Origin of the sequence: Nocardia sp. NPDC056611 (assembly GCF_042792755.1) — a bacterium.
Taxonomy (GTDB): Bacteria; Actinomycetota; Actinomycetes; order Mycobacteriales; family Mycobacteriaceae; genus Nocardia.
The window spans coordinates 282132-395477 of the sequence record NZ_JBHTVV010000005.1 but is presented as its reverse complement, the minus strand read 5'-3'; the positions used below and the strand labels follow the sequence as shown (position 1 = coordinate 395477).

The following is a 113346-nucleotide window of genomic DNA, read 5'->3' as shown; positions in this document are numbered from 1 at the left end:
ATCGGCGCGCCCCGGGCGGCAGTGCGCGCGGTGGGCTCGGCCATCGGCGCGAACCCGCTGCTCATCGTGCGTCCCTGCCACCGTGTGATCGGGGCCGACGGGTCGCTGACCGGCTACGCCGGGGGCATCGAACGCAAGCAGCTGCTGCTGGAGCTCGAGCGGGCCGCGTGATGACCGCCGTCATCGGTGGCGCCGCGGCCGGGGTCGCCGATCAGGGCTGGTCGTCCCTGGCCGGTGAGCTCGACGCGTACGGGCACGCGCTCACCGGGCCACTGCTCACCGCCGGCGAATGCCGCACGCTCGCGGCACTGTACGACGTGGACGACCACTTCCGGTCGACGGTCGACATGGCCCGGCACCGGTTCGGCTCCGGCGAGTACCGCTATTTCACCCACGACCTGCCCGAGCCCGTGGCGGCATTGCGGGCCGCCCTCTATCCGATGCTGCTACCCATCGCCCGGGACTGGGCCGCCCGGCTGGGACGGCCCGGCACCTGGCCGGATCGGCTCGAGGACTGGATCGACCAGTGCCACCGGGCCGGGCAGACGAAGGGTTCGCAGATCCTGCTGCGCTACGGACCCGGCGACTGGAATGCCCTGCACCGGGACCTGTTCGGGGACATGGTGTTTCCGCTCCAGGTCGTGATCGGGCTGGATGTCCCCGGCGTGGACTACACCGGCGGCGAGTTCCTCATGGTCGAGCAGCGGCCCCGCGCCCAATCGCGCGGCGCGGCGATGGCCTTGCCGCAGGGGCACGGTCTCGTCTTCACCACCCGCGACCGTCCGGTCCGCAGTACCCGAGGCTGGTCGGCCGCGCCCATGCGACACGGCGTGAGCCTGGTTCGATCGGGGCGGCGACGCACCCTCGGCCTCGTCTTTCACGACGCCTGACCATGCGCGAGACCGAGCGCGACAGGGAGACCGTGCGTGACAGGGAGACCGTGCGTGACAGGGAGTACGTCCTGCTCGGGGTGGACGGCCGCCCGTACCGCAGCCGCACGCCCGGCGTCCTCGGTGGCCATCGCCGCTTGAAGATCTACGGCCGTCTCGACTGTCCGGCCGCCCTGCGCGCCCTGGCCCGCGGCGGCTACGTATCCCATCGCGTGTTCTTCGCCGACGAGCCGACCGCCATCGCGGCCGGTTACCGACCGTGCGCGGTGTGCTCCCGGCCCGCCTACCGGGAGTGGCGCGCCGGCCGGGCCGGGTGAGCCCGTCCACCTCGACAAACAATCAAGACCAGTCGGTACCTATACCCTGGACCCCATGCGTGCCACCCTCGTCCGACAGCGAATCATGGACGAACCGCTGTGGTATCGGCCGGACCGTTAGTCGCTCGGTGACGTGGAAACCTATCCTGGGGACGTGAGTGTGGAAACCATCGGTGAACCGGGACCCTTGCCGCGTGGCCGGCACGGGCTGACCCGCGAGCAGGTGGAGGCCTCGCAATACCAGCGCTTGTGCACCGCCGTCCTGGAAGCGGTGGGAGAGCTCGGCTTCGCGGCCACCACCGTCGCCGATATCGTGACCCGCGCGCAGGTGGCGCGCCGCACCTTCTACTCCGTCTTCGGCGGCAAGGACGAATGTTTCGCCGCCGCCTACGATCTCGCGGTCGGGGCCGCGCTGGAACAACTGAAGGACACCGTCACCGGGCTCGAAGGCGTGACCTTCGCGGACCGGGTGCGGATCTCCTTCGAGATCTATCTCGGCTTCCTCGCCGTCCAGCCCGGCGCGGCCCGCGCGCTGTACGTCGAAACCCTCGCCGCCGGACCGGGTCTGGTGGCCCACCGGCTGCGCGTGCATGACCGATTCGCCGACTACATCATGGCGGTGGCACAGGTCGGGGTGCGCGACGGCGATCTGGTGGCCGAACCGGATCGGGAGATGGTGGACATGCTGCTCGGCGGGATCGACGATCGGGTGCGCGCCTGCCTGCACACCAAGGGCGCGCAGGCGCTGCCGGAACTGGTGCCGCTGTTCACCCGCACCGCCGTCACCATCGCGAGCACCCCCGCGTCCTGACCGCTGTTCCCCGCCACAATCCCCGGGCGGTCCGGACCGCACACGCTGTCACCTGGCACAACGCCGGTGACACGGGCGGTGGCCCGCTCCTACGGTCGCAAGGGAATTCGACGCGTTCGGTCGGGTTCGCAGAACCGTAGGGGAGAGTTCATGAGACCGACCATCCGTACCCGCGGCAGCGCCGTGTTCGCCACCGTCACCGCGTTCGCCGTGGCCTTCGCCACCGGCGTGGCCAGCTCCGAACCCGAGGCCGCGCCCGATGCGGGCAGCTCCTCGGGCTCGGCGGTGGTCAGCACCGCCACCGACACCGTGGGCGTGGGTCCGGAGATGTCGGCCTTTCTGGGCGCTTTCGCCTACGGGCTGACCCACCCGGACGCCGCGCCGCCGGGCGCCAACGACTGGAACTGCAAGCCGAGCGCCGAACATCCACGACCGGTGGTGCTGGTGCACGGCACCTGGCTCAATACCTACGACAGCTTCGCGTTCCTGTCGCCGCAGGTCGCGCGGGCCGGATTCTGTGTCTTCGCCTTCAATTTCGGACGGGAGACACCCCTGGGGGGCGGCGGCATCGGGCCGATCCTGCCGGGCCGCTTCGGCGTCGGGCCGATGGGGGATTCGGCGAAGCAGCTCGCGGGGTTCGTGGATCGGGTCCTGGCCGCCACCGGCGCGCCCGCGGTCGACGTGATCGCGCACTCCCAGGGCGGGCCGGTCACCAGCCAGTACCTGAAATTCGAAGGCGGGCAGGGCAAGGTACGCAAGGTCGTCAGCTTCGGCGCGACCAGCCACGGCACCTCGCTGCTCGGCATCGCCACGCTGGGCCGGGTGATCACCAACCTCGGGGTGAACATTCTCGGCTTCTATCAGCCGTTGATCGGCCAGTCCAATACCGAGCAGGTCGTCGGCTCGCCGTTCTACGCCAGGCTCACTGCCGACGGCGACACCGTGCCCGGGGTCGAATACACCGCCGTCGGCACCCGCCACGACGAGATCTCCAACCCCTACGAGTGGACCTTCCTCACCCCCGGCCCCGATGCGAGCGTGGAAAACATCACGCTGCAACAGGATTGCCCCGAGGACGTGTCCGACCACCTGACCGTCATGTACTCGCCGCGGGCGGCCTCGATCGCCCTGCGCGCCCTCGACCCGGTCGCGCACCCGGCCCTGGTCTGCACCTTCAACCCCTGGATGATCGGCGGCAGCGGCCACATCTAGCCGCTGCGGTACGGAAAGGACGACGATGACGATCGGCGATGCGATCGAAACGAGCAGTGTCACAACAGAACCGGAGGCGGTCGGCGGAAGACCGCTGCTACCGGGGGAGGATCCGTTCTATCGATCGCCGATCGACCCGGCGTCCGTCGCGCCGGGCACCATCCTGAGGTCGCGGCCCGTGCGGCTGGCCCTGTTCGGACGCATTCCGCAGCGCGTGCGAGCCTGGCAACTGCTCTACCGCAGCACCGATCTCGACGGTGCGCCCGAGGCGACGGTCACCACCGTCCTGCTGCCCTGGGACGCCGACCCGGCCGTGGACCGGCCGCTGGTGTCGTTCCAGTGCGCCATCGACGCGGTCGCCCCGAAATGCTTCCCCTCCTACGCTTTACGGCACGGCGCCCGCGCGCTCGGGGCGATCCCGCAGGTGGAGTTCCCGCTCATCGCCGCCGCCCTGGCCCGCGGGTGGGCGGTGTCGGTGCCCGACCACGAGGGCCTCAACGGCCACTTCGGCGCGGCCCGCGAACCGGGCCACCGCGCGCTCGACGGCCTGCGCGCGGCCCTGCGCTTCGAGCCGCTCGGGCTGTCTCCCCGGACCCGAATCGGGTTGTGGGGCTACTCCGGTGGCGGACTGGCCACCGTGTGGGCGGCGGAGCTGGCGGCGAGCTACGCGCCCGAAATCGACATCGTCGGCGCGGTCGCGGGGTCACCGGTGGGCGATCCCGCCGAGGCGTTCGTCCGGCTGAACGGCTCACCCTTCGCGGGGTTCGCCATGGTGTTCACCTCCGGTCTGCGCCGCGCCTACCCGGAACTCGACGGCTGCGTGCGCGGCCTGGTGTCGCAGGAGTACCTGCGGCTGCTGGACAACGCGGAATCCATCGCCACCTTCCCGCTGCTGGCCCGTTACGCCGGGCGAAACGCCAACCGGCACATCCGCGGTGGGCTCGGCGCGCTGCTGACCCGCCCCGAGATGCGGGCCGTCCTCGACGACATCCGCCCCGGCGCCGAGGCTCCCGCCATGCCGTTGCTGGTCGTGCAGGGTGTCAACGACGAGGTGATCGCGGTCGCCGACGTCGACGCCCACGTGCGGCGCTACCACGAGCGCGGCGCTCACGTGCGCTACCTGCGCGACCGGCTCAGCACGCATCTGCCGTTGCAGTTCATCTCCATTCCCGTGATGGTGGACTGGCTGGCCGATCGCCTCGCCGATCGCCCGCTACCGCCGTCCGAGGTGCGTACCGTGTGGTCGGTCGCCGCCTCCCGGCGCGCCGTGCGCGAACACGGTCACTTGGCGGCACTGGTCGCGACCATGGTGTCGGGCCGCCCGATCCGCACCCGATCGGACTTCCGGTAACTGCGCGCCACCAGCGCCGACCGCAGATACCACAGCCCCGACGGCTGCGCCGGATCGAATCCGGTCAGCTGCCCGATCCGCTTGAGCCGATTGTCGACGGTATTGGTGTGCACGCCCAGCAAGCGCGCCGTATGCCGTCGACTCAGGTCGTTGCCGATATGGCGGCGCAAGGTTTCCAGCAGTTCGGGATGGGCGTCCAGCGGATCGAGCAGGGTGCCGAGATATTCGCGGGCCGGGCCGGGGCGGGTGAGCTGGTATTCCATGGCCAGGTCGTCGAAGCGGTGCAGGCCGGGTACGCATTCCAGGCGGTGCACCATGTCGAGCAGTTCGTGCGCCTGCTCGGCGGCCTCGGGAATGCGCGGCGTCTCCGCGTGGATGACCGTGGCGGTCACCGGAACCTGTGCGGCCGTGGACAATCCGGAGATCAGGTCGGCCAGTTCGTCCCCGGTCGCGGCGGTGGCGGGCAGCAGCACGGTGCCGCCGTCGGCGCTCAGCAGCGACAGCGCCCGGCCGTCGCCGCGGCGGGCCAGCTCGGACTGGATGCGCCGCAGCTTGCGCCGCGCCACCACCTCGCCGTCCACGCGGGTGTCGGATTCCCCCGGATGCGGCGGAATGCTCAGGGCCAGCACGTGATACGACTCGTCGATCTCGATCCCGCCCGCGCGGGCCATGGTCGAGGCGGGATGCCCGGCCAGCAGTGCCGAGGCCACGGTGTGCACCGCCGTGTGGTGTTCGGCCACCACCGCGCGGTGCTCGCGCACATAGGCCACCGCGAAGGTCGAATCCACCATGGCCAGCACCTCGAACAGGCGGCGCGCGGTCACCGCGAGCCGGGCGTAGTCCTCGGGGCCGGTGGCGTCGACGATGAGATCGAAGCCCAGGGCGAAGCCGTCGTGCACTGCCCGGTGGATGGTGCCGATCGGAATGCCCTCGCGCGCCCAGTCCGCGCCCGCGCGTTGCAGCCGTTCGATCTTGGCGCTCACGTCCCGGCCCTCGAGGACGCCGGCGGCCAGTTCCAGGCAGGTGCGGGTGACGGTGGTGACCTCGCCGCGCAGCGCGTCCCCGGGCAGGGTGCCGCAGCGGGCCACGTGTTCGGCGAAATGTGCGACGAGGGCGGCCGAGAGACCGCGCGCGTCGCGCAGAGGTCCGGAAATCGGTGCCGCCGTGAGGGGTTGCGTTGCCTTGATCATGCGCGTTGCCTCCACAGCAGTCTGGGAACGCTGGCGTTCCTACTGGACCGTAACTGTAGCCGGGGTCACGTTTCGCGGCAATATGCGTGACCGGTCCTCACAACGGCGAATACCGCACTGCGCGTTGGGGCGACAGCGCGGTCATCGCGGCGGCGGTGCGGCCGAGGATGTCTGGCCGCCGCTGGATCAGCTGGTCAGGCCCGCGAAGAAGGCTCGGATGTCACCCGCGAGCAGGTCGGGCACCTCGAGCGCGGGAAAGTGGCCACCGGAGTAGAACTCCGACCAGTGCACGACATGGTGAGCCTGCTCCGCGAATCGGCGCATCGCGTAGTCGCCGTTGGCGAACACCGCGACACCGGTCGGCACCGTGCCCTTCGGCTTGGGCATGAACATGGTGTGGTCGTGAAAGCGCTCGAAGTAGTAGTCGGCGACGCTGCGCGCGGTGTCGGTGAGCCAGTAGACGGCCACCGTGGTCAGGATCCGGTCGCGGTCGATGGCCTGCTCGGGCAACTCGTGACGCTCGTCGGTCCACTCCTGGTACTTCTCCACGATCCAGCCCAGCTGTCCCGCGGGCGAATCCGCCAGCAGCTGCGCCAGCGTGTGCGGGCGGGAACCGGCCAGGTTCATGTACGCCGAGCCGTCGTCCTGGAAGCGCTTCATGCCCGCCAGCCGCTTCCGGTCGGCCTCGCTGAGCGCGGCCATATCGGCCGGATCACCGGTCGGGAAGGTGACCAGGGCGTTCACGTGCACACCGATCACCTGGTCGGCGTGCTCGCGGGCCAGGCGCGGGGCCACGAACGCGCCGTGGTCACCGCCCTGCACGCCGTAACGGTCGTAGCCGAGGCGCGCCATCAGCTCGGCCAGGGCGGCGGCGACTCTGCCGTCGTGCCAGCCGGTTTCGGTGAGCGGGCCGGAGAAGCCGTGACCGGGCAGGGTCGGGATGACCAGGTGGAAAGCCGGGGCGTCGGGGTCGCCGTGGGCGGCCGGATCGGTCAGCGGGCCGATCAGGTCCAGGAAGTCGGCGGGCGTGCCCGGCCAGCCGTGGATCAGCAGCAGCGGGGTCGCGTCCGGGCGGGCCGAGCGGATGTGCAGGAAGTGCAGGCGCTGGCCGTCGATCGCGGTGGTGAATTGCGGGTGCGCGTTGAGGGCGGTCTCGACCGCGCGCCAATCGAACTTCTCGGCCCAGTAGGCGGCGAGCTCGCGCAGGTAGGCGGTGGGCACGCCGCGCTCCCAGCCGGTGCCGGGGATCTCGTCGATCCAGCGGGTGCGGGTCAAGCGGTCGCGCAGGTCGTCGAGGTCGGCTTGCGGGATGTCGATGACGAAGGGGTGGATGGCGCGGTTCTCGGTGTCGCTCATGCCATCGAGTTTTCCGATAAAGACCGGGTGGCCACATCACGACAATTCGTTATTTTGTGTCCGGGCTGGGCGAAATGCGAAGGTGCGGCATGATCGTGGCGTGGTGAGTTTCCCCGGCAGCAGTGTCCTGGTCGGTCGGGCCGCGGAGGTGTCCGCGGTGGTCGAGGCGGTTGGTGATGCCGGCACGCAGACCGTGCTCATCGCGGGCGAGGCCGGGATCGGGAAATCCCGGCTGGTCGCGGAGTTCACCGAGCGACTCCGCGGCGACGCGCTGGTATTGCTCGGCCGATGTCCCGAACTCGGCGCCGCGGGTGTCGCCTACGCGCCGTTCCTGACCGTGCTGCGCGGACTCGTCAAACGACTCGGCGGTGAGGCGGTGGCGACGCTGCTGCCGCCGCATCCGGCGCTCGCCAACTGGCTGCCGCAGCTGGCCGTCCACACCGGCGGCGCGGCGCCCGAGGCCGATCGGATCCGGCTGTTCGGTGAAATCCTCACGCTGCTGGAGCAATTGGCGATGGCCCGGCCCGTCGTACTGGTGCTCGAGGACCTGCACTGGGCCGACGACGCCAGCCGGGAGCTGCTCACCTTCCTGGCCGCCAATCTCGCCGACGCCAATGCGCTGCTGGTGGGCACCTACCGGCCGGGTGAGGCGGGGCCGCTGCGCGGACTGGTCGCCGAACTGCGCCGCAACCCGGGCGTGCACGTCCTGGAACTGCATCCGCTGACCCGGCACGAGGTCGGCCGTCAGCTCGCCGCCCTGCTCGGGCGTGAACCCGGAACCGAGCTCATCGCCAAGGTTTTCGACCGCAGCGGCGGCAACCCGCTGTTCGTCGAGGCGCTGGGCCAGTGCCCCGACGAACTCCCCGCCGATCTCGCCGACCTGCTCCTCGGATTCCAGACCGGTCTGTCCGCGCAGGCGCTCGCCGTCGTCGCCCCCGCCGCAGTCCTCGGCTCCCCGATCCACCACGACCTCCTCGCCGCGACGGCCGACCTACCTCCGGACGAACTACCCGGCGCCCTGCGCGAACTCGTCGACCGCCACCTGCTGCTCACCACCGACACCGGCTACGAATTCCGCCACGGCCTCATCCGCCAGGCCATCTACGACCACCTGCTCCCCATCGAGCGCAGCCGCCTGCACACCCGCGCCGCCGCGGCCCTGCACGCCCGCGGCGACACCCTCGACTCCGAATCCCACGCCGAACTCGCCCGCCACGCCCGCGCCGCCGGAGACCTCGACCGGGCGCTGCGCGCCTACTGGTCCGCCATCGCCGGAGTCCCCGCCACCCACCCCGAACGCCTCCGCCTCCTCGAACAAATCCTCGCCCTCTGGGACCGCGTCCCCGCCCCCACCGAGATCCTCCCCACCACCAAACTGTCCGTCCTGGAACAGATCGTCGACGTCGCCGTCGCCTGCGGAGCCACCGAACGCGGCATCGCCGCCGCCGACGCGGCCCTGGCCCTCCTCGCCCCCGCGGCCGCCGCCGCACCCGCCACGCTGCCGGTATGGAGCCAGGACGACGACGCGGTCGGCGAGCGTCCGCCGCTGCCCCTGGATGGCGGGACCGTCGCGGGCGCGGTCGGCGAAATCGACTATGCCGGTGCCGATTCCGAGCGCTCGGCCCGGATGTACCGGCGGCGCGCCTACCTGCGTGCGACCACCGGCACCGGGCCGGGAGCGGACCTCGAGCGGGCGCTGGCGCTCATGGCCGAGACCCCGGACAGTCTCGAGAGAGCCGAGGCGTTGGTGCAATCGGCTGCCGCGCGGGTGTTCCAAGGCGACGCGGCCGGGTCGGCGGCCCACGCGCGCGAGGCCCTGGCCATCGCGCGGCGGCTCGGCGCGGACGCCTTGGTGGCGCGGGCGCACGCGCACCTGGGCCTGGCGGGGGCTGCGGCCGCCGGGGGCTCCCTGGCGGCCGACACGACCGATGACGGTAAGGCCGGCGTGGCCAGTGACACCGATTGGGCGCTGGAGCATTTCGCGCGGGCGCATCGGGCGGCGGCGCTCGCGGGGGATGCGCGGATCGTGGTGGATGTGGCCACCTGGGAGTCGGCGGTGCTGGTGGGGGCGGGGCGGTACGAGGCGGCCATCGCCGCGGTGCGGCAGGGGTTGCGGGCGGCGCACGAGTCGTTCCGGTTCGCGGAGTCGGCGCCGATTCTGTTCGTGAAGTGGGGGCAGGCGCTGGCGGCCCTGGGGCGGTGGGACGAGGCGCGGGCGGTGGTCGACGAGACGCAGCTCGCGCAGTTGCCGCCGTTGAGCAGGGCGGCGTTGTTAGTGTGCTTCGGGCGGATCTCCTTGGCCACAGGGGATTTCGTGGCAGCTGGGGAAGGGGCCGTCACCGCCGCGCGGCTGCTGGGGGACAGTCGGTGGGCGGCGCAGTATCGACTCGAACTGGCGGCTTTGAACTCCACACTGGCATTGGTGGGAGACGACGAGGGCGCGGCGGCGACGGAGTTGATCCGGGCACTCGAAGGCGGCGACGGGGTCGGGACGCTGTTCGCGCATCCGCACGAGGCATGGCCGCTGGTGGTGCTCGGCGCCCGAATCACCGGAGCGCCACCGGAACTGCTCGCGCTGGGAGACACGCTCCCGACAGCGTCGCCGGTGGACGCCGCCCAGCGTGCCGCGTTCACCGCGCACCTGGCGGGCACCGCGGCCCGGTGGTCGGAGGCCGTCGCGGCGTGGCGCGGTGTCGGACGGCCCTACGATGTGGCCATCGCCCTGCTGGGTCTCGCGGAAGCGGCAGCGGCCGAAGGCAATCGGATCGAGGCGGCGTCGGCGCTGCGAGAGTCGCTCGACATCGCCGCCGCGCTGGGCGCGGTCCCGCTGGCCACAGCGGCCACAGCGGTGGCCGAGCGGGCCCGCCTCCCGCTCGACGGATCCGCCGAGCGCGCCCCGAAAGCCAAGCGCGGCACCATGTCCGGGCGCCACGGCCTGACCGCACGTGAGCTCGACGTCCTGCGCCTGGTCGCCAAGGGCCTGAGCAATCGCGCGCTGGCGGCGGAATTGTTCATCAGCGCCAATACCGCCGGGGTGCACGTCTCGCGGATTCTCGCCAAGCTGGGCGTCGCCAGCCGGACCGAGGCCGCCGCCTTCGCGCACGAGCACGGCCTGCTGACCACGGGTGACAACGACTGAGCCTCAGGTCAGCCGGGGCGGCATGCCGAACAGGTCGAAGATCTCGTCGAGCTGGTAGACGATCAGATTGGTGATGAGACCGTCGCGCACGGTGAAGACCTGCAGGGTGTGCCGCTCGTACCCGTCGCCGTCGCGGGAATAGGCCGCCAGGCCGGGCTGGCCGTTGGCCCACACCGGCTCCAGCCGCCAATCGGAGCCCTTCCACTCGAACACCCGCGCCATGAACCCGACATACGCCGCGCGGCCCAGGTACCAATTGAGCATGGGCGGCATTTCCATGATCACGTCGTGGGACAGCAGCTTCTCCAGGGCGCTCAGGTCGGCATTGCGGAACGCGGTGACGTAGGTGTCCACCACGGCGCGCTGCTCGGCCCGCTCGGTCACCTCGTCCTCACGAATACCGTTCTGGCCGAGAGTTTTCCGCGCCCGCTGCAACGCGCTGTTCACGGCCGCCGGGGTCATGCCGAGAGCCTGCGCCACGTCGGCGGCGGGCCAGTCGAGCACCTCGCGCAGCACCAGCACCGCCCGCTGACGCGCGGGCAACTGCTGCATGGCGGCGACCAGGGCGAGCCGCAGACTGCCCTGCGCCACGGCGGCATCGGAGGGATCGCCGAGCAGGACATCCGGAATCGGTTGCAGCCACGGGATTTCCCCGCCGTGCACGAGTTCCTCGCGCGGATCGTCGCCCGGTGCGTGCCCGAGCCCCGACGGCATGGGCCGCCGCCCACGCTGTTCGAGCGCGGTCAGACAGGCATTGGTGGCGATCCGGTACAGCCAGGTCCGCATCCCGGCCCGGGTCTCGTCGTAGCTGTCGCGGGAGCGCCAGGCCCGCAGATAGGTTTCCTGCACCAGATCCTCGGCGTCCTGCACCGACCCGAGCATGCGGTAGCAATGGGCCAGCAATTCGCGCCGATATCGGTCGGTGCGCGCCGCGAAGTCGGCGTCCGCCATGCTCTCACTCCTCGAAACCCGGCCCCCACCGGTCGAAACAGGGCCCTGCCGAACTTTCTACACCGCGAGCGATGAATTGGGCGCGCCTCGCCGGTAGGTACTCGTGAGCCGCCACACCGGGCGGCCGCCGACCGAGGAGTAACCATGACCGACACCGCCGTCCGCGAGACCACCGACCGCGACGCCGTCCTGACCGTCCTGAAGGACCTCTACATCGCCTGGGCCGCCAATGACGCCGACGCGTTCGTCGCCGACTACGAGCCCGACGCCACCTCGATCCTGCCCGGCGTGTTCCGCAGCGGCCGCGCGGCGGTGCGGGACGGCATGGCCGCCGGATTCGCGGGCCCGCTGCGCGGTTCCAGCGTCCTGGACGAACCCCAGCAGGTGCGGTTCCCGGCCCCGGACACCGCCGTGGTGGTCAGCCGCGCCGCCATTCTCATGGCCGGTGAGACCGAGGCCCCGGCCGACCGCTGGGTGCTCGCGACCTGGACCCTGGTCCGCCGGGAGAACCGTTGGCTGATCACGGCGTACCACAACTGCGCCGCCTGATTCGTCGCCCGAAATGACCGGTGGCACATCGGCGCGGGAGGTCCCGCGCCGATGTGCCGCCGGAAGGTGTTGCTACGGAACCACTTCCACGATGTCGCCGGGGTTCAGGTAGTTGAAGAACTCCCGCGCGCCGTCCGGGGTCATCCGGATACAGCCGTGCGACTTCTTGTCGACCGGTCCGATGTGGAAGGCGATGTCGCCGTTGAAGAAGACCGCGTACTCCATGGGGGCGTTGTGCATGGTGCTCCAGTGGAAAGGCTTCTTGAAGGCGACGTGGAAGACGCCCGGCGGAGTCTCGTAGCCGGGCATGCCGTGGGAGATGGGGGTGGGGCCGAAGATGACCTTGCCGTTGTCCATCAGCCACGCCTCGTTGGTGCTGAGCTTGAGGCAGGCGCGCGCGCCGGCCGTCGCGCAGGGCGCGTTGACATCGCCGGGGGCGATGCCGGGGATGATCGCCGGAATACCGGGCACGTCCGGTCCACCGGGCCACAATGGTTCGGCCTGCGCGGGCGCCGCCGCGAGTCCTGCGGCCGCCACACCGGCGAAGACCGCCGATCGCGCCGCCAAACCGAGGGAACTTCTGCTGCTCATCGCGTTCGACCCTCTCCTAGCCTTGCCCACCGCCCTGTTCGAACTCGCCTGCCAGGGCGAAGGGACTCTTCCGTTGACACAAGCACGGGACCAAGGGGTACCGGTAGATCATTCTGACTGGTGCCGAGAGCGATTGGCGGGACAAACCGCGTCAGGCGCGCCGACACGCCCGTTCGAAATGCACGGCGCGCCGAATCCGCCCCGCTCCCGGGTGTGGCGGCGGGTTCATTTGACCGGGGGCAGCGTGCGTTCCTGCGGGTCGACGCCGGTCGGCCGGTGCGCGCCATTATTGGGAATGTTCGGGCGTGGCGCGTTGGCGGATCCGCGAATCTGCTGGTCGTCGGGCGGATTGTTGCAGTAGTTCCAGCGTCCGAAGGTGCGGTCGGTGGCGATGGTCGCCGCCAGCGCCGGCACCGGGTACTGGCACCACGGCCGGCTCCAGATGTCGACGATGGTGTAGAACTCGCCGTCGTGCGCGGGCACGCCCATGGCGGAGGTGCCGATGACGAGGGCCGGGAACAGCGCCCGCACCGCGGGCAGCCGCAGCAGCGCGGCCTGCACGATGGCCTGCATGGTGGTGGCCAGGCTCTGGATCGGATCCATGTTCCGGTCCAGGGTGCCGTCCAGGACGGCGATCTGCTCGGGCGCGCGATCGAGCAGTCCGCGCAGTTCGCCGTCGGCGGCGCGGGCCTGTTCGACCAGGATCGACGAATTGCGGGTCACCGTGGCCAGATCCGGCTGGGCGTGCGAGGTGGTTCCCGCGATGACCTGCAGGTTCCGCAGCAGGCTGACGGTCTGCGGGAGCCGGTTGTCCAATCCGGTGGTGGCCACGCTCAATCCCTCGATGAGCCCGCGCAGTTGATCGGGTCCGCCGCCGAGCGCGATGTCCATCTGATCGAGGATCACCCCGATCTTGTCCGGATCGATCGAGGCGATGAGCTCGTTGCTGTTGGTCAGCGTCTGCCACACCGGCGTCGGGGTGCTGATCTTGCTCGGGTCGAACCGCACCACCTGCCCGTCGTGCAGGAACGGCGGCGCGTCGGTGTGCGGCCGGAAATCGATGTACTGCTCGCCCGCGGCGGACAGCGCCGCCACCGCGATCTCGGTGTCGGCCGGAATCCGGTACTTCTTCTCGATGTCGGCCGTCGCCGCGATCCCGGCCCCGCCGTCGATGATGTCGACCGATCGGACCGAGCCGACCCGGAACCCGCGCCAGGTCACATCGTTACCGGCCTGCAAACCGCCGGAGCGATCCAGTTGCACGATGACCGAGTAGGTGTTGCCCGGTCTCTGCACCCGCGCCACAGTGATCAACAGATATCCGGCTCCGACCGCGAGTAGCAGGATCAGAGCCAGATTCGAGTAGAGCAGTTTATGTCCGCGCAGCACGCTCAAGAGGCCCGCCTCCACCGCTGAATAGCAGCCAATAGGGTTCGATGCACAGCAACTACCAGGCGAAACTGCGCGCTATCTAACCACAGTCGGGCCGCTGGACCCGGCGGGGGCGGGTGGACCGGGCGGGGCGAGTTACAACGTCACCCCTTCCGCAGCGCGCCCAGGTGCGCCTCGATGGCCTTCACGGCCTGGCCGACCCCGTCCTCGGCGGCGATCCGGGCGGCCAGCCGGGTCGCATTGTCGCGCAGCGCGGTATCGGTGGTGGCGCGGCGGAGGGCGTCGGTGAGCCGGTCCTCGGACATCTTCGAGTACGGGATGGTCGCCGGGCTCACGCCGAGATCGATGAGGCGCTGCGCCCAGAACGGCTGATCGGCGTAGACGGGCGCGCCGATGGCCGGGACGCCGGCGCGCAGGCCCGCGGCGGTGGTGCCCGCGCCGCAGTGGTGGACCACCGCCGCCATGCGCGGGAACAGCCAATCGTGCGGGGCCTCACCGATGGTCAGCACATCGTCGCCGCTGACGTCGAGATTGAGCCAGCCGCTCTGCACGACGCCGCGCACACCCGCCCGGCGCAGGGCCGCGGCGATGATCCGGCCGGTGCGGGCGGTGCCTTCCGTGCTGTCGGCCATGCTGCCGAAACCGATGAACACCGGCGGCGGACCGGCGGCCAGGAAGTCGGTCAGTTCGGCGGGCGGTTCCCAGCCGTCGGGGCGCGGCGGCCACCAGTAGCCGGTGACCTCCAGACCCGGCCGCCAATCGGCCGGGCGTGGAACGACACTGGGGGAGTAGCCGTTGAGCATCGGCCAGCCCGCCGCGGTCCGGGCCCGGCGCAGGTCGTACACCGAGATCGGGGGCAGTCCGAGTTCGCGGCGGAAGAAAGCGACAGTGCTCGCGTAGAAGCGGTCGTTGAACCAGGCGCCGAAATCGGCGGCCAGCCGGTTGCCGCGCGCGCCGAAATCGTGAGCGCCGTACGCGGACGGCGCGTGCTCGGCGGTGGCGGACAACGGCTGGAATCGCAGCCCGATCGACGGGATGCCCTTGGCCTCGGCCAATGCCAGGCCCGCGTACTCCGTCGGGGGCGGCAGCAGCAGGACATCGGCGGGCTCGTCGATCAGCGCACGGATCATGCCCAGACCCAGGCTGCGAACTCCCTTGGGGGAGGAGAACTTCCATCCCGCGGAGAGCCGATTGACATCGGGATCGGTCATGTCGATGTCGATATCGTGGGTCATCTCCCGGAATTCGAGCCCGCATCCGGTTATCTGCTCCGCGAACAGGGTGTGCGCGGCCACCACCACCTCGTGTCCCGCGTCGCGCAGCCCCACGCCCAGCCCGGTCAACGGCGCGATATCGCCGCGACTGCCGATGCCGACCAGAATGATCCTGCTCATCGGACCTCCACACTCTCGATAATGGTGAGCCAGCGGGTGACGATGGCCCGCATCCGGTCCGCGCCGATCCCGCCGTCGGGGGAGTGCACCGAATAGTGCACCTGCTCGACGCCTTCGGGCTTGCTGGTGCCCAGGAACAGGCTCATGTCGAACATCTTGAGCCGGGCCTGCTCCCGCGAATGCGCGTCGGGAATCCACACGCCCACGTCGCCGAGGAAGTTGAAATAGAACTTCGGCGAGTTGAAAGTCAGGAAATGCGACCAGCTTTCGGGGTGATGCCAGCGCAGCAGCGTGAAATCCTCCGGGTGCGTGGGATATCCGTCGAGGGCGTCGTGCAGCCGGTCACCGAGGGTGCCGGTGGCGGGGCGCAACAGCCACGGGTAGTCGTCGGAGATCCAGGCCACCGTGCGCGACAGGTCGGTGCCCGGCCGCAAGCGGCTGTAGCGGCCGTGCTTCTGCACGGTGATGGGCCGGGCCACGCCGGTCGCGTCCTCGATGGCCAAACCCAGTGTGACGAGCAGGATCCGGGTGTAGCTGGCCCCGAGCGCCGCGGGCAGTTCGACCAGCAGCCGCTGTGCCAGCGCGCCGTCGATGACGCCGTCGAAGTGCGCCGATTTCGGGGTGGCGGGCCGGTCCAGGGTGGTCGGTTCGATATCCGAGGCGGCCAGCCAGTAGTCGCGTTCGCCGACCCGGGTCTTCGCGTACTCGTCGAGGAATTCCGCCCACTCCGATCCGGTGATCGGTTCCGGCGGTAGCGTGATCTCCTCGCCCGCCTCCCATTGCCGGGCGTAGGTGGCGATGTCCTCCCACAGGACCCACATGGAGATGCCGTCGATGGCGATGTGGTGGGCGGTGAACAGCAGGATGCTCACGTCGAAGGAGCGGGTGAGCAGTACCGCGGTGACGATCTTCCCGGCGGTCGGGTCCAGCCGGAGATTGGCCGCGGCGGACTGCTCCTGGATCAGGGTCGTGAGCGCCTCGGCGTCGAGGTGCTCGATGTCGATGGTCCGCACGTCGACGCGGCCGGGGTCGATGACGCCGCCGGACTCGGGCTCGATCTCGCAGGACGCGTTCTCGCCGTAGCTGTATCGGCTGCGCAGCGATTCGTGGGTGTCGATCAGGGCGTTGATCAGCTGCCGCGCGTCCTCGAGGCCCATGCCGACCGGGACCGGGCAGGGGATGGTGACGCCGAAGACGGCGGGATTCTCGTCCCAGGTCAGGAATTTCCTGGCGGCGGCCGTCAGCCGCCCGGGGCGCAGATCTGTCATGAATTTCCTCTTGCCGGTTGTCGGGTCATCGAACGGTGGTGAGGGACAGCACGTCCTCGCCGAGCAGGCGCAGGCTGTCCCAGCCCGCCTCGATCGGCAGGCCGCCGATCAGCGGGTTCATCAGGATCTCGGTGCGCCCGGCCGCGATCTGGTCGCGCAGCTGCGCCGGGGTGAGGATCTCCAGATAGCCGTGGGCGCGCAGGGACTCGACCGAATCCGGCACGGCGTCGTGCGGGCGGTGAATGCCCTCGCGCCCCCACGACGCGTACTCGCGGATCTCGGTGAGAATGTGCGGGGCGAAGTCGTGCCAGGCCCGATCCGGATCCTCGTGCAGCAGGGTGTGGCGGCTGTCGGGCTCGGGTTTGTGGATGTAACCGCTTGTGCCGCAGCGGATCAGCTCCCGCTCGTAGAGTTCTTCCACCTCCGGCGCGGGCAACGGCAGGGCCAGCCCGAGCCCGAAGCGCGCGGCCCGCCGCGCGGTCGCCGGGCTCATTCCGGCGACCAGCAGCTGCGGATGCGGCTTGCTGAACGGTTTGGGCGTGACCTCGAAGGACTGCCCGCCTCGCCGCACCGGCTCGTCCCGCCAGGCCGCGAGCATGATCTCCAGCGCCTCGTCCATGAGCGTGCCGCGCCGCGTGAAATCCCTTCCGAGCGCGGCGTATTCGGACGGTCGGTACCCGATCGCGGCGAGAACGGTGAGCCGCCCGCCCGCCAGATTGTCGAGCACCGCCAGATCCTCGGCCAGCCGCACCGGGTCGTACAGCGGCACGATCAACGCCCCGATGCTGATCCGGATCCGCTCGGTACGGGCCGCCACCGCCGCCGCCATCAGCAGCGGCGCGGGCAGCCACCCGGTGCCCGACCCGTGGTGCTCCTCGACATTCACCACCGCGAACCCGACCCGCTCGGCGTACTCGGCCATCTCGAGCGCAGCGCGATACCGCTCGTGATTCCCGGCCCGAGGGTCGTCGACATTGGTCATATTGAGCTTGAGCGCCGCCACCACGTTCATGCCAAGCAATATCGAATGACCCGGTGCCCCAGGACAACCTGCGGAGAAGCCCCAGTCAGGTGCCGTGTGCGGAGTTGACACCACCGGCAGAGGCGCCGGGTGTCGCGCTGCCACCGGTGGGGGTGCCAGACGGTGTGAGAACTACTCCGGGGGTTCGTCGAGGAGGCCGAGTTGGGCGGCGCGCACGCCGATCTGAAAGCGGCTGCGGACGTCGAGGCGGGTCATGAGGCCGGCGATATGGCGGCGGTAGGTGCGCAGGGACATGTCGAGGCGGCGGGCGGCTGTCTCGTCGACGAGGCCCAGGTTGAGGGTGTTGAGGACCGCGCGGGCGGTGGGGCTCAGCTCGATGGGGTCGGTGGGGCCGCGGCCGGCGAGGCCGTGGCCGGATTGCCAGCTGAGCAGGGCGAATTGGTGCAGGGCGCGGAGCAGGGCCGGTTCGCGGACCAGGTAGGCGTAGGGGTGGTCGGCTCCGGCGCCGCTCCACAGCACCGCGACGGTGCGATCGAGGATCAGGACGTTGTGGAAGTCGTTGTCGGTGACGCGGATCTGCGCCCCGAGCGAGGATTGCCGCAGCAGGGGTTGGTGGTCCCGGATCTCCAGATAGTCGGGGGAGTAGAGGAGCCGGACCTCCTTGCCCGCGGCCAGCAGGTCGTCGACGACCACCTGACCCAGGCGGAGGTGATCGGTGGAGTGGGTGGGGTTGGAGACCGCCACCACCGCCTCACGCCGGGCGTAGCGGAGCAGGTGGTGGACGTCCTGGTCCCAGTGCCCGTCCTGGCTGAACCGGACGATCCCGGTGGCCAGGTGCCCGGTCGCGCCGGTCGGCTGTCGCTGCATCACTTCCCCGATCCTGGCAGGTGACCGGCGGTTTCCCCGGAATCTGGCAGCTTCCTGCCAGCGGGGCGGATCCGGCCCGGCCGATTCCTACCTTCCATTTATGCACATCAGTTTGAGCGACGAACAGCACCGCCTGCGCAAGCGGCTGCGCGAGTATTTCGCCGACCTCGCCACCCCCGACGTGCGGGCGGCGCTGCGGTCGGGGCCGGGCGGGGAGCACGGCGACGGAACCGTCTACAAGGAGGTGGTGCGCCGGCTGGGCGCGGACGGCTGGCTGGTGCTGGGATGGCCGGAAGAGCATGGCGGACAGGGACGTTCGATGCTCGACCAGCTCATCTTCCTGGACGAGGCCGCGGCCGCGGGCGTGCCGCTGCCGTACCTCACCGTGAACACCGTCGGGCCGACCATCATGCGCTACGGCACCGAGGAGCAGAAGGCCTGGTTCCTGCCGCGGATCGCGCGGGGCGAACTGCACTTCTCCATCGGCTATTCGGAGCCGAACGCGGGCACCGACCTGGCGTCGCTGCGCACCCGCGCGGTGCGCGACGGCGACGAGTGGGTGGTCGATGGCGAGAAGATGTGGACCAGCCTCATCGAATACGCCGACTACATCTGGCTGGCCGCGCGCACCGATCCGGCGGCGGGCAAGCATGCCGGGCTGTCGGTCTTCATCGTTCCGACCACGGCGCAAGGGTTCTCGTGGACGAAGGTGCACACCATGGCCGGTGTCGGAACCAGCGCGACCTACTACTCCGACGTGCGGGTGCCCGCCGCGAACCTGGTGCACGGCGAGAACCGCGGCTGGGCGCTGATCACCGATCAGCTCAATCACGAACGGGTGGCGCTGGCCTCGGCCGCGCCGCTGGAGGAGTCACTGCGCCAGGTCGTCGCGTGGGCGCGCGCCACCACGCTGCCGGACGGGACCCGGGTCATGGACGCCGAATGGGTGCGCCTGCACCTGGCTCGCGTGCACGCCAACATCGAGTACCTGAAGCTGCGGAACTGGCGGACCGCGTGGGCCGCCGATCGTGGTGAACTCGGCCCGGCGGACGCCTCGGCCACCAAGGTGTTCGGCACCGAATTCGCCATCGAGGGCTACCGGCTGCTCATGGAGGTGCTCGGGGCCGCGGCCGTGCTGCGCGCGGACTCCCCGGGCGCGCTGCTGCTCGGACGGCTCGAACGGTTCCATCGCACCGCGCTCATCCTGACCTTCGGCGGCGGGATCAACGAGGTGCAGCGCGACATCATCGCCAAGAACGCCCTCGGGCTGCCCGTCACCCGCTGACCCGAACACAGGAGCAGGACAATGGATTTCGAATACACCGAGGCGCAGCGGGATCTGTCGGGACTGGCCCGCGAGCTGCTCACCGACTGGGCCGGACGTCATCCCCGCCCGGACGACACCGGGTTCGACGCGCGGCTGTGGGGCGCGATGGCCCGTGCGGGACTGCTGGAGGCGGCGCTGCCCGAGCAGGTAGGCGGCGGGTACGGGCTGCTCGAACAGTGCGGCGTGCTGATCGAGATCGGCCGGACCGTCGCCCCCGCGCCGTATGCCACGAGCATCGCCGTGGTCGCGGCGGTGCTGGCCGAATTCGGCGACGACGCGCAGGTGCGGCGCTGGCTGCGGCCGATGCTGCGGGGTGAGGGCACACTGGCGCCCGCACTCGCACGCGACTTCGCGTCCTTCGAGGCCGAGCGGGACGAGAAGAGCTGGCGGGTCCGGGGTTCGCAGTCGGTGGTCGCGGCGGGAGCCTTCGCCGACGGGTACCTGGTCGAGGCTCGCATCGGGGCGAACTCGGTTCTGCTGCTGGTGGATCGGGAAGCCGAGGGCGTCACGGTCACCCGGCAGCACGCGGTGAACGGCACCGACGCTGCCCTGCTGGAACTGGATGCTGTCCTGATCCCGCGGGCCGCCGCGATCTCGGCGCCCGAAGCGCCCGCGTGGGCCCGGCGCCGCGCGGCCGTGGCCGTCTGCGCCCACCAGTTGGGCGTCCTCGAACGGGCGCTGGAGATGACGGCCGAATACGCCCGCACCAGAAAGCAATTCGACAAGCCGATCGGCGCGTTCCAGGCGGTGCGTCAGCGCCTGGCCGACGCCTACATCGATGTCGAGGCGGTACGCCTGACCCTGTGGCAGGCCGCTTGGCGGGAATCGCACGGCCTGGCCGCGGAATCCGAGATCGACGTGGCGAAGTTCTGGGCGTCCGAGGCCGGTCACCGCGTCGCGCACACCGCCGTCCACGTGCACGCCAGTACCGGCATCTACCTCGACTATCCGATGCAGCGCTACTTCACGGCCGCCAAACGAGCCGAGTTCGAATCGGGGACGGCCACAGCGCACCTGCGCGGCCTCGGTCTGGCCCTGGATGCCCCGGTGTGATCGCGGGTGGTGCGGTGGAGCCGTCGCCGCGGTGGGCGACGGCCGTCCGACCCGCATGAACCGAATGCGCACCCCTCGTGACGCATGCGGCCATGACCTCATCGCGCGCGGGAACCCCGGAGGTTGCAGCTCCGGGGCGCCCGCGTGGATGCAGGTTCCCACGGGCCGATAAAAAGCGAATAAACGTTCTCTATGGCTGATCCGGGGCTGGTGAGAACAGGGTCGCGGGCGTCGGGGCGGGCAGTCCGGCACGACGGAAGATCTCGGCGGCGTCGGCGTGCTCGCGGGCGGCGGCCTCGGTGTCGCCGACGCGGGCGGTGGCGCGCAGGAACAGGGCGCGGGCCCGGTCCAGGGGGTCGGCGGCCTTGCTCAGCAGCCGCAGGGCCTGGGTCGCCTCGGATTCCGCGGCGGCATCGTGCCCGGCGCGCAGGTGGATCTGGGCCAGCCGGGTGCGGGCCCAGCCTTCCCACAGACGCACACCGTTGCGGTGGGTCATGCGCACCGCCTCGGCCGCCAGCTCGAGCGCGAGCTCGTGGTCGCCGAGCATGGACCGGGTGGCAGCCAATTCGTGGGTGGCCCAGCCCAGCGCGACCGCGTTGGACGATTCCTGAGCCAGCGCGATGGCCCGCTCGGCCACCGCCACCGCCTCGGCGTACTGCCCGGATTCGCACAGGGTGCGGGTGGCCAGCGCCAGAATCCAGGCTTCCAGCGAGCGGTCGTCGAGGGCCCGGGTCCAGGCGATGGCATTGGCGTAGTGCCGGTGCGAATCCTTGGTGTTGCCGACGCGCCGATCCGCCACCCCGAGCAGGATCTCGGCCAGCACCTGCAACCGCCGCTCGGCGTCGTCGGCGGGCTGCGAGATGGGTTGCAGGAATTCGAGACTGGCCTCGACCTCGCCGAGCCCGATCTGCATCATGGCCCCCAGCGCCACCCGCAGCCGCCGGGCGCTGGCGTGGTCGCCGTCCCGGATCGCGGTGTCCAGCAGGGCTTTCAGACCGTCGGCGAGTTCGCGGGCACGGCTGCCGGTGTCCATCAGCTCGGCCATCACCCAGGCCAGATCCGCGGCCAGCGCCACCGCCCGGCCGCCCAGCCGGGCCGCCTGCCGGTGCAGGGCGATGATCACCGGGCGCTCGATGTCGTTCCAGGACTGGCCTTCCGCGCCGCCGGCGAAGGTGTGGCCGGGGACGGTGGTGGGCACCAGCAGCAGGGTGGTGTTGCTGTAGTCCAGTGCGCCGAGCAGGTTCTTGGTGCTGGCCAGGTAGTAGTCCAGCAGGCGGGCCACGATCTCGGCCTCGCTCTCACCGGCGTCATGGCTCGCGTTGGTTCCCGCCAGGCGCGCGGCGAACAGGCGCAGCAGGTCGTGGAAACGGTAGCGGCCGGGCGCGGGCGTCTCCAGCAGACTCAGATCCACCAGGGATTCGCACACCAGCTCGGCCTGGGGCACCGGGACGCCCAGCAGCGCGGCGGCGCCATCCACCGGGAAGTCGGGCACATCAGCGCGGGCGAGGGTGCGGAAAGCTCTGGCCTGCTCGGTGTTCAGCTGGCCGTAGCCCAGCCGGAAGGCGGCCTCCAGGGTGAGGTCGCCGGTCTGCAGCACCTCCAGCCGCTGGTTCTCGTCGGCCAGCCGCGCGACCAGGGAGGCGATGGTCCACTGCGGGCGCACCGCCAGCCGCGCGCCGACGATCCGCACCGCCAGCGGCAGGCACGCGCACTGCTCGATCACCGCGAACGCCGCATCCTGTTCGGCGGCAACGCGTTCGGCCCCGAGGATGCGGGTCAGCAGGGTCATGGCCTCGGCGGGTTCGAGGACGTCGAGGCGGGTGCGGCGGACCGCGGGCAGTTCGGTGAGCGCGGAGCGGCTGGTGATCAGGACCGCGGTGCCGGGCGTGCCGGGCAGCAGTGGCGACACCTGGGCGGCGTCGCGGACATTGTCGAGGACCATGAGAATCCGCTTGTCGCTCAACAGGGTCCGCAGGTGCGCGGCGCGGTCGTCGACACCCGCCGGGATATCGCCCTCGGCGACCCCGAGGCCGCGCAGGAAACCGCCCAGGGCGTCGCCGGTGGGCAGCGGGTCGGGGTCCACGCCGCGCAGGTTCACATACAGCTGGCCGTCGGGGAACCGGTCGCGCACCTGGTGGGCGATGTGCAGGGCGAGGGTGGTCTTGCCGACCCCGCCCATGCCGCCGACCGCCGAGATGGCCACCGCCGGTCCGCCGCCGGTGAGCTGGGCCGCGATCTGCTCGGCCACCCGGGAGCGGCCGGTGAAATCGGCGATGTCGGGCGGCAATTGGGCCGGGGCGAGCCGGGTGGGGGCTGGGCGCGCGACGCTCGGCAGGTCGGCGCGCAGGATGCGGGCGTGCACCTCGCTCAGTTCCGGGCCGGGTTCCACGCCGACGCCGTCGACCAGGGCGCGGCGGGCGCGGCCGTATTCGTCGAGCGCCTCGGCCTGACGGCCGCAGTGGTAGAGCGCGGTCATGAGCAGCGCGCGGAAGCGTTCCCGCAGTGGATGTTCCTCGATGAGCGGGCCCAGTTCGGCCACGGCCTCGGCGCTGCGGCCGGTTTCGATGTCGAGGGCGAGCCGGTCCTCGAGAATGGACAGCCGCCACTGCTCGAGGCGGGCGCGCTGGCGTTCGGCGTAGGGGCCGGGCAGTCCGCCCAGCGCCGCCCCCTGCCAGCGGGACAGCGCCGAATCGAGGGTGCCGCGGGCGCTGTCGGGGTCGTCGTGCCGCAGTCGTTCGGCGGCCGCGACCTGGCCCGCGACGTCGTGAATGTCGGTGCGGCCGGGCGGTAGTCGCAGCACGTAGCCGTCGCCGACGGAGACCAGCAGGCTGGAGGGTCCGCGATTGGCGCGGTCGGGTTCGAGTTCGCGGCGGAGTTTGGCGACATGGGTGCGCAGCGCGGGGACGGCGCGCAGCACCGGGTCCTCGCCCCAGATGCCCTCGACGAGCTCGGCGGCCGTGACCGCCTTGCCCTCGCGCAGCAACAGTGCGGCGAGCACCGCCCGCCGTTGTGGCGGGCCCAGATCCAGGGGCGTGTCCCCGCGCCATGCGCGGACCTCGCCCAGTACCGAGAACCTCAGCAAACCGACCTCCCCGTTCGGCAGTCTAGAGGGGCCGGGTCGGCGCCGATCAGCCGCCTGTCCTGCACCGATCCTCACCTTTCACCGTCCGGGAACCGGCCGCGCCGCCGCGAACCGCCTCCATCCTGCGCGCCACCGGGCCGATTGGTGTGTCATTGGCCGGTTCCAAGCCGCCGGAGCGACTCTGATCGTGGGCGACGAACCGGACGCCCCCGAATCCCTGGAGGCATCCCATGCGGTTGAAGTCCGCCGCCGTCATCGCCTTATGCGCCCTGTCATTGGGCATGGCCGCCTGCGAGGCGGGGCACACGCCCACCGGTCCCGGCGGCGTCGGCACGCCCGCGGTGACCACCGACCTGATGGTCGACCAGCAGCGCGGCCGCTAGCACTTCGCGGCCGCCTCCGACCGGATGGCCAACGGGCCCGAGACCGATGGCCGCATCGACGTGAACCTGCCGCGGGTCAAGGTCGAGGGCACCGGCACGGGCCTGAACCGGCCCGCCACCCCGGCCTGCACCTGTACTTCCCGCGGGGCCGGATCACCCCCAATCCGGCGGCCGCCATCGACGTCACCGTCCCGTGGTCGGAGCGGAAGGGCGTGTTGAAGCCGGGCACGCCGGCGACCCTGTCGAGCTGATCGACTGTCGCCGAACCGATATCGCACGGCCGTCCGCCACGCCGATCGAAACCGGACGGCTGCTATCGGTGCCCCGTAACCTGGGGAGGTGGCAATCGGTGACACGTCGCGCGGCGCGGCGCGGCCCGGAATCGCGTTGGCCACGGTCACCGCGGTCCTGTTCGTGACCTTCCTCGACACGACTGTCGTCAGCGTCGCGCTGGCCGACATCCGCTCGGATCTGAGCACCGATGTCCAGCTGCTGCAATGGGTCGTCAACGCCTACACGCTGGTGTTCGCGAGCCTGATGCTCGCCGCCGGATCGCTCGGCGACCGGTGGGGTCGCAAACGGGTGATGGTGATCGGACTGGTGATCTTCTGTGCGGGATCGGTGATTTCGGCGCTGGCGGCGAGCGTGCCGGCGCTGATTCTCGGGCGCGCGGTCATGGGCCTGGGAGCCGCCGCCTCCGAGCCCGGCACGTTGTCGGTGCTGCGGCAGGTGTTCCCGGACGCCCGAACCCGCGCGAAGGCGCTGGGGGTGTGGGCGGCGGTGTCCGGGCTGGCACTGGCCGCGGGGCCGGTCCTCGGCGGGGCGCTCGTCGGTGCGTGGGGGTGGCGGTCGATCTTCTGGTTCAACCTGATCATCGGTATCGTCGTGCTGGCGGCGGCGCTGCGCTACGTGCCCGAGAGCGCGGATCCGCAACCGGGGCAGATGGATTGGCTCGGGTCACTGCTCGGTGCGATCTTCCTGAGCGCGGTGATCTTCGCGGCGATCACCGGGGAGAGCCGGGGGTATGACGCGCCGTCGGTGATCGCGTTGTTCGCGGTGGGGGCGGTCGCGTTCGTGGCGTTCCTGATCGTCGAGACGCGAGTCCGCAACCCGGTCTTCGATTTCCGGTATCTGCGGCTGCCGCCGGTGCGCAGTGCGCTGGTGGTCGCGTTCGCGGTCTACTTCGGGGTCTTCTCGATCTTCTTCTTCACCGCGCTGTACCTGCAGGTGATGATCCACTATTCGGCCGGGCGCACGGCGGCGGTGTTCGCGCCGATGGCGGTCGCCATCGTGGCGGGGTCGCTGGCGGCGGGGTTCTGGGTGGCGCGCAGCGGGGCGCAGATGCCGATGGTTGTGGGGTGCGTGCTGGGGGCGGGCGGGATTCTGCTGACCCGGCAGTCGCTGGACGGCACGGTCGAATTCACGCCGCTCGCGATCACGCTGGCGGTGGCGGGGCTCGGGTTCGGAATCGCGGTGGTGCCGTTGACGTCAGCAGTCCTGACCGGGGTGCCCGCCGAGCACTCGGGGATGGCGGCCGCGGCCACCAACACCATGCGGCAGGTGGGGGCAGCCGTCGGGGTCGCGGTGCTCGGGTCGCTGGTCAACGGGTTCCTCACCGCCGACCTGCGCACTCGCATGACCGAATTGGGGCTGCCGGACAACCTGCAACCGATCGCGATCGACGCTGTCGAACGCGGGCGTATCCCGGCCGGCGTCGACCTGGCCACAGCTCTGAAATATGCCCCGCATGTGAACGAGGTCCTGCAGACGGCGACGGTCGCCTTCCATCACGGACTCGATGTGGCGCTGCTGGTTTCGGCCATCATGATCCTGGCCGCCGCGGGGTTCGTCGCCGTGAGCCGATTCGGTCCGGCGCGAAAATAACTGGCGCGAGACAGCTTCGGCCGGGCAGCATATCTCGCATGTTCCCGCAGTCCATCGCCGCATACCCCGCAGTCGCGGGTGCGATGGCTGCGCTCCACCTCCCCGCGCTTGCTCTGGTGGCATCCGCATCCGCATTCGACGGCGCACGACGCTGACCTTCTCCGGGACGTCCCGGGACCTCAGACGGGGAAGGTCGGCTCGCTGCTGAGGTCCCCCTCGAACATCCCGGATGGAGAATTCATCATGGCCAAGCAGGCCTATGTCCGCACCAAGCCGCACCTGAACATCGGCACCATGGGTCACGTCGACCACGGCAAGACCACGCTGACCGCCGCCATCACCAAGGTGCTGGCCGAGCGTGGCGGCACCGCTTTTGTCCCCTTCGACCGCATCGACCGGGCGCCGGAGGAGATCGAGCGCGGCATCACCATCAATATCGCCCACGTCGAATACGAGACGGCGACAAGGCATTACGCGCACGTGGACATGCCGGGGCACGCCGACTTCGTGAAGAACATGATCACCGGCGCGGCCCAGCTCGACGGGGCCATCCTGGTGGTGTCGGCGGACGACGGCGTGATGCCGCAGACCGCCGAGCACGTGCTGCTGGCGCGGCAGGTGGGCGTCGAGCACATCGTGGTCGCGCTCAACAAGTCCGACGTCGCCGACGGTGAACTGCTGGAGCTGATCGAGTTGGAGGTACGAGAGCTGTTGTCCGCCAACGGCTACGACGGCGACGGCGTACCCGTGGTGCCGGTGTCCGGGCTGCGGGCGCTGGAGGGCGACCAGCACTGGTCCGACCAGTTGGTGCGGCTGCTCGACGCCGTCGACGAGTACGTGCCCATGCCGGAGCGCTACCTCGACGCGCCGTTCCTCATGCCCGTGGAGAACGTGCTCACCATCACCGGCCGCGGCACCGTGGTGACGGGGGCGGTGGAGCGCGGTGTGGTCCGGATGGGCGACAAGGTCGCGGTGCTCGGCTACGGCGGCGCGATCGAGGCCGTGGTCACCGGCGTCGAAACCTTCGGCCGCACCATGGAATCGGCCGAGGCCGGCGACAATGTGGCGCTGCTGCTGCGTGGTGTGCAGCGTGGTCAGGTGGCGCGCGGCCAGGTGGTCGCGGCGGTGGGCAGCATCGCCGTGCACACCGGGTTCACCGCACGCGTCCGGCTGCTGACCGCCGCGCAGGGCGGTCGGCGCACGCCCATCGCCAGCGGTTACCGCCCGCAGTTCTTCGTCCGCACGGGCGACGTCTCCGGGCAGGTGACGCTGCCGGAGGGGCGCGCCATGCCGGGCGACACCGTCGAACTGGTGGTGGCCTTGGACCGCGCGGTTCCGCTGGAACCGGGGCTGGGATTCGCTGTGCGCGAAGGCAACCTGACGGTCGCCGCGGGCACGGTGCTCACGGTCGACGGGTAGGCGTCGCGTGCGAGTGGTCGAGGGCGGATCGAATCCGTCCTCGACCACGATCACCCGATGTCGAGACACCCGGGATTGGCCGGGATTCTCTGGTCCCGCGCCACGCCCGTCCACAACCATGGGTCCATGGAACGAGGGCACTACGGTGACGATCATCTGGCATTCGCCGAGCTGGCGAGGGGATTCGTGCGCAAGGAAGTCGCGCCGCACTACCTGGGATGGGAAGAGGCCGGGATCGTGCCGCGATCGGTGTTCGCGCGGGCCGGAGACCTGGGGCTGCTCGGATTCGCGGTGCCGCAGGGCTACGGCGGGCTCGGAGTCGCGGACTTCCGGTTCAACCAGATCCTCATCGAGGAATTCATGGAAGCCGACTGCGCGGGAGTCGGCCTGAACTTCGCGCTGCACAACGACATCTGCACGCCGTACCTGGTGGATCTGACGACCGAGGAACAGCGGGAGCGGTGGCTGCCGGGATTCGTGGCGGGGACCCGGATCGCGGCCATCGGCATGACCGAACCGGGCGCGGGATCGGATGTCGCCGGAATCCGCACGACGGCAGTCGATGCGGGCGATCACTTCGTGGTGAACGGGGCGAAGACGTTCATCACCAACGGCATCAACGCGGATCTGGTGATCACCGCGGTCCGGACCTCCGCCGAACGCCACGCCGGGGTGACCGTGATGGTGCTCGAGCGCGGCATGGAGGGCTTCGAGCGCGGCCGCAACCTGGACAAGCTCGGTCTGCACTCGCAGGACACTGCCGAACTCGACTTCACCGATGTCCGGGTGCCCAAGGAGAACGTGCTCGGGGAGGTGGGGCGCGGATTCACCTACCTGATGCGGAACCTCCCCCAGGAACGGATGCAGATCGCCGTCGCCTGTTTGGCCCGGGCCCGGGTCGCCCTGCGGACGACCATCGAATACGTCGGGGAGCGTGAGGCTTTCGGTCAGCCGATCGGGGCATTCCAGAACACCAAGTTCACGCTCGCCGACGTGGCTACCGAGGTGTCGGTCGCGGAAGCGTTCATCGACAAGTGCGTGCTGGAATTGAACGCGGGACGGTTGACTCCTGCGGACGCCGCCAAGGCCAAACTGTGGGCCTCGGAGATGGAGTTCCGGTGCATCGACCGGTGTCAGCAGTTGTTCGGAGGTTACGGATACATGCGTGAGTATCCGATCGCGCGTATGGCTGCGGACGCGCGGATCACTCGGGTGTACGGGGGGACTTCTGAAATCATGCGGGAGATTATCGGCAGGGATTTGCGACTTACCGGACGGTCGTCATTGTAGGATTTGAATCTGAAATGCCTTGTTATACATACTCATTCGGGTTACGGGTGGAGGTGGAATTGATAGAATAGTGGCATGAAATTGGGTGGGCCGATTCTCAGCGAGGACATCACGGTGGGCGATGCCACCGGTGTGGTGTTCGATGCTGTGGACGTCCTGCTCAATGATCCCCTGGATCCGATGTCGGATGAGGATCTCGTGGAACTGATGCGGGATTGGGAGACAACGCGCCGCCGGATGGCCGCATTCGAGCACAAGCTGGTTCGGGAGATCGAGACTCGGAACCTGCCTGAAAAGGCCGGGGTGAAAAGGGTTTCGAAGTACCTCGAACAGACCCTGCGCCTCGGGCACTCCGAAGCTCGCGCGCGGGTGCGTGCCGCGGAACAGCTCGGGATGCGCCAGACCGGTGGTGAGGTGCTGGAGCCGCGCCTGCCGTGGACCGCCGCCTACCAGCAGATGGGCATGGTGTCGGCGGATTCGGCGCGGCGGATCGCACAGATCATGGACCGCATTCCCGCCGAAATTGCTGTCGAGGATCGGGATCTCGCAGAATTCGAGTTGGCGAGCTTCGCCGCACAGTCCACACCGGATGACCTGCCCAAGATCGGTGACCGGATCCTCGGTTACCTCGACCCCGATGGGCGCTTCACCCGTGAGGTCGATCGGCAGCGTCGCCGTGGTGTGACGCTCGGTAAGCAGGGTGTGGACGGGATGTCGGTGATCACCGCGCAGGTGACGCCCGCGCTGCGCGCCGTGCTCGACCCGATCTTCGCCAGCCTGGCACGGCCGGGCATGTGCAATGGCGATGACGTTGAAAGCCCTTGGACCACAGAAGGGCTCGACGACGAAGCCCTCGCGGGGTTGGAGCGTGCCGCACGGCGTGATCCGCGTACGGCTGCCCAGCGCAACCATGACGCGCTGTTGGCGTTCCTGCGCCCCGAAATGGGACCGGAGAACACCGGCCGGCACCGGGGCCTGCCGGTCTCCACGATCATCACCATGTCGCTCGCGGAAGTCGAGGCCGCCGCCGGTGTTGCCACCACGGCCTCGGGCGGGACTGTTCCGCTGGAAGAAGCCCTGCAGCTCGCGCAGCAGTCCAAGCCGTTCCTGGCGATCTTCGACCACGCCGGACGACCCCTGCACCTGGGGCGCACGAAGCGCCTCGCCAACGCCGCGCAGCGCATGGCCTTGATCGCCACCGAACGAGGTTGCACCCGCCCCGGCTGCAACGCTCCTGCCACCTTGACCCAGGTGCACCACGTCACCGAATGGAACAAAGGCGGCAAGACCGACATCGAAAACCTTACGCTGGCCTGTGATGCCTGCCACGCCCTCATCCACGACGGGCCTGGCGGCTGGAAAACCGTTGCCATGCCCAAGGATTCCGAATACGCGGGCCGCACCGGTTGGATACCACCAGCGCATATCGACCCGAGTCGAACCCCGCAGGTCAACGACCGCCATCACGCGGGTGAGCTGATGGCTGCTTCCCTCGCGCGCCTGCGCGACCGAACCCGCCCACCGGTCACATGGTGGTCCCGCCCCTGATGCAGGTCCGAGCCTCACCAAAGGTGTGGCCCTTCGGGCTGCGTCCCACCACCGCTGCTCATGTTCCGCAGGCGTGCGCAAAGCCAATCGGAAGCGTGGTCGCCTCGCCTGCCCTACCGCACCGGGGCTGACGCCGAGCCGGGAGCCGTTACCCGCCCATCCCAGCCCACGGACTGCACGGATCACCTTCTACAGAAGAGCCCAACCCCATCCCTTCGTTTTCCCCGGGAGGACGCGCGGCCGAGCTGCGAGTGGGGCTGGTAGGTGAGGGGGCCTCGCAAGCTCGGCCACCCTCTCCCTTCTCCAGGCGTCTTTTGTCTCTTGCTCTGTCTTTGGCTTCTTTATCGTTTGAGTCCCTGAGCCGCGGCAATCACACGCTCCATGACGCCTCGTGGCAGTACCCGGCGAATAGCGAACATCAACGGCGCATTGCTGCCCACCGCATAGAGCGGCTTCGGCCGATCGGAGTTGGCCGCCGCCACAATGGTTTCCGCAACCTGCACCGGCGAAATGCCCTTGCTCATCTGAGCATCGAGACGGGCCATGAATTTCGTGAAGTCGGCCGCATGCGGCGACCCATCGGCGATGTACTTGGCCCGGCGCTCACTCAGCCCCGTATCGATCTGGCCGGGCTCGACGGTAGTGATCCACACACCGAACGGAGACTCCTCGAACCGCGCCGCGGTCGCGAACCCGCGCAGGGCAGCCTTGGTCGCCACATAGGACGACCGGTACGGCATCGGAAAGCTCCCGAGCATGGAGCCCACCATGATGATCCGCCCATAACCACGCTCACGCATGCCCGGCAGCACGGCCTGGGTCAATGCCACGGCCCCGAAAACATTGAGCTGGAACAGTCTTTCGATAGCCTCGCGCGGCAGGTCCGACAGCGGCCCGGCCTGGCTCTCCCCGGCATTGTTGATCAGCACATCGATCGCCCCGAGCTCGGCCGTGAACCGTTCGATCGACTCCAGGTCGGTGATGTCCAGCGCGCGGTACTCGACGCCGGGCGCGCGGTCGGCCTCGGCGAGCGCCTCGGGATTGCGGCTGGTGCCGATCACCGTGTGTCCGCGGGCCGCGAAGGCCGCGGCGGTGGCCTTGCCGATGCCGGAGGACGCGCCGGTGACGACCACGGTGCGGGTCGGTGAGCTGCTCATACCGTGCACGTTAGCGGGTGCGTCGGCAGCGTGCTTGGCGGCGTTCGGAGGCGAATTCGCCGGTAACCGAGCGGACGCCGAGCCAGATGCCGATGCCGAACGCGGGGGCCGCGAGCATGGGAAGTAGCAGGATCGCGGTGGAAATCATGGTGGGCAGACCTCGATTGCTGGTCGTCGTCCGAACCGGTTGTGGGTGAATCGCACCGGCGCATCGGCTGTTACGTGACGAATCGTGTTCCGCGCGTCGCGCGCATCACCGCTGCACGATCGAATATGTCGGATGCGCCACACCGGGCGGTCTCGCGTTGATATGTTGCGCCAACCCAATGGGGAACAGACATTTGGGTCGGGAGTAGTCGAAGAGGACAAAGCGCACATGCTCGACTGGGATCTAGCCAGGCACACGTCCGGCGTGCACATTCTGACCGGGCTCGCCAATGAGAGAGGGATGCCGGCGGGGGAGTGCCTCGCCGGAGCGGGTCTGGCGCCTGAATCGGTGGCCGAACAGACCACGGAAGTGACGGCGCGGCAAGAACTTGCGGTGGTGCGGAATCTCCTCGCCCGGTTCGGCCGGGAACCGGGACTGGGCGTGGAGGCGGGAACGCGGTATCACATGTCGCCGTCGGGGCCCTGGGGTCTGGCGCTGTTGGCCAGCCGGACCATGCGGGACGCGATCGTGGTGGCGCCGGGATACGCCGAGCTGGTCTTCGCGTTCGGGCAGGTGACCTTCGAGGAAGTGGACGGCGAAGGCCGGCTGCGGTTCGACGACCGGGACGTTCCGGAGGACGTGCGCGGCTTCCTCGCCGAGCGGGTCCTGGCCGGAATCCAGATGCTCGGCCGGGAGCTGTACTCGGTGAATGTGCCGGTGCGCCGCGTCAGTTTCCGGCACGCCGCACCGCCCGATACCAGCCGCTACCGGTCGGTTTTCGGTGTCGAGCCGCTCTTCGGCACCAGCGTCGACGAACTCGCCTTCGACTCCTCGTTTCTGGACGTCGTCCTGCCCCAACCGACCGAACAGGCCCGCAGCACCTGCGAGCAGATGTGCCAGGAACTGCTGGCGCGCCGCTATGTCCGCTCCGGTTTCGCGGCCGTCGTGCGCGGCGTCCTCATCCGCGATCCGGGTGTGATCCCCGATCAGTCGGCCGTGGCGGCCGGGCTGTTCGTCAGCCCGCGCACCCTGTCGCGGCGGCTCAACGAGGAGGGCACCTCGTTCCGCGCCCTGCTCGACGAGGTGCGCCAAGCCCTCTCGGAGGAACTGCTGGACCGCACCGACATGACCACCGAACAGGTAGCGGCCCGCCTGGGCTACGCCGAGGCGGCGTCCTTCATCCGCGCCTTCCGGCGCTGGCAGGGCTGCCCACCGCAGGAGTACCGCGCCCGCGGGCGTACCCCGGAACTCGTCTAGGGTCTCACCCTTGCGCGGTCAGGAAGCTGCCCGCGTGCAGGGTGGTGCCGAATCCCGGTGCGAATTCACCGTATTCGTAGACGACGCGGCCGCCGACCACGGTGGCCGCGACCGCCCGGTCATTGCGATTGACCATGCGCTGCAATCCCGCGATCCCGGGGAACGGCGCCTCGGCGTACGCGCTGGACGTGCCGTCGAACCCCGCCGGATCGACGACCGCGATATCGGCGCGCCCGCCGGCCCGCAGGCGCCCGGCGTCCAGGCTGTACCAATCGGCGAGTTCGCCCGTGAGCCGGTGGATCGCGGTCTCGATCGGCAGGAACCCCCGCTGATGCGCCCGCTCCAGCATCCGCACCCCGAAGTTGTAGAACGCCATATTCCGCAGGTGCGCGCCGGAATCGGCGAACCCGACCTGCATCATGGGTGAGCGCTGCAACCGGTCGAGCACCTCCTCACGGTCATTGGCGATGACGGTGCGCCACCGCAACGCCGGACCGTGCTCCACCGTCAGATCCAGCATGGCGTCGGCCGGATCGATACCGCGTTCGTCGGCGACCGCGCCGAACGACTTCCCGACCACGTCCGCTTCCGGGCAGGCGACGATCACCGCGTCGTAGAGGTCGCGGTTCCAGACCCGCGGCCCGTACTTCTTGGCCAGGTCCTTGCGGAACCGTCGGCGGTAGTCCTCGTCGGCGAGGAGCTCGCCGCGCTTCATGGCGTCCCGGATATTCAGCGCCGCGCTGCCGGAGCCGAACTCCTCGAACACCACCAGATCCACGCCGTCGGCGTACACCTCGAACGGCACCGGCAGATGCTGCCACCGGAAGCGGGCTCCGCCAACGGTATTCGCGATCCACGCCGACGCCATGGCGGCCCGTGCGGTGGTGCGGTCGGCCTTGACGTCCATGCCCGCGATGAGGGTCGTCTTGAGCGGCGCGCGGAACCGGCCCGCGCTCTGCGCGAAGTACTTGACCAGTTCGGCGCGGGTGGTCAGGTTCGGGGTGCTCTGATGCACCCGGCCGCGTCGCCGCAGCGCAGCGTTCAGCGCCCGGTACTCCCGCCACGTCGCGTAGGTGGACGGCAGCTGCCGGGTCGGGAACCGCACGCCCTCCAGCTTCGAGAACGAGCTGCGGATCGTGGACAGCCCCAGGAATCCGGCGTCCAGCGCCGCCTCCAGCATGGCGCACATGCGTTGCAGCTCAGCGGATGTCGGGCGGGCCTGCGCGTCCACGGACCGACCCAGGCCCATGACCGTCACGCGCATGTCCGAATGTCCCAGGAAGGCGGCGACATTCGCGCCGAGCGGCCGGTCGGCGAGCGACTTCCGGTACGACCGCGGGTCGTCCCAGTCCTTGTGCTCCTTGACCGCCGAGTGCACCGCGTCCCACGGCAGCGCCTCGACGCGCGCGAACAGGTCGGCGCAGTCCTCGGCCTCGGAGTACACCGTCGACAGCGAGCAGTTGCCGAGCACCACCGTGGTGACACCGTGCCGCACCGATTCACCCAGGCCAGGACTGCCCAGCACCTCGGCGTCGTAGTGGGTGTGCACGTCCAGCATGCCGGGCATCACCCATTTGCCGGTGGCGTCGACCGTCCGCTCCCCATCGGGCAGCCCGCCGCCCTCGATGACGGCCACCTTGCCGTCGGTCACCCCGACATCGGCCCGCACCCCGGGTACGCCCGTCCCGTCGTACACCGTGCCCCCGCGAATCACCAGATCGAACCGTGTCATCGCAGTTCACCCCCGTGGATCGGTCCCGCCACGTGGCGGGTGGTTCGTAGACGTTATAAGTGCAGTATCCGCCTGTGGACGGTCACTGTGACAGGAACGACGGTGGCCGGGCGAGGCTCGCGATCGAGTCCTCGCCCGGCCACCCTCGGCACTCTTTTCCTCCGTCGAACGACCAGGCCTAGGCCTTGGTCACCTTCGGCGGGGTCCAGCTGCCGTCGGAGATGGCCTGCTCGGGCCAGTAGGTCCGCAGGATCATCTCGAAATCACCGGGGGGAGTGGGGAGCCAGTTGGCCTCCTTGTCCGCGCCGGGCGACGTCTGCTGGAGGTAGAGCGTGATCCCGCCGTCCGGGTTGCGCACCAGGTTCGGCAGCATCGGCGAATTGATCAGGTAGCGATTGATCGGATTCTCCACCAGCAGGATCTCCGGCAACTTGTACATGGTCACCGACCAGAACGCCCTCACCGGCGGGAGCTTCCCGTCGGGGAAGGTGAGGGTGTAGTTGTTGGCGCCGTTCAGCTTCGCGCCCGTGGTGTCGTTGGTGAGCGGGAAGTACATGGCCTCCGCGCCCGGCAGACCCAGGATGCCCATGACCGCGCCGGCGAAGCGGTACAGGTAGTTCCCCTTCAGCTGCTCGGCGGACCCGAACAGCTGACCGGAGTTCACCTTGCCGGTTTCCAGCTCGTTCTTCTGGAAGTTGTGCAGGTCCGACCAGGCGTCGGCCATGCCGTCCTGGAACGCCTTGCGGTCATCGGCGCTCAGCTTCGCGGGATCGAAATCGCCGTCCGGGCCGATGCCGATCTTCGCGAACCGCTCGCGCAGCTCCTTCTCGTTCGGCTGGACCGGCGCGTACTTCAGCGTGAAGTTGAGGACCTTGAAGAAGTCGAGGGAGGTCTGCTCCTCCTCCGGTGTCAGTGGCTTGATGAAGTCGACCGTCGGCGCGGCGGCCGGCACCGCCTTGTTCTCGAACGACGACAGCGGCTTCACCTGGTACTCGGACTGGATCTTCTTGACGTTGTCGAGATCGGCCGGATCGAACAACTGGGTCCGGTACAACACCATCGAGAAGTCGGTCGCCGAGGTGATGACCTTGTCCACCCCGGCGGGCTTGTCGCCCTTCCAGCCGGGACCGGCGAGCAGGTAAGTGCCGCCGCCGTTCCCGGTGGTCCGGCTTCCGAGCAGGTCATAGACATAGGTGTAGTTGTCGATGAACTGGACCGAGTAGTAGCGCTTCTCCTCGATCGGGGGCACGGTCAGTACCAGCGGCTCGGTCCGCAGGTCAGCGACCAGGAACGAGTACGGTGTGTCCGAATTGGGCGTTTGGACCGCTGTGTCCGCCGGGGTGAAAACCCGGGCGATGCTGTGCAGCTGGTTCCAGTCGCCCATGTACTGGCTGCTGTTCTTGTCCACCACATACGAATTCTCGATGCGGTACATGTCGACCATCGGAAAGCCGTAGGTATAGGCCTCCTTGGCTATCGCGCGCACCTCGTCCGAACCGGTAGCTTTATCGTCAGACTTGGTTCCGCAACCGGCGGCCACCGCGGTGACCGCCGCGACGAGACAAACGGCTGAGACCTTCCAGAACCTCATTCGCTCTCCCACATGTCATGACTCCATTTCGCCGGAGCCGACTCCGGCATTCGGAGACGCTACCGAGCGGAATGACCGGGGAGTCGAATATTTGTGGGCGTGGCGCGGCAACAACTCTAGGGTGTCGATGCGCCGCAGAACGGTTCACAGGATGCCGGAGCCTCCGGCACGGTGCTGGTGGGCTCGTCGAAATAGGCGAGGCTCACCAACATTGCGACAGTGATCCCGAAGAACAGGACTGCCGCGGAAGCGATCGCCACCCATGCCCAATTGAGTCTCGGGAATGTGATGACCGGGGTCCCGTCATCGGCCACGACGAACAGCACCGCCGCGCTTGCCGGGGATCGACGCAGTTGTAGCAAAACGGTGTTACGCCACCAGTTTCCGACCATGGCAGCACACGACCTCCGCAGAAGTTTCGGTGTGATATTGCCGTGAGTACAGCAACCACCAGGCTACGCCCAAAGGGTCCTGATAGCCATAGGCTATTTCTCGAAATACGCGGTTGCGGCTGAGTAGTTCTGCGGTGTTCTCCGAGCGGTCGCCGAACGAGGATGAAAACCGTTGTCACAACCATTGATCCGGGAGGGCCATGAACCCCGATGCGCGACGACCCCGCGGACTGGGCAAACGGGCTTGGCTCACAACGCAATTGGTCCGCCGGACGCTACGTGCCCTGGCCCGGTCCCGCTTCGTCCAAGTCACCGTGCTCAACCGCGATCGGGTGCCCGTGACCGGTCAGGTGATCATCGCGAGCAACCACATCTCCCTGCTCGACGCGGTCTTCCTGTGGGGTGCGCTGCGGCGGCGCGCGGTGGCCATCGCCATGGCCGAGCTGTGGACCTGGCCGGTTGTCGGACGGCTGGTCCGGTTGCTGGGGCATATTTCGGTGGTCCGGCGCGACCCCGACTCCGGGCGCACCGCGGTGAGCCGCGCGGCGCAGGTGCTGCGGTTCGGCGGCGTGCTCATCATCTATCCGGAGGGCCGCCTGGTCCCGGCTGGCGAGCGCGAACCGTACAAACCGGGCGTCGCGACGCTGGCCATGGCGACCAGTGTCCCGATCATCCCGGTCGCCACCACCGGCACCGACGGCGTGCTACCCATGCGCCGGGGCGGCACCCGCCGCCGATTCAACCGCCACCATCCAGTTACCATCCACTTCGGAACGCCCATCGACCCTGCGGAATTCGACAACCCGGAGAAACTCCTGGACGTTCTGCGACACGAGATCGAGGGTATGCGCGGCTGAAAACCGATGCGCTCAAACCGTTTCCGGCACGATCGCGTCGGCCTCGATTTCGACCAGCAGCGCGGGGTCGATCAGGCTGCTCACCTCGACCATTGTCGCCGCCGGGCGGATCGCCGCGAAGACTTCACCGTGCGCCTTGCCGACCTCTTCCCAGCGGGAGATATCTGTGACGAAAATGCGGGTGCGCACGACATTCTCGGGTGTCGCGCCGACTTCCGCCAGCGCGGCCACAATTCGGCGCAAGGCTTCACGAGTCTGCTCGGCGATATCGTCGCCGCCCACCGCGCCGCCGTCCGAATCGACCGCGGTGGTCCCGGCGACCGATATCCACGGGCCGACCCGGACCGCGCGCGAATAACCGACGATCGGCTCCCAGTGCGCGCCGGAGGAAACATTCTGTCGCTGCGTCATGCGCCCCATTGTGCATCGATGATCGCCGGAAGTTGTTGCCGCCGTAACTTGCCCGCCGTGGTGCGCGGCAGTTCCGGGACGAAGACGATGTCGCGCGGCACCTTGTACCCGGCCAGCGTCGTCTTGATGTGCCGCTGCAAGGTGCGGGCGTTCACCCGCGCCCCGGGCTCCAGCACGACCGCCGCGACGAGCCGCTGCCCGAAATCGTCGTCGGGGACCCCGACCGCACCCGCGTCGGCCACCGCCGGGTGAGCCAGCAGCGCCTCCTCGACCTCCTGCGGGAAGACGTTCTCACCGCCGGAGACGATCATGTCGTCGGAACGGCCGTCCACGAACAGCCTGCCCTCGGCATCGAAATGGCCGAGATCGCCGGAGTCCATGTGCTTTCCGACCATCTCTTTGGTCCGGCCGTCGCTGTAACCGTGGAACATGCTCGGGTTCTTGTTGACGATCCGGCCGGTGACGCCGGCGGGCAGTTCGCGGCCGTCGCCGTCGACGATGCGGATGTCCACGATCCCGGTGAGCGGGCGGCCGACGGTGCCGGGCGCGGCCCGCAGATCGGCGGGTGTCGCGAAGGTTCCGACACCGGTCTCGGTGGAGGCGTAGCCGTTGAACAGCACCTCGCCGAACTCGTCCTGGAACGCGGTGGCCAGCCACGGCGGCAGGGGAGCGGCCCCGCACACCATCATGCGCAGGCTCGACAGATCGTGGCCGCGCCGCACCTCGGGCGGCAGCGCCATCACCCGGCCGAGCATGGTCGGCACCACGCACACGATCTGCGCGCGATGCCGCTCGATATCGGCGAGCAGGGTCGCGGCATCGAAACGCTCGTGCACGACCACGGTCGAACCGAGCAGGAACGCACCGGCGGTGGCCAGGAACCCGTAGGTGTGATGCAGCGGCGGCGCGATCACCATGGGCCGGCCCAGACGCGGGATCGGCGCGACCCGGGCGAGATCGCCGACCGCCAGCAGCATGCGTGGACTCGGAGATCCGGCTGTGCCTCCGCCGAAGGTGCGCGGCGCGCCTTTGGGCACCCCGGTGGTCCCGCCCGTGAGCAGGATCAACGCGCCCCCGGACGCGGGCTCGCGCACCGGCGGCCCGCCCGCCGCGACCAATTCGGACACCGTCGGCAGGCCACCGGCTGCGCCACGGACCACCACGCGCCGCCCGTTGTACCCGGCCTTCTCGATCTCGTCGTGGAATTCGCCGTCGTAGAGCAGCAATTCGACGCGTTCGCGATCGAGTACCTCACCGATCTGCGGCCCGGCGAAACCGTAGTTCAACGGCACCAGATCCGCCGAGAGCCGCGCGGCCGCGTACGCCGCCAGCACGAATCCGCGATGGTTGCGGCACAACACCCCGACTCGCTGCCCATGCCCGATCCGCCAGCGCGCTCGTAGCGCCGCCGCCAGCGCCCGCACCTGCCGGTCCAGCTCGGCCGCGCTGATCGGGCCGTCGTCGTCGATCATGGCGGGCCGGTCCGGGAACCGCGCCGCGAACAGCGACAGCGCCGTGGCCAGCCCGACGCCGTCGCGTAATGCCATGGCCAGCTGGGGAATCCGGGAGGGCGGCAGTTGCTCGAGCACACCGCTGGCCGGAATCCGCCCGGCCACCGTGACCGCATCGTCGAGCAGATTGACCGTGCGTTCCAGGCGGCCGAGTGGACCGGCCCAATCCACCGGACGGTTGTTCCAGTTCCCGGCCTTCGCGTACAGCGTCAGCATGCGTTGCGCCGCCGGGGAACTGTCGAGCGCGTATGACAGGGGTGCGCTCACCCGCTCCCACCACGGGCGAATCGCCAAGGGGCGGTCCACGATCGCCCGGCACACCAGGCTCGCCGCCTCCTCGGTCGACATGCTCGGGGCGTAGCGGTAGATCCGGAAGGGGCCCAGCATCTCCGAGCGCACCAATTGCAGGTGCACCGTCGTGACGTCGATGCCGTCGGCCCGCAATTCCGGTGCGGCGCCGCGCATCCAGGAATTGAACGCCGACTTCGAGGCGATATAGGCGGTCCAGCCCACGCCGGGCCCGTGCACTCCGGCGGTGCTGATGTTCACGATGTGGCCCTGCCGCCGGGCCCGCATGGACGGCAGCAGGCTCATGACCAGCCGCGCGGGGCCGAGGAAGTTGATGCGCGCGGTGTCGTCGATATTGTCCCAGCGGTCCAGGGAATCGGAGAGCCAGCGGCGAATCGACTTGCCCGCGTTGTTGACGAAGACGTCCACGCGCCCGTGATCGGCGAGCACCCGCTCGATCAGCGCCGCGCAGGCATCGGTGTCGGACAGGTCGGCCGGATAGGCGTACACCCGCCCCGGGAAATCCGCCGTCTCCGTGCACAGTTCCTCGAGCCGGGCCGCCCGGCGGGCCACCGCGAGCACGGTCGCCCCATTGGCGGCCAGCCGCAGCGCGGTGGCCCGCCCGACGCCCGAGGAGGCCCCGGTCACCAGGATCACGGAACCGGTGACAGCCGGTGCGAGACGGCGGTCGCTGATGCCGTAGCCGGCCGCGCCGAGCGCGATCCGGACCGATTTCGGCAGTTCGATCATGGGCACGGATCCTCGAGAGCGGAACGGTCAGGCGGGCAGACGGTCGAAGTCGTAGTCCGAGAACGGGAATCGGTGATGCGCCCGGCGCGCCGAGAAGAACCCGGTGGGCCGGATGTACGTCGAATCGCCCTGCGAATTGCGGTAGTAGGTCGGCACGTGCGCGTTCAGTTCGGCCAGGTAGTAACGCATGGCCGCGCCGTGCCGGTAGACGCGGCGGTGATAGGCGTCGTGCGCGTCCTGGCGCACGGCCACACAGGTCGCGTCGCGCCGCCGCGCCTCGGAGATGGCGCGCACCGCGTGGGCCGCGGTCATCTCCACGAAGGCGTGCCAGCCGCTGCCGGTCCACGAATACGGGCCGACCAGGGTCCACCGATTGGGCAGGCCGGGCAGCGCCACGCTCTCGTAGGCCTGCAGGCCGTTCTCGGTGAAGTGCTTGCCCAGATCCAGGCCGTCGCGGCCCACCACCAGACCGGGCGTGTAGGTCTCCGGATCGGAGAAGACGTGATAGCCGGTGGCCAGCACGATCATGTCGAACTCGCGCTCGACGCCGTCGGTGGTGCGCAGGCCGTGCGCGGTGAACCGCTCGATCGGGGTGGTCACCAGGTCGACATTGTCGCGGTTGAAGGCCAGCAGGTAGCCGGTGTTGAGGGTCGGGCGCTTGGCGATCGGGCCGTAGTCCGGGGCCAGGCGTTCGCGGATCTCCGGATCCCGCACCATGAGTCGCAGCAGGCCGCGATAGCCGCGGATGGCGGTGGCGTCGATCGCGCGCAACGCCGGGCGGACCACCGGTAGAGGGGTGCTGGACATGGTCCGCAGCGCGGCGTCGACCGCCACCAGCGCCGCACCGTGCACGCCCGCCTGCACCCCCGGGACGCGCAGCGCCAGCCGGACGGCACGCGGGATCCGCGGATTCGGTTTGGGCAGGCACCAGACCGGGGTGCGCTGGAAGACCGCGAGGCTGCCCACCTCGCCCGCGATGGCGGGGGTGATCTGGACCGAACTCGCGCCGGTGCCGATGATCGCGACCCGCTGCCCGGCCAGGTCGTAGCCGTCATCCCAGTCCGCGGGGCGCTGGATCCGGCCGCGGTAGTCGGCGAGTCCCGGAATCCCGGGATCCACCTTGGGACTGATGAACGCGCCCACCGCGCTGATGACGAACCGCGCGGACAGCGCGCTGCCGTCGGCGAGCCGCAGGGACCAGCGGTGCCGGTCCTCGTCCCACTCCTCGGCGGTCACCTCGGTCCCGAACCGCAGATGCGGGTACAGCCCGAAGCGGCGGGCCACCGCGAGGTGGTACCGCTTCACCTCCGCGCCCGAGGCGAACAGCCTGCTCCAGTCCGGATTTCGCGCGAACGAGTACTGATACGCCAGTGACGGGATGTCGACTTCCAGTCCGGGGTAATGGTTTTCGTGCCAGCTGCCGCCGACCTCGTCGGCGCGCTCCAGGATCACGAAGTCGCGCACCCCCGCCCGCTTCAGCTCGACCCCGGCGGCGATCCCGCCCGGGCCCGCACCGATCACCACGACCTCGTGGTCGGGAGCCGAAAGCCGCTCTGCACCCATCACTCCAGGGTAGGTCTGTCTGGGACAGTGATCAAGGGTTGGGTGCGCAGCGATCCATCACCGCGCTCAATTCCGGTGACCAGCGCAGGATCTCCGCGCGCATCGGACCCGTGGTGCCCAGCTGGGCGACCAGCCCGAGCAGGGTGATCAGCGCGCGCTGGAACGGCATCAGATAGGCGGGGACGCCGAGCTGCCGGTAGGCATTGTCGAGCTTGGGGCTCAGGGCATCCCGGGTGCGGCCGCGCAACCAGTCGGTATCGACTCGGAACGTCTCGTGGCGCAGCAGTTCGGTGAACGGCAGCAGCTTCGCGGCCAGCGCCGCGCTGTCCAGGCCGCGCTGCGCGTCGGTGAGACCGTGCCGCTGGGTCACGGCGTCCAGGTCCGCCGGACCGCCGTGAATGAGCGCGTCGGCCAGATCGTGTACCAGCGCCGGGAACTGCGCGGGCGGCCACACCGGGCACGCCCCGAAATCCACCACGCCCAGACGGCCTTCGGGCAGCGCCCGGAAATTGCCCGGATGCGGGTCGCCGTAGAGCAGGCCCGACTTCGGCGCGGACGACCAGAAGAACCGGACCGCCAGCATGCCCACCCGATCCCGCTCGGCCCGCGAGCCGGTGGTGATCAAGCGCGACAGCGGAATCCCGTCCAGCCACTCCGAGACGATCACATCCCCGCGCTGGGCCACGACCTGCGGCACCACGAAATCGGGATCGCCGGCGTAGGCGTCCGCGAAGCGCTGCTGGTTCCGGGCCTCGGCCTCGAAATCCATTTCCGCGCGCAGACATTCGGCGAGCTCGTCGACCACCGCGCGGCCGTCGACATGCGGGGCGAACACCGACGTCAGCCACGCCAATCCGCGCAACTGCCGCAGATCGCTGTCGACCGCGGCCCGGGCGCCCGGATACATCACCTTCACCGCCACCGGACGGCCGTCGTGCCAGACCGCGCGATGCACCTGCCCGATACTGGCCGACGCCGACCGTCGATCGTCGAACTCGCGGAAATTGTCGCGCCAATCCGGACCGAACGATTCCGCCAGCACCAGGTGCACCGTGCGCGGCAGCATGGCGGGCGCGGCATCCTGGAGGCGGCCGAGCGCGATCCGGTACGGCTCGGCCAGCTCGGCGGGGAGCGCCAGCTCGTAGACGCTCAGGATCTGCCCCAATTTGGCGGCGCAGCCCTTCAATTCGCCGAGTACGTCGGCCATGTGCTCGGCGGTGCGGAGCTGGATCTCCCGATCGATCTCGCCGGCGGGGCGGCCCAGCGCGCGCCGGCTCGCCCCGGCCACCTGCCGTCCGGCGAAGGACAGCGGGACCGCCGCCAGTTTGGCCGTGCGAACCGCCTTGCGGGCGGGCGGATTCCCGCCGATATCGATCCCTGCCCGTCGAACACTCATCGATCAACCAACCCCTCGCGCGCGTTTCGAGCGAACGCGCACGAGGGAGTCTGCCATGAAGTGAAACTGCGCGGTATGAAAATCGGAGCGGCTCGGTCCGAGTGGCCGAAAGCTGGATTGCACGATGGGAATCCGCAGGTCGGGGCGGTTACGGCTGGCGGGTGGCGACCACCGCGAGGTCGATGAGCCGGTGTGCGCGGGCCACCTCGGCGGGCGTGAACGGCTCACCGGTGCGCAGGAAGGTCATGGCCGCACGGTCGGATTCGGCTTCGACTTCGAGCAGCGTGCCGCCGGGCACACGGGCCGGATCGGGATCCGGAAGGTATTGCGCGCCCAGCAGTTCCGCGATCGCCAGCGGCAGCTCACGCGGATCGGCGGCCACCCGTCCGGCCAGGCCCAGTGCCCGGGTCTGGCCGTCGACCAGGGTCAGCGCCGACGCGGGCCAGATGCCGATCGCCACGCCACCAGCCTTGGCGACCGCGTGGGTCAGGCGCTGCGGCAGCACCTCCGCGGGGGTGGAGACCACCAGTTCGTCGAGTACGCCGTTCTCGAGATGGTGCACGTGCATGGCGAGGATATTGGCCCGCCGGTCCGCCAGCTGCTTGGCCAGCAGTTCCAATCGGCCGGGCTTGTTGTCCAGGCGCACGCGGATGCGCCAGAGTCGCTCGGCGCTGTCGAGGCGGTGCCGGTGCCGCAGTTCCGGGGCGTGCAGCCAGCGGCTCAGGTACCGCATCGCTCCCGGCTCGACCACCCAGATGACCAGGATGGTCGCGGTCACCGCCAGGATCGCCACCGTCGCCAGATACGGCAGCTCGAGATGGATGACCAGGGCGTGCAGGGCCAGTTCGACGGGAAAGACCGCGGCGAGCTTGGCCAGGGCCAGCCGGGTGCGCGTGGGATGGGGCAGACGACCACAGACCTCGCATGCCAGTGCATGTATCTCGGTTTGCCTCATGTTCACCACAGTGCGCGACGCAGGTTTCCGCACTGTGGTGCGGTGTAAAGACGGCATGACAAGTCGCGGCGAACCCGTTGTGGCAGCTCACAATTGGGTGAAGCCGGACACATCGGCGTTCACGCTGTGCCGCGGGGCACATGTTTGCCCCTGTGCTATTTCGGCGGCAGCGTCTTGGCGTAGCCGACCCCGAGGCGCACCCACTCGTCGAGCGCGTCGTCGTCGGTGACCGTCTCGGCGGTGACGCGTAGCCACCCGGTCATCTTCTTGCCGCCCATCTCCATCGGCTCGACCGCACCGGCCCGCAGCAGGTCCCCGGCGGTGTCCGGGTCGGCGCGCACCAGCAGCCCGCCCTTGCCGCTGGCCGCGACGGCCATATTGCCGCCCACCAGAAACGCCAGGCCGCCGAACATCTTCTTCTCGACCACGTGGGCCACCTCGGGGCCGAGCGCGTCGCGGATCCGGTCGGCCAGCTCCTCGTCGTATGCCATGACGACAGTGTGACCCCGCCCACCGACAATCCCGGGCGTCCTGGACACTGGTAAGGGTGACCCGGAGAGACCGCTCCGCCAGGTGTGGACCCGCGGTGGGGAGGTATCCACCCGATGTGGAAGCCCCGCCTACGGTCGGTGTCGAAGAGGAGTTCCTCCTCGTGGATCCGCGCACCGGCGCGCCGGTCGGCAGGAATGCCGACGTCGCCCGGACCGCGGCGGACCTCGGCATGGACCTGCAACTGGAAATCATGCGCTGCCAGGTCGAGACCAGCACCCGCGTGCACACCACCACCGACGACCTGCTCCGGGAACTGCGGGAACTCCGGCGCGGCGCGGCCGCCTGCGCCGAGAAGAACGACGCCCTGCTCCTGGCCGCCGCGGTACCGCCCTCGGTGCCCGAGGAGCTCGCCATCACCGGCACGCCGCGCTACAGCCGCATCGCCGAACGATTCGGCAGGCTCGCCCGCGAACAGGGCCTGTGCGGCTGCCACGTGCACGTCGCCGTGCCCGGCCTCGTCGAAGCCCTGCGGGTCAGCAACTTCCTCCGCCCCTGGCTGCCGGTACTGCTGGCCCTCACCGCCAACTCCGCCATCTACCGCGGCTGCGAAACCGGCTACGCCAGCTGGCGCAACATCATGTGGCGGCGCTGGCCCAGCGCCGGTCCGCCGCCCTACTTCGCGTCGGTCGCGGAGTACGAGGCGGCCGTGGAATCGATGCTGGCGCTCGGCGTGATCCTCGACCGCAAGATGATCTACTGGGACGTCCGCCCCTCCTGCACGTTCCCGACGGTCGAGGTGCGAGTCAGCGACGTCCCCGCCACCGTCGAGGAATCCGCCCTCCTGGCGACCCTGGTCCGCGCCGCCGCCATGACCGCCCGCACCGCCGAATTCGGGCCTCCGGTCCCGGAACCCGCACTCCGCGCGGCCTATTGGCGCGCCGCGCACGAAGGTCTGGACGGCATCGTGATCGACCCCGTCACCGGCGGCCCGATCCGGGTCCCCGAACTACTCGACCACTTCGTCGCACTCATCCAGCCCGCCCTGGAAAACCTGGGAGACCTCCCCTTCGTCACCGACACGATCGCCGCCCTCCTGTCCCGCGGCAACGGAGCGCGTCGGCAGCTCAACGCCTTTCGCGCCCGTGGCGACATCGCGGACGTGGTAGCCGAACTCGCCGACGCGACGTTGTACACATGCCGGTAGACCCGACGGGTGACCGGCGTTCGGGTACTGGGGCTGGGATCGATTCGGATTTCGGGGTTTACGGGAGGGGCTGGTCGTCGACGATCATGTCGTAGTTGACCTTGGTGCCTTCCACATTGGTGGTCTTGGCGGTGAAACCCCAGCGGGTGCCGTCGTTCTCGGTCACGACGCAGCGGATGGAGGCCCCGGTGGCGCCGCGCAGCAGGCCGTTGCAGGTGGAGGACTGGGGGGACATGCCGAACTTCTGGCGGTAGGTGTCGGCGATGGTGGCGGCCACGTCGTCGGGGGCGACGTAGGCGTCGGCGAAGGTCAGGTCGTAGTAGACGTCGCTGCCGTCGACCTTGGTGACCTTGGTGTCGATCACCCAGTTCTGGCCGTCGGCCGCGGTGGCGGTGCAGGTCTGGGTGGCGTCGACCTTCGCGGCCAGACTTCCGTCGCAGGATACCGATTTCGCATCCTCGTGCGCTTTGTCCTTGTAGAAGCTCGAGGCCTTGGCCTGGACATCGCTCTTGTTCACGGACGAGGAACCGGTGGACACGGAACAGCCCACCGCGAGCAGGGGAAGGGAGGTCAGCGCCAGCACGGCTGTCAGTTTTCTCATGGACAACTCTAGGCGCGGATTCGTCCGGGAAATCGTGAAAACGAGAAGCGCTCCGCCGCATTGGGGGGCGGATTAGGGGCTCGGGCAGTGATCCGGTCCGGTCTGTGCGGCGACCGGCCCGGACCACTGCCGAAGGGTCAGCCGACCCGGGCGCGCCACTCCTCCAGCTGCGGGAGTTCCGCGCCGATGGTGGTGGATTCGCCGTGGCCGGTGTGCACCAGGGTCTCCGGCGGCAGGGTCAGCAACCGGTCCGCGATCGACTCCACGATGGTGCCGAAATCGGAGTACGACCGGCCCGTCGCACCCGGACCGCCGTGGAACAGCGTGTCACCGGTGAACACCGCGCCCAGGTCGGGGGAGTAGAAGCAGACCGAACCCGGCGCGTGGCCCGGCGTGTGCAGGACGTGCAGCTCGGTGCCGCCGACCGCGATGATCTGCTTGTCCGCCAGTTCGCCGTCGGGGCTGACCTGCGGGTGGGTCTGCTGCCACAGCACCAGGTCCTCGGGGTGCATGAGGATCGGAGCGCCGGTGGCCCTGGCCAATTCGGGGGCGACCCGGACGTGGTCGTCGTGCGCGTGGGTGACCAGGATGGCCTTCACCTCGCGGGTGCCGATCACGTCGAGAATGGCCTCGACATTGTGCGGGGCGTCGATGACGACGCACTCGAGATCGTCGCCCACCACCCACACATTGTTGTCGACGTCGAAGGTCTCGCCGTCGAGGGAGAAGGTGCCGACGGTCACCGCGTGGTCGATGTGCGCCATCAGAACACCACCACCGAGCGCAGCACGTCACCGTGATGCATCTTGGTGAAGGCGGCCTCCACCTCGTCGAGCGCGATGGTCTCCGAGACGAACCCGTCCAGGTCCAGACGGCCCTGCTTGTAGAGCTCGATCAGGTACGGGAAGTCGCGCGAGGGCAGGCAGTCGCCGTACCACGAGGACTTCAACGACCCACCGCGCGAGAAGAAGTCGATGAGCGGCATCTCGAGCGTCATGTCCGGGGTCGGCACCCCGACCAGCACCACGGTGCCGGCCAGATCGCGCGCGTAGAATGCCTGCTTCCAGGTCTCCGGGCGGCCCACGGCGTCGATCACCACGTCCGCGCCGAAGCTGTCGGTGAGTTCCTGAACCCGTTCCACCGCATCCTCTTTGGCGGCGTTGACGGTGTGGGTGGCCCCGAAACCGGTGGCCCACTCCAGCTTCCGCTCGTCGATGTCGACCGCGATGATGGTGGTCGCGCCCGCCAGCTTGGCGCCCGCGATCGCGGCATTGCCGACACCGCCGCAGCCGATGACCGCGACCGAGTCACCGCGGCTCACGCCGCCGGTATTGATGGCCGCGCCCAGGCCCGCCATCACGCCGCAGCCCAGCAGGCCCGCGGCGGCGGGGGACACGCTCGGGTCCACCTTCGTGCACTGCCCCGCGTGAACCAGGGTCTTCTCGGCGAACGCGCCGATGCCCAGGGCCGGGGTGAGCGGGGTGCCGTCGGTCAGCGTCATCGGCTGGGCGGCATTGAAGGTGTCGAAACAGTACTGGGGCTTGCCCTTCCGGCAGGCCCGGCACGAACCGCAGACCGCGCGCCAGTTCAGGATGACGAAATCGCCGGGCTCCACATCGGTGACGCCCTCGCCCACCGATTCCACGATGCCGGCGGCCTCGTGCCCTAGCAGGAACGGGAATTCGTCGTTGATGCCGCCCTCGCGGTAGTGCAGGTCGGTGTGGCAGACGCCGCAGGCCTGCACCTGGACCACGGCCTCGCCGGGACCCGGGTCCGGGATCACGATCTCGGTGACTTCGACGGGCGCGTTCTTGGAGCGAGCGACAACGCCGCGCACAATTTGGGACAACGAAATTCCTTCCTGGCTAAACGCAATGCCTTCGACTATTGCATCCGGTTCCGCCCACGTCATCTATTACCCCGGGTCACGCACAATGAATCCCCTTGTGTCCGATCACAAGAACAGTGTCCTATCACAGCAGCGATTGCTCCGCGGCCTCGGCTATCGTCGCGGCGACGACTGTCAGGGCGGGTGAATCCAGTCGCCATTGCTGCCAGTACAGCGGCACGTCCACGAAAACCTTGTCGTCCAGTGGAACCAGGCCGTCCTCGGGACGAATCATCAGGTCGGGGATCATGCCCCAGCCCAGTCCCGCGCGCACGGCGTCGTTGAACGCGGCCGAGGACGGGATGTAATGACGCGGCGGATCCACCGGCTTGCGAGTGTAGTGGCGCACCAGGCGGAACTGCAGATCGTCCTTGCGATCGAAGAGCACCACGGGCGCGTGTGCGAACGCCTTCGCATTCGCGCCGTCGGGAAACCAGGTGCTGGCGAACTCGGGATGGGCCATCGGGCGGTAGCGCATGGCTCCCAGACGGCGCACGGTGCAGCCCTGCACGGGCGCGGCGGTGGAGGTGATGGCCGCCATCACGGTGCCGTCGCGCAGCAAGCGGGTGGTGTGCTCCTCGTCCTCGCGATGGATCTCGAACGAGAGCCCCGTCGCGCCGGGCTGGATCGCGTTGGCGCGGCCGAGCGCGGCCACCACCCAGGTGTGCAGTGAATCGGCGTTCACGGCGATGGGAATGACCACCGGCCGATCGGCGGGCTGATGCGCCTCGCCGAGTTCGCGGGCGGTGTCGCCGGTGAGCAGCTGGATCTGCCGGGCCAGGCGCAGTACAGCCAGCCCGGATTCGGTGGGCTGCACCGGTTTGGTGCGTTGCACCAGGATGCGGCCCGCCGCGTCCTCGAGCGCCTTGATGCGCTGGCTGATAGCCGAGGGTGTGACGTTGAGTTTGCGGGCGGCCGCGTCGAAGGTACCTTCCCCGATGACCGCGTCGAGGGCGCGCAGTTGGTCGAGCTGCAGATCCACAGTAAGAGATTCTAATGGCACCTCAGAATCTTTAGCTGGCCTGGTGCTGGACGGTTGCCTACTTTCGAAGGGTGAACGCATCATCGGCGGCCCTGGCGGCCATCTCAGGACTCGGCTTCGGACTCTCCCTCATCATGGCGATCGGCGCGCAGAACGCCTTCGTCCTGCGACAAGGGATCCGCGGCGAACACGTCCTGCCGGTGGTCGCGGTGTGCATCGGCTCCGATGTGGTGCTCATGACGCTCGGCGTCGCGGGCTTCGGCGCGATAGTGAATTCCGCGCCGATGGTGATGACCGTCGCGAAGTACGCGGGCGCGGCCTTCCTGCTGGGCTACGCCGCGCTCGCCGCCAAGCGCGCGCTGTCCGCGTCGGCGCTGTCGGCGGGCGGCGGCGCCCCGATCGCGCTGGGCGCGGCCATCGCCACCTGCCTGGCCGTCACCTGGCTCAACCCGCACGCCTACCTGGACACGGTGGTGCTGCTGGGCTCGTTCGCCAATACCTACGCCACCCCGGACCGCTGGTTCCTGACCGCGGGCGCCATCGCGGGCAGTCTGATCTGGTTCCTGTCGCTGGGTTTCGGCGCGCGCCTGCTGGCCCCGGTCTTCGCGAAGCCGAAGGCGTGGCGGGTGCTGGACTCGCTGATCGCGCTCGTGATGACCGGGCTTGCCGTCGGTTTGCTGATGAGCTGACCGACGGCGGTCAGTACACCTGCTTCCACACCCCGATCGGGCTGTTGCTGTTGTCGGCGGGCAGGCAGTAGACGGCCCGGCCGCTCGAGGACTGGGCGATGCCGTCCTTCTTGAGATTGCAGACCTGGCCGGGCTCATGCTTGCCGGTGGTCAGGGTCCCGGGGCTGTCCCACACGTACGACGGGGTCGAGCTGCCGCCGGGGCGGCGGGTGCAGACCAGCTGGCTGCCGCCGCTGCTGTAAGCGAAGCTGCCAGCTTCGCCCGCATTGCACGGGGATCCGAGCGCCGGCCGGGTGATGGGCAGCCAGTGCGGGTTCGCCCCGCCGGTCGCGTCGCAGGTCAGGACGGTGCCATCGGAGGTCGTGGCGGTCATGCCGACCTGCTCGCAGGGCATCTGGATGCCGACGACCGGACTGACCGTGGTGGTCGTCGTCGAGGTCGTGGTGGTGGTCGTGGTCGAGCTCGTCGTCGTGGTGGTCGTGGTCCGCTCGGGCGCGGTCGTGACGTCGGCCTGCTCGGCCGCGGTGGTCGTGGTGGGCCGCGCCGAGGTCGTGACCAGGACCCGCGTCGGGCCCGGGCCTTTGGTGGCGTTCGGTGCGGCTTCCCAGCCGCTGTGCCCGGAGACGAGCAGGATCACGATGGCCACCAGGGAGACCGCGATGGTGGCCGTCAGACCGATGATCGCGTACCGCGTGGCTGGTGAGCCGCCCAGCAGGGCCGCGAGGCCGCCGGAGCGGCCACCGGACGGCTGATCGGGGCCGTCGTGCACGGCCTCGAAGACCACGGTGTCCTGCGTCCACAACTCGTCGTGTGGATCATAGCCGGGTGGTATCGAATTGCCGTTCATCCCAATAACTCTCGCTCGGTGGTCCCGCTGTTCTCACCGGGCAAACAAAGAAGTTATACGGGGATGCCGCCGGGCGGTAGCCGGAGTTTCCACGGCGGGGTTCGGTCAGCGTCGAATGTCGGCCAGCCGGACGGGTCTGCCCTGGTGGCGGGACAGTTCGCAGGCCTCGGCGATGTAGAACGCTTCCAGGGCGTCCGCGGGCGGGCACGGATTGGCCAGCCGCCCGTCGACCACGCCCACGAAGGTGGCGAGTTCCTCGACGTAGGCGGCGTGGAAGCGGTCCATGAAGCCCGGATAGACCGGCAGCGCCGAGGGCGGGTAGCCGGGTTCCACCGAATGCAGCGGCGCGCGCTCGTCGAGGCCGACGATGGCGTTGCCGGTCGAACCGAGCACTTCCAGCCGCACGTCGTAGCCCGCGCCGTTGTAGCGGCTGAGCGAGACATTGGCCAGGCAGCCGTCGTCGAGGCGCAGCACCACCGCGGCGGTGTCGACATCACCGGACTCGGCGAAGAACGCCTCCCCGCGATTGGCGCCGGTCGCGAAGACCTCCACCACCTCGCGCCCGGTGACCCAGCGGATGATGTCGAAATCGTGGACGCCGCAATCGCGGAACAGCCCGCCCGAGCGCGGAATGTAGTCCGCGGGCGGGGGCGCGGGGTCCAGGGTGGTGGCCCGCAGCGTGTGGATCCAGCCCAGATCCCCGGCGGCGATGGCCGCGCGGGCGGCCCGGTAGCCGGCGTCGAAGCGCCGCTGGAAGCCGATCTGGACCGGGACCTCGGAGCGCTCGAGGCGTTCGACCACCCGCAGCGTGCCCAGAATGTCGGCGGCGATGGGCTTCTCACAGAAGACCGGGATGCCGCGGTCGACGGCGGCGGTGATCAGGGCCGGATGCGAGTCGGTGGCGGTGGCGACGACCAGGCCGTCGATCCCGGCGTCGAACAGCGCGTCGATGTCGGGCGCGTACTCCAGCCCGAGCTTGTCGGCGGTGGCGCGGGCGCGTTCGGCGTCGGCGTCGGTGACGATGACCCGGGACACGCCGGGCAGGGTCGCGAGGGTCTCGGCGTGGGAGGTTCCGATGCGGCCGGTGCCGGCGAGGCCCACAGTGATCGGGGACATGGCGAAGCTCCTGTCAGTCGCGGTGCGGGGTCAGACTCGGGGTGGTGCGGTGGTCGAGCGGACGACCAGGGACGGCTCGAGGCGCTGGCGCACCGGCTCGGTGCGTCCGTCGCGCAGGCGTTCGGTCAGTGCCGCGACGGCCAGTCGCCCGATGCGGTTGCGCGGCTGGTCGATGGTGGTGAGCGCGACGTGCCGCAGCGCCGCGAGCGAGGTGTTGTCGTAGCCGACGATCGACACGTCCTCGGGCACACGCAGACCCGCCTGGTCGAGCGCGGCGGCCGCGCCCACGGCGTTGAAATCGTTGCCGCACACCAGTGCGGTGGGAAAGGTGCTGGGCGAGAAGATGTTCAGTAGTGTGCGGACGGCGCCCGCGCCCGCGGTGTCGGTGTGCTCGCTCGGGATCACCATGGGTTCGAGGCCGTAGCGGGCCATGGCGGCGCTGTAGCCCTTGCGGCGCGGCGGGGCCGCGAAGGCCGCGCCGCCGTCGAGGTGCACGATGCGCCGATGGCCCAGTGCGACAAGGTGATCCACCGCCAGCGCCGCCCCGAGTTCGCCGTCGTCGTTGACGGTGTCGACCGCTGTGCTGGTGGAGGTACGCGAGACCAGCACCACCGGGCAGCGTGCGGCCGCGTCGCGGATGGCGGCGGCGGGCAGCACCGGTGACAGCAGGATCACCCCGCCCGGGCGGAAGGCGAGCAGGCTCTCCAGGGCGGCGCGTTCGCGGCCCGCGCTGCGGCGGCCGGTATTGAGGATGAGCTCGAGCCCGTCCTCCTCGGCCGCCTGGTCCATCCCCTCGACCACATCGGCGAAGAAGGGATTGCGCAGGTCCGACACCATGACGCCGACGATGTTGGACGTGCGGCTGGCCAGCGAGCGGGCCATGGCGTGCGGCTGGTAGCCGAGTTCGGCCGCGGCTGCCAGCACCGCGTCGCGGCGGTGGGCGCTGACCTTGGGGGAGTTGCGCATGACCAGCGACACCAGGGCCCGGGAGACGCCGGCGCGGGCGGCGACATCCTCCATGGTGGGTCGGGTCATGCGACGCACGCTACCGCGTGGCCGCGGGCCGGGGCAATAGAGCGCTCTAATCGGACTTTTCAGTCACCGACAGTTCTCGTGATTCCCCCTGCAAGGCAGTGTTTTCCGAGCGTGCCCACTACTTTTCGGCGCATGTCGGGATCTTGACACCGGAGTGAGCCGGGTTACATTGTTGGAGCGCTCCAATAGCGAGCCTCACGATGGCCAACGACGGGTCTGGGAAGTGCCGATGACCGAACCGCTCCATCCCTTGCGTCCATTACGAATCGCCGCCGCGCCGATCTCCTGGGGAGTCTGCGAGGTCCCCGGCTGGGGGCACGTCCTCGACCCGGCCACCGTCCTGGCGCAGATCTCGGGCCTCGGCCTGTCCGCCACCGAATTCGGGCCGCCCGGATACCTACCCGACGATCCACTCGAACTACGGAAGACCCTGCGCGACTACGGTATTGCGCCGGTCGGCGGCTTCCTCGCCCTCACGCTGCATCGCGAACCGAGTCGCGCCCTGGATATCGCGCGCTCGGCCGCCGCGCGGTTCGAGGCCGCCGGGGCCGAGGTGCTGGTGCTGGCCGCGGCGACCGGGGAGCACGGCTACGACGCTCGCACACCTCTCGACGATCGCGAGTGGCGCACACTCCTCGACACCGCGGCCGCCGTCGGTGACATCGTCGTCGAACACGGCCTGCGCCCGGTGCTGCACCCGCACGTGGGCACGCACGTCGAGACGTCCGCCGAGGTGGAACGCTTTCTCGCCGACTCCGATCTGGACCTCTGCCTCGACACCGGGCACCTGCTCATCGGCGGCACCGACCCGGTCGAACTGGCCCGCCGCCACCCCGATCGCATCGGGCACATTCACCTCAAGGACGTCCGCGAGGCGATGGCCGCCGAAGTGCGCGGCGGCACAGTCGAATACAGCGAGGCGGTCAGGCACGGTCTCTACGTTCCGCTCGGGGCGGGCGATGTCGACATCACCGCCCTGGTCCGTGAGGCGCACGCCGGCGGTTATCGCGGCTGGTACGTGATCGAGCAGGACACCGCGCTGCGCCCCGGCGAGACCGCCGAGGTCCCGACGGCGGCCGCGCGCCGGAGTCTGCGGCACCTGGCCGAGATCGCCGCCGGTCTCGCCTCGGTTCGGATCTAGTGGGGAGGTGACGACGACGATGTCCGCATTCTCCCGTCCCCGCCGCCCCCGCCGGCTGCGCCTGATGCCGTGGCTGGCCGCCGCGGCCGTGCTCGCCGCCTGTAGCGGCCCGGGTACCGACGCCACCGGTCCCGGCGCGGCGCCCGTCACGGTCGGAACCGTGCGATCGGTGGCCGTGGTGACGCACGGCTCGCCCGGTGACGCCTTCTGGAACGTGGTGAAGAACGGCGCGGAGGCCGCCGGGAAGGATCTCGGCATCCGGGTCGAGTACAACTCGGCGGGCGATCCGACCCAGCAGGCCAAGCTGATCGACAACGCCGTCGCGCAGGGCGTCGACGGCCTGGTGGTGTCCATGGCCAATCCGGACGCGCTGCGGCCCTCCGTGGAGAAGGCGGTGGCCGCGGGCATTCCCGTGGTGACCATCAACTCCGGTGAGGCCGAGAGCACGACGTTCGGGGCGATCGGCCATGTCGGCCAGAGTGAGCGTCAGGCCGGTGAGGCCGCGGGCAAGCGCCTCGCCGACGCCGGAAAACACAAGATGCTGTGCGTGATTCACGAGGCGGGCAATGTCGGGGCCAATGAGCGTTGCGCGGGCGCGATCCAGGGCTTCGGGTCGGCCACCACGCTGCAGGTCGACATCAACAATCCGACCGATGTGCAGTCGCGCATCAAAGGCGCGCTCGAAGCCGATCGTTCCATCGACGCGGTGCTGACGTTGAACTCGCAGATCGCGGCCCGCGCGGTGGACGCGGTGAAGGAGTCGTCGGCGACCACGACGGTCGCCACCTTCGACCTGAATTCCGATGTGGTGAGCGCGATCCGGGCCGGAAAACTCTTGTTCGCGGTGGACCAGCAGCAGTACGAGCAGGGCTATCTGCCCGTGGTCATGCTGACGCTGTACAAGTCGAACCTCAATACCGTGGGCGGCCGGCATCCTGTGCAGACCGGGCCGGCGTTCGTGGACAAGACCACTGTCGATGCCGTCGCCGCGCTGGTCGGCCAGGGCACGCGGTGAACGGGCCGGGAGACGCCGACATGACCACGACGACAACGACATCCGAGACCGCGCGGACCGCGGTGGCCCCGCCCGATCGGCTCGCCATCCTCAACCGGCTGGTGGCCCGTCCCGAGGTGGGCGCGCTGCTGGGCGCGGTGGTGGTGTTCGTGTTCTTCACCATCGTCACCACCAAATTCCTGAAACCCCTGGGCATTTCGACGTGGCTGGACGACGCCTCCACGCTCGGCATCATGGCGGTGGCCGTCGCGCTGCTCATGATCGGCGGGGAGTTCGACCTGTCCACCGGCGTGATGACCGCCTCCACCGCGCTGATCACCGGGCTGCTCGCGGTGCACGCGGGCTGGAACGTGTGGTTCGCGCTGGCGGTGTCGCTGGCGTTCGCGCTCGCGGTGGGGGCGCTCAACGGCTGGGTGGTGATGCGCACCGGGCTGCCGAGCTTCATCGTCACACTGGGCACCTTCCTGGCGTTGCAGGGCCTGAATCTCGGCGTGACCCGCTGGGCCACCGGCACTGTGCAGGTGTCGGGGGTGCGGTCGGCGGACGGATATCAGTCCGCCGGGTGGGTTTTCGCCTCCACCACCAAGATCGGTAGCGCCAGTATCCAGGCGTCGGTGGTGTGGTGGATCGTGGTGACCGTGGTCGCGGCGATCGTGCTGACCCGCACCCGGTTCGGGAATTGGATCTTCGCGGTCGGCGGCTCGTTGCCCACCGCCCGCGCGGTCGGCGTGCCCGCCACCCGCACCAAGATCCTGCTGTTCATGACCACCGCGTTCGCGGGCTGGATCGTGGGCGCGTGCAACCTGCTGCGGTTCGCCAGCGTGCAGGCCAATCAGGGGGTGGGTCTGGAGTTCCAGTACATCATCGCCGCCGTGATCGGAGGCTGCCTGCTCACCGGTGGTTTCGGCTCGGTGGTGGGCGCGGCCGCGGGTGCGCTCATCTTCGGCATGGCGCGGCAGGGCATCGTGCTGGCGGGCTGGAACAGCGACTGGTTCATGTTGTTCCTGGGCGTGCTGCTGTTCTCGGCGGTGCTGGTCAACAACGCATTCAAGAAGCGAGCCGAAAGGGTACGCCGATGACCGTGCCATTGATCGAAACCGTCGGCATCGGAAAGAGTTACGGCGGCGTGGTCGCGCTGCGCGATGTGTCGACGGTGGTGAACGCGGGCCAGGTCACCTGCGTGCTGGGCGACAACGGCGCGGGCAAGTCGACGTTGATCAAGATCCTGTCAGGCGTGCACCAGCACGACAGCGGGGAACTGCGGATCGAGGGCCGCGAGCTGCGATTGTCCTCGCCCCGTGCGGCTTTGGACCTCGGCATCGCCACCGTGTACCAGGATCTGGCGGTCGTGCCGCTGATGAGTGTGTGGCGCAATTTCGTGCTCGGCTCCGAACCGGTCAAACGCTATGGGCCGTTCGAGCTGCTGGACCGCAAACGCGCCCAAGACATCGCCCGAAAAGGGCTGGCGGACATGGGGATCGACATTCCCGATCTGGAACAGCCGGTGGGCACGCTCTCCGGCGGTCAGCGGCAGTGCGTGGCCATCGCCCGCGCGGTGCACTACGGCGCCAAGGTGCTGATCCTCGACGAGCCGACCGCGGCGCTGGGCGTGAAGCAGGCCGGGGTGGTGCTGCGGTACGTGGTGCAGGCCCGTGACCGTGGGCTGGGGGTCGTGCTGATCACCCACAATCCGCATCACGCCTACCCGGTCGGCGATCGGTTCCTGCTGCTCAAACGCGGGTCCGCGCTGGGCGGTTACGAGAAGTCGCAGATCGACCTCACCGAGCTGACCCGGTTGATGGCGGGCGGCGCCGAACTCGAGGCGCTGCAACACGAATTGGAGCGGGTGGTGCCGTGACCGAGCTGGAGGCCCTGACGATCGGCCGGGTCGGCGTCGACCTGTATCCCGAACAGAGCGGGGTGCCGCTCGCACAGGTGCGGACCTTCGCCAAGTTCCTCGGCGGCACCGCCACCAATGTGGCGGTGGCCGCCGCCCGGCTGGGGCGGCGGACCGCGGTGCTGACCAAGGTCGGGCCGGACGGGTTCGGCGACTTCGTCCGCGACGCACTGGAGGGGTTCGGGGTCGCGTCCCGGTATGTCGGGACGGCGGCGGGGCTCCAGACGCCGGTGGTGTTCTGCGAGCTGAACCCGCCCGCGGACCCGCCGCTGCTGTTCTATCGGTCGCCCATCGCACCGGACCTCACCCTCACCGAGGACGAGATCCCCTGGGACGTCGTGGATTCCGTGCCGCTGCTGTGGGTGACCGGCACCGGCGTCAGCGCCGAACCCGGCCGCACCACCCAGCGCGCGATCCTCGAACGCCGGGACCGGCGCGGGCACACCGTGCTGGACCTCGACTATCGGCCCATGTTCTGGCCCGACGTGGACACCGCGCGCGCCGAGATCGGCTGGATGGTCGATCACGTGAACGTGGTGGTGGGCAATCGGACCGAGGTACAGGTGGCGGTCGGCACCGCCGATCCCGACGAGGCCGCCGACCGGCTGCTGGCGCGCGGGGTGCGGCTGGCCGTGGTGAAGCGCGGCGCGGAGGGCGTGCTCATCGCCACCGAATCCGAGCGCTGGACGGTGCCGCCGTGCCCGGTGCGGGTGCTGTGCGGCCTCGGAGCGGGCGACGGCTTCGGGGGAGCGCTGATCCACGGGCTGCTCGCGGGATGGGACCCGCACCGGGTCGCCGCCTACGCCAATGCCGCGGGCGCGCTGGTGGCGTCCCGGCTGGCCTGCGCGGACGCTATGCCGACCGCTGCCGAGATCGAGGAGATGCTGTGCACCTGAACGACGCGCGCTGGTACGACCTGCTGCGCACCCGCGCCACCGACCCCGAGGCCATCCGCCGCGCCTACGCCGACCGGCGTCGCCGCCCGAACCTGCTGTCGGGCACCGGGACCCTGTTCCTGGTCGCCGCCGACCACCCGGCTCGGGGCGCGCTGGGCGTCGGCGCGGACCGCACCGCCATGGCCGACCGCCGCACCCTGCTGGAACGACTGCTCATCGCCTTGGCCGACCCGGCCGTGGACGGGGTGCTCGGATCACCCGACATCGTGGAAGAGCTGCTGCTGCTCGACGCCGTCCACGACAAGATCGTCATCGGCTCCATGAATCGGGGCGGGCTGGCCGGAGCGGACTGGGAGATCGACGACCGATTCACCGGATACGACGCCGAATCCTTGGTGAAGTACCGCCTCGACGGCGGGAAAATGCTTTTGCGCCTGGTGGATTCGGATCCCGGCACCATCCCGACCCTGGAAGCGTGCGCCCGTGCGGTATCCGAACTGGCCGAGCACGGGCTCATGGCCATGGTCGAGCCGCTGCCGTACGCCCGCGATCACAGCGGCGCGCTCGCCATGCACAAGGATTCGGCCTCCCTGCAACGTGCGATCACGGTCGCCTCCGGACTCGGGGTCACCTCCGCGTACACGTGGCTGAAGATTCCCGCACCCGACGATGTCTCGGTGCTCGACGCCACCACCTTGCCCGTTCTCGTGCTCGGGGGCGCGCCCTCGGATGATCCCGAGTCCGACCTCGCCTCCTGGGCCGCGGCGCTGCGTCACGATGTCGCGCGCGGGCTGGTGGTCGGCCGCAGCCTGCTCTATCCGCCCGACGGGGACGTCGCGGGCGCGGTGCGGGCGGCGGCGCGCGTGCTGGAGGCGGCGCGATGAGCGATCGGCGCTGGGTAATGCCATGGCGCGCAGCCGGTGACGGCGTACCGGTCGACGCGATCGGCGGCGCGAGGGCGGGGCGGAGATGACGCGACTGCATCGCCGGGCCGGAACGCTGGCCGACGGCAGCGATCCCGTGCTGTTGACCCCCGAGGTCGCGGGGTGGTCCTACGCCGGGCTGCGGGTGTTGCGTCTGGCGGCGGGGGAGCGGCGGGCGATCACCACCGGGGAGTTCGAGGCCTTCGTGCTGCCGCTGTCCGGGGCGTGCACGGTGCGGGTGGACGGGATGACCTTCGAACTCGCCGGGCGGGATTCGGTGTTCACGCGGGTGACCGACTTCGCGTATGTGCCGCGCGACGCCGAGGTCGAGCTGTCCACGACGGACGGTCTGGAGGTCGCGCTGCCGATGGCTCGGTGCGGCAGGTGGCTGGAGCCGAAATACGGTCCGGCCGAGCGGGTTCCGGTCGAGGTGCGCGGCGCTGGTCACGCCACCCGCCAGGTCACCAACTTCGGGACGCCCGGCGCGTGGGATCACGCCGACAAGCTCAACGCCTGCGAACTGATCACCCCGGACGGGAACTGGTCCTCGTATCCGCCGCACAAGCACGACGAAGCCTCCGAGTGCGAGGTCGTCAACGAGGAGATCTACTACTTCCGTATCGCGGGGCGCGACGGAATCACCACGAGCCCCGAAGGTTTCGGGTTCCACCGCACGTACACCCCGGACGGCGCCCTCGACGAGAACGTGGCCGTCCGTGACGGCGACGTCTTCCTCGTGCCGCACGGCTACCACGGTCCCTGCGTGGCCGCGCCCGGCTACCCCATGTACTACCTGAACGTGCTGGCCGGTCCCGCGCCCGAACGGTCCATGGCCTTCTGTGACGACCCCGCGCACGCCTGGGTGCGGGCGGGCTGGGCGTCGGAAGCGGCGGACCCGCGGTGCCCGGTCACCTCCCACGAAGGACGGCTCGGATGAAGCTCACGACCGCGCAGGCGCTGGTGGCCTGGCTCGTCGCCCAGCGCTCGGAAACCCTCGAAGGTGTCGAAGTGCCGCTGTTCCCGGCCGCTTTCGGGATCTTCGGGCACGGTAATGTGCTGGGCCTGGGCACCGCGCTGGCCGAGCATCGTGACGCGTTGCCGCTGTGGCGCGGGCACACCGAGGAGGGCATGGCGTTGGCGGCGGTCGGGCTGGCCAAGGCCACGCAACGGCGGCAGGTCGGGGTCGCGACCTCGTCGATCGGGCCGGGTGCGCTGAACATGGTGACGGCCGCCGGTGTGGCGCACGCGAATCGGCTGCCGGTGCTGCTGCTGCCCGGCGACACCTTCGTCAGCCGGGCCCCCGATCCGGTGTTGCAGCAGGTGGAGCGTTTCGGCGATCCGACCGTCACCGTGAACGACGCGTTCCGGCCGGTGAGCCGCTACTTCGACAGGATCACCCGGCCCGAGCAGCTGATCGCGACGCTGCCGCAGGTGGCGCGGGTGCTCACCGATCCCGCCGACGCCGGGCCGGTGGTACTGGCTCTGCCGCAGGATGTGCAGGCCGAGACCTACGACTTCCCGGACGCGCTCTTCGAGCCCGTGGTGCACCATGTTCCGCGCCCGCGGCCCGATCGGCGCGCGGTCACCGAGGCCGCGCGCGTGCTGCGGGACGCGCACCGTCCGCTGCTGGTGCTCGGCGGTGGGGTGCGGTATTCGGGCGCGGGCGGGCAAGCGCTGGAATTCGCTGAGCGGCATGGTATTCCGGTGACCGAGACCACCGCCGGGCGCACGCTGGTACCGCATGACCATCCGCTGTTCGCCGGTCCGCTCGGAATCACGGGTGCGGCCTCGGCGAATGCGCTGGCCGCGGCGGCGGACGTGGTGCTGGCCGTCGGCACGCGTCTGCAGGACTTCACCACCGCGTCGTGGACGGTGTTCGCGCCGGAAGTCCGTCTCGTGCACATCAATACGGCGCGATTCGACGCGGTCAAGCACGGGGCGCTGGCGGTGGTCGGCGATGCCGACGCGACGCTGCGTGATCTCGGACCCGAACTGGGGGAGTGGTCTGCCGATCCCGGCTGGACCGCGCGCGCCGCGGCGGTCCGATCGGACTGGGACGCGCACATCGACAAACTGCGCGCGCCGACGCCCGGGACGCCCAGCTACGCGCAGATCGTCGGCGTGGTGAACGAACTCAGTGAGGCGTCGGACTACGTCATGACCGCCTCCGGCGGCCTGCCCGGCGAACTCGTCGGCGGCTGGCGCGCGCCCGGTGGGCTGCCGACGATGGACGTCGAATACGGGTTCTCCTGCATGGGATACGAGCTCGCCGGGGCTTGGGGCGCGGCGCTCGCGCGCACCGACACCGGGGGCCTGGTCACCACCCTGCTCGGCGACGGCTCCTACCTCATGCTCAACTCCGAACTGTTCTCGGCCGCCTTCGCCGGTCACCCGTTCGTCGCGGTGGTGTGCGACAACGACGGGTACGCGGTGATCGCCCGTTTGCAGGAAGGTCAGGGCGGCACGGCGTTCAACAACTTCTACGCCGACTGCCGCACCACGCACGCCACCCCGCCGCGCGTGGACTTCGCCGCGCACGCGCGTGCGCTGGGCTGTTCGGTGTTCACCGCGGTCGAACTCGGCGACTTCCGCGACGCCTACGCCGCCGCCAGGGCGGCCGCCCGAACCGAGTCCCGGCCCGCCGTCGTCGTCGTCCGCACCCAGCCGTCCACCTGGACCGAAGCCGGCGCGTGGTGGGAAGTCGGTGTGCCTCACCATCTCTCGGGCCGCGCCGAGTACGACCGCGTGAAGCCCGGGCAGCTGCGGTACACCCATCCGGCCTGATCGCGGGCGCGACGCGCCGGTCGCCCGAAATCCGGGCATACCGGCGGACGCCCGACCCGCGCGCGCGATCTATGGCAGACTCGGCGCAAACACGCGGTCGGTCGATGGGCGATCAACGGTTGTATTGATCGAGGCAGTACGGGGTACGGGAGTTTGAAGGTCGCAATGGATCTCAGCGCCATCGAGCGGCAAGTGGCCGTGGATCGCGGGGCAGCACGGGATCGGACGCTCGAGGCGGAGCTGGCCCTGGCCACGTCGCTGTGCGAGCTGGCCCGGGCGTTGATGGCGACCAAGTCCGATCCGGAATCGCGGGATCGGTCCGCGTCGGCGCTGGAACCCGCGCAGGAGGCGGTGCTCCTCCGGCTGCGCTGGCTCACCTCCGGACATGTGACCGCACCGTTCGCCGCCGAGGTGACCGAGGCGCTGCGCCTGTTCGAGCAGGCCGCCCGCACGATCGGCCACCGTGAGCTGGCCACCTCCACCATCCGCAACGCCTGTCAGGCGTATCGGCATGTGGCGCAGACCTATCCCCTCGCCGCGGGTGCGTCGGCCGACGCGTTGTCCAAGTGCAGCGTGTGGTTGTGCCGGCTCGACCCCAAGGCCGCCGTCGCGGCGGGCGAGGACGCGGTCCGTATCCGTGCGAGCCTCTTCGCCGCCGATCCGGACCAGGCCAACCGCTACCTGGCGACGTTGAACACGCTGCTGCGCACCCTCATGGTGGGCCGTCAGCGCAAGCAGGCCCTGGCCATGTACCGCGAGTGCTATGCCAAGGTCACCTCCGCGGGCATGACGCAGCGATTGCGCGAAATCCGGGTCGAGGACATCGGATTCACCGGCAAGACCGTCACCGCCCTGCGCAAACTCGAATGCGCCACCCTCGAGCGCGCCGGCTACCTGACCCAGCAGCAGATCCTCTACCAGACGGCCGGTGACCTGGCGACCATCGAGGAGATCAACTGGCAGCTGGCCCTGGTCGGCCTCAAACCGCTCGCCGCGGGCGCCCTGCCCGACCAGCCCTCCAAACCGGTCGAGATCAGCACCGCCTTCGGCGCCCTCGGCGTCCGCTGCTCTTCCCGCAACGCCGTCACCCTGGTCCGCGCCGCGATCCTCGCCGCCTACACCGCCGACGGCGCCGAACCGGTCCAGAGCTCCGCCTACCTGGGCGTCGACCAGAAGCACTGGAGCACACCCGAACCCGAACCCAACCGCGCCGAACGCCTCGGCGAGGACGTCGTCCTCATCGAGAAGGTCTCCGAACACTGGGTCTCGGTCAAAAGCCTGAATTGGGAAGTGGCCCCCGTCGGCCGACACCCCCTCGCCCTGCGCCTCTCCCAGGAATGGCCGGTCGTCAGCGTCACCACCACCGAGCAAATGTCCTACGAACTGTGCTGGTACGAGGGCGGCGCCGCCACCCAATACGCCTGCCTGGGCCTCCCCGCCGCCCAAATCCCCCTGGAAAAGCCGTTGGCCCCCTTGGACTTCAAGGCCCTCTCCGACTACGGAGCCGACTACGCCTCCGAAACCCAGGTCCGCTCCGCCTTCGGCAACACCACCATGTTCACCAAACTCACCTGCCTCCCCGGCAGCGGCATCCGCCAAGCCGCCGAAGCAGGCCCCCTCTCCGCCCACGGCACCAACACCCTCTACTTCCGCAACGCCACCGAATCGTGAACAAGCTCAATGCTTCCTCCGACGTGAGCTGCCGACGTTCTCATATTGGGGCAGACTGTGGCGCATGGTGGCAGATCCGATCGAGCTCGAAGGTAGGCGCGGACACCTGCTGGCGCAGCTGAGCGAGCTGCGCCGCGCGGTCGCGGAACTGTCCGACGGATACGCGGCTCTACCGGAGTCCGGCCTGATCATCGACACTGTCGGCACCGGGGCACTGACGACTCCCGGCTACTGTGTCGCCGGCGCCCGGGAAGTGTTGGAGGAAGCGCTGATCGAGCTGGACGCTGCCGGTGACGCAATGGAGCGGGCAGCCCAATACACCGCTCGTTTACGCGGTGTGGTGTTCGACTGACAGCCGCGACCGAGACTGACCGTCTTCGGCGGGCGGGTCGCCAGCCGAATTCATTTCGGCGGTATGGCAGGCCCGCTGACCGGAACCGTGGTCGGTGGGGATTCCTGGGGCAGGGGTTTGATCACAACCGGGAATACCATGCGGCTGCCGGCCGGCCCGGGCGAGGGATCGTCGGGATACAACACGACGCCGGCAATGATCAGCAATACCGCTGCGGTAATCCCCAAGATCGGTCGTATGAGGCTTGGCCACAGCTCCCACGCCGACCGCGCCAACAGTCCGGATACGTCAGGCATGTCCGCTCCCTACCGCCCCGGAGCCTTCATGGATCAGTCGCCGGGCAGGCATCACCCGTTACAGGCGAAGCTGATTTCGCCACGCGTGAATCGCCATAACCGACATCGAGATTCGACGGCGTTAGTGGCCGTGTCCCCCGAACCGGTTGAAACGGCAGTGGATAGACTGGGCCGTGCCGCTTACCTTTCCGTCGCATACGTTGGCAGTAATCCCGTTGAAAATCCGATGGCCGCGTCATCTGGATGGTGTCGCGTTGGTGGTCGGTGCGGCGGTTCCGGATGCCTCGTATCCGGTGGCCGGGTTCTTTTCGATGCCGGAGACGCACACACTGCTTGCGCTGCTGTGGTGGTGTCTGCCGATGGGAATCGTCGCGACGGTGGTGATCCGTTGGGGTGCCGCGGATATTGCCGCGCATCTGCCCCGGCTCGGGGCGTTCGATCTGCCCGCCTACGGCGTACTCGGTGCCGTGCGATATCGGTGGTATGTCACGGGCTACTCGATTCTGATCGGCGCACTGACCCATATCTTCTGGGACGGGTTCACCCATGATCCGGCCGGCGGGCATGGCTGGGGCGTCGCCACATTTCCCGTGCTACTGCAGCCCGGCCTGCTCGGCAAGCCATGGTGGTACCTGCTGCAGCAAACATCGACCTTCGTCGGCGGGGCACTCGCGGTCGGCATGTTCTACTACATCGGTCGCCGCGGACTGCTGCGGGCCTGGCACGGTGACCCACCGCCCTCCCGGCGCGCGCCGAAGCGGTTCTGGCTGGCGGCCGGACTCGTTGCCGCGCTCAGTTTGTCGCTTCTTCCCCTGATGCCCTTGGCATTTCAGCCGTTCGTGGTGGGAGTCCGCTTGCTCTATGTCGGGGCGCTGTCGTTGCTTGCGGGCGCAGTGTCGATTCGCCTGTTTGACCGGGAACCCGGCAAGAACGACCTCGCAGACACCGACACCGTCCCTTTTTCGATCTTGTAGATGCCGACCCCGCACCCATGGCGTGGATGCCGCCCGGGGGTCAGCGATCACTGACGCGGTCGATGCGCTCGACGGATCGCGTGTGTACGGCGGCGGCGATATGGTCCTGCCATGACATCGAATTGGGCCGTGGGCGACGAATGCCAACTGCCGGCGACCGCTGCCATCTGGCTCACCAACGATCCGCAGCCGGCCAACCAGGCATCCGATCTGCCGTAGTGCCGAGTTCCTAACGACCGGCTATATCTCGCACTACGCGCATCGGTCGGGCCACTTTTTGCCGATTTCACTGCGATAGTGCGAGATTGAGCCGGCCGCGGAATTGAGTGCATTCGGAAGTTGCTGCGCGTGAACGGCTACGGTGGGGATCGTTAGCGTTCCTTTCAGGTTTCGCGCGTTGGGGGCTGTTCATGCAGGATCGAGGCAGAGGCGTATCGGCGCGGTGGGCGGCGGTCGCGTTGCTGGCCGGTGTCGTCGCACTGGCTATTCAGGCGGTGGTGATTCCACTGCGGGCGTCGCCGCAGTTCGGGCTGTTGGCCAATCAAAGTGATCTGGAGATCTACCGCGGCGGCGCACTGCAGGTATTGCACGACGCATCTCTCTATGTCGCGCCGGTCCCGCCGGGGGGATGGTTCACCTACCCTCCTTTCGCCGCGATCGTCTTTGCCCCGCTGGCCCTGATGCCGCTCGTCGTAGCGCAGCTGGTGGTCTTCGTAGTGTCTGTTGTGGCGCTGTGGGCCACTCTGTGGCGAAGCTGCCGCGTGCTCGGGTACCGCGGTGACCTCAATCTGGCGACTGCCTGTATCGGATTTGCGTTGCTGGCCGCGGAATTGGAATCGGTGCGAGGAACGCTCTGGCAGGACCAGATCAATCTGATCCTCATGGCGATGATCGTCTGGGACCTGACCCGTTCACCGACGGCACGATGGCGTGGATGGACAGTCGGCCTGGCGGCCGGGGTGAAACTCACCGCTGTGGTGTTTCTGCCCTACCTGGTCCTGACGCGCCAGTGGCGAGCAGCAGCATCGGCGACCGTCACGGCGGCCGCAACGGCAATCCTGGCCTGGTTCATCATCCCGGCCGACTCTCGCGAGTACTGGTTGCGCGCGGTGCACGACGTCGACCGCATCGGGCCGGTCACCCATCCGTTCAATCAATCCATCAACGGGGTGCTCGCGAACCTGTGGGCGCCCTCGACACCACCCACCGTTTTGTGGCTGCTGCTCGTCGCTGTGGGCGCTGCACTCGGATACGGCGCCGCCGTCAAAGCTCAGCGCGCCAACCAGAGTCTGACCGCCATCGTCATTGTCGGCTTGATCGCCTGCATGGCCCCGCCGCTCGCGTGGAGTCATCACTGGGTGTGGATCGCCCCGCTGCTGATCATTCTGCTGCACAACACGATTCGGGCACGGGAACACCGTGCAGCCTGGGCGGCGGCGACTGCGGCGGCGTTCGCGGCGGGATCCATGTGGGGCGTCTCATGGGTCTACGCCGAGATCGAACACCTGGGGCTGACAGCCGCGCCGGGCTACATCCCCGCGATGACAGCTGCCGTCGACCAGATGCCGCATTGGGTTCGAGCCATCGTCTGCGGTGCACCGCTGGTGATCTACTTCGCGATGGTCACCACGATCCTGACGCGCAAGGAGCAAGCCGGACCGAACGCGGCGCCACCCTCGGGTGCGTCTTCTCCTCACCTCGGCGAACGACTGCCGGTAGACAGAGCGTGAGAGGGTGCTGCGGTCACAGAGGAGAAGGCTTATCCGAGAAGATGTTTGCCAGTCAGTGCGTCGTGGTCACCGGTGGAGGCACGGGGCATCGGGCGGACGGTAGCACCGGCATTCGCTGAGCAGAGTGCACCGGGTGTGATCATCACCGGCCGTCGTCGTGACGCGCTCGAGGAGACAGCGGCCGGGCATGCGCAGCGCCCCTGCTGAAGGCGAGCGCGAGTCGAATGAGCGGTACTGCGTTTGCGGGGGATTTGCGCCTCTGCCATCATCTGCCGATGAAGAAATCGAAGGCTGTGGTGTTCGGTGCCGCAGTGGTGCTGTCCGTGGGAATCGCTGGGTGCAGCGCGGACCAGGAGTCATCGTCGACGGGGACTTCGGTCGCGCCGACCAGTGCGGCCTCGTCGCCTGCCGCGAGCGATTACGCGAAGCTGCTCATCAAGCCCAGCGATATCGACTCCGACTGGACGTTGAAGACCTCCAAGGCGGAGCCCAACGGCATCACCGGTGTCTACGGCAACGGTGCGGGGACCGAGAAGATCAGCACCGCGGTTATTGTGCGCGAGAACGCCGCGGCCGCTGCCGCGGCGGCGAAGAATGATGTGGCGCAGAAGTCGGGTGCGGCCTTCACGCCTATCGATATCGGTGTCGACGGCGGCATCATGAATGGCCCGGGTGGATCGACCGTCGTGGTGTTCGCCGAGGGCGGAGCCTTCGCGATCATCGAATTCAACAGCAAGACCGGTGAACACGTCCCGGCCGAAGTAGCGATCGCGATCGCGGAGAAGCAGGACACCGCCATCAAGAACGGCGTGAAGTAGCAACCTCGCGGTTTCGCCGGGTTCCGCTGCCGGATTGCCGACAGCGGAACCGTTCTGCGGCGAAACAGCTCTCAGACGGTGTCTCATGTGGCATTTCATCGTCATGGTTGCCGGGCCGGTGTTCGCCTGCGCGGTGCATGTGATCACCGCGATCGCGGTTTCCTGACGCGCTGGCGTGGTGGCGGTTTCAGGGGCGGGGCGGTTCGACTCGGACCAGGCCGGATTGGAAGGCGAGGACGACGAGTTGGGCTCGGTTCTGGACGCCGAGTTTCGACATGGCGCGTTGGACGTGGGTGCGGACGGTCAGGGGGCTGACGTACATTTTCTCGGCGATTTCCTCGTTGGAGAGGCCTTCGGCGACCATGGCGACGACCTCGCGTTCGCGGGCGGTGAGGACGTCGAGGGAATCGGCTGCGGTGATACGGCTTTCGGGGCGGGAGAGGTAGCGGGCGATCAGGGTGCGGGTCGCGGTCGGGGAGAGCAGGGAGTCGCCGGCGGCTACCGCGCGGATGGAGCGGAGGAGTTCCTCGGGGCCCACGTCCTTGCCGAGGAAGCCGCTCGCTCCGGCGCGGAGGGCTTGCGCCACGTACTCGTCGAGTTCGAAGGTGGTGAGGATCATGACCCGGGTGTCGCGCAGGGCGGGATCGGCGCAGATCTCCTGGGTGGCGGCGAGGCCGTCGGTGCCGGGCATACGGATGTCCATGACCACGACGTCGGGGGTGGTGGCTTGCGCGAGTTCGACCGCCTCCCGGCCGTTTCCGGCGATGCCGACGACTTCCATGTCCTCGGCCGAATCGATCAGCAGGCGGAAGGTGCCGGCCAGCAGGGCTTGATCGTCGGCGAGCAGTACCCGGATGGTCATGGCGTCGTGTCCTCGTCGTCGGGGGTTTTCGGTGGTTCGAGAGGCAGTTCGGTGGTGACTTCGAAACCGCCGCCGGGCTTGCGGCCGGCGCGCAGGTGGCCGCCGACCGAGACGGCGCGCTCGTTCATGCCGATCAGACCGTAACCCTGCGCGTTCGATTCCCGGTCGGCCGAATCCTGTTCACCGCGAACAGTTTCCGGCGCGTCGCCGCCGTCGTCGCTGATGCTGATGGTCAGCAGCAGGCGCGAGTAGTCCAGTCGCACGGTCGCGGTCGCGGTGCTCGCGTGCTTGGTGACATTGGTGAGCGCCTCTTGGATGATCCGGTACGCCGTCAGATCCGCGCCCGGTGAGAGCGGGCGCGGCACACCGGTGATCGACAATGACAGCGTCAAGCCGGTCCGCTCGAAAGACGTGAGCAGTTCCGACAGTTGAGCCAGGCCGGGCGTCGGTTCGAGCGGGGCATCGGAATCGTCCTCCCGCAGCAGGCCCACCGTGGCTTTGAGTTCGCGCAGCGCCGCGGAGGTGGTGCCGGCCAGCTCGTCGAGCATCTCCTGCGCCTGATCGGGTTGGCTGCGCAGCAGGTATGCGGCAGTGGAGGCTTGCGCGTGCGCCAACGCCATGTGGTGGGCGACGATGTCGTGCAATTCCCGCGCGATCCGGACCCGCTCCTCGCCGACGCGCTGCCGCGCCTCCTCCTCCCGCGTCCGTTCGGCCAGTTCGGCGCGTGCGTGCAAGGCCGCCAGATAGTTGCGCCGGTTGCGCCCGGCCTCGGCGAACGCGCCGGCCAGCAGGTCACCGGCGACCAGCGTGATGCGTCCGCCGGTCAGCAGCGGATTGAAGTCGTGCACCAGCGAGGTGATCAACAGCGCGGCGCCCGCGACCACCGGGCCGAGCTTGGCGATGCGGGCATCGGGATACCACAAGCCCAGCGAGTACATGGCGACGAACGCCGCACCCGCCGTGAACACCGAGACCTCGACACCCAAGGCGCCGATCGCGATACCGCAGGCTGTCGTGATCGCCAGTACCGCGCGCGGATACGCCCTGCGCCACAATAAGGCGATCGAGGCCGCCGCCGACAGCGCGAACACCCCGGGCGAAATCGGCCGGACCGCCACCGGCCCCTGCCCGTTGCCGTGATCGATGAACCGGCTCGCGTAGGTCGCCAGCGCGCACAGCAGGATGGCCACCACCACATCGACCACCCGGCTGTGCCGGCGCGGCCATTGCGACCATTCGGCGGTCATCGGCGCTCCTTCTCGTCGTCGAGAACAGTATTCGGCAGGTCCCGAACCGACCGGTAGGCCGCCCGCTCCGGACGGCCTACCTGTCGTCGATCCGGTCCGCGGCTCAGGCGCGCGCGGATTCGAGTTCCCGCTCCGGTTCGACGGCCACCGGCCGGTTCAGGCTCTCACCCTCCACGTCCACGTTCGGCAGGATCTTGGCCAGCCACGCCGGAAGCCACCACGCCTTGTCGCCGAGCAGCGCGAGCACCGCCGGAACCAGGGTCATCCGGACGATGAAGGCGTCGAAGAACACCGCCGCGGCGAGCCCGAGACCCATCATCTTGATCATCGGCTCCCCACCGCCGATGAATCCGGCGAACACCGCGATCATGATTGCGGCCGCGGCCACCACCACCCGGCCGCTGTGCCGGAATCCGGTGACGATGGCGTCGCGGGCGCTCTCGCCGTGCGCGAAGGCCTCCCGCATCCGGGTGACGAGGAAGACCTCGTAATCCATGGCGAGCCCGAACACCACGCCGACCAGGAAGATCGGCATCATGCTCATCACCGGACCGGTCTGGTGCACTCCGATCAGATCGGCCAGCCAACCCCACTGGAAGACCGCGACGATCACACCGAAGGCCGCGCCCACCGACAGCAGGAAGCCCAGGGCCGCCTTGATCGGCACGGCGATCGAACGGAACACGATCATCAGCAGCAGGATCGCGAGCCCGACCACCACGGCGAGATAGGGGAGCAGGGCGTCGGACATCTTCTGCGAGACATCGATATTCATCGCGGTCGCACCCGTGACGAGCATGGTCGCGCCGGTTGCCGCGTGCAGACCGCCGGCCTCGCCGCGCAGGGTGTGCACGAGGTCCTTGGTCGCGGTGGTCGAGGGACCGGTGGCGGGCACCACGGTGATCATGGCGGCGTCACCGGCCTGATTGAACATCGCGGGAGACACCGACACGACGCCCTTGGTCGCGGCCAGCGCGCTGGTCGCCCGTTCCACCGCGGCCTGCGGGTCGCTGACGCCCTTGACATCCAGTGCGACGGTGAGCGGCCCGTTGAAGCCGGGCCCGAAGCCCTCGGCGAGCGCATCGTAGGCGCGGCGCTGCGTCGTCGAGGTCGGTTGCGATTCCTCACCCGGCATACCGAGTTCCAGGCTCGTCATCGGCAGCGCGAGCGCACCCATGCCGACCAGCCCGATCACCAGCACGGCCACCGGACGGCGGACGACGAACCGCGCCCAGCGCGTGCCCATACCGGGCTTGTCCTCCGGCACCGACTCGGCGGGCAGGCTGTCCCGGTCCTGCTGCCGCTTGCGGAAAGCCTTGGGCAGCACCGCGTTCTGGAAGAAGCCCAGCAGTGCGGGCAGCAGCGTCAACGCGATCGTCACGGCGACGGCGACGGTGCCCGCCGCGGCCAGCCCCATCTTGGTGAGGGCCGGAATCCCGACCACGGCCAGTCCGGCGAGCGCGATCACCACGGTGAGCCCGGCGAAAACCACCGCGGATCCGGCGGTTCCGACGGCCCGTCCCGCGGCCTCCGTCGCGCTGTGTCCTTCGGCGCGTTCGGTGCGGTAGCGGGACACGATGAACAGCGCGTAGTCGATGCCGACCGCGAGCCCGAGCATCATCGCCAGAGTCGTTGTCGTGGTGGACATCCCGATGGCCACGATGGCGGCGATCCCGACGCCGATCCCGACCAGCGCGGTGATCAGCGGCAAGCCCGCCGCCGCGAACGCGCCGAAGGTGATCATCAGCACGATGGCCGCGATGGCGATGCCGATGGCCTCGGTCGCCCCGGCCATCTCCGGCTTCGCCTGGAGCGCGGACCCGCCGATCTCCACGGTGACCCCTGCGGCCTCACCGGTGTCCACCGCGTCGGTCAGCGCCGTCTTCGTCGCATCGGTGAGGTTGTCGCTGGTGTCGCCGTAGCTCACGGTCGCGTAGGCGGTGGTGCCGCTCTTGCTGACCGCGCCCGTCTGGAACGGGTCGAGCACGCCCTTCACCTGCGCGCCGCCCGAGACGTCGGCGACGATCCGCTCCACCACCGCCTTGTTGGCCTCGGAACCGATCTGCTGCCCCTCGGGCGCGACGAACACGATCCGCGCCTGCGCCCCATCGGATTTGGTGCCCGGGAACCGTTCGCCCAGCAGATCGAACGCCTGCTGGGACTCGGTCCCCGGAATCGAGAACGTATCCGGTGGCGCCGGCGGCGCGCTGGCGGCTCCCACCACCAGCGCGGCCATCAGTCCCACCCACAGCAGCACGACCAGCCGCCGCTTCTCGAACGCGAACCGGCCGACCCGGTACAGGAATTTCGCCATGCGACCATGCTCGTTCGACGCCTCTGTAGTCGGCATCGTCCCGGTGACGGCCGTCCGGTGTACTGCGAACGCAGTACCCGCGCCCGCTCAGTACTCGATCCGCAGCACCTCGGCTGGGCTGGTCAGGCGCAGGGCTGGGTTCCGGCAGCGGCTACCTGGAGCCAGATATCGCCCGCGTAGCCGGGCAGGTTGATCGGGTCGCTGATGATGGGCGCCTGGTAGCCGGTGTCGTATTGGCCGGTGAGGTGGTGGTAGCCGGCGGTGGTGGGGGTCCATGTCATGGTGACGGAGTTGCCGGCGATCGTCGTGGTGCCGGTGGCGGTCTTGTTGTCGTCGAACCAGGCGTTCCGGGCGGGGACGCCCGAGCTGAGGCTTTGCAGGATGGCCGAGCCCGACGAGGCGGCCAGGGACGCCGGGATGTGGGTCATGGTCACGGTGAGGGTGCAGCCGACCTCGGGCGTGCCGTGGACCGTCGTGCAGGCGGTGTCGCAGGCCTGGGGGTCGGTGCTGCCGGTGCCGCTGACCTGGACGGTCGCGGAGGCCATATTGGTGTACGGGGGGAGGCTCACGTCGCTGTTGCCGTAGCCATAGCCGAGGACGTGGGTGCCGGGGGTGAGGGGGGTCCACTGGAAGGTCCAGGTGGAGGTGGTGCCCATGCAGGGCTGGCCCGCGATGCTCGACTTGCCCTTCCAGTCGGAGCGGACGGTCACGCCGTTGGAAGTGTCGGAGAGGCCGGCGCCCACGCAGTCGGAGACCGGGATGACGACGTTGTAGGTCTGGCCGACCTGGAAGTTGCTGCCCTGCACGGTCATTCCCGTGCCGGTGACGTCGGCGTGGGCGGCCGGTCCGGTGGAGAGCACGGTCAGAGCGGAGGCGGTGGCGGTGATTCCGGCCGCGGCGAGGGTGCGGACTGAGGTACGCATGATGCGGGGTTTCTCGATTCGGCAACGCTGATGAGAGCGGGATGATCATTTGCGAATAGCACTGTTCACCGATCGTCGGCAGGCCGCACGCCCCGGGTTTTCGGGGCCGTGATTCGAGCCCGCGACCGCGCCGCGCGGGTTATGGATCGGGTCGTGGCTAGGGGTCGGCTACCGGCGTAGATTCTGATCAACGCTGCTCCGCCCGTCTTCTTCGGCGAAGGGACCCGGTGATGAGTGTGTCCGCTCGATGGCGCGCAGGTGCGGGGCTGATGGTCGTGCTGAGCTTGATCGTCGGTGGGTGCGGGTCGGATCGAGGCTCGGGCTCCGGCAGTCCGGCTCCGCCTTCGAGGGAAGCCGAGCGGATCGCCGATATCGTTCGCGCGAAGCTCGGCGAGTTCGATCTCACCGCGGCGGTGTTCGGGGCCTGGCGCGACGGCGAGGAAGTGGTCGTCGGCGCTGTGGGGGACTCGCCGCTCGGTGGTCCCGCGACCAGCGATATGCAGCTGCGGGTGGGGCAGCCGATGGAGCCGATGCTGTCGACCGTGCTCTGGCGACTCGACGGGAACGGCACGCTGAAGCTGGACGAGCCCATTGCCCGATGGCTGCCGAATTTCCCACGGGCCGAACGCATTACTCCGAGGATGCTCGCGAACAGCACCTCCGGAATCTCCGACTATGTCACCGATCCGGAATTCCTGAAACGATTCGGCGACAACCCGTTTCGCACCTGGACTGCTCGAGAACTGTTCGACCTGGCCAATGCCCGCCCGCCGCTGTTCGACCCGGGAACGAGTTTCGCCTACGCTCACAGCGATCTGGTCGTGCTCGGCGAGGTCCTGCAGCAGGCGTCGGGAAAACCCTTGGGCGAGCTGATATCCGACTACGTCCTCGATCCGCTCGGTATGAGGAAGAGCAGGGTGATGCTCACCGCCCAGGTGGACGAGCCGATCCTGCACGGCTACACCGATGAGCGAAAGATCTTCGAGGACGCCACCTTCTGGAATCCGACCGCATTCCTGCACAGCGGCAATATGAACTCCACCGTCACCGACGTCGGCCGCTGGGTCCGCGCTCTGGGTAAGGGAGAACTGCTCCCCGCGGACCGGTTTCAGCAGATGATGGCCCCCTCGACTGCCGGACTCGGTCCGCTCACCGCCCAGAAGTACTTCGCGTTCGGTGTCCCGCACATGGGCGACTGGCTGTTCATGAACCCGTCCTACGGAGGCTACAACGGAGTCGCGTTCTACGACACCAGGACCGCCACCACGGTCGTCGTCTACGCCACCCTCGGCGCCACCGCGAACGCCGACAAGAACAACGCGATCCCCATCGGCACTGCCATTGCGACCCTGCTGGTCCCGGACCGTCCGCCTCCGATTCCCTGATCGAACAGTGCAATTCCGAATAAAGGACAATCCTCCGAAGTAATCAATTGTTTTGTTTTTCGTAACAAGTGGCACCAGAATGCGATTTGCTCGAGGACAACACCAATTCAGGAGGTCGGAATGCTATCTGCGAAGCGGCTTGCTGCCAGTGCCGTCGTCGCCACCGCAGCCGCGGGCATGGTGCTCGCCGGTGGTGGAACGGCCCAGGCCGACGATGTGCCGGTGTGGCAGGCGAATTGCCACCTGTACAACATCTTCAACACCGGCGGAATGTCCAATTGCGAGTTGCCGACCTGGCATCAGGTGAAGCTCACCTGTGTCGCCTGGCCCGTTCCGTTCACCTATTGGAAGTACGGGCCCATGCAGTACGGGCAGAACCAGTCGTGGGCCAGCTGCGACTCGTTCAACGCCTTGGTGGGCGTCGAGATCGTTCAGGCCTACCCCTGATCGAACGAAAAGACCTCGGGATCGCGTCTGGCGATCCCGAGGTGTTTGTCGTCGCTGCCCGGTGATCAGCGGCCGGTGCGCAGGCGGTACTCGATCGCGTAGCCGAGCTTGCCGGGCTTGGCGTCGGAGTACGGCTTGGAGATCTTGCCGAACTCGCCCTTGTCCTCGGGGCTGCCGCCGTTCCAGGCCGGGAGCACATCCAGCTGCGAGGCGGTCTTGCCCTCGGCGACGACGGTGTTCGGGCCGAGCGCGACCTGCGCCTGGGTGACGGTCTTCAGCGCGGCCAGGTAGGCGGGGAAATCGTTGCGGTTCCAGTCTCCGCCGACCTTGTTGTCGCGCATCCACGCGCCCCAGTAGAACTCCTCGAAGGGCAGGGTGCCCTCGTGGAAGCCGATGTCGCGGGCGAAGTACATCATGGAGCGGTACTTGTCATCGGCGAAGTTGGACAGGCCCACCGACTTCGGGAGCTGGTGCTCCTTGATGGCGTTGCCGTTCACGTCCTCGAGCCAGGTCCAGCCGTTGGCCTTCATGGCGTCCCAGAACTTGCCGTCGGGCAGGGTGCTCAGGTTGCCGAGCACGCGCAGCCGAACGTGGGTGTCCGCGCCGCCGTCCGGGGTCTCGAAGAACGAGGTCAGGGTGTGGTGGCCGTCGGTGAGGTACAGCCGGCCCTGGGGACCGATCACCACGGTCTTCATCGGCGCGATGGAGTCGGCGGTCTCGGAGCCGATCGCCACCTTGCAGGTGAAAGAGGACGAATCCTTCAACTGCGCGGCCGGGCTCACGGTGGCGGCGGCGACCTGGCCGTTGGCCTCGCACCAGTCGTCGAACTTCTTGTTCACCGCGTCCTTGCCGAGCGTGTAGCGGCCCAGCTTGTAGAACACCTCGTCGTAGCCCAGCGACGGCTGGGTCGGCAGCACATCACCGATACGGACGTCGACCAGATCGTTGGTCTTGGCGCACAGGTAGGCCGCGCCGGGGGTGGACCGCTGGTCGTGGTCGCAGAAGGAGGGCCGCTCGCCCGGCTCCCCGGGAGCGGCGACCGCGACGGCACTGGTCAGAGCCATCAGCGCGCCCGCGAACGCGGCGACCAGGCGGCCCCGCGCGACGGTGGTGTTCGACATCGAATCCTCGAATTCATGCGGTGATACAAGCCGCATTACGGTGACCAGCGCCGATGACCGGCCCGCGATGTCCCGACGGCCAGATGCTGTTGTCTCGGCCAATAATTGGTGAACGGGCGCCACGCGCGTGTGCGGCCGCTGAGTCCGATAACAGTGATCTGAGTCACTCATGGCCGCTACCCTGTTGTCACCCGGTTGCTCGTGCCGCGAACCAAGGGCCTGTGGCTGCGCGAAACGCCGTGGAGAGAAAGGCGTCTCGAACATGAGTAGTACACCGACCGCAGTGCCTCCGGCCGCGGAATTCCCCCCGCCGACGCTGGTCACCGGACTCTGGCGGCGCAAGCTCCCGCACTATCCGGAAACGCCCGCCCGGTCCTGGTATCTCTTCCTCGTCGTCGTGGTGTCCGTCGCGCTGTACTACCAGCTGTTCGTGTCGGGAGCCGTCGGCAACCAGCTGATCGCCGATTTCCACCTGACCTTCCGCTACTTCGTCGGGATCTTCATCATCGGCGCGGCCTTCGGCGCCGTGGCCTCGGTGGTGACCGGCGTCCTGGACCGCTGGGGCCGCGCCAATATCGTCGCCTACGGCACCGTCGTCACCTCGCTGCTGACCCTGTTCGCGCAGCCGCAGTGCACGACCAAGGAATCCTTCCTGGCCATCTACTGCATCATCAGCATCGTCGAGGGCGCGGTGCTGGTCGCGACGCCCGCGCTGGTCCGCGACTTCTCCCCGCAGTTGGACCGCGCCTCGGCCATGGGCTTCTGGACCCTGGGACCGGTGCTGGGCGCGCTCGTCACCACCGAGATCTCCACGCACACCCTCGACGCGCACCCGGACTGGCAGTACCACTACCGGCTCGCGGGTGTCATCTGTCTGGTGATCTCCCTCGTCGGCCTGGTCGGGCTGCGCGAGCTCAGCCCCCGGCTGCGGGATCAGATCATGGTGTCGCTGCGGGACAAGGCGCTGATCGAGGCGCGGGCGCGCGGGTTGGACGTCGAGGCGCTGGAACGCAATCAGTGGAAGCAGATGATGCACCTCGACATCGTCGGCTCGGCGCTGGCCATCTCGATCTTCCTGGCGTTCTTCTACACCATCGTGTCGTTCCTGCCGGTGTACATGGCGACCAATTTCGGGTTCACCGCCGCCCAGGCCAACGCGCTGGGCAACTGGTATTGGATCGCCAGCGCCTTCTCACTGGTGATCACCGGCATCGTGTCGGACAAGATGAAGGTCCGCAAACCGTTCATGGTGTTCGGCGCGATCATCAGCATCATCGGGACCTACGTGTTCCTCAGCTACACCGACCAGCCCGGCACCGACTACTACACCTTCGCGATCGTCATGAGTTTCACCGCGGTCGGCACCGGCATCGCCTACTCGACCTGGATGGCGAGCTTCACCGAGACCGTGGAGAAGCGGAATCCGGCGGCCACGGCGGTCGGGCTCGCGGTGTGGGGCGGCGTGCTGCGCACGGTGGTGACGTTCGTGCTGCTGGGGCTGCTGCTGGTGGTGACCGCGGCGGGCACGCTGGTCAACTACGGGCCGCGGTTGCAGACCATCAACGCCAAGTACCACGAGGAGATCGCGACCATTCAGACCGTGGGCGAGGACACGCTCACCGCCCTCGGCAAGAATCCGAACGACGTCGGAGCGCAGGTCGCCGCGCTGGTGAAGCTGACCGGGGATTCCCCGGCCGACATCAAGACCACGGTCGAGCTCAACGCCAAGTACCCCGAGGAACTGGCCACCTTGCAGGCCATCGATCAGAAGGTGCTGGTCAAACTCCTGACCGACCCCAATGACAAGGCGGCCCAGGCCACCGCGGTCGGGCAGGTCGCCCAGAAGTTCGGGATCCCGCCGGATCAGGCCGGAGCCCGGATCGCGGCGGCCGGGAAGGTGCCCGTCGATCAGCTGGCCGTGGCCTCCCAGACCGGCCCGGCGTTGACCGCCGCGAGCGCGAAACTCAAGGCCGTGAGCGCGATCCCCGCCGACGACCTGGCCTACCTGTCCGAGCACGGCAAGGAAGTGCAGCAGGCGCAGAAGGATTCACCGAAGCAGTGGAAGACCTGGTGGTGGATCTGCCTGATCGCCCAGATCTGCTTCATCCCGTTCGTGTTCGTCATGGCCGGACACTGGAGCCCCAAGAAAGCCGCGGAGGAGGCCGCCGAGCACGACGTGGCCGTCCAGCGCGAGCTGGCGACACTGCCGCACTGAGGCCTCAGCCGGGGAGCAGCGTGGTGTCGCGCACCGCTCCCCGGTCCGCCGAGGTGGCCAGCAGCGCATAGGTTTTGAGCGCGGGGGAGACCTGCCGTTCGCGGTGCCGCGGCCGGTAGCCGCCGTTCGCCTCCACTTCCGTCCGCCGCCTGGTCAGTTCGGCGTCGGGGACGTCCATGGTGAGGGTCCGGGACGGGATGTCGATCGTGATCGAGTCGCCGTCGCGCACCAGCGCCAGCGGGCCGCCCGCCGCCGCCTCGGGGGAGATGTGCCCGATCGAGCAGCCCGAGGAACCGCCCGAGAAGCGGCCGTCGGTGATCAGCGCGCATTCCCCGGCCAGGCCCAGGCCCTTCAGGTACGACGTCGGATACAGCATCTCCTGCATGCCCGGCCCGCCGCTGGGACCCTCGTAGCGGATGACGAGCACATCGCCGGACTTGATGCGGCCGGACAGGATCGCCTCGACGGCGTCCTCCTGTGACTCCACCACCAGGGCCGGCCCGGTGAAGGTGTGCATGTGCGCGGCCACGCCCGCCGACTTCACCACCGCGCCGTCGGGGGACAGGTTGCCGCGCAACACCGCCAGCCCGCCGTCGCGGGAGAAGGCGTGCGCCACATCGTGAATGCACCCCTGGGCCGCGTCCACGTCGAGGGAATGCCACCGCTCGGACTGGGAGAACGCGGTGGCGGACCGCTTGCCGCCCGGCGCGGCGTGGAACAGGTCGAGCGCCGCCGCGGAGGGCCGGCCCCCGCGCACGTCCCAGTCGTTCAGCCACGCGCCGAGTGAATCCGCGTGCACCGCACGCACATCGCGGTGCAGCAGCCCCGCCCGGTCGAGCTCGCCGAGCAGCGCGGGAATACCGCCGGCGCGGTGCACGTCCTCCATCAGGTATTCGCCGTTGGGAGCGACTTTGCAGAGGCATGGCACCTGCAACGACATCTTCTCGATGTCGGTGAGCGTGTAGTCCAGACCCGCCTCGTGCGCGGCCGCCAGCAGGTGCAGGACGGTGTTGGTGGATCCGCCCATGGCCAGGTCCAGGGCCATGGCGTTGTCGAAGGCGTTGCGGGAGGCGATGTTCCGGGGCAGGACCCCCGCGTCGTCCTCGTCGTAGTAGCGGCGGGTCAGCTCCATCACCGTGCGCCCGGCGTCGCGGTACAGCTCGGCGCGGGCGGTGTGGGTGGCCAGGGTGGTGCCGTTGCCGGGCAGGGCCAGGCCTAGTGCCTCGGTGAGGCAGTTCATCGAGTTGGCGGTGAACATGCCCGCGCAGGATCCGCAGGTGGGGCAGGCGTTCTCCTCGATGAGCGCGAGGTCGGCGTCGGACACGTCGGGGGAGACGGCGTCGGCCATGGTGGTGATGAGGTCCAGGCGGCTGCGCACGGTGCCGTCGACCAGCACCGCGTTGCCGCCCTCCATGGGTCCGCCGGAGACGAACACCGTCGGGATGTTCAGCCGCAGCGCGGCCATCAGCATGCCCGGGGTGATCTTGTCGCAGTTGGAGATGCACACCAGCGCGTCGGCGCAGTGCGCGTTCACCATGTATTCGATCGAGTCCGCGATCAGGTCTCGCGACGGCAGCGAGTACAGCATTCCGCTGTGCCCCATGGCGATTCCGTCATCGACGGCGATGGTGTTGAACTCGCGCGGGATGCCGCCCGCGGCGCGCACCGCCTCGGACACCATCCGCCCGACCGGCTGGAGATGGGTGTGGCCGGGCACGAACTCGGTGAAGCTGTTCGCGATCGCGATCACCGGCTTGCGGCCGATATCGGCCGACGGGACTCCGCTGGCCCGCATGAGCGCGCGGGCCCCCGCCATGTTCCGACCGTGTGTGACCGTGCGTGAGCGCAACTCGGGCACGACGCCACCTCCTGCTTCGCCTCGACCATCCGCAACCAAACGGTTGCAACTGAATGGTTGGAGTTTGCCACAGTCGTGAGCCCAACCGCAACCGTCCGGTTGGAGATGGTTGGATGGACCCCATGGCGTGGGATACCGAGAGAACCAGACGACTGCTGCTCGAGGCGGCCGTCCACGAGTTCGCCGAACGCGGACCCGACGGCGCCCGGGTCAATGCCATCGCGACCCGCGCGGGCATCAACAAAGAACGCATCTACCAGTACTTCGGCGACAAACGGGGCCTGTTCGAAGCGGTCCTCACCGATCAGCTCGAGCAACTCGCCGCGGCCAGCCCGCTGACCGCCGACACGGCCGGGGACCTGGCCGAGTACGCCGGCCACGTGTTCGACTTCCACCACACCCACCCGCAGTTCCTGCGACTCATGTACTGGGAGGGCTTGCAGCCTCAGGAGGGCCGCCTGCCCGCCGAATCGGCGCGGGCCTCCCACTACGCGGAGAAGGTGGCCGCGCTGGCCGCCGCCCAGCACGACGGGGCCCTCGCCGACGAGGTAGCCCCCGGCTACCTGCTGTACGCGGTCGCGGCCCTGGCCGCCTGGTGGTTCGCGGCCCCGCAGGTGGTCCGCATGATCCTGGGCCCGGACACCGATGACCCGGACGCACTGCGGGCGGCCCTGGTCAGCCTGGTGCGACGGCTCGAGGTGCGGAACTAGCTCAGCGCCGAGCCCTGCTCGAGCGCCGACCGGCAGCAAGGACGGTTGCCGCGACATGCGCTGTGCGTCGCCCTGTATCGGCTGCGCCACCATCGATGCGGACAGTCAGTGCTGTGCGAATGCTTCTCGACGGTGAACGATTCGGTCCGGCGCGAGTGCGTCGGCGAGGGCGCTCAGAACCGGGGCGCAACCGGTGTCCAGGGTCAGGGCCGCGAGATCGTCGGCGCGAGTGCGGCCGCGATTGAGGATGATGACCGGGCGACCGGACTTGGCGGCGCGGCGGGCGAACCGCAGGCCCGACATGACCGTGAGCGAGGAGCCGGCGACCAGCAGGGCATCGGCGTCGTCCACCAGCTCGAACGAGGCGGCCACGCGCGGCTTGGGCACGGATTCGCCGAAGTAGACGATGTCGGGCTTGAGGAGCCCGCCGCAGGTCACGCAGTCGACCATGCGGAAGGACGCGGTGTCGGCCACCACGGCGTCGGCATCGGGGGCGACCTCGAGACCGTCGAGCGGAACCGATTCGGCGAAGCCGGGATTGGCGGCCTCGAGTCGGTCGGCCAGGGTCATGCGGGAGGTCAGGGCCTGGCAGGAAAGACACCGGACGCGGGCGTAGACGCCGTGCAGGTCGATCACCCGGCGCTGCCCCGCCTTGGTGTGCAGCAGATCCACGTTCTGGGTGAGCAGCCCGGTCACGATGCCCGCGCGTTCGAGGCGTGCCAGCGCGTGATGCGAGGGGTTCGGCCGGGCCGCGTCCATGCGCCGCCAGCCGACGTGGTTGCGGGCCCAATACCGTTGGCGGAACACCGGATCGCCGACGAACTGCTGATAGGTCATCGGGGTCCGCGGTGGCGCGCCGGGGCTGCGGTAATCGGGGATGCCGCTGTCGGTGGAGATGCCCGCGCCGGTCAGCACCGCGACGCGGCGGCCGGAGACCAGCTCCAGCAGTCGCTCGAACCGCTGCGGGGAACCGGAATCGGGCATGGCGTCAGCCTACGACCCGCCCGCGTTGTGCCGCCGGTCACGTCGTGTCACACCCGCGGGCCCCGTGTCGTCATCAAGGCAGGACGCCACCACAGCGGCGGCGCGAGACGAAGGAGATGGTCATCATGGCGAAGACGGTTCTGGTCACCGGCGGCACGGGCACCCTGGGCAGCCTGGTCACTCCGCTGCTGCGGCAGGCCGGGCTGGGCGTGCGGGTGCTCAGCCGCAGCGCGCACGAGGCGAAGGACGGTATCGAGTTCGTGGCCGGCGACCTGGAGACCGGCGCGGGCATCGCCGAGGCGGTCGCGGGCGTGGACACCGTGTTGCACCTGGCGGGCACCACCAAGGGCGACGGCGACAAGGCCCGCGTCCTGGTCGACGCCATCAATGCCGCGGGGGCGTTCCCGCACCTGGTCTACATCTCGGTGGTGGGCGCGGAGCGGGTCCCCGTGGAGAGCGCCATCGACCGGCAGGTGATGGGCTACATGGCCTCGAAGCGCGACGCCGAACTGGTGGTGGAGAACTCGGGCCTGCCGTGGACCACGCTGCGCGCCACCCAGTTCCACGACCTGCTCTTCACCATGGTGTCGGCCATGGGCAAGATGCCGGTGGTGCCCGCGTTCGACTTCCGCTTCCAGCCCATCGAAACCGGTGAGGTGGCAGCGCGATTGGTGGAACTGGTGCAGGGCGAGCCTGCCGGACTGGTCGCCGAGATCGGCGGCCCGCGCATCTACACCATGAAGGAACTCGAGCGCAGCTACCTGGCGGCGACCGGCCGTCGCCGCCCGGTGTTCACCGTGAAGGCCCCCGGCAAGGCGGCCCGGGTGTACGCGACGGGTGCGAACCTGACCCCCGAGCACGCCGTGGGGCAGCGCACCTGGGAGGACTTCCTGGCCGCCAAGCTGGCCACCGCATGACGGACGCGAAATACGGTGTCAGCGCGGTCCGTTGGTGTTGAGATACACCACCGGACCGTCGCCGAACCGGCCGTGCGCGTTCATGTCCAGCAGTGCGGCCATGGCCTTGGCGGTGTAGACCGGCTCGAGCGTCATGTGCTCCCGATCGGCCGAGAGCGCCTGCGCGGTAGCGGCTTCCGGCATCGGATAGCCGTAACCGGGGCCCAGATACTCGGTGACGATATCCAGATTGCCTGCGGGGGAGATGTTCTCGGCGATGCGCGCGCCGCGGGAGCGCAGCAGCTTCGCGCATCGTCCGGCCAGCGCGGTGAGCGTCGGCTCGTCGAGCCGCAGTGTGTCGTTGACGACCACACCCACCACATGGGTCTTCAGCCCCGCCAGCCGCAGTCCCAGCGACAGCCCCGCCGCCGTCCCACCCGAACCGACCGGGATCACGATGTGACTCGGTTCCGGCAGTTCCCCGGCTCGCACCTGCTCGGCCAATTCCAGTGCCGCCTCGACGTATCCGAGCGCGCCCACCGCCGACGACCCGCCCGCGGGAAGGAAATACGGCGGCCGGATCCCGGTGAAATTCCGGGCCAGCAGATACGGCGCGCTCAGGATGGTCCGGGCCTTGGAGTGGGTGAAGTGCAGCTCCGCTCCCGAGGCCCGCAGCCGCGCCAGCTGGGCGCGCACATGGTCGTCCTCGGGCTGATCGATCAGTGCCAGAACGGTTTTCAGCCCGTGCTCGCGTCCGTAGAGCGCGGTGGCCAGCCCCCAGTTGGTGCCCAGCCCGCCCACGGTGACGATGGTGGTGCGGCGCTGCCGCAGCGCGTCGGGCAGCAGCCATTCCAGTTTGCGGACCTTGTTGCCGCCCCAGCCGCCGTCGCCGAACACGCTGTCGTCCTTGAGCCAGATCTCCGCGCCGCCGGAACAGGCGGTGTCGAGGGCGTCCAGTCGCCGGACCGGGGTCGGGGCCGTGCCGAGTCTCAGGTGCAGCAGGGTCGCCTCGAGTTCGGGATGGAGGCGGTACAGGTGCGGCATCACCACTCCAACTTATCGATTGTCCAGTTGCCCGACGAGTGTGGCGGGTAGCACAGGGGCGGCGCATCCCTGCTGCTAACTTCTGAAAAGCTATTAGATACGGCAAGGAGAATTCATGCCTGGTGTAACCGATCGCGTCATCATTGTCACCGGAGCCGGTGGCGGTCTGGGCCGCGAGTACGCGCTGCTGCTCGCCCGCGAGGGCGCTCAGGTCGTGGTCAACGACCTCGGCGGCGCGCGCGACGGCTCGGGGTCCGGGCACAATATGGCCGACGCCGTGGTCGAGGAGATCCGCGCCGCCGGCGGCACCGCGGTCGCCAACTACGACAGCGTCGCCACCGAAGAGGGCGCGAAGGCGCTGGTGCAGACCGCGATCGACACCTTCGGCGCGGTGCACGGCATCGTGAACAACGCGGGCATCCTGCGCGACATGAGCTTCGTGAAGATGACCCCCGAGGCCTTCGAAGCCGTGCAGCGCGTGCACCTGTTCGGGTCCTTCTATGTCACCCACGCCGCCTGGCCGCACTTCCGCGAACAGGGCTTCGGCCGCGTCGTCATGGCCACCTCCACCTCCGGCCTGTACGGAAACTTCGGTCAGGCCAACTACGGCGCCGCCAAGATGGGCCTGGTCGGCATGATGAACACCCTCGCCATCGAGGGCCGCAAGTACGACATCACCGTCAATGCCGTGGCGCCCATGGCCGCCACCCGCATGACCGCCGACATCGCCTCGGAGGCCATGCTCGAGAAGCTGCCGCCCGCCCAGGTCGCCCCGATCGTCGCGCACCTGATGGGCGAGGACTGCACCGACTCCGGCATGGTGCTGGTGGTCGGCGGCGGCTCGGTGCAACGCGCCCAGTTGTTCGCGAACAAGCCCGTGTTCTTCAGTGAGGTCCCGAGCGTGGATCAGGTGCGGGAGAATTGGAGCCGTATTACTGATATGTCCGACGCTCAGCCCGGGGTGAACCCAGCGGGCTGAGCCTGCTCTGAGGAGCCTCGCCATGAGCGAGAACGCGTGGGACGCACTGGTTGTCGGAGCCGGAGCGGGCGGGCTGTGCGCGGCCGCCCGGCTCTCGCACCGGGGCTATCGGACCCTGGTGGCCGAACGTCTCGACCGAGTCGGCGGGCGGGCTTCCACCGCCGAGCTCGACGGATTCACCATCAACACCGGCGCTGTCGTCATCGAACTCGGCGGCATCACCGAACAGACCTTCGAGGAGGTCGGGGCGAAATTCGAAGTGCGCCCGGCGGATCCGCCGATCCTGTACCGGATCAACGGCCGCGACGTGGACGTCTCCAGCGGCGGCTGGGGACTGCTCATCTCCCAGCTCACCCGGCACGGCGCCCAGCTGCTCGGCGGGTCCGCCCGCGCGGAGGGGGAGTCGCCGGACCGGGAGCTGTCCACCGCCGACTGGGTGCGCCGCTACACCAAAAACGATGCGGTGCAAGGCATCTTCCGCAATATGTGCGGGTCCATCTTCGCGGTCGGCTCCGAGGAGCTGCCCGCGCGGGTGTTCCTCACCTACTTCACGCGGAAGGCGGCGTTCAAGAAGTTCGGCTTCTGTCCCGAGGGCACCATCGGTCTCTGGAAGGCCCTCGCCGAGGTGGTGGAGCGCAATGGGGGAGAGGTCCGGCTCGGCAGCGAGGTGCGGCAACTGCATGTCGAGGGCGATCGGATCACCGGGGCGCGGATCAGCCGCGACGGCGAGATCTCGGACATCGCTTGCGCTTTCGCGGTCAGTGACATCGGGCCGTCGGCCACCATGGATCTGGTCGGCCCGGAGCACTTCCCGTCGGACTATGTGAGCCGCGTGCTCCAGCGCGACCTGCCCTGCGCCATGATCTCGGTCAACTTCGCCAGCCGCGAACCACTGATCGACGCGCCTGGGCTGCTCAGCTTCGCCCGCACCCGGCGGCTGTGCTACGTCGCCAACTTCACCGCCACCTGCCCGGAGATGGCGCCCGAGGGCTGGCATCTCTACGTCGGTGCGGGCGTGCCCAAACCCTCGGTCGGCAACTTCGACGCCGAGGCCGAGACCGCGCTCGTGCTCCAGGATCTGCGCGAGGAGATCCCGGGCTTCGAGCGGGCGCGCATCCTGTCCATCGCCGTCACCCGCGACGACTGGCCGCCCCAGCGGGCCGTCGCCGGATACGACCTACCCCACGACACCCCGATAGCCAATCTCTGGAATGTCGGCGACGCGGTCAAGGAGTACGCCAACGGCGGCATCACCGCCTGCATGGAGACGGCGAAGATCGTGGTCGAGGAGATAGTGGACAGCGGAATCGGTCGTTCCGGAACCTGACAACTGATCACCCGGCCCTCAGTCCGGCGCTGACGTCTCGGGGAGGCGGGATCGCATGCCGGGCAGCCGATCCACCATGGCCACAACGTAATCCGCGACGATGCCGATCAGCACCGGTCGCTCGACCTTCAGGCCGCCGTCGAGCCACACCAGGATCAGCTCCGCCGCGCCGCCGGTGATGAGCTGCGCCAGGGCGGTCAGTGCGGTGTCGTCGCCTTCGGGAATGTCGAGCAGCACGCGGGTCTGCTCGATGAGCAGCTCGGCCACCTGCCGCATGCCTTCGAAGCGGCGGCGCATGAGCAGTTCGGACCCGTAGGCCTGGGCGAAGGCGATATTGGCGCGGCGCGGGTCGTCGGTGACGCCGACGATCAGCGCCGCCACCCCGGCGCGCAGTTTGGCCTCCGGGTCGCCGGGGGTGTCGGTCATGGCGGTGCGCGCCTGTTCCAGGGCCTCGCCCTGCACCTCGTCGAGCAGTGCGGTGGCCAGCGCGTCGAGATCGGTGAAGGATTCGTAGAAGAAGCGCGGCCCCACCTTCGCCTGTTCGCACACCCCGCGCACCGTGAGTGCGGCCAGCCCCTGCGTGCCGACGATGTCGAGGGCCGCGTCCAGCAGCCGTCGCCGACGCTGTTCGCGCCGCTCGTCGGTGGTGGTGCCGCGATAGGTCCCATTGGCAGCTCGCGTCACCTTGTCAGCTTGGCACAGAAATCGGGAAACGACCGTTTACGGAAACTAACGTTTCCGCTACCGTGGAGGCATGGCTGTACGAAAAGCCGTGGTGAATCATCGAATCCAGTGCCGGGCCGCCGGATTGCTGCAGCGGTACCCCACCGTGCCGCAGGCGCTCGCACCCCCGCCGCCCGGCAGCGGGCTGAAGCCGGTGATGGGGGATTACGGTCCGCCCGGCATCGGCCATCTGCTCAGCACCCTCGCCGATCCGCTGAACTTCAGCCGGGACCGCATGCGCCGGTACGGCCCGGTGCAGTGGATGGGCGTGTTCGGGCGGCAGGTGGTCGGCGTCGTCAGCCCGGCCGCCACCGAGGAGGTCCTGCTCGACCGCAGGCGAGTGCTGTCCGCGCAACGCGGCTACGAATTCGTGATCGGCCCGTTCTTCCGAGGCGGAATCCTGTTGCGTGACTTCGAGGAGCACGCCTATCACCGCCGCATCCTGCAGCAGGCCTTCACCCGCCCGCGTCTGATCGGCTACCTCGGGCTCACCACCCCACGCGTCGTGCGGGGCGTCGACTCCTGGCGGCCCGCACCGGATTTCCGGTTGTACGACCACGTCAAGCGGCTGTTGCTGGAACAGGCGACCGTGGTCTTCGCGGGTGCGGAACTCGGCCCCGAGGGCACGCGGCTCTCCCGCGCCTTCGAGGACGCCGTGCACGGTGGCCAGGCCATCATTCGCACGAACATGCCGGGCGGGGTGTGGAGCCGGGGCCTGCGCGGGCGCAAGCTGCTCGAGGACTACTTCCGGCGTGAGCTGCCCGCCAAGCGGGCCGGTGCCGGCGAGGACCTGTTCAGCGTGCTCTGCCATGCCGAGACCGAGGACGGCGAATCCTTCTCCGACGCCGACATCGTGGACCACATGATCTTCGTGATGATGGCCGCCCACGACACCAGCACCCTGGCCATCTCGATGCTGGCCTACGAGCTGGGCCGGAACCCGCGGTGGCAGGAACGGTTGCGCGAGGAATCGCGGGCGTTGGGCAAGCCCACGCTCGACTATGCCGACCTGGACCGGTTACCCGCGCTGGAGATGGCCTTCCGCGAGACCCTGCGCATGTACGCCCCGGTCGGGCAGATGGTGCGAGAAGCCCTGGAGGACACCGAGATCGCGGGATACTTCATCCCCAAGGGCGCGCTGATCATGGTCGGCCCGTACTCCATGATGCGCAATGCCGAGTACTGGCACGATCCGGACGTCTTCGATCCCGAACGCTTCGATCCCGGGCGCGCGGAGGACAAGTCGCACCGCTTCGCCTGGCCGCCCTTCGGCGGCGGCGCGCACAAGTGCATCGGCAAGTACTTCGGCAGCATGACGGTCAAGGCGACCATGCACCGCATGCTGCTGAACTACCGGTGGAGTGTGCCGGACGGCTACGAGGTGCCCCTCGTGCCCAGTACCGGCCCCACTCCCGCGGACGGACTGCCGATCCGCCTCAGCCGCCTCTGAACGCTCACCGCACGTCGCGCGGAATCCCGAGTTCGATATCCAGATAACGCAATTCCGGATCCCGGCGGCGGCCGTTGCGGAAGGCTCGGAACACCAGATCCTGTGGATGTCCGACGGTGAACACCTCGGTGAAGGTCTTCACCGTCCGCCGCGGCGCGCCGCACAGGCTCGGATTGAATCCGGCCTTGGCCAGCGGCCCCTCCCAGATGAGCGCCGCCCCGCCCGGCACGCTGTGCGGGGCGAAACTCCAGCCCAGCTCGCGCATGCGCCGGTCGAACTCGCTCGCGCCGAGTCCGGCCACGTCCCAGCCGCTGGCCTCGTTGAAAAGCTGCCTGCCGTGCAGGAATTGGACGAAGCACGGGTCCGGGCCGGGGTGCGGGGTGCTGAGGTTGATGACGCCGTCCCAGGGCAGGGTGGTCAGCGCCCAGGCCAGCCGCGCCTCGAAATCGTCCCAGTCCGTGCACACCACGGGCTTGCCGCGTTCGCTGGGCCGGTCGGCGGGCAGGCCGTAGCTGCCGGTGCCGGGCGCATCCATGCTCCAGGTGGCGAAGCGCAGCCGGCCGCCGTCCATCCCGAGCCCGTCGCGCAGCACGGTGACCACGGACTCGGCGACGCCGCGGCGGTGGTCGACCGATTCCCCGCGCTGCCAGCCGGTGCTCCACTCCCGCGCCAGGCGGGGCTGCTGGTGCACGCGTTGCATGGCCCGCCACTGCGGATCCGGTGCGGTGGCATCGGATTCGGACGGTACCGGGACCGGATCCCAGGTGCCGTCGGACTGCTCGCCGATCACGCGCAGTAACCGGTCGGCGTCGTCGGCGTCGTCGGGGACCGCGATCAGAACCTCGATCTCGGTGCCCTGCTGTGCGAAATGCGCTCGGCGGCCGGTGAGTTCGTCACGGACCTGAATGAAACGGGGATTCCACCCGAGTCCCGATTCGTCCGCGTCCTCGTCCTCCTCGAGAAAATACGGCATCCACTGAATCAGCACATCCCATCCCTGCGAACCCACCTTGCCTCCCTCCGGGGTTCCAGCCAACCTACCCGCCGGGCACCGTCCGTGCCCGCCGGTGGGTACCGGTCGAGCTCGGGCTGTGGTAGAACCTGTTCTAGTTTTTCACCTGAAGGGCCACGAATGAACTGGTACACCGGCAATACCGTCTACGACACCGTGCTGACGATCGCGTTCGGTTTCGCTGCCTTCGTCCTGATCGGGGGCCTGTTCCAGCAGAGCCCGTACGGTCGGTTCGCCACCGCCAAGCTCGGACTGAACCTGAACCCGAAACTCGGCTGGTGGTTGATGGAGATTCCGGCCACCGTGGTCTTCGCGGTCGCGTACCTGAGCGGGCCGCACCGTTTCGAGCCGACTTCCCTGGTGCTGGCGGCCATCTGGATTCTCCACTACGCCAACCGGGGCTGGTTCTTCCCCCTGTCGATTCGCCAAGTGCCCGGCAAGACCAGCAGTTTCAACATTTCGGTGCTCGGCATGGGCATGTTCGTCACCGCCATGCACGGCTACCTCAACGGCGCGCTGTTCAGCCACGACTACTTCGGCCGGTACGGCACCGGGTGGCTGACCGACCCGCGCTTCATCATCGGATCGATCATCTACCTCAGCGGTTTCGCCCTGCTCACCAGCTCCGAGTGGATCGTGCGGAATCTTCGCGACAAGAACAATCCGGGCGCAACGGAGTACAAGATTCCGTTCGGTCTGGGCTTCCGATTCGTCACCAGCCCCACCTATCTCGGCGAGCTCATCGCCTGGGCCGGATTCGCCATCCTTACCTGGGCGCTGCCGGGCGTGGTCATCTTCCTGATCACCTTCGGCAACCTGGTGCCGCGCGCCTTCGCCACCCACACCTGGTACCGCGAGAAGTTCTCCGACTACCCGGCCGAGCGAAAGGCCCTGGTGCCGTTCGTGATCTAGCGCCCGTGTCGCAGCGCGTGATCTAGCGCCCGTGTCGCAGCGCGTGATCTAGCGCCCGTGTCGCAGCGCCTTGTCGCGGTACATGGCGGTGTCCACGGCGTGCATGAGTTCGTCGATGGCGGTGGAGTCGGTGTCCACCAGCGCGGTTCCGATACTCGCGCCCACCCGCACCGACAGTCCCGCCACATCGAACGGGTCGGCGAGCGCGGCCAGCAGGTCCCCGGACACCGAGTCCAATTCCTCCGGGCCCGAGCAGCTTTCGACCAGCACGATGAACTCGTCGCCGCCCAGCCGGGCCGCCACCCCGTGCGGCGGCACGGCCTGGCGCAGCCGTTGGGCCACCTCGCACAGCACCTGATCGCCCGCGGTGTGGCCGCGGCGGTCGTTGACCTCCTTGAAGCCGTCCAGGTCCAGGTAGCAGACGCCCACCTGGCCGGTGGCGGCCGCGAGCCGGTCGAAGAACAGCAGCCGGTTGGGCAGGCCGGTCAGCGAGTCGTGGTGGGCGTCGTACCAGAGCCGGTCGGCCAGTTCCTTGCGGTCGGTGACGTCCACGGTGACGCCGACCAGGAAGCGCGGCTTGCCATCGCTGTCGCGGACCACCGTCATGGACAGGTCGATGATGGTGTGCGAACCGTCGGGTTTGGTGTGTTCGGTCTCGAAGCGGAAGCGGTCGATCTCGCCGGACAGTAAACGCTGGAACAGACCGAACGCCTCGCCGATATTGATCGGGCCCAGTATGTCGGAAACCGAGCGGCCCGGCATCTGCCCGGCCGGGACGCCCAGGGTCTCGGCCATGGCGTTGTTGACGTCGACCACCTGCCCGGTGGTGATGTCGACCGTGCCGATGCCGACCGACGCGCCCTCGAAGATGGCCTGGAATCGGGCTTCGGACAACTGCCTGCGGGCGTCGGCCTCGCGCGCGGCGGTCAGCGCCGCGGTGAGGGTCGTCTCCTGTTCCGACAACGCCACACTGCGTAGTCCGGCGGTGAACTCGGCCGCGAACTCGGCGGCCAGCTCGATCGCTCGATCGCGCACCGGCCAGTAGTCCGCGCAGCCGGGGTCCGGGCAGGCGTCGGTCACCAGGTCCTTGCACAGCACCAGGACCGACCGGTGCACGGTCAATGGATCCCGATAGTTGGCGCCCACCAGGGCGCGGGCGGCCTCCCGGGCCACCGACATGTCCTCGGTGCCGCGTACCGCCGCGATCAGCCGGTCGCCGAAACCGTCGAGCAACTGCTCGACCTGCGACCGGGTGATCGTCGGCGCCACCGCGCCCTCGAGAGCGTCGGCCCATCGGACCGCCAGCTCGTGTGCTCCCACCGCCTACCCCCTGCCCCTGCCTCGTGCCCCTGCTCAGGCCTTGTGGCCCACACCCGCCAGACCGAGCGACCGGCCCGGCGCCTCGTGCTGGTCACGGTCGGATTCCGGCCGCCACAACGGCAATTCCACCACACCGGGCTCGATCGGCTCCCACTTGCCGAACAGGGCCGCGATTTGCTCGCGGGTCCGGAACTGCAGGCCGATCTTGCTGACGTCGCGCGAGTTCTCCACCAGTTTGGCGGCGTCGTCGGGGCGAGTGGCCGAGGTGAGGTGCGACAGGGCCAGGTAGCTACCGGCCGGCACCGCGTCGTAGAGGGCGTCGACCTTGTCGACGGGGGTGTAGTCGTCGCTCATCAGGTGCAGGACCGCGATGAGCAGGACACCGACCGGTTGGTCGAAATCGATGACGCCGGTCGCGCGGGCCTGGGCCAGCAGCGCGTCGGGCTCGCGCAGATCGGCCTCGATCGCGGCGGTCCGGTCATTGCCCTTCAGGATGGCGCGCGCGTGCGCCACGGCCACGGGGTCGATATCGGCGTAGAGCACCCGGCACTCCGGGTCGATCGCCTGCGCCACCTCGTGCACATTGCCCGCGGTCGGGATGCCCGACCCGATGTCGAGGAACTGCCGCACGCCCTGGTCCACCAGGAACCGCACCGCGCGGCGCAGGAACGCCCGATTGCTCAAGGCCAGTCGCGGCAGGTCCGGGACCAGCGCTTTACCCGCCTCCGCGGCCTGTCGATCGACCTCGAAGTTGTGCGATCCGCCCAGCAGCGCGTCGTACATGCGCGCCGGGCTGGGCCGGTTCATGTCCACGCCTTCCGGTGCCCACTCCGGTCTGTCCATCCCCAAACCCTCCTAGCCGCAACGGTCGAACGCCCGCCGGTGGTGCGAGCGGGCCGAAATCCGGGCAAATCCGGTGTTTCCGATCACCCGGACGGTGCAAACCGAATGGTAGTCCCCGTTGGTCAGAATCCTTGCAGCGATACCACTCTCGCCCTGAGGTGGGAGAATGCTCACCCGGCCGTTGACGCCGCGCAGGTGCTGTGCGTGAGCGGCGGCACACACACCCCCGACACATCGGCCAGCAGCAGGCGCGCCCCGAGGACCAGCGAGCACAGCGCAATCGCGCCGAAGGCCAGCACCCACAGCAGGCCCGGGATCCTGGTCAGGTGAGCCAGTTGGTCGGCGTCGGAGTTCGGCTCGTGCGCGCGATTGCGCTGCAACTCGATCACCGGGCGCACCGCGGCCAGCAGCAGGAACCAGGACGCCGCGTACGCCAGCGCCGCCTGGGTGGTGTCACTGCCGAACCAGGACACCGCGAACACCACGCCGCCGGTCACCAGCAGCGACAGCAGGCCGTACCAGTTGCGGATCTTGAGCAGCAGCACCAGCAGCAGCGCAATGGTCAGCCACAGCATGAGGGTGATGCGGTGCGCGCCCAGCAGCGCGGCGTAGGCCAGCCCCAGCAGCGCGGGCGCGGGATACCCGGCCGCCATGGTCAGGATCATGCCGAGCCCATAGGGTTTCCCGCTCGACACGGTGAGTCCCGAAGTGTCGGAATGCAATCGGATGCCGTTGAGGCGGCGGCCGGTCAGCAGTGCGGTGAACGCGTGCCCGCCCTCGTGGGCGATGGTGACCGCATTGCGCAGAATGCGCCACGTCGGGCGGAAGGCCACCAGTATCAGCGCCACCACGCCGGTGCCCACCACCAGCTGCCACGGGGGCGGCGTCTGCGTCGTGGACAACCGGTCCACGATGGTGCTGCCGCGCTGAACGAATTCCGCTGTATCCACGGCCGCACCCTACCGATTCGGCGCGGACCCGGCGATCCGGTCCCAAATCATCGCGTATGCGACAGACTTGCTGTGGACCGGGGCCGGAGCGAATCGATTGTCAGGGGAGCGTGAGATGTCCGAGTCAGTGCAGAGTTACCCGAGTGCGGCGCCGGTTGGGGTGGACACCACGCGCGCCAGCATCGCCCGCGTCTACGACGCCGCATTGAACGGCAAGGACAATTTCGAAGTAGACCGCGCGGTCCTGGACCAGGTGCGCGAGGTCGCGCCCGGGGTCGCCGAATTGGCCTGGGCGAACCGGGATTTCCTGATCCGCGTCTGCCGCTTCCTGGCCAAGGAAGCGGGCATCGACCAGTATCTGGACCTCGGTTCGGGCCTGCCCACCGCCGAGAACACCCACCAGGTCGTGCAGCGCGTGGACCCGGGGTCCTCGGTGGTCTACGTGGACAACGACCCCATGGTGCTGGCGCACGCGCGCGCCCTGCTGGCGGGCAATCCGCGCACCACCATCGTCGAGGCCGATATCTTCCGGCCGTTCGAGGTGGTCAAACATCCCGAAGTCCGTGAGGAACTGGACTTCAGCCGTCCGATCGCGCTGTTCCAGATCGGCACCCTCCATCACTACGCCGCCGACGATGTCGCCGCCGTCATGCGCAGCTACCTCGACGTGCTGCCCTCCGGCTCGTATGTGGCCATCGCCCACTTCCTCGACCCGGAGACCGCCGAATACAGCGACCTGGCGCGCAAGATGGAGGAGAAGTTCGTGCACAGCCCCATGGGCTCGGGCCGCTTCCGCACCCGCGACGAGATCCAGGCCCTGTTCGGCAATCTCACCATGATCGAACCCGGCCTGGTCCTGTGCGACGAATGGTGGCCCGACGGCCCGCAGCTCACGCCGCTGAGCTCGGTCCGCCACTGCATCGCCGGCGGCGTCGGTTTCAAGCCCTAGACGGTCGAGAGGCGGTCGGCGAGGATGCCCGCGCGGGCCAGCTGGACCTTGCGGGCCTGGCCGGAGGCGAAGGCCATGAGGCCGAACGGGGTTCGCAGGCGCAGCTCGTCGTCGACGCGGGTGCCCTTGGCGGTCGGGGTGAGGTCGAAGCGGTAGCCCATGCGGACGCCGCCGGGGCTGTCGACCTCGCCCCAGACCGCGCTGCCGGGGGTGCCGAGCAGGGCGACGCGAATGCGGTTGTCGTGCTTCAGGCCCAGGAAGCGGAAGCGTTCGACGGCGAGGTAGGAACCCTCCTGGACGTCCTCGACGGCGACGACCAGCGGGGAGAGACCGATGTAGTTCTCGGGCCGGATCAGGTGGTCGTAGACGGCCTCGGGGGAGGCGGGGACGGTGAAGGTGTTACGGATGATCTTTTCCGGCATGCCCGCACTCTAGCGGTCACCCGCGGCGGTGGATCGGGGCCGGAACCGGTCGTGCGGCATCACGATTCGGCGGGGCCGGTCTGGGCCAGCAGGCCGTCGACGCAGGCTCGCAGGCCCTGGCCGTAGGTGTCACGGGCGGCGAGGGCGGGCCAGCGTTCGCCGATCGCGGCCAGGTGCGGAACGCGGGCGGGGTCGAGATCGCCGAAGGCGGTTCGGCCGGAAGCGGCGGGACTGCCACGGCGCTGGGAGTGGGTGCGGACGAGGATCTCGCCGACGGTGTAGTACCAGATCGAGCGGAAGATGTAGGCGGCCTGCTCGGGAGTGCGGCCGCTGGATTCGGCGGCGGCGAGGATGGATTCGACGGTCCACAGCGCGGATTCGTCGAGCAGCCCGACGAAACCGTCCACGGTGAGGACTTCCGCGGCCCAGGGCCAGCTCGCCAGCAGGTCGTGCATGGCGGTGGCGGCCGCGACGATCCGGTCGCGTGGATCCGGGGGCAGCTCCGGGCGTTCGGTCTGGTCGGCGTAGTGGTTGAGCAGCAGGACCAGCAGGTCCTCCTTGTCCTGGACGTGACGGTAGACCGTGGTCGCGCCGATTCCGGCCTCGGCGGCCAGGCCGCGAATGGTGAGCCGCTCCCAGCCGTCGCGGTCGATCAACCGGCGGGCCGCGGTCAGGATCTCCGTGCGGGACGTGACGGGCGGGCGGCCGGTGCGGCCGGAGGGGGCGGTCGGTCGGGGCATGTCTGCCATCATGCCCTGTTCCGCTCTCGACAGCGTGACCTGCGGATGCTACTTTCGGAACGTGTTCGCAAAGTCGTCGGCGGGCGTCGGCGACTCGTCCCGGAGGAGCTTCCCGTGCGATACCTGATCCTGGCGGCGATCGCTGCCCTGTCCTCGGCCACTGCGACCGGTTCGGCTGTGGCGCAACCGGATACCGGAGCAGCGCCGGGCGCGGTGGTGTCGTCACGGCCCCTGAACGCCGGCGAGCTGATTCCCGGCGCGGCGAGCGGGTATCGCATCACGTACCGGACGACTGGCCAGAACGGCGAGCCGGAGGTGAGCGGCGGCACGATCTACGTGCCCGAAGGCGCGACCCCGGCGGGCGGCCGGCCGGTGGTGTCGTGGGCGCACGGGACCAGCGGCATGACGGTCGGCTGCGCGCCCACCATCAACGGCGGCATGGCGGACAAATTCGACGAGACACCGCAGCTGTCAACGTATCTGGCGCACGGCTACGTCGTGGCCGCGAGCGACTACATCGGCCTGGGCGCGGACGGCGTCTACGAATATCTGGCCGGGCGGGCGGCGGGCCACGCGGTCCTCGACATCGTGCGCGCGGGCCACGCCGTGGACGCCGGGCTCTCCGAATCCTTCGTGCTGGCCGGGCATTCCATCGGCGGGCAGTCGGTGCTCGCCGCGGCGGGGATGGCCACGGGCTACGCGCCGGAACTCGACCTGCGCGGCACCCTCGCCTACGCGCCGACCAGCAATGTCGAGGACATCATCGCCCTGCTGAGCCGCCCGGGCGTGCCCGTGCTCCCCGGACTCGACGGCCTGCACGCCCGGCTCGTCATGATCCTCGCGGGCCTCGACCACGCCCGCCCCGACCTCGGCGTCACCGACTACCTGTCGCCGCACGGCCACGAGGTCCTCGCCATCGCCCGGGCCGGAAACGATTGCGTGAGTGCGCTGGAAGCGGCCGTCGCGGGCAGGTCCGTCGGCGAGCTGTTCACCACATCCCTGCCCGACCCGGTGATTTCGGCGCTGCGCGACTACTTGTCGGTGCCCGCCGCGGGATATCGCGCTCCGGTGGTCCTGCTGCAGGGCGGATCCGACACCGTGCAGCCGGTCCCGACCACCGTGCTGTTGCAGCAGCAGCTCCAATCGGCCGGTACCGACAGTCAACTCGTGCTCCAGGCCCCGGCCACCCACTTCACCATCCTGAAGCTCGGCGATCCCGAGGCCCAGGCCTTCCTGGCGCGGGTGCTCCCGCGCCGTCAATCCTGATCGTCGTCGTCAATCCTGATCGTCAGGGAACGATCAGCTCGAATATTCTTGTCCATCCTGTGACTCTTGGCGGTTTCCCTCCGGCATCATCGGGTAAGCGAACGATGACAGCGAGAAAGATCGCTACGGGGGGTGAATGGGTGGTGAGTGATGTTGGAACCGCCACAAGGTGATGGCAAGGCGCGCATACGCACCGACAGTGTGATCCGGGAATCACCGCCGCTGTCGGGCGATGTGGGCGTGCGGGTGCGCGCGGATGCCGGGCACCTGGAAATGCTGCGCGCGATCGCCGAGACCATCCTGCTCACAGCCGATTTCACCATCGACGTCGCCATCGATATGCGCGTCGCGCTGGATCAGGTGGCCACGACGCTGATCGGCGCCGCGGCGCCCGGGGCCGTACTGGACTGCGAATTCCGGTTCGACCGACTGTGCGTCCGGATTCGCGTGACATCGGTGATCGACAGCGGCGGCGGCCTGATCGAGCACAGTTTCGGCTGGCATTTCGTGGAATCCCTGACCGATTCGATCACGGTGGATACCGACGAATTCGATGTCGTGCAGCGCGGATACCCGGTGGTCGTGGAATTCACCCGGTTCCGGGGCGCGCAGACGGTATGAGGCGATACACCGTGAGGCGCCGCGCCACCGTCATGTGAATCCGGGTGGCCGTGCCGATCACCTCGCCGTCGGCGGCGAGGGGTTCGCGCGAGGCGAGCCGGACGGTCAGCTCGGGTCGGCGGCATTCGCCGTAGAGACGGGTGCGTCCCACGGCGGCGAGCCCGGCCGCCAGCACGATCCGGACACGGGACCACGGCCGGTCGGCACGGAGCCATCGGATGTCGAGCAGCCCCGCGGCGAGGTGGTCGCGAACGGCCGGAGTGGAACGCCGCGGATGATAGGAACCGTTGCCGAAGAACAGGACCCACACCCGGCGGCGGTCGCCGTCGACCTCCACCGTGAGGGGCCGGGCCCGGCGCACCGCGGCCACCGACGCGGCCGCGAAGGTGAGCCGCCGCCCCCATCGCGACCGCCATTTCCGCCGCAGCCGCACCATTTCCGGGTAGGCGCCCACACTCGCGACGTTGAGCACGTGGCGGGTGCGCTGTCCGTCCTCGTCGTCGAAGCGGACGCGCGCGATATCGATGTCGACGGCATCGCCGGATTCGACGGCCGCGGCCGCCTCGGCCGTGTCGCGGACACCCAGATCGCGGGCGAAATGATTGCGCGTGCCCGTCGGAAACACCGCCAGTGGCAGACCGCGGCGCAGGGCGACCGTGGCCGCCGCGGCGAGGGTGCCGTCACCGCCCGCGACACCCAGTGCCGTCGGCCGCGGAGTACAGGCGCGGAACGCCAGTTCCAGTCGCCGGGCGGGGTCATCGCCCTGATCGATGCGGACCAGGGTGGCCGCCGGCAACAGTGTCGCGAGCTCCTCGCAGGGATCGACAGCAGGATCACCCGCGACCGGGTTGACCAGCACCAGCAGACCGTCCCCGGCGGGCAGCGCGGGCGTGCCCTGATGCCGCTCGCGGGCGATGGCCCGAACCGGGGCCGGCCACCAGTGCCGGGTGGCCAGGGCGACGGCCGAACCGATCAGCGCGCCCGCGAGCGCATCACTGCCCCAGTGCACGCCGGTGTGCACCCGTGAGTAGGCGACGAGCCCCGCCAGCGGGATGAGACCCGCTGCGGCCCGAGGACTTTCGACCGCGACCGCCGTGGCGAAGGCAGCTGCCGCGGCGCTGTGGCCCGAGGGGAACGACGACGAGGCGGGCCGCGGGACCGATCGCCGACGCGGCGGCAGCAGGTCGGCGGCCGGTCGGCGGCGCGCGATGATCGGCTTGAGACCACCGTTCACGATCGCCTCCGTGGCGGTGAGGGCGGCGACGCCGCGGATCGCGGCCCGCCGGTGCTCGCCGCCGCGGGTTCCCAGCGCGAGTGCGATGACCAGCCAGAGGGCGCCGAAATCCGCGGTGCGGGTCAACCGCAGCAGGCCCGAATCCAGCGGTGAGGCGGGCAGGCGGGCGACCGCGGCGGTGAGGGCGCGGTCGACGCTGCCCACGCGCTGGAACCGTCGCGCGAGGCCGGTCATCGAGTACGACAATGGCCCAGCGGACGAATCCGCTGGGCTCACGGTGATGTGTCGGATGAAATGCATGCTGATGCAGTGGAGTTCACCGAGGGATTACCAGTAATGGGCGCGTCCGCCGATCGGGCGTCCGGCCGCGCCGAGCAGCCAGGCGATCGCGCCGACCACTATCAGGATGATCCCGATGGTGGTGAGGATCGAGAGGCCGAAGATAATTCCCAGGATCAGCAATACGAGGCCCAGGATGATCATGGTTATTCCTTTGCGAAGATGGTTGTGATAGTCCCGCAGTTCCCGGAGATCCGGCCGTCAAACGTGCTGAAAAACTGGCGTAATGCGCCCGTTTTCGAGATTCGTTCTGTGGCAATACGTCTCTGACCTGGACGATCAGGGGAGGTTGTGGTGAATGCCGCGAAAAGATGTTCCCCCGGCACTAGGTTTGGGTACACCATTGTTATGCAGTTCAGCCGAATACGGGGTGATTCCGATGACGGGTGACAGCTATGACGATATCGAGCCACTGTTGAAACAGCTTGCCGTCGCCGTGGAAAACGATGCTCCCGAGCGAAAGGCATTGCGCGAGGAGGCGATCGATCGGTGCCTGCCACTGGCCGACCACATCGCGCGCAAGTTCTCCGGTCGCGGAGAGGCGTTCGAGGATTTGGTGCAGGTGGCCCGGCTCGGACTGGTGCAATCCATCGACCGGTTCGACGTCGAGCGCGGGTCGCGATTCCTGTCCTTCGCGGTGCCCACCATCATGGGTGAGGTCAGACGCTATTTCCGGGACAGCACCTGGGCCGTGCGCGTACCGCGCCGGGTCAAGGAGACCCAGATCCGCCTGGGCGCCGCCGTCGAAACCCTCGCCCAGCGCCTGGGCCGCATGCCCAAGGCGCGCGAACTGGCCGCCGAACTGAAGGTGGACCAGTCCGAACTGACCCAGGCCTTGCTGGCCGCCAACGCCTACCAGAGCTCCTCCCTGGAGGCCGCCTGCCCCGATGACGGGGAGAACACTCCGCTGGCCATGCTGGACGCGCTGGGGGCCGAGGAGACCGGTTACGAATACGTCGACCAGTACCTCGCCGTCGGCCCGCTCATCGCGGAATTGCCCGAGCGGGAGCGGCGAGTGCTGACCATGCGCTTCTTCGACTCGATGACCCAGTATCAGATCGCGCAGCGGCTGGGGGTCTCGCAGATGCAGGTGTCGCGCATCCTGACGAAGACCCTCGGCCGGCTACGCGCCGAGGCACTCGCCATCTAGCGCCGAGGCGCTGGCCATCTGATCAGAATCCCGCCAGACCCGAGGCCAGATCCGGCATCCGGATCGCCTGCACCGCCGCGTCCCGCACATCCGGGCACGCGGCGGTGGTGGTCTGGTCGATGACCGAGCGATTGCGCATCACGGCGATGTTCACGCCATTATTGCGCAACGCCCAATCCTGCACGGTGGCATTGAATTTCAGCCGCGCCTCGGTGGGGCCTTCCGCGCGCCACTTCTCGACCTCGGGTCGGATCATGTCGCACAGCTGCTTGGCGGCGTTGGCGGAGATGGTCGGCGACCCGGAGTCCTGATGCGGCGAACCGGTTCCCGGCACGCCGGGCTCGGTGCTGTTCGAGCAGCCCACGGCGAGCGCGGCCGCCGTCACGACCACGCCCAGCCAGCGGGCGGGTGAATGCTGAGATGCCATGACGGCGGGTTCCTTTCAGTGCGCCCGGTCGCTGTCAGTGTGCCCGGTCGGCGGCGGTGCGGGCCGCGTCCGCGAGCCGCTCACCGCGCCGCTTGGCTCTGGCGGCGAGGTGACCGCCCTGATCGCGGGCGGTGTCGAGAAGCTGGCCGCCACGGTCGGCGGCGACGTCGCTCCATTGTGCGCCGAGTTCCCTGGCCGAATCGGTCAGTTGAGCGCCGCGCTGCTGGGCCGCCTCGGCCAGTCGCTCGCCGCGATGCTGTACGACATCGGCCAGTCGCTCGCCGCGGTCGTGCAGTGCCGCAACGAGTTCGGGTCCGTGTTCGCGAGCGGAGTCCGCGAGCTGTGCGCCGCGCTGCTGGGCGATATCGGCCAGTCGCTCGCCGCGGTCGTGCAGTGCGGCGGCCAGTTCGGGACCGCGTTCGCGGGCGGTCTCCGCCAGGTGTTCACCGCGGGTTCGGACCGCCGCGGCGAGTTCGGGTCCGTGGACCTTCGCGGCGTCGGCGAGCCTGGTGGTGGCGGAGTCGTCGGCCTGCAGCTTCGCCAGGGCCCGGCGGCCACGCCAGCCGAGCGAGGGCTTGCCCTGCCGGTCGGTCGAGGCGATGAGCAACCCGCCGAGCAGGCTCACATCCTTGAGCAGCGCGTTGCGTCGGGCCGAACGCCGTTCGGGGTCCACCTCGGTCCAGAACCCCGGTTCGGTCAGGGCCGACGGGATCACGGTCGCGGCGAGCACGGCGGTGGACAACCGGGGCAACTTGCCCAGGGCCAGCAGTGCGCCGCCGCCGACCCGGACCGCCGCGTTGATCCGGACCAGCGTGGCCGGATCGTCGGGCAGATAGGCCGCGAGCTTGGCCGGCAACCGCTGCTCGCCCTGCCGCACCGCCTCGGACGCGGTCTTGATCCGGGGATCGGGATGGGTGAGCGTGTCGATTCCGTCGGCGACGAACGCGGTCGCCAGCAGGGGGTGGGCAATACGTCGCAGCATGGTGATTCCTTTCCGGAAGGCTGTCTCAGCAGGCGCTGATGTCGTCGCTGTTCCCGGCGTCCTCGTCCTCAAACGCCAGGCCGCCCGCGACCAGCCGGGGGATGAGGCCGCCGGCCAGGACGTCTCGCACCTGACGTGGCGAAAGCCGGTGTCGCACGGTGAAAGTGGATTCCTTGCTCATGTCGAGCACCTCGAGCGTGGTGTCGCGGGCGATGGCGTGTAGATCGAGCAGTGCCAGCACGTCATCGCGGTCGATGCGGTCGTAGTCGGCGGTGTCCTCGAATTCGAGGGCCAGAACGCCGAAGTTGGCCAGGTTCTGCCAATGGATGCGGGCGAAGGATTTGGCGATGACCACCCGCAGACCGAGGTAGCGGGGCGTGATCGCCGCGTGCTCGCGCGAGGACCCCTGACCGTAGTTCTCGCCCGCGACGACGAAGTGTCCGGTATCGGAAACCCGCTGCGCCCGTTCGGGATAGGTCTCGTCGATCGGGGTGAAGGCGAACATCGCCAGCTTGGGGATATTGGATCGGTAGGGCAGGGCGCGGGCTCCGGCGGGGGAGATCGCGTCGGTGGAGATATCGTCACCGAGTTTCAACAGCACCGGCCCGACGATCCGATCCGGCAGCGGCGTCAGCTCGGGCAGGCTGGAGATATTGGGCCCCTTCACCGGCCGCACCAGCCGTGCCCGCTCCGGCTCGAGCGGGGGAACCAGCATCGCCGTATTGACCGAGGCCCGCACGGGCAGTTCGAGTTTCGGGTAGTCCATGCCGACCGTGCGCGCCCACTCCCGCGGATCGGTGATCACACCGGTCAGCGCGGACGCGGCCGCCGTCTCCGGCGAGCACAGCCAGACCGAGTCCTCCCTGGTGCCCGAGCGGCCCGGGAAGTTGCGCGGCATGGTCCGCAGCGAATTGCGGCCGACGGCGGGGGCCTGGCCCATGCCGATGCAGCCCAGGCACCCGGCCTGGTGGATGCGCGCACCCGCCTCGACCAGGTCGGTGACCGCACCCATCCGGGTCAGATCCGTGAGGATCTCCCGCGACGTGGGGTTCACGTCGAAACTGACCTGCGGAACGGTCTGCCGTCCGGCCACCATGGCCGCCGCCATGGCGAAATCGCGCAGTCCGGGATTGGCGCTGGACCCGATCACCGCCTGCGCGATCTCGGTTCCCGCCACCTCGCGCACCGGTACCACCGCGCCCGGCGACGACGGTTTCGCGATGAGGGGTTCCAGCGTGGACAGGTCGATGGTCTCCTCGATGTCGTACTCGGCGTCGGCGCCGGCGGCCAGTTCGACCCAGTCGTCCTCGCGGCCCTCCGCGCGCAGGAACGCGTGGACGGCCTCGTCGCTCGGGAAAACCGTGGTGGTGGCGCCGAGTTCGGCGCCCATGTTGGCGATCACATGCCGGTCCATCGCGGACAGTCCCGCCAGGCCCGGCCCGTGATATTCGATGATGCGCTCGATCCCGCCGCTGACGCCGTGGCGGCGCAGCATTTCCAGGATCACGTCCTTGGCCGAACACCACTGCGGCAGTTCGCCTTCGAGACGAATGCCCCAGATCTTCGGCATCCGCAGGTGCAGCGGCTGACCCGAGATGGCCAGCGCCACTTCCAATCCGCCCACGCCGATGGCGAGCATGCCCAGCGAGCCCGCCGCCGGCGTGTGCGAATCGGATCCGGCGAGCGTCTTGCCCGGGATCCCGAAACGTTGCATATGGGTGGGGTGGGAGACGCCGTTTCCCGCCTTGGAGAACCACAGGCCGAAGCGCTGGGCGGCCGTGCGGAGATACTCGTGGTCCTCGGCGTTCCTCTCGTCGGTCTGCAACAGATTGTGGTCGACGTACTGGACGCTCACCTCGGTGCGTGAGCGATCGAGGGCCAAGGCCTCGAGCTCCTGCATCACCACGGTGCCGGTGGCGTCCTGGGTCAGCGTCTGATCGATCCGAATCGCGATCTCGGTGCCCGGCGTCATCGCACCCGACACCAGATGCGAGGCGATCAGTGTGCGCGCCAGATTGCCGGACATGGCGATCGATCAGCGGTTGGCGGCCTGGGGTCCGACGACGAAGGTGGCATTGCCCGTGGCGTCCATGCCCGCGTCGAGGATCTTGTCGTCGAAGAACTCCGCGGACCGCCGGTCCATGTAGACCCGCGCGCCCTCCGCGGTCAATACCTCGTCGTTCTCGGACGGCCCCTCCGCGACCGCGAGCTGGAAGCTTTCGGCGTCATCCGGCGTGGTGATCCGCAGTCCGGCGTCGCGCGGGGCGCCTTCCCCGGACGTGATTCCGCGTACCGCCTCGACGGCAGTGGGGGTGAGCATCAGCATAAGGTCTTCCTTCCGCTGTCGTGAGCGCCGGACGGACTGCCGGCAGTCGGTCGAGTAACCCGATGCGCGGGACCGAAACGTGCCAACGGCGGCAGCGGATCAGGAATCGGCGCCGGCGGCACGGGCGGTGGATGCGGATCAGGTGGGCGGGGGATCGGCGGGCCGGGCGTGGGCAGGGGTGCCGGCGGCTCGGGCTCGGGAATGGGTTCCCCCGGCTCCAACGGTGGGACCGGTTCCGGCGGTCGCACCGGAGGAACCGGGGCACCGTCCGACTCGATACCGGATCGGACGCTCAGGGGTTCCATACCGCTCGCTTACCCGGACAATCGCGATGTATTCGGTTCCGGACAGGGTCGTGGAGATGATGGCGATCATGGGTGATTCGTCCGATAATCCGACCAAGGGCCCATTGTCGGCTAATCCGACCAAGGGCCCATTGTCGGCGGGAGGCCGGTGCGGACATGACCTGGAAAACTTCCCGGGGGCAGCGCCGCCGGACCGTCCTCGCGATGGTCGTGATCCCGGCGGCGGCCGGGCTGGTGGCCTGTTCCGGCGGCGGTGGGCCCGCCGCCACCACGACGGCCGCGCCGGGCGGTGCGTCCACGACCGCCGCTCCGGGCGGTTCCGCACCGGGGACCTCGGGGCCGGCCGCCACGACGACACCCGCGGCCGCGGAGTTCCCGTACCAACCGCTGTGGCCTTACCACGACAGCGCCGAAGCCGCGGCCTGGCAGCGGGACGCCGGGTCCGGGCATCAACCCTGGCATCTCGATCCCGCCGCCACCGCGCAGTCCTTCACCCAGCACTACCTCGGGTTCTCGAGCTTGGACAAGATCGTGAAGGTGGCCACCGACGGGGACCAGTCGCGGGTCAGCGTCGGTTTCGACAATCCGAACGGCGTGCCTGTCGTAGCGGCCGTCGTACATCTGGTCCGGATGGGGCACGGTGACACCGCGCCGTGGGAGGTCGTCGGCACCGACGACACCACCTTCCAGCTGACCACGCCGCGTTACGGCGGCACGGTCTCGTCGCCGGTGGCCGTGGGCGGCACCATTACCGGTGTGGACGAGAGCATTCGGGTCCGGATCCTGCGCTCGGATCGGGATCAGCCCGTCGGTCGATCCGCTCCGATTCCCGCGGGCGGTACCGAATCGTCCTGGAGCGCCACGGTGTCCGTTTCGGATGCCTGTCCGGCCACGCTCACCATCGTGGCGGCCACCGGGGGGCACGTCGCCGACATCGAACGGTTCACCATCACTGGCGTTCGCTGCTGATTCGCTACGGAATTTGCTGTCGGAGAACTGGACTCACGGAACTATTCGGGCGTCGTTGTGCCACCGGGGCCGACTTTGTGTGCCTAAGTTGATCTTTCGCGCCACATTCTCGAGGCGGGTGCATCAGAATTGGTCGTCCCTCTTCGAAAGGTTGATTCGTGCCCAAGCACTTGATCACGGTGGCCGCGATAGCGATGGTGGCGGCGGCGATCACGGGATGCGGCGATCACAGCAACACCCCACTGGTCCCGCCGTCCCCGACCAGCGCGGTACCCGTCCTCGGCGGTGGTCGCTTGCCGGACGTGATCGACATGCCCACGACGACCCCGTCCTCGTCCAGCCGGACCACTACCACCGCCAAGGCCGGCTGACGGTTCTGTTCCGCTCGCTCGGCTACTTCTGGTAGCCGAGCGCGGCGCTGCGCACTTGATCGACGTACACGGCGGAGTGGTTGTACGCCAGGATGGCCTGCCGCCAGCCGTGTGCCGTGGCCAGATCGCCTCCCGTCGCGCACAGGTATCGACCGGCCGCGAGGGCCGCGTCGTCGATATTGTCCGGGCTGCCCGAAAGGTCGCCGGTGGCAGCCGGTTTGGCGGCCTTCAGCGTGGGGGCGAGGGTGTTGTAGCCGACGGCCGCGTGGACGCCCCAGCGTTTCCAGGTGTCGGGGATGAACTGGAACGGGCCCATCGCGCGCGCGTACACCGTATGACCGGCCCGGGTGGTGGCATGGGGGTCGATGATCCGCGCATTACCCCCGGTGCCGTCCAACGCGATCCCTCGGATCGGGGGGCGCACCGATCCATCGGTGGCGATGGTCGCGCCGCCGAAACGGGCGTGATCGCTTTCCACGCGGGCGATACCGGCCAGCGTCACCCAGCCGAGATGGCAACCGGGCTGGGCCTTCGACATGGCCACCGTCGCATAGCCGTACGCCTGCAGGGCTCGCATCGGGATGCCGCTCGTTTCGGACCGCGCACGCGCCCACTCGCGGAGCTGGTCGAGCGGAGACTCGGCCGCGTCGAGGCGGATCGCCGGGATCGACTCGGTCCCGCGCGGCGGCAGCGGATCGGAGGTTCCGTCGGAGACGCCGCAGCCCGCGAGGATCGCGGCGGCCGCGGCCACCAGCAGCGCCGGACGCGCCGTCATCGTCATCGGCGCTACTTGGCCGGGACGGGCTTGGGCGTGGTGGGAGCCACCGTGCTGGTCGTCGGCGTCGGCCGGTGCGTCGTGGTCGGCGGTTGCGCGACCGTCGGGCGGGCCGAGGACGGAACCGGCTTGGGCGCGGTCGTTTTGGTGACCGTGGTCGACGTCGGGGTGCGGCGCGGTGTCGTCGGCTTGCTGGACGGGGTGGTCGCACGGACCGTGGTCGGGGTGGTCGTCCCCTTGGCGGGTGTCGGGGTGGGCGGGACCGCGGTGGTCGTCGTCGCAGGAACCGGGGTCGTTGTTGTCGTTGCGGTAGCAGGGACCGGAGTCGCGGTGGTGGTCGTCGCTGCGGTGGCAGGGATCGGGGTGGTCGTGGTGGTCGTCGCTGCGGCGGCGGGGACCGGCACGGTCGTGGTGGCTGTCGTTGCCGCGACGGGGACCGGCGACGCCGGGTCTGTGGTCGTGGTGGTCGGCGAAGGGCTCGCGGTCACCGTGGTGAGGCCGGGCGTCAGCGTCGTGACGACGTCGGTCGGCGGGGAGACCTGCGCCGAAATGCCCAGGCTCGCACTCACATTCACATTGACGGTCGGACCCGACGACGGGCTCGTGGTCGGAGTGTCGGTCGGCGTGGTGACCGGCGTGCTGGTAGCGGGGTCGGTGGTGTCGGGGCTCGGCGTCTCGGTCCCGGGCACGTCCCCGCTGTCGGGGGTGTCCGCCACCGGCATGTCGTCCGGCACGGTCCCGTCCTGGGGTGTCTCGGTCACGTCCGCGAGCTCGGTGACCGGCCCGATCTCGGTGGCCGGGTCCGCCTCGGCGGAGGTATCGGAGACCTTCGACGACGCCACGACAGTGCCCGCCCGGTCGTTCTGCGGCGAATCCGCCGTGATCGCGACCCCGCCGACCGCGAGCGCGATCAACGCCATGGTGGCCGCTGTATTGGGCAGATACCGGCGCGCGTCGCGCATCGTCACCACGAATCCTCCTGGAACATCACCGACCTGGCCTCTGCCAGGACCGGCATATCCTGGAGGCGCCTCGTAGCGCCGAACCCAATGTTCCGGAGCTACAGGATGTTCCACGGGTGAACAGATCGACACACGTCGAATGATCAGGTGCGCGAATGTATCTGAATCAATCCTGTTCCACCTTGATCCACCAGGTCTTCGCCTCCGAACCCGTCGACTGCGCCGTGGGAATTGATGCGTGAGCGAAAACCGTGGTGGATTGGGCGCTCTGGGGAATTACTACCCGGCGGTGGCGTCGTCGCCCTCGCGGGCGGCGGCCACGGCGGCTTGGTGGACGGCCTCGGCGAGTTCCTTGGAGTCGGCGGGGACGGGGCCGCCCGCCACCGTGTACCACTCGCGGATTTCATGGTGTTGCACCGTGACCAGTGCGAGATTGTCGGTGTCGGACCAGAAGGTGCGGAGGGTGATCTCACCGTCGAGGGTTCCGGCTTCCTCGGTGCGGATGCCGCCGGGGCCGGTTGTCACGGTGGTGGTCCAGTCGAGCTTTGTCATTGTTGAGCCCTGCTGTATAGGTGTCGGCTATCGCGGGAGAGTGTACGCAGAAACAGGCGGTGCTAATCCGGAAATCGAATGCGGAACAGCACCGCCTGTTTCCTGCGGCGATTACGGCGAAAGCCTCAGGACCCGTTGGTATTTCAATGCGGAATTGTCGATTTCCGCACGGCCGAACTCAGGGCTGTTCGCCGATATTGCCGATGACCTGGTTGAGGTGGGCGCGGCCGTCGTTGAGCTGGTACGTGACGCCGGCGATGGCCAGGCGGCCCGCGTCGACGGCCTGCGAGATGATCTGCGAGCGCTCCATGAGAACCCGCGCGGTCTCGGCGACGTGGCGGGCCTCGAGCTCGTCGACGGTGTTCAGGCCCTCGCGGCGGCCCAGCAGGATCGACGGGGTGACACGCTCGACGAGGCTGCGGATGAACCCGCCGGGCACCGCGCCGCCGTCCAGCGCGTCGAGGGTGGCCTTCACCGCGCCGCAGCTGTCGTGGCCGAGCACCACGATCAGCGGCACGTTGAGGACCTGCACGCCGTACTCGATGGAACCCAGCACCGAGGAGTCGATGACGTGGCCCGCGGTCCGGACCACGAACATGTCGCCGAGGCCCTGGTCGAAAATGATCTCGGCGGCCACCCGGGAGTCACCACAGCCGAACAGGATGGCGGTGGGGTGCTGGCCCGCCACCAGCTCTTCGCGGTGACCGGCGCCCTGCGAGGGGTGGACCTGGCTGCCGGACACGAAGCGGTCGTTGCCGTCGCGGAGCGACTTCCAGGCACTGATCGGATTTGAGTGAGGCATATGTCCGATTCTGCACGCTGATCATGATCCGCGTCGACCGGCCCTGCGTTGCGGGGCGGGCGCGCCGGGCCGCCGGACCGTACTGTCGCTTCGATCAGGCAACCATCGATCAGGAGGCGGGGCGCGGGCATGACAACGTCGATCGTGTTGTTCACCAGGGATCTGCGGGTCCACGACAATCCGGCGCTGGCGGCCGCGTGTCGCGAGAACAAGTCGGTGGTTCCCTTGTTCGTTCTGGACACCGACCTGCTGGCCCGGGTCGGGGACGCGGCGAACCGGCTGCGATTCCTGTGCTCGGCGCTGAGCGAGCTCGACGACGAGCTGGGCGCGCGGGGCGGGCGGCTGGTGGTGCGGCACGGACGGGTGGTCGATGAGGTGGTACGGGCCGCGCGCGAGGTCGGGGCGGACACGGTGCATCTCGCGGCGGACGGCACCCCGTACAGCCGGCGGCGGGAAGACGCGCTGCGGGAACAGCTTTCGTCCATCGGAGGTGAGCTGCGAGTGCACGGCAGCTCGATCACCGCCGTGGATCCCGGTGCGATCCGGCCGGATACCGGGCGCGGGCATTACGCGATCTTCACGCCGTATTTCCACCGTTGGCTGGAGACGCCGGTGCGTCGCCCGGTGCCGCCGCCGGTCACCGTGACGGTCCCGGAGGTGGAGAGCGAAGCGATCCCCGGCGCGGCCGATCTCGACGCGGGTCCCGGGTCGCCGCAGCTGGCGGTCGGTGGGGAGACGACTGGTCGAAAACTGCTCGAGCAGTGGTTGTCCGGCCCGGTCCGCCGCTACGAGGACGAGAAGGACATCCCCGCCGCCGACGGCACCTCGCGACTGTCTCCGTACCTGCATTTCGGCTGTCTGTCCGTCACCGAGATCGTGACTCGCACCCCCGCCGCCGACCCGGGCGCCCTCGCCTTCCTCCGTCAGCTCGCCTGGCGCGACTTCTACCACCAGGTCCTGGCCGACGAACCCCGCGTCGCCGTGGCCGACTACAAGACCACCTCGGCCGAGCCCTGGCGGTCCGATCCGCGTGGCGTAGCGGCCTGGCAGGCCGGGCAGACCGGTTACCCCATGGTCGACGCGGGCATGCGGCAACTGCTCGCCGAGGGCTGGATGCCGGGCCGGGCCCGATTGATCGCCGCAAGCTTCCTGGTCAAGACCCTCCGCGTGGACTGGCGCATCGGCGCCGAACACTTCGAACGCTGGCTGGTCGACGGCGATGTCGCCAACAACCGGTTGAACTGGCAGTGGATGGCCGGCACCGGCACCGACACCCGCTCCAGCCGTGTCCTCAACCCCCTCCGCCAAGCCGACCGATTCGACCCCGAGGGCGACTACGTCCGCCGCTGGCTGCCCGAGCTCGCCCAGCTGCCCGGCGCCGAGATCCAACGCCCGTGGCGGGCGGGCGTCCTCGCCGCCGACTATCCGCCGCCGATCGTCGAATTCAACGGGATGTGAGCGCGATTCGGCCCCGAGGCCGGGGGGTCACTCGGGGATGCGCTCGTGCACGGTCAGCAGGATGTGGTCGAACGCGGACACGGTTCCGGGCTGCGCGGGCGGGATATTGGGCAGTTCGCGCAGGAGCTGTTCGGCCAGGGCGCGGAGTTTGGTGTTGGTCTCCTGGGACCGCCACACCAGCAGTTTGAAGGCCTGCTCGTCGTTGATGCGGTACATGCGCATGAGGACGCCCTTGGCCTGCTCGATCACGGCTCGTGCCTCCACCACGCCGGGCATCTGCTGCTCGATGGCCTCGTGCTGGGCGTGGATCAGGGTGCCCTCCAGGTCGATGTAGAACCCCGAGGTGCCGACCGGGCGGCCTTCGTCGAGGATGCGGTCGGCGACCACCATCACGTGGTGCTCGTTCCCGTGGGTGTCGATGAACCGGTGGCGGCTCGAGAACGGCTCGCCCAATGAGACCGAGCGGGTGATCGCCTCGGCGACCTTGCCTCGATCGTCGGGATGTTTGTGGGCGAGAAGGAGTTCGGTGGTGGGTTCGACCTCGCCGGGCGTGTAGCCGTGCATGCGGTACAGCTCGGCGGACCATTCCCAGCGGCGGGTGGCGAACCAGAAACGGAAGCTTCCCGTCCGCGGGCCCGGATATTTCCCCGCAGCCCAGACGAGTGATTCCGCGGGAAGATCGGCCGAAGACTCCATCACCCCATTATCCGCCTCGTCGTGTTCGTCCGGACCGGGTCGCGGGGGCCGGTCGCGTGGGGCGGTTGCGGGCGGTGCGCGGTGGTATCCGCCCGACATGAAGCCGCATGCGAACAAGGAACCGAAGGTGGTCGTCGTTACCGGAGCCAGTGCGGGAATCGGACGGGCCGCCGCGCGCAGGTTCGGCGCGCAAGGAGCGTCGGTCGCGCTGCTGGCGCGGGGGCAGGCCGGTCTGGACGCCGCCGCCGCGGACGTGCGCGACGCGGGCGGGCGGGCCCTGGCGATTCCGGTCGATGTGGCCGACCACGCTGCCGTGGACGCCGCCGCGACCCGGGTCGAGGCGGAACTGGGTCCCATCGACGTGTGGGTGAATTCGGCGTTCACCTCGGTGTTCGCGCCGTTCTGCGAGATCGATCCACGAGAGTTCCAGCGTGTCACCGACGTGACGTATCTGGGGTCGGTGCATGGGATACGGGCGGCGCTGGCGCGGATGCGGCCGCGGGATCGGGGTGTGATCGTGCAGGTCGGATCGGCGTTGGGGGAGCGGTCGATCCCCTTGCAGTCGGCGTACTGCGGAGCCAAGCACGCGGTGAACGGCGTCGTCGAGGCCGTCCGGGTGGAGCTGATGCACGAGCACAGCAATGTGCGCATCACCATCGTGCAGGCGCCGGCGGTGAACACTCCGCAGTTCTCGTGGGTGCTGTCGCGGCTGCCACGTACCCCGCAGCCGGTTCCGCCGATCTATCAACCGGAAGTGGTCGCGCGCGCCGTTGCCTTCGCGGCCGAACATCCACGGCACAAACAGTATTGGGTCGGCGCGAGTACGGTGGGCACGCTGGTCGCCCAGCGGCTGGCTCCGACGGTGCTGGACCGATATCTGGCCCGCACCGGATTCGACAGCCAGCAGACCGATACGCCGGCCGCGGACCGGGCGGACAATCTGTGGGCCCCGTTGGACCGGGCCGGCGGCCACGACTACGGCGCACACGGCGAATTCGACGAACGCGCCCATCCGCGCAGCGCGCAGACGTGGCTGATGCGGAAGGTGCTCTCGATCGGTCGATGCGGCGGAGTCTAGATCCGTTACGGCGCAGCACATTCCGACACGCGGATAGCGGCCGCGAGCAACTCGGCCGCGTGTCGTGGTCGCGCATCGGGCAGGAGATCGCGGATCTGCGTACGGCAACTGAACCCGTCCGCGACGACGAGCGAATCGGCGGAACGGGCCCGCAGGGCAGGCAGCAACGCGTCCTCGGCGCAGGCGACGGACACTTCGTAGTGCCCCCGCTCGAAGCCGAAATTGCCTGCGAGACCGCAGCATCCGGCATCGAGGACATCGACCTCGGCGCCGGTGGCGGTGAGCAGCTCCCGATCGCGGTCGAAGTGCAGAATCGCATGGTGGTGGCAGTGCGGCTGCACCACGGCGGAACCGCTGATCCGCGGGGGCGACCAGTCGGGGGCGCGTTCGGCGAGCAGTTCGGCCAGCGTGCGGGTCTGCCCGGCCAAGCGGTGGGCGTCTTCGTCGCCGTGCAGCAGCTCGGGCAGGTCCGAACGGAATACCGCCGCGCAGCTGGGCTCGAGTACGACGACCGGAATGCTCTCGCGCAGTGCGGGTTCCAGAATGCGCAGGGTGCGCCGCAGGATGCGGCGGGCGGTCGGCAGCTGGCCGGTGGATATCCAGGTCAGGCCGCAGCAGACGGTCCGGTCCGGGATCTCGACGTGGAATCCCGCCGCGGCGAGCACCTCCGCCGCGGCCTGCGCGATGCCGGGGTCGAAGTTGTTGGTGAAGGTGTCCGGCCACAGCAGCACCCGGCCGTGGGGCGCCGCGGCGAGACCGTCCGAGCCGGTGAACGTCTCGGTGAACCGGGTGCGGGCGAAGCGGGGGAGCTGCCGTCGCGGATCCACCCCGCCCGCGCGGGCGATCACCCGACGCAGTCCGGGGGCGTGGGTCAGCGCGTTGACGACCGGTGCGACGGGCGCGGCCAGCCTGGCCCACAGCGGAATCCATCCCATCGAGTAGTGGGCCATCGGACGCGGTCGGAGGTGGTAGTGATGGGACAGGAACTCCGCCTTGTAGGTCGCCATGTCCACGTCGACCGGGCAGTCGCTGCGACACCCCTTGCAGGCCAGGCACAGATCGAGGGCGTCGCGCACCTCGGTCGAGCGCCAGCCCTCGGTGATGACGTCGCCCTCGAGCATCTCGAACAGCAGACGGGCCCGGCCGCGGGTCGAATGCTGCTCCTCGCGGGTGGCCCGGTAGCTGGGGCACATGACGCCGCCGCTCTCGCCGCGGCATTTGCCGACGCCGACACAGCGATTGGCGGCATGGCTGAATCGGAATCCATCGTCGGGGAAGGCGAAGTGCGTCGCGGGTTCCCACGGCCGATAGTTCACGCCTTGGCGCAGATCGCCGTCCAACGGTCGTGGCTGGACGATCTTTCCCGGGTTCATCCGGTTGTGCGGATCGAACAGGTGCTTCAGCTCGCCGAACGCCTCGACCACGGTGTCGCCGAACATGATGCGCAGCAGTTCGGCGCGTGACTGCCCGTCACCGTGCTCGCCCGAGAGCGAACCGCCGTAGTCCGTCACCAGATGCGCGCTGCGCGTGACGAATTCGCGATAACGGGTGATGCCGTCGGCGGTGCGCAGATCGAAGGGGATGCGGGTGTGCACGCAGCCCTGGCCGAAATGACCGTAGAGCGAGCTGGATTCGTAGTCGAACACCTTCAGCAGCCGCTCGAAGTCGCGGAGATAATCGCCGAGCCGCTCGGGCGGCACCGCCGCGTCCTCCCAGCCCTCGTGCGTCTCGCGGCCGCCGGGCGGATACGCCGTGGCGCCGAGCCCGGCCTCGCGCGCCGCCCACAGCTCGGCTT

Annotated in this window: 104 protein-coding genes and 1 pseudogene (2 of these 105 running past the window's edge); 49 read left to right on the top strand and 56 right to left on the bottom strand. The window is 69.1% G+C overall.

The genetic code is table 11. From position 1 onward, the window contains the following. The 6 genes from ACFRAQ_RS27280 to ACFRAQ_RS27255 all read left to right on the top strand — a co-directional run. Positions 1-171, top strand: the final stretch of a protein-coding gene (locus ACFRAQ_RS27280) for a methylated-DNA--[protein]-cysteine S-methyltransferase (protein ID WP_379104538.1). It extends 315 nt beyond the left edge of the window; the window shows 171 of its 486 coding nt (coding positions 316-486); the start codon falls outside the window, past its left edge; it ends in the stop codon at positions 169-171. Continuing rightward, positions 171-890: a 2OG-Fe(II) oxygenase gene (locus tag ACFRAQ_RS27275; protein ID WP_379104536.1), complete on the top strand. Its 720-nt coding sequence runs from the start codon at positions 171-173 to the stop codon at positions 888-890. Before ACFRAQ_RS27280 ends, ACFRAQ_RS27275 begins: the two co-directional genes overlap by 1 nt. Positions 891-940: 50 nt before the next feature. Beyond that, positions 941-1207, top strand: a complete 267-nt coding sequence (locus ACFRAQ_RS27270; RefSeq protein ID WP_379104534.1) for an Ada metal-binding domain-containing protein — start codon at positions 941-943, stop codon at positions 1205-1207. Between the two features lie 154 nt (positions 1208-1361). Further along, a complete protein-coding gene (locus ACFRAQ_RS27265; RefSeq protein WP_379104532.1) occupies positions 1362-2018 on the top strand; it encodes a TetR/AcrR family transcriptional regulator in 657 nt (218 codons plus the stop codon). Positions 2019-2168: 150 nt separating this feature from the next. Continuing rightward, complete coding sequence (locus ACFRAQ_RS27260; protein ID WP_379104529.1) at positions 2169-3230, top strand: esterase/lipase family protein; 1062 nt, start codon at positions 2169-2171, stop codon at positions 3228-3230. 25 nt (positions 3231-3255) lie between these two features. Beyond that, entirely contained in the window at positions 3256-4581 is a 1326-nt protein-coding gene (locus ACFRAQ_RS27255) for a lipase family protein (protein ID WP_379104526.1), read from the top strand. On the opposite strand, the gene ACFRAQ_RS27250 is transcribed toward ACFRAQ_RS27255, so the two are convergent. Together ACFRAQ_RS27250 and ACFRAQ_RS27245 are read right to left on the bottom strand one after the other, a co-directional pair. Then, the gene (locus ACFRAQ_RS27250; RefSeq protein WP_357277976.1) at positions 4512-5771 is read right to left on the bottom strand and encodes a helix-turn-helix domain-containing protein; all 1260 of its coding nucleotides are present in this window, start codon (positions 5769-5771) and stop codon (positions 4512-4514) included. The genes ACFRAQ_RS27255 and ACFRAQ_RS27250 overlap by 70 nt on opposite strands. A 186-nt stretch (positions 5772-5957) precedes the next feature. Next, positions 5958-7127, bottom strand: a complete 1170-nt coding sequence (locus ACFRAQ_RS27245) for an epoxide hydrolase family protein (protein ID WP_379104523.1) — start codon at positions 7125-7127, stop codon at positions 5958-5960. 100 nt (positions 7128-7227) lie between these two features. Between ACFRAQ_RS27245 and ACFRAQ_RS27240 the strand changes: the two genes are divergently transcribed. Beyond that, positions 7228-10266 carry a helix-turn-helix transcriptional regulator gene (locus ACFRAQ_RS27240; RefSeq protein WP_379104521.1) on the top strand — a complete coding sequence of 1013 codons (3039 nt, stop codon included), beginning with the start codon at positions 7228-7230 and terminating at the stop codon, positions 10264-10266. A 3-nt stretch (positions 10267-10269) separates the two neighbouring features. Here ACFRAQ_RS27240 and ACFRAQ_RS27235 read toward each other — a convergent pair. Next, positions 10270-11220: pseudogene (locus tag ACFRAQ_RS27235) on the bottom strand (sigma-70 family RNA polymerase sigma factor); the annotation flags it as partial. A gap of 141 nt (positions 11221-11361) precedes the next feature. Here ACFRAQ_RS27235 and ACFRAQ_RS27230 point away from each other — a divergent pair. Further along, entirely contained in the window at positions 11362-11766 is a 405-nt protein-coding gene (locus ACFRAQ_RS27230; RefSeq protein ID WP_379104519.1) for an SgcJ/EcaC family oxidoreductase, read from the top strand. Positions 11767-11838: 72 nt separating this feature from the next. Here ACFRAQ_RS27230 and ACFRAQ_RS27225 read toward each other — a convergent pair whose 3' ends face one another. The 6 genes from ACFRAQ_RS27225 to ACFRAQ_RS27200 form a co-directional block, all read right to left on the bottom strand. Then, positions 11839-12357 (bottom strand): L,D-transpeptidase, encoded by a 519-nt coding sequence (locus tag ACFRAQ_RS27225; RefSeq protein WP_357084405.1) that lies wholly within the window; start codon positions 12355-12357, stop codon positions 11839-11841. Positions 12358-12582: 225 nt separating this feature from the next. Next, positions 12583-13746 (bottom strand): MlaD family protein, encoded by a 1164-nt coding sequence (locus ACFRAQ_RS27220; protein WP_379104957.1) that lies wholly within the window; start codon positions 13744-13746, stop codon positions 12583-12585. A 146-nt stretch (positions 13747-13892) separates the two neighbouring features. Next, entirely contained in the window at positions 13893-15143 is a 1251-nt protein-coding gene (locus ACFRAQ_RS27215) for a glycosyltransferase (RefSeq protein WP_379104515.1), read from the bottom strand. Next, a complete protein-coding gene (locus ACFRAQ_RS27210) occupies positions 15140-16411 on the bottom strand; it encodes a condensation domain-containing protein (protein WP_379104513.1) in 1272 nt (423 codons plus the stop codon). Before ACFRAQ_RS27210 ends, ACFRAQ_RS27215 begins: the two co-directional genes overlap by 4 nt. Positions 16412-16436: 25 nt before the next feature. Continuing rightward, positions 16437-17423 carry an LLM class flavin-dependent oxidoreductase gene (locus ACFRAQ_RS27205; RefSeq protein ID WP_379104511.1) on the bottom strand — a complete coding sequence of 329 codons (987 nt, stop codon included), beginning with the start codon at positions 17421-17423 and terminating at the stop codon, positions 16437-16439. A 141-nt stretch (positions 17424-17564) separates the two neighbouring features. Continuing rightward, positions 17565-18260, bottom strand: coding sequence for a hypothetical protein (locus tag ACFRAQ_RS27200; RefSeq protein WP_379104509.1), 696 nt, complete (start codon positions 18258-18260; stop codon positions 17565-17567). A gap of 100 nt (positions 18261-18360) precedes the next feature. On the opposite strand from ACFRAQ_RS27200, the gene ACFRAQ_RS27195 reads away from it, so the two are divergent. Both ACFRAQ_RS27195 and ACFRAQ_RS27190 read left to right on the top strand, forming a co-directional pair. Further along, the gene (locus ACFRAQ_RS27195; RefSeq protein ID WP_379104507.1) at positions 18361-19545 is read left to right on the top strand and encodes an acyl-CoA dehydrogenase family protein; all 1185 of its coding nucleotides are present in this window, start codon (positions 18361-18363) and stop codon (positions 19543-19545) included. 21 nt (positions 19546-19566) lie between these two features. Further along, on the top strand, positions 19567-20640 hold the full coding sequence (locus tag ACFRAQ_RS27190) for an acyl-CoA dehydrogenase family protein (RefSeq protein ID WP_379104505.1): 1074 nt from the start codon (positions 19567-19569) through the stop codon (positions 20638-20640). A 190-nt stretch (positions 20641-20830) separates the two neighbouring features. Here the strand turns inward: ACFRAQ_RS27190 and ACFRAQ_RS27185 are convergent, their stop codons facing one another. After that, positions 20831-23722, bottom strand: a complete 2892-nt coding sequence (locus ACFRAQ_RS27185) for a BTAD domain-containing putative transcriptional regulator (RefSeq protein WP_379104503.1) — start codon at positions 23720-23722, stop codon at positions 20831-20833. 230 nt (positions 23723-23952) lie between these two features. Here ACFRAQ_RS27185 and ACFRAQ_RS27180 point away from each other — a divergent pair, with 230 nt between their 5' ends. The 5 genes from ACFRAQ_RS27180 (at position 23953) to ACFRAQ_RS27160 (ending at position 30246) form a co-directional block, all read left to right on the top strand. Then, positions 23953-24105: a hypothetical protein gene (locus ACFRAQ_RS27180; protein WP_379104501.1), complete on the top strand. Its 153-nt coding sequence runs from the start codon at positions 23953-23955 to the stop codon at positions 24103-24105. 339 nt (positions 24106-24444) lie between these two features. Next, complete coding sequence (locus ACFRAQ_RS27175) at positions 24445-25989, top strand: MFS transporter (protein WP_379104499.1); 1545 nt, start codon at positions 24445-24447, stop codon at positions 25987-25989. Between the two features lie 243 nt (positions 25990-26232). Beyond that, the gene (tuf, locus tag ACFRAQ_RS27170; protein ID WP_379104497.1) at positions 26233-27408 is read left to right on the top strand and encodes an elongation factor Tu; all 1176 of its coding nucleotides are present in this window, start codon (positions 26233-26235) and stop codon (positions 27406-27408) included. Positions 27409-27534: 126 nt separating this feature from the next. Then, positions 27535-28698 (top strand): acyl-CoA dehydrogenase family protein, encoded by a 1164-nt coding sequence (locus ACFRAQ_RS27165; protein WP_379104495.1) that lies wholly within the window; start codon positions 27535-27537, stop codon positions 28696-28698. A 114-nt stretch (positions 28699-28812) separates the two neighbouring features. Continuing rightward, positions 28813-30246: a DUF222 domain-containing protein gene (locus ACFRAQ_RS27160; protein WP_379104493.1), complete on the top strand. Its 1434-nt coding sequence runs from the start codon at positions 28813-28815 to the stop codon at positions 30244-30246. A gap of 341 nt (positions 30247-30587) precedes the next feature. Here ACFRAQ_RS27160 and ACFRAQ_RS27155 read toward each other — a convergent pair whose 3' ends face one another. Then, a complete protein-coding gene (locus ACFRAQ_RS27155) occupies positions 30588-31403 on the bottom strand; it encodes an SDR family oxidoreductase (protein ID WP_379104491.1) in 816 nt (271 codons plus the stop codon). Between the two features lie 10 nt (positions 31404-31413). Next, positions 31414-31551, bottom strand: a complete 138-nt coding sequence (locus tag ACFRAQ_RS27150; protein WP_379104489.1) for a hypothetical protein — start codon at positions 31549-31551, stop codon at positions 31414-31416. A 300-nt stretch (positions 31552-31851) separates the two neighbouring features. On the opposite strand from ACFRAQ_RS27150, the gene ACFRAQ_RS27145 reads away from it, so the two are divergent. Continuing rightward, entirely contained in the window at positions 31852-32808 is a 957-nt protein-coding gene (locus ACFRAQ_RS27145) for an AraC family transcriptional regulator (RefSeq protein WP_379104487.1), read from the top strand. Positions 32809-32812: 4 nt separating this feature from the next. Here ACFRAQ_RS27145 and ACFRAQ_RS27140 read toward each other — a convergent pair whose 3' ends face one another. The 3 genes from ACFRAQ_RS27140 to ACFRAQ_RS27130 all read right to left on the bottom strand — a co-directional run bounded on the left by ACFRAQ_RS27140 (position 32813) and on the right by ACFRAQ_RS27130 (position 36523). Then, on the bottom strand, positions 32813-34540 hold the full coding sequence (locus ACFRAQ_RS27140) for an amidohydrolase family protein (RefSeq protein WP_379104485.1): 1728 nt from the start codon (positions 34538-34540) through the stop codon (positions 32813-32815). Positions 34541-34718: 178 nt separating this feature from the next. Next, the gene (locus ACFRAQ_RS27135) at positions 34719-36131 is read right to left on the bottom strand and encodes a DUF1254 domain-containing protein (protein ID WP_379104483.1); all 1413 of its coding nucleotides are present in this window, start codon (positions 36129-36131) and stop codon (positions 34719-34721) included. A gap of 116 nt (positions 36132-36247) precedes the next feature. Then, positions 36248-36523 (bottom strand): hypothetical protein, encoded by a 276-nt coding sequence (locus tag ACFRAQ_RS27130; protein WP_379104481.1) that lies wholly within the window; start codon positions 36521-36523, stop codon positions 36248-36250. 200 nt (positions 36524-36723) lie between these two features. On the opposite strand from ACFRAQ_RS27130, the gene ACFRAQ_RS27125 reads away from it, so the two are divergent. Then, on the top strand, positions 36724-37380 hold the full coding sequence (locus ACFRAQ_RS27125) for a lysophospholipid acyltransferase family protein (protein ID WP_379104479.1): 657 nt from the start codon (positions 36724-36726) through the stop codon (positions 37378-37380). Between the two features lie 12 nt (positions 37381-37392). Here ACFRAQ_RS27125 and ACFRAQ_RS27120 read toward each other — a convergent pair whose 3' ends face one another. The 6 genes from ACFRAQ_RS27120 to ACFRAQ_RS27095 form a co-directional block, all read right to left on the bottom strand. Beyond that, on the bottom strand, positions 37393-37800 hold the full coding sequence (locus ACFRAQ_RS27120; RefSeq protein WP_379104477.1) for a RidA family protein: 408 nt from the start codon (positions 37798-37800) through the stop codon (positions 37393-37395). Beyond that, positions 37788-40340 (bottom strand): SDR family NAD(P)-dependent oxidoreductase, encoded by a 2553-nt coding sequence (locus ACFRAQ_RS27115; RefSeq protein WP_379104475.1) that lies wholly within the window; start codon positions 40338-40340, stop codon positions 37788-37790. Before ACFRAQ_RS27115 ends, ACFRAQ_RS27120 begins: the two co-directional genes overlap by 13 nt. 27 nt (positions 40341-40367) lie before the next feature. Beyond that, complete coding sequence (locus ACFRAQ_RS27110) at positions 40368-41903, bottom strand: flavin-containing monooxygenase (protein WP_379104473.1); 1536 nt, start codon at positions 41901-41903, stop codon at positions 40368-40370. A gap of 31 nt (positions 41904-41934) precedes the next feature. Next, on the bottom strand, positions 41935-43299 hold the full coding sequence (locus ACFRAQ_RS27105; protein ID WP_379104471.1) for an ABC1 kinase family protein: 1365 nt from the start codon (positions 43297-43299) through the stop codon (positions 41935-41937). A gap of 148 nt (positions 43300-43447) precedes the next feature. Continuing rightward, the gene (locus tag ACFRAQ_RS27100; RefSeq protein WP_379104469.1) at positions 43448-44254 is read right to left on the bottom strand and encodes an amino acid-binding protein; all 807 of its coding nucleotides are present in this window, start codon (positions 44252-44254) and stop codon (positions 43448-43450) included. Between the two features lie 155 nt (positions 44255-44409). Continuing rightward, positions 44410-44745, bottom strand: coding sequence for a TfoX/Sxy family protein (locus ACFRAQ_RS27095; RefSeq protein ID WP_357084480.1), 336 nt, complete (start codon positions 44743-44745; stop codon positions 44410-44412). Between the two features lie 116 nt (positions 44746-44861). Between ACFRAQ_RS27095 and ACFRAQ_RS27090 the strand changes: the two genes are divergently transcribed. Further along, on the top strand, positions 44862-45950 hold the full coding sequence (locus tag ACFRAQ_RS27090; RefSeq protein WP_379104466.1) for a glutamate--cysteine ligase: 1089 nt from the start codon (positions 44862-44864) through the stop codon (positions 45948-45950). A gap of 58 nt (positions 45951-46008) precedes the next feature. Here the strand turns inward: ACFRAQ_RS27090 and ACFRAQ_RS27085 are convergent, their stop codons facing one another. The 4 genes from ACFRAQ_RS27085 to ACFRAQ_RS27070 form a co-directional block, all read right to left on the bottom strand. Then, positions 46009-46551: a DUF4333 domain-containing protein gene (locus ACFRAQ_RS27085; protein WP_379104464.1), complete on the bottom strand. Its 543-nt coding sequence runs from the start codon at positions 46549-46551 to the stop codon at positions 46009-46011. A gap of 137 nt (positions 46552-46688) precedes the next feature. Continuing rightward, on the bottom strand, positions 46689-47315 hold the full coding sequence (locus ACFRAQ_RS27080; RefSeq protein ID WP_379104462.1) for an MBL fold metallo-hydrolase: 627 nt from the start codon (positions 47313-47315) through the stop codon (positions 46689-46691). After that, positions 47315-48400, bottom strand: a complete 1086-nt coding sequence (locus tag ACFRAQ_RS27075) for an S-(hydroxymethyl)mycothiol dehydrogenase (RefSeq protein WP_379104460.1) — start codon at positions 48398-48400, stop codon at positions 47315-47317. The genes ACFRAQ_RS27080 and ACFRAQ_RS27075 overlap by 1 nt, the downstream gene beginning before the upstream one ends. A gap of 124 nt (positions 48401-48524) precedes the next feature. Next, positions 48525-49421: a LysR family transcriptional regulator ArgP gene (locus ACFRAQ_RS27070; protein ID WP_379104456.1), complete on the bottom strand. Its 897-nt coding sequence runs from the start codon at positions 49419-49421 to the stop codon at positions 48525-48527. Between the two features lie 134 nt (positions 49422-49555). Here ACFRAQ_RS27070 and ACFRAQ_RS27065 point away from each other — a divergent pair, with 134 nt between their 5' ends. Continuing rightward, positions 49556-50110, top strand: coding sequence for a LysE/ArgO family amino acid transporter (locus ACFRAQ_RS27065; protein ID WP_379104955.1), 555 nt, complete (start codon positions 49556-49558; stop codon positions 50108-50110). Between the two features lie 10 nt (positions 50111-50120). Here the strand turns inward: ACFRAQ_RS27065 and ACFRAQ_RS27060 are convergent, their stop codons facing one another. The 3 genes from ACFRAQ_RS27060 to ACFRAQ_RS27050 all read right to left on the bottom strand — a co-directional run bounded on the left by ACFRAQ_RS27060 (position 50121) and on the right by ACFRAQ_RS27050 (position 53108). Continuing rightward, positions 50121-50957 (bottom strand): hypothetical protein, encoded by an 837-nt coding sequence (locus ACFRAQ_RS27060; protein WP_379104453.1) that lies wholly within the window; start codon positions 50955-50957, stop codon positions 50121-50123. A 105-nt stretch (positions 50958-51062) separates the two neighbouring features. Next, positions 51063-52073, bottom strand: a complete 1011-nt coding sequence (locus ACFRAQ_RS27055; RefSeq protein WP_379104451.1) for a Gfo/Idh/MocA family oxidoreductase — start codon at positions 52071-52073, stop codon at positions 51063-51065. Positions 52074-52103: 30 nt separating this feature from the next. After that, on the bottom strand, positions 52104-53108 hold the full coding sequence (locus ACFRAQ_RS27050; RefSeq protein ID WP_379104449.1) for a LacI family DNA-binding transcriptional regulator: 1005 nt from the start codon (positions 53106-53108) through the stop codon (positions 52104-52106). 229 nt (positions 53109-53337) lie between these two features. Here ACFRAQ_RS27050 and ACFRAQ_RS27045 point away from each other — a divergent pair, with 229 nt between their 5' ends. From ACFRAQ_RS27045 to ACFRAQ_RS27000, 10 genes are all read left to right on the top strand, one after another. Next, complete coding sequence (locus ACFRAQ_RS27045; protein WP_379104447.1) at positions 53338-54249, top strand: TIM barrel protein; 912 nt, start codon at positions 53338-53340, stop codon at positions 54247-54249. A gap of 19 nt (positions 54250-54268) precedes the next feature. Further along, entirely contained in the window at positions 54269-55264 is a 996-nt protein-coding gene (locus ACFRAQ_RS27040; RefSeq protein ID WP_379104445.1) for a sugar ABC transporter substrate-binding protein, read from the top strand. A gap of 20 nt (positions 55265-55284) precedes the next feature. Beyond that, a complete protein-coding gene (locus tag ACFRAQ_RS27035) occupies positions 55285-56343 on the top strand; it encodes an ABC transporter permease (protein ID WP_379104443.1) in 1059 nt (352 codons plus the stop codon). Continuing rightward, positions 56340-57122: an ATP-binding cassette domain-containing protein gene (locus ACFRAQ_RS27030; RefSeq protein WP_379104441.1), complete on the top strand. Its 783-nt coding sequence runs from the start codon at positions 56340-56342 to the stop codon at positions 57120-57122. Before ACFRAQ_RS27035 ends, ACFRAQ_RS27030 begins: the two co-directional genes overlap by 4 nt. Beyond that, entirely contained in the window at positions 57119-58057 is a 939-nt protein-coding gene (gene iolC, locus ACFRAQ_RS27025; protein WP_379104439.1) for a 5-dehydro-2-deoxygluconokinase, read from the top strand. The genes ACFRAQ_RS27030 and iolC overlap by 4 nt, the downstream gene beginning before the upstream one ends. Further along, positions 58048-58941, top strand: a complete 894-nt coding sequence (locus ACFRAQ_RS27020; RefSeq protein WP_357277880.1) for an aldolase — start codon at positions 58048-58050, stop codon at positions 58939-58941. Before iolC ends, ACFRAQ_RS27020 begins: the two co-directional genes overlap by 10 nt. Positions 58942-59026: 85 nt before the next feature. Further along, on the top strand, positions 59027-59917 hold the full coding sequence (gene iolB, locus ACFRAQ_RS27015; RefSeq protein WP_379104436.1) for a 5-deoxy-glucuronate isomerase: 891 nt from the start codon (positions 59027-59029) through the stop codon (positions 59915-59917). Then, positions 59914-61764: a 3D-(3,5/4)-trihydroxycyclohexane-1,2-dione acylhydrolase (decyclizing) gene (gene iolD / locus ACFRAQ_RS27010; protein ID WP_379104434.1), complete on the top strand. Its 1851-nt coding sequence runs from the start codon at positions 59914-59916 to the stop codon at positions 61762-61764. Before iolB ends, iolD begins: the two co-directional genes overlap by 4 nt. 165 nt (positions 61765-61929) lie before the next feature. Beyond that, positions 61930-63435, top strand: a complete 1506-nt coding sequence (locus ACFRAQ_RS27005; RefSeq protein WP_379104431.1) for a hypothetical protein — start codon at positions 61930-61932, stop codon at positions 63433-63435. A 64-nt stretch (positions 63436-63499) separates the two neighbouring features. Continuing rightward, a complete protein-coding gene (locus ACFRAQ_RS27000; RefSeq protein WP_379104429.1) occupies positions 63500-63787 on the top strand; it encodes a hypothetical protein in 288 nt (95 codons plus the stop codon). 50 nt (positions 63788-63837) lie between these two features. On the opposite strand, the gene ACFRAQ_RS26995 is transcribed toward ACFRAQ_RS27000, so the two are convergent. After that, positions 63838-64083 carry a hypothetical protein gene (locus tag ACFRAQ_RS26995; RefSeq protein WP_379104427.1) on the bottom strand — a complete coding sequence of 82 codons (246 nt, stop codon included), beginning with the start codon at positions 64081-64083 and terminating at the stop codon, positions 63838-63840. Positions 64084-64256: 173 nt separating this feature from the next. Here ACFRAQ_RS26995 and ACFRAQ_RS26990 point away from each other — a divergent pair, with 173 nt between their 5' ends. From ACFRAQ_RS26990 to ACFRAQ_RS26980, 3 genes are all read left to right on the top strand, one after another. Further along, complete coding sequence (locus ACFRAQ_RS26990; protein ID WP_379104425.1) at positions 64257-65057, top strand: DUF4184 family protein; 801 nt, start codon at positions 64257-64259, stop codon at positions 65055-65057. Between the two features lie 410 nt (positions 65058-65467). Continuing rightward, positions 65468-66787, top strand: coding sequence for a glycosyltransferase 87 family protein (locus ACFRAQ_RS26985; protein WP_379104422.1), 1320 nt, complete (start codon positions 65468-65470; stop codon positions 66785-66787). Positions 66788-67062: 275 nt separating this feature from the next. Next, positions 67063-67605, top strand: coding sequence for a hypothetical protein (locus ACFRAQ_RS26980; protein ID WP_379104420.1), 543 nt, complete (start codon positions 67063-67065; stop codon positions 67603-67605). A gap of 187 nt (positions 67606-67792) precedes the next feature. Here ACFRAQ_RS26980 and ACFRAQ_RS26975 read toward each other — a convergent pair whose 3' ends face one another. The 4 genes from ACFRAQ_RS26975 to ACFRAQ_RS26960 form a co-directional block, all read right to left on the bottom strand. Further along, a complete protein-coding gene (locus tag ACFRAQ_RS26975; protein WP_379104417.1) occupies positions 67793-68467 on the bottom strand; it encodes a response regulator in 675 nt (224 codons plus the stop codon). Beyond that, positions 68464-69714 carry a sensor histidine kinase gene (locus tag ACFRAQ_RS26970; protein ID WP_379104415.1) on the bottom strand — a complete coding sequence of 417 codons (1251 nt, stop codon included), beginning with the start codon at positions 69712-69714 and terminating at the stop codon, positions 68464-68466. Before ACFRAQ_RS26970 ends, ACFRAQ_RS26975 begins: the two co-directional genes overlap by 4 nt. 103 nt (positions 69715-69817) lie before the next feature. Next, positions 69818-72028, bottom strand: a complete 2211-nt coding sequence (locus tag ACFRAQ_RS26965; RefSeq protein WP_379104413.1) for an MMPL family transporter — start codon at positions 72026-72028, stop codon at positions 69818-69820. A 122-nt stretch (positions 72029-72150) separates the two neighbouring features. Then, the gene (locus tag ACFRAQ_RS26960; RefSeq protein WP_379104411.1) at positions 72151-72951 is read right to left on the bottom strand and encodes a hypothetical protein; all 801 of its coding nucleotides are present in this window, start codon (positions 72949-72951) and stop codon (positions 72151-72153) included. Positions 72952-73220: 269 nt separating this feature from the next. Here ACFRAQ_RS26960 and ACFRAQ_RS26955 point away from each other — a divergent pair, with 269 nt between their 5' ends. Both ACFRAQ_RS26955 and ACFRAQ_RS26950 read left to right on the top strand, forming a co-directional pair. Next, positions 73221-74336 carry a serine hydrolase domain-containing protein gene (locus ACFRAQ_RS26955; protein ID WP_379104409.1) on the top strand — a complete coding sequence of 372 codons (1116 nt, stop codon included), beginning with the start codon at positions 73221-73223 and terminating at the stop codon, positions 74334-74336. A gap of 120 nt (positions 74337-74456) precedes the next feature. Continuing rightward, on the top strand, positions 74457-74783 hold the full coding sequence (locus ACFRAQ_RS26950; protein WP_379104407.1) for a hypothetical protein: 327 nt from the start codon (positions 74457-74459) through the stop codon (positions 74781-74783). 65 nt (positions 74784-74848) lie between these two features. Here the strand turns inward: ACFRAQ_RS26950 and ACFRAQ_RS26945 are convergent, their stop codons facing one another. Further along, positions 74849-75904, bottom strand: a complete 1056-nt coding sequence (locus tag ACFRAQ_RS26945; protein WP_379104405.1) for a ParB/Srx family N-terminal domain-containing protein — start codon at positions 75902-75904, stop codon at positions 74849-74851. Between the two features lie 262 nt (positions 75905-76166). Between ACFRAQ_RS26945 and ACFRAQ_RS26940 the strand changes: the two genes are divergently transcribed. Further along, entirely contained in the window at positions 76167-78119 is a 1953-nt protein-coding gene (locus tag ACFRAQ_RS26940) for an MFS transporter (protein ID WP_379104403.1), read from the top strand. A gap of 4 nt (positions 78120-78123) precedes the next feature. Here ACFRAQ_RS26940 and ilvD read toward each other — a convergent pair whose 3' ends face one another. Next, positions 78124-79977 (bottom strand): dihydroxy-acid dehydratase, encoded by a 1854-nt coding sequence (ilvD, locus tag ACFRAQ_RS26935; RefSeq protein ID WP_379104401.1) that lies wholly within the window; start codon positions 79975-79977, stop codon positions 78124-78126. A gap of 122 nt (positions 79978-80099) precedes the next feature. Here ilvD and ACFRAQ_RS26930 point away from each other — a divergent pair, with 122 nt between their 5' ends. Beyond that, a complete protein-coding gene (locus tag ACFRAQ_RS26930) occupies positions 80100-80687 on the top strand; it encodes a TetR family transcriptional regulator (protein WP_379104398.1) in 588 nt (195 codons plus the stop codon). A 105-nt stretch (positions 80688-80792) separates the two neighbouring features. On the opposite strand, the gene ACFRAQ_RS26925 is transcribed toward ACFRAQ_RS26930, so the two are convergent. Beyond that, a complete protein-coding gene (locus tag ACFRAQ_RS26925; RefSeq protein ID WP_379104396.1) occupies positions 80793-81671 on the bottom strand; it encodes an NAD-dependent protein deacetylase in 879 nt (292 codons plus the stop codon). Positions 81672-81796: 125 nt separating this feature from the next. Here ACFRAQ_RS26925 and ACFRAQ_RS26920 point away from each other — a divergent pair, with 125 nt between their 5' ends. Next, positions 81797-82588, top strand: a complete 792-nt coding sequence (locus tag ACFRAQ_RS26920; RefSeq protein WP_379104394.1) for an SDR family oxidoreductase — start codon at positions 81797-81799, stop codon at positions 82586-82588. Positions 82589-82606: 18 nt separating this feature from the next. Here ACFRAQ_RS26920 and ACFRAQ_RS26915 read toward each other — a convergent pair whose 3' ends face one another. Beyond that, positions 82607-83611, bottom strand: coding sequence for a 1-aminocyclopropane-1-carboxylate deaminase/D-cysteine desulfhydrase (locus tag ACFRAQ_RS26915; RefSeq protein WP_379104392.1), 1005 nt, complete (start codon positions 83609-83611; stop codon positions 82607-82609). Between the two features lie 115 nt (positions 83612-83726). Between ACFRAQ_RS26915 and ACFRAQ_RS26910 the strand changes: the two genes are divergently transcribed. Next, on the top strand, positions 83727-84590 hold the full coding sequence (locus ACFRAQ_RS26910) for an SDR family oxidoreductase (RefSeq protein WP_379104390.1): 864 nt from the start codon (positions 83727-83729) through the stop codon (positions 84588-84590). Between the two features lie 22 nt (positions 84591-84612). Continuing rightward, the gene (locus ACFRAQ_RS26905; RefSeq protein ID WP_379104388.1) at positions 84613-85917 is read left to right on the top strand and encodes a phytoene desaturase family protein; all 1305 of its coding nucleotides are present in this window, start codon (positions 84613-84615) and stop codon (positions 85915-85917) included. A gap of 18 nt (positions 85918-85935) precedes the next feature. Here the strand turns inward: ACFRAQ_RS26905 and ACFRAQ_RS26900 are convergent, their stop codons facing one another. Continuing rightward, complete coding sequence (locus tag ACFRAQ_RS26900; RefSeq protein WP_379104386.1) at positions 85936-86601, bottom strand: TetR/AcrR family transcriptional regulator; 666 nt, start codon at positions 86599-86601, stop codon at positions 85936-85938. Positions 86602-86671: 70 nt separating this feature from the next. Between ACFRAQ_RS26900 and ACFRAQ_RS26895 the strand changes: the two genes are divergently transcribed. Next, positions 86672-88090 carry a cytochrome P450 gene (locus tag ACFRAQ_RS26895; RefSeq protein ID WP_379104384.1) on the top strand — a complete coding sequence of 473 codons (1419 nt, stop codon included), beginning with the start codon at positions 86672-86674 and terminating at the stop codon, positions 88088-88090. Positions 88091-88094: 4 nt separating this feature from the next. Here the strand turns inward: ACFRAQ_RS26895 and ACFRAQ_RS26890 are convergent, their stop codons facing one another. Further along, on the bottom strand, positions 88095-89099 hold the full coding sequence (locus ACFRAQ_RS26890) for a hypothetical protein (protein ID WP_379104382.1): 1005 nt from the start codon (positions 89097-89099) through the stop codon (positions 88095-88097). A gap of 123 nt (positions 89100-89222) precedes the next feature. Here ACFRAQ_RS26890 and ACFRAQ_RS26885 point away from each other — a divergent pair, with 123 nt between their 5' ends. Continuing rightward, positions 89223-90014 carry a 3-oxo-5-alpha-steroid 4-dehydrogenase gene (locus tag ACFRAQ_RS26885; RefSeq protein WP_379104380.1) on the top strand — a complete coding sequence of 264 codons (792 nt, stop codon included), beginning with the start codon at positions 89223-89225 and terminating at the stop codon, positions 90012-90014. Positions 90015-90062: 48 nt separating this feature from the next. On the opposite strand, the gene ACFRAQ_RS26880 is transcribed toward ACFRAQ_RS26885, so the two are convergent. The 3 genes from ACFRAQ_RS26880 to ACFRAQ_RS26870 all read right to left on the bottom strand — a co-directional run bounded on the left by ACFRAQ_RS26880 (position 90063) and on the right by ACFRAQ_RS26870 (position 93127). After that, a complete protein-coding gene (locus ACFRAQ_RS26880) occupies positions 90063-91334 on the bottom strand; it encodes a diguanylate cyclase domain-containing protein (protein ID WP_379104378.1) in 1272 nt (423 codons plus the stop codon). A gap of 33 nt (positions 91335-91367) precedes the next feature. Continuing rightward, entirely contained in the window at positions 91368-92177 is an 810-nt protein-coding gene (locus ACFRAQ_RS26875; protein WP_379104376.1) for an SAM-dependent methyltransferase, read from the bottom strand. Positions 92178-92347: 170 nt separating this feature from the next. Beyond that, entirely contained in the window at positions 92348-93127 is a 780-nt protein-coding gene (locus ACFRAQ_RS26870; protein WP_357084602.1) for a M50 family metallopeptidase, read from the bottom strand. A gap of 115 nt (positions 93128-93242) precedes the next feature. Here ACFRAQ_RS26870 and ACFRAQ_RS26865 point away from each other — a divergent pair, with 115 nt between their 5' ends. Then, the gene (locus ACFRAQ_RS26865) at positions 93243-94076 is read left to right on the top strand and encodes an SAM-dependent methyltransferase (protein WP_379104373.1); all 834 of its coding nucleotides are present in this window, start codon (positions 93243-93245) and stop codon (positions 94074-94076) included. Here ACFRAQ_RS26865 and ACFRAQ_RS26860 read toward each other — a convergent pair. Both ACFRAQ_RS26860 and ACFRAQ_RS26855 read right to left on the bottom strand, forming a co-directional pair. Beyond that, positions 94073-94498 (bottom strand): SRPBCC family protein, encoded by a 426-nt coding sequence (locus ACFRAQ_RS26860; RefSeq protein ID WP_379104371.1) that lies wholly within the window; start codon positions 94496-94498, stop codon positions 94073-94075. The two genes, ACFRAQ_RS26865 and ACFRAQ_RS26860, sit on opposite strands and share 4 nt — an antisense overlap. A 59-nt stretch (positions 94499-94557) precedes the next feature. Continuing rightward, positions 94558-95238: a TetR/AcrR family transcriptional regulator gene (locus ACFRAQ_RS26855; protein ID WP_379104369.1), complete on the bottom strand. Its 681-nt coding sequence runs from the start codon at positions 95236-95238 to the stop codon at positions 94558-94560. Between the two features lie 114 nt (positions 95239-95352). Between ACFRAQ_RS26855 and ACFRAQ_RS26850 the strand changes: the two genes are divergently transcribed. Together ACFRAQ_RS26850 and ACFRAQ_RS26845 are read left to right on the top strand one after the other, a co-directional pair. Next, positions 95353-96504 (top strand): lipase family protein, encoded by a 1152-nt coding sequence (locus ACFRAQ_RS26850; protein ID WP_379104367.1) that lies wholly within the window; start codon positions 95353-95355, stop codon positions 96502-96504. Positions 96505-96654: 150 nt separating this feature from the next. Continuing rightward, entirely contained in the window at positions 96655-97125 is a 471-nt protein-coding gene (locus ACFRAQ_RS26845; RefSeq protein WP_379104364.1) for an anti-sigma factor, read from the top strand. Here ACFRAQ_RS26845 and ACFRAQ_RS26840 read toward each other — a convergent pair. After that, positions 97094-98593: a bifunctional phosphatase PAP2/diacylglycerol kinase family protein gene (locus tag ACFRAQ_RS26840; RefSeq protein ID WP_379104362.1), complete on the bottom strand. Its 1500-nt coding sequence runs from the start codon at positions 98591-98593 to the stop codon at positions 97094-97096. The genes ACFRAQ_RS26845 and ACFRAQ_RS26840 overlap by 32 nt on opposite strands. A 93-nt stretch (positions 98594-98686) precedes the next feature. Continuing rightward, positions 98687-98842: a hypothetical protein gene (locus ACFRAQ_RS26835; RefSeq protein ID WP_379104360.1), complete on the bottom strand. Its 156-nt coding sequence runs from the start codon at positions 98840-98842 to the stop codon at positions 98687-98689. A 235-nt stretch (positions 98843-99077) separates the two neighbouring features. Between ACFRAQ_RS26835 and ACFRAQ_RS26830 the strand changes: the two genes are divergently transcribed. Next, positions 99078-99848 (top strand): RNA polymerase sigma factor SigF, encoded by a 771-nt coding sequence (locus tag ACFRAQ_RS26830; RefSeq protein ID WP_379104357.1) that lies wholly within the window; start codon positions 99078-99080, stop codon positions 99846-99848. A gap of 22 nt (positions 99849-99870) precedes the next feature. On the opposite strand, the gene ACFRAQ_RS26825 is transcribed toward ACFRAQ_RS26830, so the two are convergent. Genes ACFRAQ_RS26825 through ACFRAQ_RS26810 form a run of 4 tightly spaced genes read right to left on the bottom strand, consistent with a single transcriptional unit; the run spans position 99871 to position 103577 of the window. Beyond that, the gene (locus ACFRAQ_RS26825; RefSeq protein WP_379104354.1) at positions 99871-100275 is read right to left on the bottom strand and encodes a hypothetical protein; all 405 of its coding nucleotides are present in this window, start codon (positions 100273-100275) and stop codon (positions 99871-99873) included. 34 nt (positions 100276-100309) lie between these two features. Next, complete coding sequence (locus tag ACFRAQ_RS26820) at positions 100310-101257, bottom strand: DoxX family membrane protein (RefSeq protein ID WP_379104352.1); 948 nt, start codon at positions 101255-101257, stop codon at positions 100310-100312. Positions 101258-101282: 25 nt separating this feature from the next. Next, positions 101283-103283 carry an aconitate hydratase gene (locus ACFRAQ_RS26815; RefSeq protein ID WP_379104350.1) on the bottom strand — a complete coding sequence of 667 codons (2001 nt, stop codon included), beginning with the start codon at positions 103281-103283 and terminating at the stop codon, positions 101283-101285. A gap of 9 nt (positions 103284-103292) precedes the next feature. After that, positions 103293-103577, bottom strand: coding sequence for a hypothetical protein (locus ACFRAQ_RS26810; RefSeq protein WP_379104348.1), 285 nt, complete (start codon positions 103575-103577; stop codon positions 103293-103295). Positions 103578-104044: 467 nt separating this feature from the next. On the opposite strand from ACFRAQ_RS26810, the gene ACFRAQ_RS26805 reads away from it, so the two are divergent. Continuing rightward, on the top strand, positions 104045-104857 hold the full coding sequence (locus tag ACFRAQ_RS26805; protein WP_379104345.1) for a hypothetical protein: 813 nt from the start codon (positions 104045-104047) through the stop codon (positions 104855-104857). A gap of 158 nt (positions 104858-105015) precedes the next feature. Next, positions 105016-105228 (top strand): hypothetical protein, encoded by a 213-nt coding sequence (locus tag ACFRAQ_RS26800; protein WP_379104343.1) that lies wholly within the window; start codon positions 105016-105018, stop codon positions 105226-105228. 22 nt (positions 105229-105250) lie between these two features. Here ACFRAQ_RS26800 and ACFRAQ_RS26795 read toward each other — a convergent pair whose 3' ends face one another. The 4 genes from ACFRAQ_RS26795 to ACFRAQ_RS26780 form a co-directional block, all read right to left on the bottom strand. Next, positions 105251-106009, bottom strand: coding sequence for a lytic transglycosylase domain-containing protein (locus tag ACFRAQ_RS26795; protein ID WP_379104341.1), 759 nt, complete (start codon positions 106007-106009; stop codon positions 105251-105253). Positions 106010-106014: 5 nt separating this feature from the next. Continuing rightward, positions 106015-106971, bottom strand: coding sequence for a hypothetical protein (locus ACFRAQ_RS26790; RefSeq protein ID WP_379104339.1), 957 nt, complete (start codon positions 106969-106971; stop codon positions 106015-106017). A gap of 273 nt (positions 106972-107244) precedes the next feature. Beyond that, entirely contained in the window at positions 107245-107517 is a 273-nt protein-coding gene (locus ACFRAQ_RS26785; RefSeq protein WP_379104337.1) for a hypothetical protein, read from the bottom strand. A gap of 178 nt (positions 107518-107695) precedes the next feature. Continuing rightward, entirely contained in the window at positions 107696-108319 is a 624-nt protein-coding gene (locus tag ACFRAQ_RS26780) for a carbonic anhydrase (RefSeq protein ID WP_379104335.1), read from the bottom strand. A 129-nt stretch (positions 108320-108448) separates the two neighbouring features. Here ACFRAQ_RS26780 and ACFRAQ_RS26775 point away from each other — a divergent pair, with 129 nt between their 5' ends. Continuing rightward, entirely contained in the window at positions 108449-109777 is a 1329-nt protein-coding gene (locus tag ACFRAQ_RS26775) for a cryptochrome/photolyase family protein (protein WP_379104332.1), read from the top strand. A 27-nt stretch (positions 109778-109804) separates the two neighbouring features. Here the strand turns inward: ACFRAQ_RS26775 and ACFRAQ_RS26770 are convergent, their stop codons facing one another. Then, complete coding sequence (locus ACFRAQ_RS26770) at positions 109805-110473, bottom strand: PAS and ANTAR domain-containing protein (protein WP_379104330.1); 669 nt, start codon at positions 110471-110473, stop codon at positions 109805-109807. Between the two features lie 97 nt (positions 110474-110570). On the opposite strand from ACFRAQ_RS26770, the gene ACFRAQ_RS26765 reads away from it, so the two are divergent. After that, entirely contained in the window at positions 110571-111551 is a 981-nt protein-coding gene (locus ACFRAQ_RS26765; protein WP_379104328.1) for an SDR family oxidoreductase, read from the top strand. A 5-nt stretch (positions 111552-111556) separates the two neighbouring features. On the opposite strand, the gene ACFRAQ_RS26760 is transcribed toward ACFRAQ_RS26765, so the two are convergent. Beyond that, on the bottom strand, positions 111557-113346 hold the 3' portion of the coding sequence (locus ACFRAQ_RS26760; RefSeq protein WP_379104326.1) for an FAD-binding and (Fe-S)-binding domain-containing protein. 1114 nt of this gene lie beyond the right edge of the window; the window shows 1790 of its 2904 coding nt (coding positions 1115-2904); the start codon falls outside the window, past its right edge — the gene reads right to left on this strand; the stop codon is at positions 111557-111559.

Bases quoted from the DNA above. Each gene is read 5' to 3' on its own strand.
- ACFRAQ_RS27275 (WP_379104536.1), top strand. From the start codon at position 171: ATGACCGCCGTCATCGGTGGCGCCGCGGCCGGGGTCGCCGATCAGGGC.
- ACFRAQ_RS27260 (WP_379104529.1), top strand. From the start codon at position 2,169: ATGAGACCGACCATCCGTACCCGCGGCAGCGCCGTGTTCGCCACCGTC.
- ACFRAQ_RS27255 (WP_379104526.1), top strand. From the start codon at position 3,256: ATGACGATCGGCGATGCGATCGAAACGAGCAGTGTCACAACAGAACCG.
- ACFRAQ_RS27250 (WP_357277976.1), bottom strand. From the start codon at position 5,771: ATGATCAAGGCAACGCAACCCCTCACGGCGGCACCGATTTCCGGACCT.
- ACFRAQ_RS27245 (WP_379104523.1), bottom strand. From the start codon at position 7,127: ATGAGCGACACCGAGAACCGCGCCATCCACCCCTTCGTCATCGACATC.
- ACFRAQ_RS27230 (WP_379104519.1), top strand. From the start codon at position 11,362: ATGACCGACACCGCCGTCCGCGAGACCACCGACCGCGACGCCGTCCTG.
- ACFRAQ_RS27225 (WP_357084405.1), bottom strand. From the start codon at position 12,357: ATGAGCAGCAGAAGTTCCCTCGGTTTGGCGGCGCGATCGGCGGTCTTC.
- ACFRAQ_RS27215 (WP_379104515.1), bottom strand. From the start codon at position 15,143: ATGAGCAGGATCATTCTGGTCGGCATCGGCAGTCGCGGCGATATCGCG.
- ACFRAQ_RS27210 (WP_379104513.1), bottom strand. From the start codon at position 16,411: ATGACAGATCTGCGCCCCGGGCGGCTGACGGCCGCCGCCAGGAAATTC.
- ACFRAQ_RS27205 (WP_379104511.1), bottom strand. From the start codon at position 17,423: ATGAACGTGGTGGCGGCGCTCAAGCTCAATATGACCAATGTCGACGAC.
- ACFRAQ_RS27200 (WP_379104509.1), bottom strand. From the start codon at position 18,260: ATGCAGCGACAGCCGACCGGCGCGACCGGGCACCTGGCCACCGGGATC.
- ACFRAQ_RS27195 (WP_379104507.1), top strand. From the start codon at position 18,361: ATGCACATCAGTTTGAGCGACGAACAGCACCGCCTGCGCAAGCGGCTG.
- ACFRAQ_RS27190 (WP_379104505.1), top strand. From the start codon at position 19,567: ATGGATTTCGAATACACCGAGGCGCAGCGGGATCTGTCGGGACTGGCC.
- ACFRAQ_RS27180 (WP_379104501.1), top strand. From the start codon at position 23,953: ATGCGGTTGAAGTCCGCCGCCGTCATCGCCTTATGCGCCCTGTCATTG.
- tuf (WP_379104497.1), top strand. From the start codon at position 26,233: ATGGCCAAGCAGGCCTATGTCCGCACCAAGCCGCACCTGAACATCGGC.
- ACFRAQ_RS27165 (WP_379104495.1), top strand. From the start codon at position 27,535: ATGGAACGAGGGCACTACGGTGACGATCATCTGGCATTCGCCGAGCTG.
- ACFRAQ_RS27155 (WP_379104491.1), bottom strand. From the start codon at position 31,403: ATGAGCAGCTCACCGACCCGCACCGTGGTCGTCACCGGCGCGTCCTCC.
- ACFRAQ_RS27150 (WP_379104489.1), bottom strand. From the start codon at position 31,551: ATGATTTCCACCGCGATCCTGCTACTTCCCATGCTCGCGGCCCCCGCG.
- ACFRAQ_RS27145 (WP_379104487.1), top strand. From the start codon at position 31,852: ATGCCGGCGGGGGAGTGCCTCGCCGGAGCGGGTCTGGCGCCTGAATCG.
- ACFRAQ_RS27140 (WP_379104485.1), bottom strand. From the start codon at position 34,540: ATGACACGGTTCGATCTGGTGATTCGCGGGGGCACGGTGTACGACGGG.
- ACFRAQ_RS27135 (WP_379104483.1), bottom strand. From the start codon at position 36,131: ATGAGGTTCTGGAAGGTCTCAGCCGTTTGTCTCGTCGCGGCGGTCACC.
- ACFRAQ_RS27130 (WP_379104481.1), bottom strand. From the start codon at position 36,523: ATGGTCGGAAACTGGTGGCGTAACACCGTTTTGCTACAACTGCGTCGA.
- ACFRAQ_RS27125 (WP_379104479.1), top strand. From the start codon at position 36,724: ATGAACCCCGATGCGCGACGACCCCGCGGACTGGGCAAACGGGCTTGG.
- ACFRAQ_RS27120 (WP_379104477.1), bottom strand. From the start codon at position 37,800: ATGGGGCGCATGACGCAGCGACAGAATGTTTCCTCCGGCGCGCACTGG.
- ACFRAQ_RS27115 (WP_379104475.1), bottom strand. From the start codon at position 40,340: ATGATCGAACTGCCGAAATCGGTCCGGATCGCGCTCGGCGCGGCCGGC.
- ACFRAQ_RS27110 (WP_379104473.1), bottom strand. From the start codon at position 41,903: ATGGGTGCAGAGCGGCTTTCGGCTCCCGACCACGAGGTCGTGGTGATC.
- ACFRAQ_RS27105 (WP_379104471.1), bottom strand. From the start codon at position 43,299: ATGAGTGTTCGACGGGCAGGGATCGATATCGGCGGGAATCCGCCCGCC.
- ACFRAQ_RS27100 (WP_379104469.1), bottom strand. From the start codon at position 44,254: ATGAGGCAAACCGAGATACATGCACTGGCATGCGAGGTCTGTGGTCGT.
- ACFRAQ_RS27095 (WP_357084480.1), bottom strand. From the start codon at position 44,745: ATGGCATACGACGAGGAGCTGGCCGACCGGATCCGCGACGCGCTCGGC.
- ACFRAQ_RS27085 (WP_379104464.1), bottom strand. From the start codon at position 46,551: ATGAGAAAACTGACAGCCGTGCTGGCGCTGACCTCCCTTCCCCTGCTC.
- ACFRAQ_RS27080 (WP_379104462.1), bottom strand. From the start codon at position 47,315: ATGGCGCACATCGACCACGCGGTGACCGTCGGCACCTTCTCCCTCGAC.
- ACFRAQ_RS27065 (WP_379104955.1), top strand. From the start codon at position 49,556: ATGGCGATCGGCGCGCAGAACGCCTTCGTCCTGCGACAAGGGATCCGC.
- ACFRAQ_RS27060 (WP_379104453.1), bottom strand. From the start codon at position 50,957: ATGAACGGCAATTCGATACCACCCGGCTATGATCCACACGACGAGTTG.
- ACFRAQ_RS27055 (WP_379104451.1), bottom strand. From the start codon at position 52,073: ATGTCCCCGATCACTGTGGGCCTCGCCGGCACCGGCCGCATCGGAACC.
- ACFRAQ_RS27050 (WP_379104449.1), bottom strand. From the start codon at position 53,108: ATGACCCGACCCACCATGGAGGATGTCGCCGCCCGCGCCGGCGTCTCC.
- ACFRAQ_RS27045 (WP_379104447.1), top strand. From the start codon at position 53,338: ATGACCGAACCGCTCCATCCCTTGCGTCCATTACGAATCGCCGCCGCG.
- ACFRAQ_RS27040 (WP_379104445.1), top strand. From the start codon at position 54,269: ATGTCCGCATTCTCCCGTCCCCGCCGCCCCCGCCGGCTGCGCCTGATG.
- ACFRAQ_RS27035 (WP_379104443.1), top strand. From the start codon at position 55,285: ATGACCACGACGACAACGACATCCGAGACCGCGCGGACCGCGGTGGCC.
- ACFRAQ_RS27030 (WP_379104441.1), top strand. From the start codon at position 56,340: ATGACCGTGCCATTGATCGAAACCGTCGGCATCGGAAAGAGTTACGGC.
- iolB (WP_379104436.1), top strand. From the start codon at position 59,027: ATGACGCGACTGCATCGCCGGGCCGGAACGCTGGCCGACGGCAGCGAT.
- iolD (WP_379104434.1), top strand. From the start codon at position 59,914: ATGAAGCTCACGACCGCGCAGGCGCTGGTGGCCTGGCTCGTCGCCCAG.
- ACFRAQ_RS27005 (WP_379104431.1), top strand. From the start codon at position 61,930: ATGGATCTCAGCGCCATCGAGCGGCAAGTGGCCGTGGATCGCGGGGCA.
- ACFRAQ_RS27000 (WP_379104429.1), top strand. From the start codon at position 63,500: ATGGTGGCAGATCCGATCGAGCTCGAAGGTAGGCGCGGACACCTGCTG.
- ACFRAQ_RS26995 (WP_379104427.1), bottom strand. From the start codon at position 64,083: ATGCCTGACGTATCCGGACTGTTGGCGCGGTCGGCGTGGGAGCTGTGG.
- ACFRAQ_RS26985 (WP_379104422.1), top strand. From the start codon at position 65,468: ATGCAGGATCGAGGCAGAGGCGTATCGGCGCGGTGGGCGGCGGTCGCG.
- ACFRAQ_RS26980 (WP_379104420.1), top strand. From the start codon at position 67,063: ATGAAGAAATCGAAGGCTGTGGTGTTCGGTGCCGCAGTGGTGCTGTCC.
- ACFRAQ_RS26975 (WP_379104417.1), bottom strand. From the start codon at position 68,467: ATGACCATCCGGGTACTGCTCGCCGACGATCAAGCCCTGCTGGCCGGC.
- ACFRAQ_RS26970 (WP_379104415.1), bottom strand. From the start codon at position 69,714: ATGACCGCCGAATGGTCGCAATGGCCGCGCCGGCACAGCCGGGTGGTC.
- ACFRAQ_RS26965 (WP_379104413.1), bottom strand. From the start codon at position 72,028: ATGGCGAAATTCCTGTACCGGGTCGGCCGGTTCGCGTTCGAGAAGCGG.
- ACFRAQ_RS26960 (WP_379104411.1), bottom strand. From the start codon at position 72,951: ATGCGTACCTCAGTCCGCACCCTCGCCGCGGCCGGAATCACCGCCACC.
- ACFRAQ_RS26955 (WP_379104409.1), top strand. From the start codon at position 73,221: ATGGTCGTGCTGAGCTTGATCGTCGGTGGGTGCGGGTCGGATCGAGGC.
- ACFRAQ_RS26950 (WP_379104407.1), top strand. From the start codon at position 74,457: ATGCTATCTGCGAAGCGGCTTGCTGCCAGTGCCGTCGTCGCCACCGCA.
- ACFRAQ_RS26945 (WP_379104405.1), bottom strand. From the start codon at position 75,904: ATGTCGAACACCACCGTCGCGCGGGGCCGCCTGGTCGCCGCGTTCGCG.
- ACFRAQ_RS26940 (WP_379104403.1), top strand. From the start codon at position 76,167: ATGAGTAGTACACCGACCGCAGTGCCTCCGGCCGCGGAATTCCCCCCG.
- ACFRAQ_RS26930 (WP_379104398.1), top strand. From the start codon at position 80,100: ATGGCGTGGGATACCGAGAGAACCAGACGACTGCTGCTCGAGGCGGCC.
- ACFRAQ_RS26925 (WP_379104396.1), bottom strand. From the start codon at position 81,671: ATGCCCGATTCCGGTTCCCCGCAGCGGTTCGAGCGACTGCTGGAGCTG.
- ACFRAQ_RS26920 (WP_379104394.1), top strand. From the start codon at position 81,797: ATGGCGAAGACGGTTCTGGTCACCGGCGGCACGGGCACCCTGGGCAGC.
- ACFRAQ_RS26915 (WP_379104392.1), bottom strand. From the start codon at position 83,611: ATGCCGCACCTGTACCGCCTCCATCCCGAACTCGAGGCGACCCTGCTG.
- ACFRAQ_RS26910 (WP_379104390.1), top strand. From the start codon at position 83,727: ATGCCTGGTGTAACCGATCGCGTCATCATTGTCACCGGAGCCGGTGGC.
- ACFRAQ_RS26905 (WP_379104388.1), top strand. From the start codon at position 84,613: ATGAGCGAGAACGCGTGGGACGCACTGGTTGTCGGAGCCGGAGCGGGC.
- ACFRAQ_RS26895 (WP_379104384.1), top strand. From the start codon at position 86,672: ATGGCTGTACGAAAAGCCGTGGTGAATCATCGAATCCAGTGCCGGGCC.
- ACFRAQ_RS26885 (WP_379104380.1), top strand. From the start codon at position 89,223: ATGAACTGGTACACCGGCAATACCGTCTACGACACCGTGCTGACGATC.
- ACFRAQ_RS26875 (WP_379104376.1), bottom strand. From the start codon at position 92,177: ATGGACAGACCGGAGTGGGCACCGGAAGGCGTGGACATGAACCGGCCC.
- ACFRAQ_RS26865 (WP_379104373.1), top strand. From the start codon at position 93,243: ATGTCCGAGTCAGTGCAGAGTTACCCGAGTGCGGCGCCGGTTGGGGTG.
- ACFRAQ_RS26860 (WP_379104371.1), bottom strand. From the start codon at position 94,498: ATGCCGGAAAAGATCATCCGTAACACCTTCACCGTCCCCGCCTCCCCC.
- ACFRAQ_RS26855 (WP_379104369.1), bottom strand. From the start codon at position 95,238: ATGCCCCGACCGACCGCCCCCTCCGGCCGCACCGGCCGCCCGCCCGTC.
- ACFRAQ_RS26845 (WP_379104364.1), top strand. From the start codon at position 96,655: ATGTTGGAACCGCCACAAGGTGATGGCAAGGCGCGCATACGCACCGAC.
- ACFRAQ_RS26840 (WP_379104362.1), bottom strand. From the start codon at position 98,593: ATGACCGGCCTCGCGCGACGGTTCCAGCGCGTGGGCAGCGTCGACCGC.
- ACFRAQ_RS26835 (WP_379104360.1), bottom strand. From the start codon at position 98,842: ATGATCATCCTGGGCCTCGTATTGCTGATCCTGGGAATTATCTTCGGC.
- ACFRAQ_RS26830 (WP_379104357.1), top strand. From the start codon at position 99,078: ATGACGGGTGACAGCTATGACGATATCGAGCCACTGTTGAAACAGCTT.
- ACFRAQ_RS26825 (WP_379104354.1), bottom strand. From the start codon at position 100,275: ATGGCATCTCAGCATTCACCCGCCCGCTGGCTGGGCGTGGTCGTGACG.
- ACFRAQ_RS26820 (WP_379104352.1), bottom strand. From the start codon at position 101,257: ATGCTGCGACGTATTGCCCACCCCCTGCTGGCGACCGCGTTCGTCGCC.
- ACFRAQ_RS26815 (WP_379104350.1), bottom strand. From the start codon at position 103,283: ATGTCCGGCAATCTGGCGCGCACACTGATCGCCTCGCATCTGGTGTCG.
- ACFRAQ_RS26810 (WP_379104348.1), bottom strand. From the start codon at position 103,577: ATGCTCACCCCCACTGCCGTCGAGGCGGTACGCGGAATCACGTCCGGG.
- ACFRAQ_RS26805 (WP_379104345.1), top strand. From the start codon at position 104,045: ATGACCTGGAAAACTTCCCGGGGGCAGCGCCGCCGGACCGTCCTCGCG.
- ACFRAQ_RS26795 (WP_379104341.1), bottom strand. From the start codon at position 106,009: ATGACGATGACGGCGCGTCCGGCGCTGCTGGTGGCCGCGGCCGCCGCG.
- ACFRAQ_RS26785 (WP_379104337.1), bottom strand. From the start codon at position 107,517: ATGACAAAGCTCGACTGGACCACCACCGTGACAACCGGCCCCGGCGGC.
- ACFRAQ_RS26780 (WP_379104335.1), bottom strand. From the start codon at position 108,319: ATGCCTCACTCAAATCCGATCAGTGCCTGGAAGTCGCTCCGCGACGGC.
- ACFRAQ_RS26775 (WP_379104332.1), top strand. From the start codon at position 108,449: ATGACAACGTCGATCGTGTTGTTCACCAGGGATCTGCGGGTCCACGAC.
- ACFRAQ_RS26770 (WP_379104330.1), bottom strand. From the start codon at position 110,473: ATGGAGTCTTCGGCCGATCTTCCCGCGGAATCACTCGTCTGGGCTGCG.
- ACFRAQ_RS26765 (WP_379104328.1), top strand. From the start codon at position 110,571: ATGAAGCCGCATGCGAACAAGGAACCGAAGGTGGTCGTCGTTACCGGA.